89 protein-coding genes and 1 pseudogene (2 of these 90 only partly in view) are annotated in these 115,343 nt (G+C 73.8%); 24 read left to right on the plus strand and 66 right to left on the minus strand.

The window, feature by feature from the left end; genetic code table 11:
* The 4 genes from AB0I60_RS13220 to AB0I60_RS13235 all read left to right on the plus strand — a co-directional run.
* A protein-coding gene (locus tag AB0I60_RS13220) for a non-ribosomal peptide synthase/polyketide synthase (RefSeq protein WP_360728897.1) crosses the window boundary here: on the plus strand, window positions 1-11,761 show its 3' portion. It extends 6,806 nt beyond the left edge of the window; 11,761 of the gene's 18,567 nt are visible here — the last part of the coding sequence; its start codon lies off the left edge, out of view; the stop codon is at window positions 11,759-11,761.
* Window positions 11,758-12,981 carry an MFS transporter gene (locus AB0I60_RS13225; RefSeq protein WP_360728899.1) on the plus strand — a complete coding sequence of 408 codons (1,224 nt, stop codon included), beginning with the start codon at window positions 11,758-11,760 and terminating at the stop codon, window positions 12,979-12,981. The genes AB0I60_RS13220 and AB0I60_RS13225 overlap by 4 nt, the downstream gene beginning before the upstream one ends.
* Window positions 12,971-13,165 carry an MbtH family NRPS accessory protein gene (locus tag AB0I60_RS13230; protein ID WP_360728901.1) on the plus strand — a complete coding sequence of 65 codons (195 nt, stop codon included), beginning with the start codon at window positions 12,971-12,973 and terminating at the stop codon, window positions 13,163-13,165. Before AB0I60_RS13225 ends, AB0I60_RS13230 begins: the two co-directional genes overlap by 11 nt.
* A gap of 178 nt (window positions 13,166-13,343) precedes the next feature.
* Window positions 13,344-14,927: a carboxylesterase family protein gene (locus AB0I60_RS13235; protein WP_360728904.1), complete on the plus strand. Its 1,584-nt coding sequence runs from the start codon at window positions 13,344-13,346 to the stop codon at window positions 14,925-14,927.
* A 44-nt stretch (window positions 14,928-14,971) separates the two neighbouring features.
* Here AB0I60_RS13235 and AB0I60_RS13240 read toward each other — a convergent pair whose 3' ends face one another.
* The 10 genes from AB0I60_RS13240 to sbnB all read right to left on the minus strand — a co-directional run bounded on the left by AB0I60_RS13240 (window position 14,972) and on the right by sbnB (window position 37,552).
* The gene (locus tag AB0I60_RS13240; protein ID WP_360728907.1) at window positions 14,972-15,499 is read right to left on the minus strand and encodes a hypothetical protein; all 528 of its coding nucleotides are present in this window, start codon (window positions 15,497-15,499) and stop codon (window positions 14,972-14,974) included.
* A gap of 153 nt (window positions 15,500-15,652) precedes the next feature.
* The gene (locus tag AB0I60_RS13245) at window positions 15,653-16,174 is read right to left on the minus strand and encodes a flavin reductase family protein (protein ID WP_360728909.1); all 522 of its coding nucleotides are present in this window, start codon (window positions 16,172-16,174) and stop codon (window positions 15,653-15,655) included.
* Window positions 16,171-17,433: a cation:proton antiporter gene (locus AB0I60_RS13250; RefSeq protein ID WP_360728912.1), complete on the minus strand. Its 1,263-nt coding sequence runs from the start codon at window positions 17,431-17,433 to the stop codon at window positions 16,171-16,173. The genes AB0I60_RS13245 and AB0I60_RS13250 overlap by 4 nt, the downstream gene beginning before the upstream one ends.
* A gap of 115 nt (window positions 17,434-17,548) precedes the next feature.
* Window positions 17,549-18,493: an ATP-binding cassette domain-containing protein gene (locus AB0I60_RS13255; RefSeq protein ID WP_360728915.1), complete on the minus strand. Its 945-nt coding sequence runs from the start codon at window positions 18,491-18,493 to the stop codon at window positions 17,549-17,551.
* The gene (locus AB0I60_RS13260) at window positions 18,493-18,711 is read right to left on the minus strand and encodes an MbtH family protein (protein WP_360728916.1); all 219 of its coding nucleotides are present in this window, start codon (window positions 18,709-18,711) and stop codon (window positions 18,493-18,495) included. Before AB0I60_RS13260 ends, AB0I60_RS13255 begins: the two co-directional genes overlap by 1 nt.
* A 93-nt stretch (window positions 18,712-18,804) precedes the next feature.
* The gene (locus AB0I60_RS13265; protein ID WP_360728919.1) at window positions 18,805-20,016 is read right to left on the minus strand and encodes a cytochrome P450; all 1,212 of its coding nucleotides are present in this window, start codon (window positions 20,014-20,016) and stop codon (window positions 18,805-18,807) included.
* A gap of 21 nt (window positions 20,017-20,037) precedes the next feature.
* Window positions 20,038-20,847 (minus strand): ABC transporter permease, encoded by an 810-nt coding sequence (locus tag AB0I60_RS13270; RefSeq protein ID WP_360728922.1) that lies wholly within the window; start codon window positions 20,845-20,847, stop codon window positions 20,038-20,040.
* On the minus strand, window positions 20,844-35,504 hold the full coding sequence (locus AB0I60_RS13275; protein ID WP_360728924.1) for an amino acid adenylation domain-containing protein: 14,661 nt from the start codon (window positions 35,502-35,504) through the stop codon (window positions 20,844-20,846). The genes AB0I60_RS13270 and AB0I60_RS13275 overlap by 4 nt, the downstream gene beginning before the upstream one ends.
* The gene (gene sbnA / locus AB0I60_RS13280) at window positions 35,501-36,487 is read right to left on the minus strand and encodes a 2,3-diaminopropionate biosynthesis protein SbnA (RefSeq protein WP_360728927.1); all 987 of its coding nucleotides are present in this window, start codon (window positions 36,485-36,487) and stop codon (window positions 35,501-35,503) included. Before sbnA ends, AB0I60_RS13275 begins: the two co-directional genes overlap by 4 nt.
* A 36-nt stretch (window positions 36,488-36,523) precedes the next feature.
* Window positions 36,524-37,552, minus strand: coding sequence for a 2,3-diaminopropionate biosynthesis protein SbnB (sbnB, locus tag AB0I60_RS13285; protein ID WP_360728929.1), 1,029 nt, complete (start codon window positions 37,550-37,552; stop codon window positions 36,524-36,526).
* A 379-nt stretch (window positions 37,553-37,931) separates the two neighbouring features.
* Between sbnB and AB0I60_RS13290 the strand changes: the two genes are divergently transcribed.
* Window positions 37,932-39,524: a tryptophan halogenase family protein gene (locus AB0I60_RS13290; protein WP_360728931.1), complete on the plus strand. Its 1,593-nt coding sequence runs from the start codon at window positions 37,932-37,934 to the stop codon at window positions 39,522-39,524.
* Window positions 39,525-39,634: 110 nt separating this feature from the next.
* Here the strand turns inward: AB0I60_RS13290 and AB0I60_RS13295 are convergent, their stop codons facing one another.
* From AB0I60_RS13295 to AB0I60_RS13330, 8 genes are all read right to left on the minus strand, one after another.
* A complete protein-coding gene (locus AB0I60_RS13295) occupies window positions 39,635-40,816 on the minus strand; it encodes an acyl-CoA dehydrogenase family protein (protein WP_360728932.1) in 1,182 nt (393 codons plus the stop codon).
* Window positions 40,813-41,496 carry a DUF2786 domain-containing protein gene (locus AB0I60_RS13300; protein ID WP_360728935.1) on the minus strand — a complete coding sequence of 228 codons (684 nt, stop codon included), beginning with the start codon at window positions 41,494-41,496 and terminating at the stop codon, window positions 40,813-40,815. The genes AB0I60_RS13295 and AB0I60_RS13300 overlap by 4 nt, the downstream gene beginning before the upstream one ends.
* A complete protein-coding gene (locus tag AB0I60_RS13305; RefSeq protein ID WP_360728938.1) occupies window positions 41,493-42,308 on the minus strand; it encodes a hypothetical protein in 816 nt (271 codons plus the stop codon). The genes AB0I60_RS13300 and AB0I60_RS13305 overlap by 4 nt, the downstream gene beginning before the upstream one ends.
* Window positions 42,309-42,311: 3 nt before the next feature.
* Complete coding sequence (locus tag AB0I60_RS13310; protein ID WP_360728940.1) at window positions 42,312-42,584, minus strand: acyl carrier protein; 273 nt, start codon at window positions 42,582-42,584, stop codon at window positions 42,312-42,314.
* Window positions 42,581-43,924, minus strand: coding sequence for a type III PLP-dependent enzyme (locus AB0I60_RS13315; protein ID WP_360728943.1), 1,344 nt, complete (start codon window positions 43,922-43,924; stop codon window positions 42,581-42,583). Before AB0I60_RS13315 ends, AB0I60_RS13310 begins: the two co-directional genes overlap by 4 nt.
* A complete protein-coding gene (locus AB0I60_RS13320; protein WP_360728946.1) occupies window positions 43,921-45,273 on the minus strand; it encodes an ATP-grasp domain-containing protein in 1,353 nt (450 codons plus the stop codon). Before AB0I60_RS13320 ends, AB0I60_RS13315 begins: the two co-directional genes overlap by 4 nt.
* A gap of 1 nt (window position 45,274) precedes the next feature.
* The gene (locus AB0I60_RS13325; RefSeq protein ID WP_360728949.1) at window positions 45,275-46,201 is read right to left on the minus strand and encodes a 3-oxoacyl-[acyl-carrier-protein] synthase III C-terminal domain-containing protein; all 927 of its coding nucleotides are present in this window, start codon (window positions 46,199-46,201) and stop codon (window positions 45,275-45,277) included.
* A gap of 146 nt (window positions 46,202-46,347) precedes the next feature.
* Entirely contained in the window at window positions 46,348-47,382 is a 1,035-nt protein-coding gene (locus AB0I60_RS13330; RefSeq protein WP_360728951.1) for a LysR family transcriptional regulator, read from the minus strand.
* A gap of 377 nt (window positions 47,383-47,759) precedes the next feature.
* Between AB0I60_RS13330 and AB0I60_RS13335 the strand changes: the two genes are divergently transcribed.
* The gene (locus AB0I60_RS13335) at window positions 47,760-48,545 is read left to right on the plus strand and encodes an ABC transporter ATP-binding protein (RefSeq protein WP_360728953.1); all 786 of its coding nucleotides are present in this window, start codon (window positions 47,760-47,762) and stop codon (window positions 48,543-48,545) included.
* Window positions 48,545-50,986 (plus strand): FtsX-like permease family protein, encoded by a 2,442-nt coding sequence (locus tag AB0I60_RS13340; protein WP_360728956.1) that lies wholly within the window; start codon window positions 48,545-48,547, stop codon window positions 50,984-50,986. Before AB0I60_RS13335 ends, AB0I60_RS13340 begins: the two co-directional genes overlap by 1 nt.
* On the opposite strand, the gene AB0I60_RS13345 is transcribed toward AB0I60_RS13340, so the two are convergent.
* From AB0I60_RS13345 to AB0I60_RS13400, 12 genes are all read right to left on the minus strand, one after another.
* Window positions 50,979-51,962, minus strand: a complete 984-nt coding sequence (locus tag AB0I60_RS13345; RefSeq protein WP_360728959.1) for a Gfo/Idh/MocA family oxidoreductase — start codon at window positions 51,960-51,962, stop codon at window positions 50,979-50,981. The two genes, AB0I60_RS13340 and AB0I60_RS13345, sit on opposite strands and share 8 nt — an antisense overlap.
* A 97-nt stretch (window positions 51,963-52,059) precedes the next feature.
* On the minus strand, window positions 52,060-52,752 hold the full coding sequence (locus tag AB0I60_RS13350; RefSeq protein ID WP_360728961.1) for a DsbA family protein: 693 nt from the start codon (window positions 52,750-52,752) through the stop codon (window positions 52,060-52,062).
* Window positions 52,753-53,487 (minus strand): 3-oxoacyl-ACP reductase FabG, encoded by a 735-nt coding sequence (fabG, locus tag AB0I60_RS13355; RefSeq protein WP_360728964.1) that lies wholly within the window; start codon window positions 53,485-53,487, stop codon window positions 52,753-52,755.
* The gene (locus tag AB0I60_RS13360; RefSeq protein ID WP_360728967.1) at window positions 53,484-53,948 is read right to left on the minus strand and encodes a 3-hydroxyacyl-ACP dehydratase; all 465 of its coding nucleotides are present in this window, start codon (window positions 53,946-53,948) and stop codon (window positions 53,484-53,486) included. Before AB0I60_RS13360 ends, fabG begins: the two co-directional genes overlap by 4 nt.
* Window positions 53,945-54,295, minus strand: a complete 351-nt coding sequence (locus AB0I60_RS13365; RefSeq protein WP_360728970.1) for a hypothetical protein — start codon at window positions 54,293-54,295, stop codon at window positions 53,945-53,947. The genes AB0I60_RS13360 and AB0I60_RS13365 overlap by 4 nt, the downstream gene beginning before the upstream one ends.
* Window positions 54,292-55,359 (minus strand): beta-ketoacyl synthase N-terminal-like domain-containing protein, encoded by a 1,068-nt coding sequence (locus AB0I60_RS13370; protein ID WP_360728972.1) that lies wholly within the window; start codon window positions 55,357-55,359, stop codon window positions 54,292-54,294. The genes AB0I60_RS13365 and AB0I60_RS13370 overlap by 4 nt, the downstream gene beginning before the upstream one ends.
* The gene (locus AB0I60_RS13375; protein WP_360728975.1) at window positions 55,356-56,291 is read right to left on the minus strand and encodes a hypothetical protein; all 936 of its coding nucleotides are present in this window, start codon (window positions 56,289-56,291) and stop codon (window positions 55,356-55,358) included. The genes AB0I60_RS13370 and AB0I60_RS13375 overlap by 4 nt, the downstream gene beginning before the upstream one ends.
* Window positions 56,288-57,010: an alpha/beta hydrolase gene (locus AB0I60_RS13380; RefSeq protein WP_360728978.1), complete on the minus strand. Its 723-nt coding sequence runs from the start codon at window positions 57,008-57,010 to the stop codon at window positions 56,288-56,290. Before AB0I60_RS13380 ends, AB0I60_RS13375 begins: the two co-directional genes overlap by 4 nt.
* The gene (locus AB0I60_RS13385; RefSeq protein ID WP_360728980.1) at window positions 57,010-58,242 is read right to left on the minus strand and encodes a beta-ketoacyl-[acyl-carrier-protein] synthase family protein; all 1,233 of its coding nucleotides are present in this window, start codon (window positions 58,240-58,242) and stop codon (window positions 57,010-57,012) included. Before AB0I60_RS13385 ends, AB0I60_RS13380 begins: the two co-directional genes overlap by 1 nt.
* A 28-nt stretch (window positions 58,243-58,270) precedes the next feature.
* Entirely contained in the window at window positions 58,271-58,522 is a 252-nt protein-coding gene (locus AB0I60_RS13390; RefSeq protein WP_360728983.1) for an acyl carrier protein, read from the minus strand.
* Between the two features lie 90 nt (window positions 58,523-58,612).
* Entirely contained in the window at window positions 58,613-59,377 is a 765-nt protein-coding gene (locus tag AB0I60_RS13395) for an AfsR/SARP family transcriptional regulator (RefSeq protein WP_360728986.1), read from the minus strand.
* A gap of 13 nt (window positions 59,378-59,390) precedes the next feature.
* Window positions 59,391-60,149 carry an AfsR/SARP family transcriptional regulator gene (locus tag AB0I60_RS13400; protein ID WP_360728989.1) on the minus strand — a complete coding sequence of 253 codons (759 nt, stop codon included), beginning with the start codon at window positions 60,147-60,149 and terminating at the stop codon, window positions 59,391-59,393.
* Window positions 60,150-61,005: 856 nt separating this feature from the next.
* Here AB0I60_RS13400 and AB0I60_RS13405 point away from each other — a divergent pair.
* A complete protein-coding gene (locus AB0I60_RS13405; protein WP_360728992.1) occupies window positions 61,006-62,679 on the plus strand; it encodes a DEAD/DEAH box helicase in 1,674 nt (557 codons plus the stop codon).
* 23 nt (window positions 62,680-62,702) lie between these two features.
* Here the strand turns inward: AB0I60_RS13405 and AB0I60_RS13410 are convergent, their stop codons facing one another.
* Entirely contained in the window at window positions 62,703-64,001 is a 1,299-nt protein-coding gene (locus AB0I60_RS13410) for a carboxylesterase family protein (RefSeq protein WP_360728995.1), read from the minus strand.
* A 139-nt stretch (window positions 64,002-64,140) separates the two neighbouring features.
* On the opposite strand from AB0I60_RS13410, the gene AB0I60_RS13415 reads away from it, so the two are divergent.
* Window positions 64,141-65,571 carry a pyridoxal-dependent decarboxylase gene (locus tag AB0I60_RS13415; protein ID WP_360728997.1) on the plus strand — a complete coding sequence of 477 codons (1,431 nt, stop codon included), beginning with the start codon at window positions 64,141-64,143 and terminating at the stop codon, window positions 65,569-65,571.
* Window positions 65,572-65,597: 26 nt separating this feature from the next.
* Here AB0I60_RS13415 and AB0I60_RS13420 read toward each other — a convergent pair whose 3' ends face one another.
* From AB0I60_RS13420 to AB0I60_RS13430, 3 genes are all read right to left on the minus strand, one after another.
* Window positions 65,598-68,930 (minus strand): tetratricopeptide repeat protein, encoded by a 3,333-nt coding sequence (locus tag AB0I60_RS13420; protein WP_360729000.1) that lies wholly within the window; start codon window positions 68,928-68,930, stop codon window positions 65,598-65,600.
* 229 nt (window positions 68,931-69,159) lie between these two features.
* Window positions 69,160-69,783 carry a DJ-1/PfpI family protein gene (locus AB0I60_RS13425; protein WP_360729004.1) on the minus strand — a complete coding sequence of 208 codons (624 nt, stop codon included), beginning with the start codon at window positions 69,781-69,783 and terminating at the stop codon, window positions 69,160-69,162.
* A 15-nt stretch (window positions 69,784-69,798) separates the two neighbouring features.
* Window positions 69,799-70,752, minus strand: a complete 954-nt coding sequence (locus tag AB0I60_RS13430; protein WP_360729006.1) for a DJ-1/PfpI family protein — start codon at window positions 70,750-70,752, stop codon at window positions 69,799-69,801.
* Window positions 70,753-70,827: 75 nt separating this feature from the next.
* Here AB0I60_RS13430 and AB0I60_RS13435 point away from each other — a divergent pair, with 75 nt between their 5' ends.
* Both AB0I60_RS13435 and AB0I60_RS13440 read left to right on the plus strand, forming a co-directional pair.
* Complete coding sequence (locus AB0I60_RS13435) at window positions 70,828-71,580, plus strand: aminotransferase class IV (protein WP_360729009.1); 753 nt, start codon at window positions 70,828-70,830, stop codon at window positions 71,578-71,580.
* A 44-nt stretch (window positions 71,581-71,624) separates the two neighbouring features.
* Window positions 71,625-72,533, plus strand: coding sequence for a hypothetical protein (locus tag AB0I60_RS13440; protein ID WP_360729011.1), 909 nt, complete (start codon window positions 71,625-71,627; stop codon window positions 72,531-72,533).
* Between the two features lie 6 nt (window positions 72,534-72,539).
* Here the strand turns inward: AB0I60_RS13440 and AB0I60_RS13445 are convergent, their stop codons facing one another.
* Both AB0I60_RS13445 and AB0I60_RS13450 read right to left on the minus strand, forming a co-directional pair.
* A complete protein-coding gene (locus tag AB0I60_RS13445) occupies window positions 72,540-72,989 on the minus strand; it encodes an Lrp/AsnC family transcriptional regulator (RefSeq protein WP_360729014.1) in 450 nt (149 codons plus the stop codon).
* Window positions 72,986-74,116: a Xaa-Pro peptidase family protein gene (locus tag AB0I60_RS13450; protein ID WP_360729017.1), complete on the minus strand. Its 1,131-nt coding sequence runs from the start codon at window positions 74,114-74,116 to the stop codon at window positions 72,986-72,988. The genes AB0I60_RS13445 and AB0I60_RS13450 overlap by 4 nt, the downstream gene beginning before the upstream one ends.
* Before the next feature lie 125 nt (window positions 74,117-74,241).
* Between AB0I60_RS13450 and AB0I60_RS13455 the strand changes: the two genes are divergently transcribed.
* Window positions 74,242-75,189, plus strand: a complete 948-nt coding sequence (locus AB0I60_RS13455) for a 5'-3' exonuclease (protein ID WP_360729020.1) — start codon at window positions 74,242-74,244, stop codon at window positions 75,187-75,189.
* 232 nt (window positions 75,190-75,421) lie between these two features.
* On the opposite strand, the gene AB0I60_RS13460 is transcribed toward AB0I60_RS13455, so the two are convergent.
* The 10 genes from AB0I60_RS13460 to AB0I60_RS13505 form a co-directional block, all read right to left on the minus strand.
* On the minus strand, window positions 75,422-76,630 hold the full coding sequence (locus AB0I60_RS13460; RefSeq protein ID WP_360729023.1) for a GNAT family N-acetyltransferase: 1,209 nt from the start codon (window positions 76,628-76,630) through the stop codon (window positions 75,422-75,424).
* A gap of 129 nt (window positions 76,631-76,759) precedes the next feature.
* Window positions 76,760-77,470, minus strand: a complete 711-nt coding sequence (locus AB0I60_RS13465; protein WP_360729026.1) for a DUF4333 domain-containing protein — start codon at window positions 77,468-77,470, stop codon at window positions 76,760-76,762.
* 102 nt (window positions 77,471-77,572) lie between these two features.
* The gene (locus AB0I60_RS13470; protein WP_360729029.1) at window positions 77,573-80,329 is read right to left on the minus strand and encodes a DEAD/DEAH box helicase; all 2,757 of its coding nucleotides are present in this window, start codon (window positions 80,327-80,329) and stop codon (window positions 77,573-77,575) included.
* Between the two features lie 73 nt (window positions 80,330-80,402).
* Window positions 80,403-81,284 carry a diacylglycerol kinase family protein gene (locus AB0I60_RS13475; RefSeq protein WP_360729032.1) on the minus strand — a complete coding sequence of 294 codons (882 nt, stop codon included), beginning with the start codon at window positions 81,282-81,284 and terminating at the stop codon, window positions 80,403-80,405.
* A 138-nt stretch (window positions 81,285-81,422) separates the two neighbouring features.
* Window positions 81,423-82,316 (minus strand): twin-arginine translocase subunit TatC, encoded by an 894-nt coding sequence (gene tatC / locus AB0I60_RS13480; protein ID WP_360729691.1) that lies wholly within the window; start codon window positions 82,314-82,316, stop codon window positions 81,423-81,425.
* A 131-nt stretch (window positions 82,317-82,447) separates the two neighbouring features.
* A complete protein-coding gene (gene tatA, locus AB0I60_RS13485; RefSeq protein WP_360729035.1) occupies window positions 82,448-82,795 on the minus strand; it encodes a Sec-independent protein translocase subunit TatA in 348 nt (115 codons plus the stop codon).
* Entirely contained in the window at window positions 82,788-83,054 is a 267-nt protein-coding gene (locus AB0I60_RS13490) for a bacteriophage holin (protein WP_360729038.1), read from the minus strand. Before AB0I60_RS13490 ends, tatA begins: the two co-directional genes overlap by 8 nt.
* A gap of 18 nt (window positions 83,055-83,072) precedes the next feature.
* Window positions 83,073-84,053, minus strand: coding sequence for a YafY family protein (locus AB0I60_RS13495; protein ID WP_360729042.1), 981 nt, complete (start codon window positions 84,051-84,053; stop codon window positions 83,073-83,075).
* Window positions 84,050-85,033 carry a WYL domain-containing protein gene (locus AB0I60_RS13500; protein WP_360729045.1) on the minus strand — a complete coding sequence of 328 codons (984 nt, stop codon included), beginning with the start codon at window positions 85,031-85,033 and terminating at the stop codon, window positions 84,050-84,052. Before AB0I60_RS13500 ends, AB0I60_RS13495 begins: the two co-directional genes overlap by 4 nt.
* Before the next feature lie 160 nt (window positions 85,034-85,193).
* Window positions 85,194-85,433 carry a hypothetical protein gene (locus tag AB0I60_RS13505; protein WP_360729048.1) on the minus strand — a complete coding sequence of 80 codons (240 nt, stop codon included), beginning with the start codon at window positions 85,431-85,433 and terminating at the stop codon, window positions 85,194-85,196.
* Window positions 85,434-85,513: 80 nt separating this feature from the next.
* Here AB0I60_RS13505 and AB0I60_RS13510 point away from each other — a divergent pair, with 80 nt between their 5' ends.
* Window positions 85,514-85,942: a LuxR C-terminal-related transcriptional regulator gene (locus AB0I60_RS13510; protein WP_360729050.1), complete on the plus strand. Its 429-nt coding sequence runs from the start codon at window positions 85,514-85,516 to the stop codon at window positions 85,940-85,942.
* Here the strand turns inward: AB0I60_RS13510 and AB0I60_RS13515 are convergent.
* From AB0I60_RS13515 to pafA, 4 genes are all read right to left on the minus strand, one after another.
* A complete protein-coding gene (locus AB0I60_RS13515; RefSeq protein WP_360729053.1) occupies window positions 85,929-86,810 on the minus strand; it encodes an SRPBCC domain-containing protein in 882 nt (293 codons plus the stop codon). The two genes, AB0I60_RS13510 and AB0I60_RS13515, sit on opposite strands and share 14 nt — an antisense overlap.
* Window positions 86,803-87,369 carry a helix-turn-helix domain-containing protein gene (locus tag AB0I60_RS13520; protein ID WP_360729055.1) on the minus strand — a complete coding sequence of 189 codons (567 nt, stop codon included), beginning with the start codon at window positions 87,367-87,369 and terminating at the stop codon, window positions 86,803-86,805. Before AB0I60_RS13520 ends, AB0I60_RS13515 begins: the two co-directional genes overlap by 8 nt.
* 78 nt (window positions 87,370-87,447) lie before the next feature.
* On the minus strand, window positions 87,448-88,476 hold the full coding sequence (locus tag AB0I60_RS13525; RefSeq protein ID WP_360729058.1) for an oxidoreductase: 1,029 nt from the start codon (window positions 88,474-88,476) through the stop codon (window positions 87,448-87,450).
* A 41-nt stretch (window positions 88,477-88,517) separates the two neighbouring features.
* Window positions 88,518-89,876, minus strand: a complete 1,359-nt coding sequence (gene pafA / locus AB0I60_RS13530) for a Pup--protein ligase (protein ID WP_360729061.1) — start codon at window positions 89,874-89,876, stop codon at window positions 88,518-88,520.
* 80 nt (window positions 89,877-89,956) lie between these two features.
* Here pafA and AB0I60_RS13535 point away from each other — a divergent pair, with 80 nt between their 5' ends.
* On the plus strand, window positions 89,957-91,384 hold the full coding sequence (locus AB0I60_RS13535; RefSeq protein ID WP_360729064.1) for a phosphatase PAP2 family protein: 1,428 nt from the start codon (window positions 89,957-89,959) through the stop codon (window positions 91,382-91,384).
* 116 nt (window positions 91,385-91,500) lie between these two features.
* A complete protein-coding gene (locus AB0I60_RS13540) occupies window positions 91,501-92,397 on the plus strand; it encodes a helix-turn-helix domain-containing GNAT family N-acetyltransferase (RefSeq protein WP_360729066.1) in 897 nt (298 codons plus the stop codon).
* A gap of 36 nt (window positions 92,398-92,433) precedes the next feature.
* Here the strand turns inward: AB0I60_RS13540 and AB0I60_RS13545 are convergent, their stop codons facing one another.
* Window positions 92,434-92,655 (minus strand): hypothetical protein, encoded by a 222-nt coding sequence (locus tag AB0I60_RS13545; protein WP_360729069.1) that lies wholly within the window; start codon window positions 92,653-92,655, stop codon window positions 92,434-92,436.
* A 382-nt stretch (window positions 92,656-93,037) separates the two neighbouring features.
* Here AB0I60_RS13545 and AB0I60_RS13550 point away from each other — a divergent pair, with 382 nt between their 5' ends.
* Window positions 93,038-93,280: a hypothetical protein gene (locus AB0I60_RS13550; protein WP_360729072.1), complete on the plus strand. Its 243-nt coding sequence runs from the start codon at window positions 93,038-93,040 to the stop codon at window positions 93,278-93,280.
* A gap of 83 nt (window positions 93,281-93,363) precedes the next feature.
* On the opposite strand, the gene prcA is transcribed toward AB0I60_RS13550, so the two are convergent.
* The 5 genes from prcA to AB0I60_RS13575 all read right to left on the minus strand — a co-directional run bounded on the left by prcA (window position 93,364) and on the right by AB0I60_RS13575 (window position 99,392).
* Complete coding sequence (prcA, locus tag AB0I60_RS13555) at window positions 93,364-94,164, minus strand: proteasome subunit alpha (RefSeq protein WP_360729075.1); 801 nt, start codon at window positions 94,162-94,164, stop codon at window positions 93,364-93,366.
* A 35-nt stretch (window positions 94,165-94,199) separates the two neighbouring features.
* A complete protein-coding gene (gene prcB / locus AB0I60_RS13560; RefSeq protein WP_360729078.1) occupies window positions 94,200-95,051 on the minus strand; it encodes a proteasome subunit beta in 852 nt (283 codons plus the stop codon).
* A 36-nt stretch (window positions 95,052-95,087) separates the two neighbouring features.
* Complete coding sequence (locus AB0I60_RS13565; RefSeq protein ID WP_360729081.1) at window positions 95,088-95,282, minus strand: ubiquitin-like protein Pup; 195 nt, start codon at window positions 95,280-95,282, stop codon at window positions 95,088-95,090.
* Window positions 95,283-95,367: 85 nt separating this feature from the next.
* A complete protein-coding gene (gene dop / locus AB0I60_RS13570) occupies window positions 95,368-96,861 on the minus strand; it encodes a depupylase/deamidase Dop (protein ID WP_360729084.1) in 1,494 nt (497 codons plus the stop codon).
* 53 nt (window positions 96,862-96,914) lie between these two features.
* Window positions 96,915-99,392, minus strand: coding sequence for an FtsX-like permease family protein (locus tag AB0I60_RS13575; protein ID WP_360729087.1), 2,478 nt, complete (start codon window positions 99,390-99,392; stop codon window positions 96,915-96,917).
* 101 nt (window positions 99,393-99,493) lie between these two features.
* On the opposite strand from AB0I60_RS13575, the gene AB0I60_RS13580 reads away from it, so the two are divergent.
* Window positions 99,494-100,195: an NUDIX domain-containing protein gene (locus AB0I60_RS13580; RefSeq protein WP_360729090.1), complete on the plus strand. Its 702-nt coding sequence runs from the start codon at window positions 99,494-99,496 to the stop codon at window positions 100,193-100,195.
* On the opposite strand, the gene AB0I60_RS13585 is transcribed toward AB0I60_RS13580, so the two are convergent.
* From AB0I60_RS13585 to AB0I60_RS13600, 4 genes are all read right to left on the minus strand, one after another.
* Entirely contained in the window at window positions 100,098-101,015 is a 918-nt protein-coding gene (locus AB0I60_RS13585) for an aldo/keto reductase (protein ID WP_360729092.1), read from the minus strand. The genes AB0I60_RS13580 and AB0I60_RS13585 overlap by 98 nt on opposite strands.
* Window positions 101,016-101,074: 59 nt before the next feature.
* Window positions 101,075-102,124 carry a glycoside hydrolase family 5 protein gene (locus AB0I60_RS13590; RefSeq protein ID WP_360729095.1) on the minus strand — a complete coding sequence of 350 codons (1,050 nt, stop codon included), beginning with the start codon at window positions 102,122-102,124 and terminating at the stop codon, window positions 101,075-101,077.
* Window positions 102,125-102,237: 113 nt separating this feature from the next.
* On the minus strand, window positions 102,238-103,005 hold the full coding sequence (locus tag AB0I60_RS13595) for an ABC transporter permease (protein ID WP_360729098.1): 768 nt from the start codon (window positions 103,003-103,005) through the stop codon (window positions 102,238-102,240).
* Entirely contained in the window at window positions 103,002-103,910 is a 909-nt protein-coding gene (locus AB0I60_RS13600; RefSeq protein WP_360729101.1) for an ATP-binding cassette domain-containing protein, read from the minus strand. The genes AB0I60_RS13595 and AB0I60_RS13600 overlap by 4 nt, the downstream gene beginning before the upstream one ends.
* 110 nt (window positions 103,911-104,020) lie before the next feature.
* Between AB0I60_RS13600 and AB0I60_RS13605 the strand changes: the two genes are divergently transcribed.
* Together AB0I60_RS13605 and AB0I60_RS13610 are read left to right on the plus strand one after the other, a co-directional pair.
* Window positions 104,021-105,130, plus strand: a complete 1,110-nt coding sequence (locus tag AB0I60_RS13605) for a histidine kinase (protein ID WP_360729104.1) — start codon at window positions 104,021-104,023, stop codon at window positions 105,128-105,130.
* Entirely contained in the window at window positions 105,127-105,768 is a 642-nt protein-coding gene (locus AB0I60_RS13610; RefSeq protein ID WP_360729106.1) for a response regulator transcription factor, read from the plus strand. The genes AB0I60_RS13605 and AB0I60_RS13610 overlap by 4 nt, the downstream gene beginning before the upstream one ends.
* Window positions 105,769-105,821: 53 nt before the next feature.
* On the opposite strand, the gene arc is transcribed toward AB0I60_RS13610, so the two are convergent.
* Entirely contained in the window at window positions 105,822-107,618 is a 1,797-nt protein-coding gene (gene arc / locus AB0I60_RS13615) for a proteasome ATPase (protein ID WP_360729109.1), read from the minus strand.
* 239 nt (window positions 107,619-107,857) lie between these two features.
* Between arc and AB0I60_RS13620 the strand changes: the two genes are divergently transcribed.
* The gene (locus AB0I60_RS13620; RefSeq protein WP_360729112.1) at window positions 107,858-108,751 is read left to right on the plus strand and encodes a hypothetical protein; all 894 of its coding nucleotides are present in this window, start codon (window positions 107,858-107,860) and stop codon (window positions 108,749-108,751) included.
* A 60-nt stretch (window positions 108,752-108,811) separates the two neighbouring features.
* Here the strand turns inward: AB0I60_RS13620 and AB0I60_RS13625 are convergent, their stop codons facing one another.
* The 3 genes from AB0I60_RS13625 to AB0I60_RS13635 form a co-directional block, all read right to left on the minus strand.
* A complete protein-coding gene (locus AB0I60_RS13625) occupies window positions 108,812-109,639 on the minus strand; it encodes a tRNA (adenine-N1)-methyltransferase (RefSeq protein WP_360729114.1) in 828 nt (275 codons plus the stop codon).
* A gap of 70 nt (window positions 109,640-109,709) precedes the next feature.
* Window positions 109,710-109,910 carry a hypothetical protein gene (locus AB0I60_RS13630; protein ID WP_360729117.1) on the minus strand — a complete coding sequence of 67 codons (201 nt, stop codon included), beginning with the start codon at window positions 109,908-109,910 and terminating at the stop codon, window positions 109,710-109,712.
* Entirely contained in the window at window positions 109,910-110,473 is a 564-nt protein-coding gene (locus AB0I60_RS13635) for a hypothetical protein (protein ID WP_360729120.1), read from the minus strand. The genes AB0I60_RS13630 and AB0I60_RS13635 overlap by 1 nt, the downstream gene beginning before the upstream one ends.
* Before the next feature lie 110 nt (window positions 110,474-110,583).
* On the opposite strand from AB0I60_RS13635, the gene AB0I60_RS13640 reads away from it, so the two are divergent.
* Window positions 110,584-111,687, plus strand: a complete 1,104-nt coding sequence (locus tag AB0I60_RS13640; protein WP_360729122.1) for a histidine kinase — start codon at window positions 110,584-110,586, stop codon at window positions 111,685-111,687.
* Between the two features lie 23 nt (window positions 111,688-111,710).
* Window positions 111,711-112,394, plus strand: coding sequence for a response regulator transcription factor (locus AB0I60_RS13645; RefSeq protein WP_360729692.1), 684 nt, complete (start codon window positions 111,711-111,713; stop codon window positions 112,392-112,394).
* Here the strand turns inward: AB0I60_RS13645 and AB0I60_RS13650 are convergent.
* On the minus strand, window positions 112,369-113,499 hold the full coding sequence (locus AB0I60_RS13650; RefSeq protein ID WP_360729124.1) for a site-2 protease family protein: 1,131 nt from the start codon (window positions 113,497-113,499) through the stop codon (window positions 112,369-112,371). The genes AB0I60_RS13645 and AB0I60_RS13650 overlap by 26 nt on opposite strands.
* Window positions 113,500-113,609: 110 nt before the next feature.
* Between AB0I60_RS13650 and AB0I60_RS13655 the strand changes: the two genes are divergently transcribed.
* Together AB0I60_RS13655 and AB0I60_RS13660 are read left to right on the plus strand one after the other, a co-directional pair.
* Window positions 113,610-114,479 carry a RecB family exonuclease gene (locus AB0I60_RS13655; protein ID WP_360729127.1) on the plus strand — a complete coding sequence of 290 codons (870 nt, stop codon included), beginning with the start codon at window positions 113,610-113,612 and terminating at the stop codon, window positions 114,477-114,479.
* A pseudogene (locus AB0I60_RS13660) lies at window positions 114,479-115,244 on the plus strand (thioesterase family protein). Before AB0I60_RS13655 ends, AB0I60_RS13660 begins: the two are co-directional and overlap by 1 nt.
* A gap of 1 nt (window position 115,245) precedes the next feature.
* Here the strand turns inward: AB0I60_RS13660 and AB0I60_RS13665 are convergent.
* Window positions 115,246-115,343: the 3' end of an AEC family transporter gene (locus AB0I60_RS13665; RefSeq protein ID WP_360729129.1), read on the minus strand. 820 nt of this gene lie beyond the right edge of the window; the window shows 98 of its 918 coding nt (coding positions 821-918); the start codon falls outside the window, past its right edge — the gene reads right to left on this strand; its stop codon occupies window positions 115,246-115,248.

Here is a 115,343-nt window from a genome sequence, read left to right on the forward strand (position 1 = left end):
GGTGGTGCGGGACAACCGGCTGATCGGGTACGTCACCGGCACCCCGCAGGACGACCCGCGCGCCGTGCTGGGCACGGCGCTGCCGGACTACCTGGTGCCCTCGGCCGTGGTCGGGCTGGACGCGTTCCCGCTGTCCCCCAGCGGGAAGGTGGACCGCAAGGCGCTGCCCGCGCCCGAGTTCGGCGGCGTGTCCACCGCGCCGCGCACCGAGGCGGAGCGGATCGTCGCGGCGGTGTGGGCCGAGGTGCTGGGCCTGCCGGCGGTCGGCGCGGACGACAACTTCTTCGCGCTGGGCGGCGACTCGATCCTCAGCATCAACGTGACCTCGCGGCTGCGCGCCGCGTTCGGCTCGCAGCTGTCGCCGCGCGCGCTGTTCCAGCACCCCACGGTGGCCGGGTTGGCGAGCGCGATCTCCGGGCAAGAGCCGGTCGAGGCGATCCCGGCCGTGCCGCGCGACCGCGCCGCGTGGCCGCAGTCCCCGGCGCAGCGCCGGCTGTGGTTCCTCGACCAGTTCGAGCCCGGCGGCACGGAGTACGTGACGCCGACCGCGCTGCGGCTGCGCGGACCGCTGGACGTCGAGGCGCTGCGGCACGCGGTGACCGGGCTGGTCGCCCGCCACGAGTCGCTGCGCACCACGTTCGACGAGGACGTGCAGGTGGTCAACGCGCCGTTCGCCGTCGCGCTCGCGGTGGAGCACGGCCCGTGGGAGGACGTGCTGCGGCAGGAGGCCGGCACCCCGTTCGACCTGCGGCGCGGTCCGCTGGTGCGGGCCCGGCTCGTGCGCGTCGCCGACGACGACCACGTGTTCGTCCTGACCCTGCACCACATCGTCACCGACGGCTGGTCGACCGGCGTGCTGATGCGCGACCTGGCCGGCCTGTACGCGGGCGGCGACCTGCCGCCGTTGGCCGTGCAGTACGTCGACTACGCGGCCTGGCGGCAGGACCCGCCGGTGGACTACTGGGCGTCGCGCCTGGCGGACGTGCCGCCGCTGGAGCTGCCCACCGACCGGCCGAGGCTGGCGGTGCGCACCGGGGCGGGGGCGATGCACTCGTTCACGGTGCCGTCCGGTGTCGCGGACGGGTTGCGCGACCTCGCCCGGCGGCACGGCGACACGTTGTTCACCACGCTCGTCGCTGCCTGCAAGGTGCTGCTGGCCCGCTACACCGGCCAGGACGACATCGCGGTCGGCACCGCCGTGTCCGGCCGGGGCCGGGCCGAGCTGGACGACGTGGTGGGCCTGTTCGTCAACACCGTCGTCCTCCGGTCCACTGTGGACACCCGACGGACGTTCACCGAGTTCCTGGCCGACGTGCGCACCACCGTGCGGGACGGCCTCGCCCACCAGGACGTGCCGTTCGAGCGCGTGGTGGAAGCGGTCCGGCCGGACCGCGACCCGAGCCGCAACGCCCTGTTCGACGTGATGGTGCTGGTGCAGAACACCGGGACCGAGGTGCCGGCGCTGCCCGGCCTGCGGGTGGGCGAGCTGCCGCTGCCGCTGTCCACCGCGACCTGCGACCTCACCTTCGAGTTCGGCGAGGCGGACGGGGAGCTGCACGGCGCGGTCGAGTACAGCACCGACCTGTTCGACGCCGGCACGGTCGACCGGGTGTCGCGCCACCTGGTGGCCCTGCTCGCCGAGGTCGTCGCCGACCCCGACCGGCCGACCGCGACCATCCCGCTGGTGCTGGGCGACGAGCCCGACCACCGGGGCACCACCCGCCCGGTGCCGGACACCACGTTCCCGGCGCTGTTCGAGGCGCAGGCCGTGCGCACGCCGGACGCGACCGCGCTCGTGTGCGGCGAGACCCGCCTGACCTACGCCGAGGTGGACGCGCGGGCGAACCGCCTGGCCCACCACCTGGTGGCGCGGGGCGCGGCCCCGGAGCGCACGGTCGCGGTGACGCTGCCGCGCTCGGCCGACGTGGTCGTGGCGATCCTGGCCGTGCACAAGGCGGGCGCGGTGTTCCTGCCCGTCGACCGGGACCTGCCGCGCGAGCGCGTGGAGTTCCTGCTGGCCGACGCCGACCCGGCGCTGGTGCTCGACGCCGTGCCCGACCTGGCCTCCTGCCCGCAGACCCGGCCCGACGTGCGGGTCCGGCCGAACCAGGCGGCGTACGTGATCTACACCTCCGGGTCGACCGGCACGCCCAAGGGCGTCGTGGTGGAGCACCGCCAACTGGTGAACCTCCTGCACAACCACCGCCACGACTTCGCCCGCGAGCCGCTGCGGGTGGCGCTGTCCGCCGTGTTCTCCTTCGACACGTCGTGGGAGGGTCCGCTGCTCATGGCCGACGGGCACGAGCTGCACGTGCTGCCCGACGACGTGCGGCTGGAGCCGACCGCGCTGGTGGAGTACGTGCGGGAGCACCGGATCGACTTCCTCGACCTCACCCCGTCCTACGTGCGCCAGCTCCTGCCCGCCGGGCTGCTCGACGGCGAGCACAAGCCGAAGGTGCTCATGCTCGGCGGTGAAGCGCTGCCGGACTCGCTGTGGCAGCAGCTCGCGGACGCGCCGACCCGCGCGTACAACTTCTACGGCCCCACGGAGACGACGGTCGACGCCGTCTCCACGCCCGTGGTGGGCGACCGGCCGGTGATCGGCCGCCCGCTGGACAACCTGGTCGCCTACGTGCTGGACGACGACCTCCAGCCCACGCCGACCGGCGTGCCGGGCGGCCTGTTCCTCGCCGGGGCGCAGGTCGCGCGCGGCTACCTGAACCGACCCGGCCTGACCGCGTCCCGGTTCCTGGCCGACCCCTTCGGCGAGCCCGGCACGCGCATGTACCGCACCGGCGACCGGGTCCGCTGGGTCGGCGACCAGCTCGACTACCTCGGCCGGGACGACGACCAGGTGAAGGTCCGGGGCTTCCGGATCGAACTGGGCGAGGTCGAGGCCGCCGTGCAGCAGCACCCGGACGTCGCCCAGGCCGTCGTCGTGGCACGGGAGCACAACGGGCACAACAGGCTCGTCGCGTACACCGTCGGCACGGCCGCGAACCTGGCCGGGTGGCTCAAGGACCGCCTGCCGGACTACCTGGTGCCGTCGGCGTTCGTGTCGCTGGAGTCGATCCCGATGACGCCGAGCGGCAAGGTGGACCGCCGCGCGCTGCCCGCCCCGACCTTCACCGACGCCGGGTACGTCGCGCCGGCCGAGGGCACGGCCACCGAGCTGGCCGCGATCTGGGCGGACGTGCTGGGGGTGGAGCGGGTCGGCGCGCGGGACAACTTCTTCGCGCTGGGCGGCGACTCCATCCTCAGTATGCAGGTGGTGTCACGGGCCAGGCAGGCGGGGATGCGGCTGACGTCCAAGGACATCTTCCTGCGCCAGACGGTGGCCGATCTCGCGCTCGCCGTCACCGAGGACACCGGGACCGTGCACCGCACGCCCACCGGGCCGGTGCCGCTGACCCCGATCCAGCGCTGGTTCTTCGCCGAGCACGGGCCGCTGGCGCACTTCACGATGTCCGTGCTCACCGCGCTGGACCACGTCGACGAGCCCGCGCTGCGCGCCGCGCTGGCGACGGTCGTCGCGCACCACGACGCCCTGCGCACCCGGTTCACCCAGGTCGACGGGCAGTGGTGCCAGCAGGTCGCCGACACGGAGGTCGACGTGCTGCGGGTGGCGTCCACAGTGGACTACGAGGTGGAAGCCGCCGTCGCGCGGGCTGCGCTGGACCTCCGGAGCGGACCGCTGTTCCAGGCCGTCCTGTTCCCGGACGGCAAGCTGTTCCTGACCGCGCACCACCTCGTGGTGGACGCGGTGTCGTGGCGGATCGTCTTGGACGACCTCGCCACCGCTTACCGGGGCGGGCAGCTCCGGCCGAAGTCCACCGCGTTCGCCGACTGGGCGCACCGGCTCGACGCCCACGTCCGGGAAGGAGCGTTCGACCGGTCCCTGCCGCACTGGCTGGCGACGCCGTCCGACGAGCCCGTCCCCACCACGGCGGGCAGCGCCCGCAGCGTGACCGTGCGGCTGGGCGAGGACGACACCGCCGCGCTGCTGCACGAGGTGCCCGAGGCGTACCGCACCCAGGTCAACGACGTGCTGCTGACGGCGTTGGCGTCGGCGTTCGCCGGCCGCGCCCTGGTCACGCTGGAGGGCCACGGCCGGGAGGAGCTGTTCGACGTCGACCTGTCCCGCACGGTCGGCTGGTTCACCGCGCAGTTCCCGGTGGCGCTGGAGATCCCCGGTGCCGACCGGGGAGCCGTCGACTGGGGCAGTGCGCTCAAGGCGGTGAAGGAGCAGTTGCGCGCCGTGCCGGACCGGGGCCTGAGCTACGAGGCGTTGCGCTACGCGGACCGGGGGCTGACCGGCCGGCTGCCGAACGTGTGCTTCAACTACCTGGGCCAGTTCGAGTCCGGGTCGATCAGCGACGGCGAGCACGGCCGCGACGTGCCGGACGGGCTGGTCCGCCCGCACCTGCTCGACATCACCGCGGCCGTGGCGGGCGGTGAACTCGCGCTGGACTGGGAGTACTCCACCGAGGTGCACGACAAGGCGGCCGTGCGGGCGTTGGCCGACCGGATGGTCGACGCCCTGCGCGCCATCGTGGCGCACTGCGCGTCACCGGGGTCGTGGGGCCGCACGCCTTCCGACTTCCCGCTGGCGCGGCTCGACCAGCGCCAGGTGGACCGGATCGCCCGGCCCGACGTCGAGGACGTCTACCCGCTGACGCCGTTGCAGTCCGGCATGTTGTTCCACGGCCTGGTGGACGACAGCACCGCGTACTTCAACCAGCTCCGCGTCCGCCTGTCCAACGTGGACTCCCCCGAGCGGTTGGCGCGGGCGTGGCAGGCGGTGGTCGACCGCACGCCGATCCTGCGCACGGCCGTGGTGTGGGAGGGCGTGGACGAGCCGGTGCAGGTCGTGCACCGCGACGTCGTCGTGCCGGTGGAGTTCGCGCCGGTCACCGACGAGCTGGTGGCCCGGGACGCGCGGGAGGGCCTCGACCTGACCCGGGCACCGCTGATGCGGCTGACCGTCGGGCGGGTCTCCGACCACGAGGTGGACCTGCTGTGGACGTCGCACCACCTGCTGCTGGACGGCTGGAGCACCGCGCAGGTGTTCGGCGAGGTGCTGGCCGAGTACGCGGGCGGCACGCCGGTCGCGCGCCGGCCGTTCCGGGACTACCTGGGGTGGCTGGCCGACCAGGACCCGGCGGCGGCCGAGGAGCACTGGCGCGGTGTGCTCGCCGGGGTCACCGACCGCACCCCGCTGCCGTACGACCGCGCGCCGGCCGACGCGCACCGGGCCGAGTCGACCGCGCAGGTCGTGCTGGACCTGCCCGCCGCGCGGCTCGCGGACGTCGCCCGCGCCAACGGGCTGACGGTGAACACGCTGGTGCAGGGCGCGTGGGCGCTGCTGCTGGCCCGGGTGTCCGGTGAGCGCGACGTCGTGTTCGGCACCACGGTGTCCGGGCGTCCCGCCGAGCTGCCCGGCGTGGAGGACATGGTCGGCATGTTCATCAACACCGTGCCCACCAGGGTGTCGGTGGACCCGGGCGAGGACGTGCTGCCGTGGCTGCGCCGGTTGCAGGAGGCGCAGACCGAGTCGCGGCGGTTCGACTTCGTGTCGCTGGCGCAGGTGCAGTCCTGGGCCGGCGGGCCGCTGTTCGACAGCCTGCTGGCGTTCGAGAACTACCCGGTGGAGGCGGCGACCGACGACGCGCCGCAGGTCGGCGAGGTCGACGGGCTGGACACGACGACGTTCCCGCTGACCGTGCGGGCGCACGTGGACGACCGGTTGCACGTCGAGCTGACCTACGACCCGAGGCTGTTCGACCGTTCCACGGTCGGCCGGCTCGGCGACCGGTTGACCCGGTTGCTCGCGGGCCTGGGCGACGACCCGGACCGGACGGTCGGCGAGCTGCCGTGGCTGTCCGACGAGGAGCGCCACCAGGTGCTGGTGGAGTGGAACGGCCGGGAGACCAGCCGGCCCACCTCGACCATCCCGGGGCTGTTCGCCGCCCAGGCCGCGCGCACGCCGGACGCCGTCGCGGTCACCTTCGAGGGTCTCGCCCTGACCTACCGCGAGCTGGACGAGCACGCGAACCGGTTGGCGCACCACCTCATCGAACTCGGCGCGGGCCCCGAAAAACTGGTGGCGCTCCTGCTGCCCCGCAGCGCCGACCTCGTCGTCGCCGTGCTCGCAGTGCTCAAGTCCGGCGCGGCGTACCTGCCCATCGATCCTGCCTACCCGGCCGACCGGATCGCGGGCACCATCGCCGACGCCCAGCCCGTGACCGTGCTCGACGCAGTGCCCGACGTGTCCGCACATCCCGCCGTGGCACCGGAAACGGGCCTGCGGCCGGAGCACCCGGCGTACGTCATCTACACGTCCGGCTCGACCGGCAAGCCCAAGGGCGTGATCATCCCGCACAGCAACGTGGAGCGGCTGTTCTCGGCGACGGACCACTGGTTCGGCTTCGGCGAGAACGACGTGTGGACGCTGTTCCACAGCTACGCCTTCGACTTCTCCGTCTGGGAACTGTGGGGGCCGCTGCTGCACGGCGGACGACTCGTCGTCGTCCCCCACGACGTCTCGCGCTCGCCCGGCGACTTCGCGCGCCTCCTGCGCGACGAAGGCGTCACCGTGCTCAACCAGACCCCGTCGGCGTTCTACCAGCTACTGCCCGAACAGCCCGATCCGCGCCTGGTCATCTTCGGCGGTGAAGCGCTCGACCTGGCCAAGGTCAAGGGGTGGCAGGGCAGCGGCACGTTGGTCAACATGTACGGGATCACCGAGACCACCGTCCACGTCACCCACACCGAGGCGGACGGCAGCATCGGCGTCCCGATCCCCGACCTGCGCGTCTACGTGCTGGACGACGACCTGCGGCCGGTCCCGCCCGGCGTGACCGGGGAGATGCACGTCGCCGGCCCCGGCCTCGCCCGGGGCTACCTGAACCGGCCGGGGCTCACCGCCTCGCGGTTCGTGGCGAACCCCTTCGGCGAGCCCGGTTCCCGGATGTACCGGACCGGCGACCTGGCCCGCTGGGAGGACGGCCGGCTGCACTACCTGGGCCGCGCCGACCACCAGGTGAAGATCCGGGGCTTCCGGATCGAGCTGGGAGAGGTCGAAGCGGTGCTGGCGGACTTCCCGTCCGTGCGGCAGGTCGCCGTGGTCGTGCGCGACGAACGCCTGGTGGCCTACGTGGTCGCCGACGACGTGCCGGTGGTGGAGCTGCGGGAGCACGCGGCGCGGTCGCTGCCCGAGCACATGGTGCCCGCCGCGTACGTGGTGCTGGACCGGTTGCCGCTCAACGCCAACGGCAAGCTCGACCGGGCGGCGCTGCCCGCGCCCGACCGCGACGCGTCGGTCGGCGACGGGTACGCGGCACCGCGCACCGAGGCCGAACGGCTGGTCGCCGCCGTGTGGGAGGACGTGCTGGGTCTCGACCGGGTCGGCGCGGACGACAACTTCTTCGCCCTGGGCGGCGACTCGATCCTGAGCATCCGGGTCGCGTCGCGGCTGCGCGAGTCGTTCGACCTCTCGCCGCGCGCGCTGTTCGACCACCCCACGGTGGCGGGTCTGGCCGCCGCGCTGACCGGCGGCGCGCTCGCGCCCATCCCCCGGGCCACGGGCGACTTCCCGCTGTCGTTCGCGCAGCAGCGCCTGTGGTTCCTCGACCAGTTCTCCCCCGGCGGCACGGAGTACGTCACGCCGTTCGCCGTGCGGCTGGTCGGTGACCTCGACGTGGCGCGGCTGGAGCGCGCCCTGTCGGACCTGGTGGCGCGGCACGAGTCGCTGCGCACGACGTTCCCCGCCGTGGACGGGCTGCCCGTGCAGGTGGTGCACCCGCCGTACGAGGTGCGGTTGCCCGTCCTCGACGCCCTGCCGGAGGTCGAGCCGTTCGACTTGGGCGCCGGGCCGCTGTTCCGGCCGGCCCTGGTGCGGACCGGGCCGGACGAGCACGTGCTCGCGCTGACGATGCACCACATCGTCACCGACGGCTGGTCGGGCGGTGTCCTGCTGACCGACCTGGCCGAGCTGTACGCGGGCGGCGAGCCGGCCGAGCCCGCCGTGCGGTACGTCGACTTCGCGGCGTGGCAGCGGGAACTGCCGCTGGACGAGCACCTCGCGTACTGGCGGGACCAGTTGGCGGGTGTGCCCGCGCTGGAACTGCCCACCGACCGGCCGCGCCCGCCGGTCCACACGAACGCGGGCGCGCAACTGGAGTTCTCGGTGTCCGGTCGGGTCGCCGACGCGCTGCGGGACATCGCGCGGCGCCACGACAGCACGCTGTTCACGGCGCTGGTCGCGGCGTGCCAGGTGTTGTTCCACCGCTGGTCGGGTCAGGACGACTTCGCCATCGGCACGGTCGCGGCCGGGCGGGAGCGGCCCGAGTTCGAGCGGGTGGTCGGCTTCTTCGTCAACACGCTGACGCTGCGCGCCCGGATCGACCCGCTGGTGTCCTTCCCCGAGTTCCTCGGGCAGGTGCGCGGCACCGTGCTGGACGCGTTCGCGCACCAGGACGTGCCGTTCGAGCGCGTGGTGGACGCCGTCCAGCCGGACCGCGACACCAGCCGCACCCCGCTGTTCCAGGCCGTGGTGGCGTTGCAGAACGCACCCCGGGCGTCCGGGTTCGCCGACCTGGTGGCGACCGACGTCGACCAGCCGGTGGTGTCCACCGGGTTCGACGTGACGGTCGAGTTCACCGAGCTGGACGGCGGCGGGCTCGCCGGGTCGATCGAGTACAACACCGACCTGTTCGACGCCGTGACGGTCACCCGCCTGGCGCTGCACCTGGGCGTGCTGCTGGACGGCATCGCCGAGGACGCCGACCGCCCGCTGTGGACCCTCCCGGTGCTGCCGCCCGTGGAGCGCGCGGCGGTGCGGCGGTTCGGCACGGGCGGGACCCCGGCCCCGTTCGAGCCCTTCGCCCGCCTGGTTGAGGCGCAGGTCGCGCGCACGCCCGACGCCCCGGCGCTGGTCGGGGCCGAGGAGCTGACCTACGCGGAGCTCAACGCCCGCGCCAACCGGTTGGCGCACCACCTGATCGCGCAGGGGGCGGGGCCGGAGCGGGTCGTCGCGGTCGCGCTGCCCAGGTCCGCCGCGCTGGTCGTGGCGGAGCTGGCCGTGCTGAAGGCCGGCGCGGCGTTCCTGCCGGTCGACCCGGCGTACCCGGCGGAGCGCATCGCGTTCATGCTCGACGACGCGCGGCCCCTGCTGGTGCTGGACGGGCCGGTGGACGTGGCCGACCGGCCCGACACCGACCCCGGCGTGCCGGTCCTGGCCGACCACCCGGCGTACGTGATCTACACGTCGGGCTCGACCGGCCGGCCCAAGGGCGTCGTGGTGTCCCACCGGGGCATCGCCGCGTTCTCCGCCGCCGAGGTCGCGCACCTCGACGTGCGGCCAGGTGACCGGGTGCTCCAGTTCTCCTCGCCCAGCTTCGACGCCTCGGTGCTCGAACTGTGCATGGCGCTGCCGGCCGGTGCCGCGCTCGTCGTGCCGCCGGAGGGGCCGCTGCTGGGCGACCAGCTCGCCGACGTGATCGCCGGGCAGCGCGTGACGCACGCGCTGATCCCGCCGGTCGCGCTGGCCACCGTCCCGGACGTGCCGCTGCCGGAGTTCCGGACGCTGGTCGTCGGCGGCGACGCGTGCTCGGCGGACCTGGTCGCCCGGTGGGCACCGGGGCGGCGGATGGTCAACGCCTACGGGCCCACCGAGTCCACCGTGGTGACCTCGTGGAGCGAACCGCTGACCCCCGGCGGCACGCCGCCGATCGGCCGGCCGATCCCCGGCACCCGCGCGCACGTGCTCGACGCGGCGTTGCAGCCCACGCCGATCGGCGTGCCCGGCGAGCTGTACGTGTCGGGCGTCGGGTTGGCGCGCGGCTACCTCGACCGGCCCGGCCTGACCGCGTCGCGGTTCGTGGCGGACCCGTTCGACGGCGGCCGGATGTACCGGACCGGCGACGTCGTGCGGTGGAACCGGGACGGCGAGCTGGAGTTCGTCGGCCGGGCCGACGAGCAGGTCAAGATCCGGGGCTTCCGGATCGAGCTGGGCGAGATCGAGACCGCGCTGCTGCGGCACCCGGACGTGCGGGAGGCCGTCGTGGTCGCGCGCGCCGACGCGGGCGGCCACAAGCGCCTGGTGGCCTACGTGGTGGGCGCGGCGGAGAAGCTGCGGGAGTTCCTCGGCGAGTCGCTGCCGGACTACCTGGTGCCCTCGGTGTTCGTGCCGGTGGACGCGATCCCGGTCAGCCCCAACGGGAAGGTGGACCGGGCCCGCCTGCCGGAGCCGGACTTCTCGGCGCTGTCGGCGGTCGGGTACGTGCCGCCGGACGGCCCGGTGGAGGAGGCGCTGGCCGGGGTGTGGGCGGACGTGCTGGGCGTGCCCCGGGTCGGCTCGGCGGACAACTTCTTCGCGCTGGGCGGCGACTCGATCCTGAGTATGCAGGTGGTGGCACGAGCCCGGCAGGCCGGTCTGCGGTTCACCACCAAGGAGCTGTTCGCCCACCAGACGGTGGCGCAGCTCGCGCCGGTGGTCCGGGTGGAGGAGTCCGCCGGCGACCAGGCGGCCGTGGTCGGCGAGGTGCCGCTCACGCCGATCCAGCACTGGTTCCTGCACTCGGGGCGGCGCAACCCGCACCACTTCAACCAGTCGCACTTCGTGGAGCTGGACCCGGACGTGGACGTCGACCGGTTGCACCGCGCGCTCAAAGCGGTGCTGGCCCAGCACGACGCGCTGCGGATGCGGTTCACCCGGGTCGACGGCACGTGGCGGCAGGAGAACGCGGACGTGTCCGACGCCGACGTGCTGACGATCGTGTCCGACGTGGACGACCGGGAGGCGTTCGCCGACCGGGTGCACGCCGGGTTCGACATCGGCGAGGGGCCGCTGTTCAAGGCGGTGCTGTTCACCGACTCCGGCCGGCCGCAGCTGCTCCTGGTGGCGCACCACCTGGTGGTGGACGGCGTGTCCTGGCGGATCGTCCTCGACGACCTGGAGACCGCCTACGGCGGCGGGGACCTGGGCGCGAAGACGACGTCGTTCCAGGCGTGGGCCCGGCGGCTGACCGAGCACGTCGGGAGCGGCGGGTTCGACGCCGAGGTGCCGTACTGGGACAAGCCGCTGCCGGCGCAGCAGGAGTCGTCCGCGCCGGCCGAGGTGGTGACCGTCGAGCTGGACGAGGCCGACACGGAGGCGTTGCTGCGCGGCGCCCCGGCCGCCTACCGGACGCGGATCAACGACGTGCTGCTGGCGGCGCTGGCGTGGTCGCTGTCGCGGTGGACGGGGTCGCCGAAGGTGTCGGTCGACCTCGAGGGCCACGGCCGCGAGGACCTGTTCGACGACGTGGACCTCTCGCGCACGGTCGGCTGGTTCACCACGGTGTTCCCGGTCGAGCTGGAGGTCCCGGACGGCGACTGGCGCAGCCGGGTCAAGGCGGTGCGCCGGCAGCTGCGCGCCGTGCCGGGCAACGGCATCGGGTACGGGGCGCTGCGGCAGCACGGCAAGGTCGCCGGCGGCGGCGTGCCGGCGGTCGCGTTCAACTACCTGGGCCAGTTCGACTCCGGCTCGGAGGAGTCCGGGCTCTACCGCGCGGTGCTGCCGTCGATCGGGCACGAGCACGACCCGGACGACCGGGCCGAGCACCTGGTCGACGTGGTCGGCGAGGCCGGCGGCGGGCGGCTCGGGTTCTCCTGGTACTACCACCCGGACGTGCACGCGCCGGAAGTGGTGGAGCAGGTGGCCGCCGACTTCGGGTTCGCGCTGCGGGCGATCGCCGAGGACTGCCGGGGTGCCGTGTGACGACCTCGTTGGCGCGCAACCGGAACTACACGCTGCTGTGGGGCGGCCAAGCGCTCGCCGAGGTCGGGTTCTCGGCCTCCATGCTCGCGCTGCCCCTGCTGGTGCTGGCGATCACCGGGTCGCCGGTGCAGTCCGGCCTGGTGCTCACCGTGGACGCCACCGCCCAGCTGGTCGCGGGCGTGCCGGCCGGCGTGCTGGTGGACCGGCTGGACCGGCGCCGGATCATGCTGGCGTGCGAGGCCGCGCAGGTGGTGGCCCTGGCGTCGCTGGTGGTGGCGCTGCTCGTCGGCGTGCCGGCGTTCTGGCACATGGCGGCGGTGGCGGCGGTGCTCGGCGTGTGCCGGGCGCTGTTCGAACCCGCCGAGGACGCCTGCCTGCCGCGCCTGGTGCCCGACGAGCAGCTCTCCACGGCCGTGGCGATGAACGCGGCGCGCTCCTCGATGGGCCAGGCGGTCGGCACCACGCTGGGCGGCGCGCTGTTCGCCGTGACGCGGTGGCTGCCGTTCCTGCTCGACCTGGTCACGCACTGCCTGGCGTTCGTGGCGCTGGTGTTTCTGCGGGTGCCGCGCCGGGAACCCGTCGTGGACCGGCGGCACTTCGTCCGGGAGATGGGTGACGGGCTCAAGTGGGTGTGGCAGCGGCGGGAGATCCGGGTCACCGCGTTGTGCGCGGTCGTGCTGAACCTGTTCTTCACCGCGTTCTACCTGGTGGTCATCGTGCTCGCGGAGGCGCGCGGGGTGTCGTCCGCCGCGATCGGCCTGATGGCCGCCATGCTCGGCGTCGGCGGGGTGGTGGGTGCGCTGATCGCACCGTGGCTGCACCGCGCGCTGGACTCGTACGTGTCGATCGCGTCGGTGTTCTGGGTGCTGACCCTGCTGACGCCGGTCGCGTACTTCGTCTCCGACGGTGTGACGATGGGCGTGCTGTTCGCGCTCATGACGTTGTTGGCGCCCACCGCGAACACCACGATCTCGACGCACCAACTGCTGTTGACGCCCGACGAGCTGCGCGGGCGGATGAGCGGGGTGCTGTCGGTCGTGGTGGGCGCGGCGGGCGCGCTGGGGCCCGCCCTGGGCGGGCTCCTCACCGAGTTCCTCGCCGCCGACCGGGCCGTCCTGGTCTGTGCGGTCGGGATCGCCGTGGTTACCGCGTTCGTGACGGTCAGTCCGACCTTGCGGCGCTATTCAGTCGATCAGGAAGGTGTTTCCGATGAGGTCTGACATCGCCTACCAGGTGCTGGTGAACGAGGAGGGCCAGTACTCCCTGTGGCCGGCCCACCAGCCGGTCCCGGCGGGCTGGGTCGCGGACGGCAAGACGGGCACCCTGGACGAGTGCTCCGCGCACGTCGACGAGGTGTGGACCGACATGCGGCCGAAGTCGTTGCGGGACGCGATGGCCGGCTGACCCCCTTCCCGTGCAACGGCCCGTGCCGGGTCCCATCGGCGCGGGCTGTTGCGCGTTGAGCCGGAATACGTTGCGCCACAGGGAAAACGCGCTCCTGCCACTCTGCGGGCCGGGCACCTCCCCGCGTATCGTGCGGTGTGGGACCGCCCGATGACGCTATGAGGCAGGAGGCAGACCCATGAAGTGGTGGTCGGTGCCGTCGGCGCTGCTGGTGCTGGCCGGGACGCTCGTCGGCCCGGTGGCCGGCGCGACCGGTGATCCCGGACGACCCGTGGTGCGGACGGAGAACGGCGCGGTGCGCGGCTCGTCGGACGGCAGAACCGCCGTGTTCAAGGGGATCCCGTACGCCGACCCGCCTGTGGGCGAACTGCGGTGGCGCGACCCGCGCCCCGTACGGCCCTGGCACGGCGTGCGGGACGCCGGCCGACCGGGACCGGTCTGCGCGCAGGACCCGGGAGAGGTCCCGGACGGGAGCGTGCACGAGGACTGCCTGTACCTGAACGTGACCAGGCCGGAGAACCGCTCGGGTGGACCGGCGCCGGTGATCGTGTGGCTGCACGGCGGCGGCTTCTACATGGGCGCGGGCAGCAACTACGACCCGGCGCGGATGGTCGAGCGCGGTGGCGTCGTGGTGGTGACGTTCAACTACCGCCTCGGCGTGTTCGGCTTCTTCGGCCACCCCGGGCTGGCCGGCTCGGGGCAGTTCGGCCTCGCCGACCAGCAGGCCGCGCTGCGCTGGGTGCGGCGCAACGTCGCGGCGTTCGGCGGCGACCCGGGCCGCGTGACCGTGGCGGGCCAGTCCGCCGGCGCGATCAGCGCCTGCGCCCACCTCACGTCCCGCCCGGCGGCCGGGCTCGTCGACCGGGTGGTGTCGCAGAGCGGGTCGTGCGACCTGAGCTGGGCCGCCGGCGCGGAGTACCGCGCCGAGCCGGCGGACGCGATCTTCGAACCGCTCGCCGGCGTCGAGGAGCGCGGCAGGCGGGCGGCGGGCGAGCTGGGCTGCGCCGGCACCGCGCCGGCGGTCGTGCTCGACTGCCTGCGCGGGCTGCCCGTGGAGGTGGTGCGGAAGGTCCACAAGCGGTTCATCCAGCCCGCCCACGGCAACGGCCTGCTGCCGGACGACCCGGTTGCCGCGCTGGCGTCCGGCCGGTTCCACCGGGTGCCGGTGCTGACCGGGCAGACCCGCGACGAGGCGACCCTGGCCACGTCGATCTACGACAGGCTCCAGCCGATGGGTGAGCAGACCTACCGGGAGGTGATGGCCGAGGCGTTCGGCGCGCGCCTGCCCGAGGTGGAGGCCGAGTACCCCCGTTCCGCCTACGGCTCGGCCGCCCTGGCGTGGAGCGCCGTGGTCACGGACCGGAAGTGGACGTGCACGCAGCTCACCACCTCCCGGCGGCTGGCCCGGCACGTGCCGGTGTACCACTACGAGTTCGCCGACCCGCAGGCCCCGCTGCTGACCGAGCCACCGATGCCGATGGGCGCCTACCACTCCTCGGACCTGTGGTCGCTGTTCGTGCTGGGCGGCCGTCCCCACCGGCTGACGCCGGAGCAGCAGGTCCTGGCCGACCGCATGGTGGACTACTGGACGAGCTTCGCGGCAACCGGCGACCCGAACGGCCCCGGCCGCCCGCACTGGCCCCGGTTCGACGTGCGCGCGAGCACCCCGCACGTCCAGGACCTCGCGCCCGGCGAGCACGGCATCGGCCCGGTGGACCTGGCCACCCGCCACCACTGCCGCTTCTGGGCCGGGATGCCCTGACGGAAACCCGCGACCGGGCGCGCTCCCGGAGCGCCGGGCAGCCGTCAGACCGGCAGGGGTTCGGTGATCTCCAGGCCCGCGTCGACGGCTGCCACGAGCAGTTCGGCGTGGGCCGGCGAGTGGGTGGCCGCCCACGCGCGCAGGGCGTCCAGGAAGCCGGTGAGGTCGCGCTGGGCCTGTCTCAGCATCCGGGGCAGGGCTTGCCGCGCCACGTCCACGTGCGGGCCGCCGCGCCCCTCCCCCGGCCAGACCCGCACGACCTCCTCGCCCACGTACTCGACCCACGGTCCCGGGCCGAGGTCGAGGTCCGCCCGGTACAGCGCGGCCAGCCACGTGCGCCACGCGAACAGCTCCGAGCCCGGTCCCGGTTCGACGCTCGTGCCGTTGTCGCGCAGCAGCAGGCCGCCGGGCGCGTACAGGGTGTCGAAGCCGATCAGCTCGTGCACCGCCTCGTCGGGCGTGCCGGCCGTCGAGCCGCCGCCGGCGAAGTACAGGGCGCACAGCGCGCTGCCGACCACCTCGGGGCCGGCGGTGCCGTCCAGGTGCAGCCAGGTGCCGTCGGCCTCGGCCACCGGCCAGAGGGCGAACCCCCCACCCGGCGGACCGATCCTGCACATCACTGGCGCGAAGTACGGCACTGTTCCGAGGCTAGCGCCGGACCCGCCCCGGCGGGGTGCTCCGCCGGGGCGATCATGGCACGGCGAGTGGCCGATCGGCGCGCGCGGTCACCCGCTTTCGGCGGGCCGGCCCGCCTGCCAGACCTGGTACTCGCGCAGGCCGTAGAGCAGCGGGAGGTGCCCGGCCTCGTGGGCCACCCGGTACGCCTCGCCGAACACGACGGTGTGGTCGCCGACCGGCTCGGTGCGGCTGACCCGGCAGTCGGCCACGGCGTGGGCGTCGCGCACCAGGTGCGGCCCGGCCGCGCCGTCCGGCTGCCGCCAGCCGACCAGGTCGAACCGGTCGGGTGCGCCGGACGCGAACAGCTCGGCCACCGGGCGCGCGTCGCCGTGCAGGAAGTTCACCGCGAACGCGCCCGCGCCCAGCACGGCGTCCAGCGTCGGGCTGCCGTTGCGCAGGCACACCAGCAGGGTCGGCGGCGACAGCGTCACGCTGCACACCGACGACACCGTCATCCCCCGGGGCACGCCGTCGGGCGCGGTCGTGGTGATGACCGCGACGCCGGTCGGGAAGTGCGACATGAGGGTGCGGAAGTCGGCGACCGGGAGGGCGGGGAGCGACTGGGTCACGGGGCACCGCCGGGCAGGTCGGGAACGCGCTCGCGGGGCGCGGTCGGGTCGACGCGCCGTCGGCGCTCGATCAGGGAGAGCAGGGGGCCGGTCATCGCGGTGGTCACCAGCGCCATCACCACCAGGGCCAGGAAGAGCTGCACGGACAGCAGCCCGGCGCTGTAGCCGGCCTGGAGGACCACGATCTCGGTGAGGCCCCGGGTGTTCATCAGGACGCCGACGGTCAGCGCGGTGCGGCGGTCCTGGCCCGCGACCCGCGCGCCCAGGTAGCTGCCGCCGACCTTGCCGACCACGGCGAGCGCCACAGCGATCAGGATGGCGGCCCACGGCACGGCGGCGCGCGGCGCGTTCGCCACGCCCATGCCCGCGACCACGAAGAACACCGGCACGAGCAGCCGGCCGAAGTTCGTCACCGGGCGCACGACGGCCGTCCACGGGCCGGCGGGCAGCGCGAGGCCGACGACGAACGAGCCGAACACCGCCGTCAGGCCCCAGTGCTCGAACTGGAAGGCGAGCAGCAGCGCGACCGCCGCGACGGCGAGGCCGGTCGGGCGGGGGAAGCGGGTGGCGGCGGCGGTGGGCGTCCGGCCGCGCAGCAGGATGCGGCCGACGACGGTCATCCCGACGCCGGCGGCGAGCAGCGCGAGGGAGAGGAGCACGCCGCCGGAGATGCCGACCGCGACGACCAGCAGCACCCAGGCGACGGAGTCGGTGACGACGGCGGCGGCCATCGAGAGCTTGCCCGGCGTGGTGTCGGCCATCCGCCGGTCTTCCAGGATGCGGGCCAGCACCGGCACGGCGGTCACGCTCAGCGCGACGGCGACCATGAGCACCAGGGCGGGCGCGGGCGCGGTGCCGCGCAGGTCGGGGTCGGCGGCCAGCAGCACCCAGGCGGCCATCGCCAGCCCGGCGAGCAGGGCCGGCACGAACGAGCCGGCGGTCACCCAGCCCACGGCCTTCGCGCCGAGGCCGGAGCCGCCGTGCCGCAGGTCGTGCGCCACGCCGACGAGGAAGAGCACCAGGCCCATCTGGCCCAGCAGCTTGAGGAGCCCGACGACGTCGGCGGGCAGCACGAGCGCCAGCCCGTCCGGGCCGCCGAGGGCGAGCACGGCCGGCACGACCAGGATGCCCGCCAGGATCTCGCCGATCACCTCGGGCTGCCGCGACGCGCGGGCCGCGAGCCGGCCCAGGTACGCCGCGACGAGCACGACGGCGAGCACTGCGGCGACGTGCGCCACCCGCACCAGGAGGTCGCTCATGCCTGCGCCCCCGACCACGCGGTGCGGGGGCGATACCTGCTCATGGACAGCGCTCGACTGCCCTCGTAGTTCTGCGTGCGCAACAGCACGGCGGATCCTTCCTGCTCGGTCGTCCTCATCCGTCCGTCGGGTGTCCGACGAGGTTGAAGAACACGTCGTCCAGGGTCGGTCGGCGCAGGGAGAAGTCGGCCACGTCCACTCCGGCATCCCGAAGCGCGACTGCGGCTGTGGCGATACCGTCCATACCGTCTTTCAATTGCAGCTTGACGAGGCCCTTGCCGGCGTCCGCCGTCGGTGCGTCGATGGCGAGCGGGCCGAGGGCGGCCAGCGCGTCGGGCACCCGGTCGGGCAGGGCGACGGCGACCTCCAGCCACTCCTGGCCGACCTTGCGCTTGAGCTCGTCGGGGGTGCCGTCCGCGATGACCCGCCCGGCGGCGATGACCACGATCTGGTCGGCCAGGTAGTCGGCCTCCTCCAGGTACTGGGTGGTCAGCAGGACGGTCACGCCGTCGTCCACCAGCCCGCGCACGGTGTTCCACAGCGCCTGGCGGCTGGCCGGGTCCAGGCCGGTGGTGGGCTCGTCGAGGAACAGCACCTGCGGGTTGCCGACCAGGCAGCTCGCCAGGTCCAGCCGGCGGCGCATCCCGCCGGAGTAGGTGCCCACCGGGCGGTCGCCGGCGGCCACCAGGTCGAAGCGCTCCAGCAGCTCCCGCGCCCGGCTGCGGGCACCGCTCCCGCCCAGGTGCAGCAGCCGGCCCAGCAGGACGAGGTTCTCCCGGCCGGTGAGCAGCTCGTCCACCGCCGCGTTCTGGCCGGCCAGGCCGATCCGGCGGCGCACCTCGCGCGGGTGCCGCACGACGTCGAAGCCGGCGACCCGGGCCGTGCCGCCGTCGGGCTCCAGCAGGGTCGCCATGACCCGGACGGTGGTGGTCTTGCCCGCGCCGTTGGGACCCAGCACGCCGAGCACGGAACCGGTCCGGACGGACAGGTCGACGCCGCGCAGCGCCTCGGTGCCGCCGTAGGTCTTGCGCAGCCCGGAGACTTCGATCGCGAGGTCCATCAGCCCGCCTTGCTCTCGTGCGCCTCGCGCAGGCTGCGCGGTCGCATGTCGGTCCAGTTGTCCTCGACGTGGGCCAGCGCCGCGTCCCGCGTCGTCTCCTCCAGCGCCACGGTCCACCCGGCGGGCACGCGGGCGAACGCGGGCCACAGGCAGTGCTGGCCCTCGTCGTTCACCAGCACCAGAAAACGGCCGTCCTGGTCGTCAAAGGGGTTCGTCACTTCGGTTCTCCGTACCCTCGCGGCGGGGTGGCACCCCGGTCGGCTCGATGCTCTCCGCGCGCGCTGACCGCGCGCTGACGGATCGGTGATGGCTCAGCGCGGTTCCGGCACCAGCTCGACCGGCAGGCTGCTGTAGCCGTGGACGAAGTTGGAGTACAACCGGGTGCCCGGTCCGGGCACCCGGATCTCCGCGACCTCGTCGCGCAGCGCCTCCAGCACCGAGCCGACGTGCGCGCGGCCCAGGAACGCGCCCAGGCAGAAGTGCGGGCCGAAGCCGAAGGCGATGTGCCGGTTGGGGGTGCGGGCCAGGTCGAACCGCGTCGGGTCGGCGAAGACCTCCTCGTCGAGGTTCGCCGAGGTGTTCCACATCGTGACCACGTCACCGTCGCGGATGGTCCTGCCGCCCAGCTCCACGTCGGCCACGGCACGCCGGCCGAAGTGCATGGCGGGCGTGGTCCAGCGCAGCACCTCCTCGGTGGCGGTCTCGACGCCCACCTCACCGGACTTGAGCCTGCGCCACTGCTCGGGGTGCTGCGCCAGGGCGATGATCGCGCCGATGGAGGACATCCGGCTGGACTCGTCCGCGCCCAGGATGAGGCTGTAGGAGTTGAACACCACCTCGTCCTCGGCCAGCGGCTGCCCGTCGACCAGGCCGTTGGCCAGGGCGGAGAGCACGTCGTCGCCGGGCTTGCGGCGGCGCTGGTCGGCCAGGTCGGTGAAGTAGAGCAGGATCTCGTTGCGCGCCAACCACTCGTCCATCTCGGAGTCCTCCGAGCTGATCCGGCTCAGCGTGCGGTTGTTCCACTCCACCAGGCGGGGCCGGTCGGCGGCGGGCACGTCCATCAGGTCGCCGATGGTGTTGATCGGGATGTGGTCGGCGACGTCGGTGGCGAAGTCGCACTCGCCGCGCGCGATCGCGTCCCGCACCAGGCCGAAGGTGCGGGCGCGGACCTGCTCCGCGACCGCGCCGAGCAGCCGGGGCGACAACGACTTGAGCATCAGCTTGCGCACCGCGCGGTGCCGCTCGCCGTCGGTGACGGCGAGCATCTTGCCCGACGCGGAGTCGTTGCCCTGCAACAACGTCGAGAGCACGTTGCCGCGCTCGGAGGTCAGCCGCTCGTTGTCCTTGTAGGCGGTGACGCAGTCGGCGTGCCGGGTGATCGCCCAGAAGCCGGGCCGGTCGTCGCGCGGCTCGTTCCAGTGCACGGGGCTCTCCGCGCGCAGCCGCCCGAACAGCTCGTGCAGGTCGGCGTCCAGGAACGTCTGCGGGTCGGCGAGGTCGACGGTTGCCAGGTCGGCGGTCATGTTCTGCGCGTCCTTCGGGGTTCAGGCGTTGCGGTAGCGGCGGACGCCGACGTAGGAGAGGAGCAGGAAGAGCGCGCCCAGGGACAGCACGATCACCAGGTGGTTGGCGCCGGCCGGGCCCGCCGGGCCGGCGGCCTGGTTGCCCCACAGCTCCCGGCAGGCGGTGATGACCGCGCTCACCGGGTTGTACTGGGCGATCGGCTGGATCCAGGAGGGCAGCTTGTCCACCGAGAGGAAACCGTTGGACAGGAAGGAGAACACGACGGCGACCAGGCCGCCGACGGACTCGATGGTCTCCAGGTTGTCCGACACCATGCCCAGCAGGACGCCGACCCACAGCACCGTGAAGATGAACAGGGCCACCAGGGCGAACCCGGCCAGCGTCGGCAGGATCCCGCTGTGCGAGCGCCACCCGAAAACCAGGCCCACCGCGACCACGACGACCAGCCCGATGAGGCTGATCAGCAGGTCGGCGATCGTGTGCCCGACCAGGACGGCGGAGCGCGAGATCGGCAGCGACCGGAACCGGTCCACCAGGCCGCCCTGCACGTCCAGGGCGACCGCGATGGCGGTCGGGCCGATGCTGGCCAGGCCGACCTGCATCACCACGCCGGCGAAGATGAACTCGATGTAGTTGGCGCTGCCCGGGATCTGGATCGCGTTGGAGAACAGGTAGCCCAGCGCGATCATGGTGATCAGCGGGTTGAGCGTGATGCCGACCAGCCGGCCGGGGTTGCGGCGCAGCCGCCGCAACCGCCGGCCCGCGATGGCGAGCACCTCGGTGACCGGCGCGAGCGGCGCCTGCGCGGTCGGGACGTCGAGCGTGGTCACGGTCGTGCCTCCCCGGTGTTGTCGCCGTGCACCCGGCGGAGCTCGTCCGCGACCGCCGCGCCGATCAGCGCCTGCGGTCCGGGGTGCATCATGTACTCGTGCCCGCACGGCACGCGGTGCGCGCGGACCTCGCCGGTCACGTGCGCGCTCCACGAGTCGGCCAGTTCCGCGACCTCGGCGTCGGTGCGGTCCTCGACGGCGGTGAACAGCACCAGGTCGCCGTCGAACGCGCCGGGCACGAAGGTCTCCATGATCCGGCCGTGGTTGCGCACCACGGACAGCATGGCCAGCAGCCGCTGCTCGCCCAGCTCGGCCAGCGGGTGCCGGTCGCGGCGCAGCACGTCGACCACGTCGCCGGGCTTCAGCTCGCGCCCGGTGAACTCCGCGCGGTCGTGGCCGATCACCTCCATGACGCGCAGCAGCAGCTCGTTCTCGCTCACGTCGTCGTCCTCGGTGCCGGGCCGGTGCGGGTAGCCGTCGAGGTTGGCGACCAGCGCCACGCGCTCGCCGTCGCGCTGGAGCCGCACGGCCAGCTCGTGCGCCAGCACACCGCCGAACGACCACCCGAGCAGGTGGTAGGGCCCCTCGGGCTGGACCTGCCGGAGGTAGCCGAGGTACTCCTCGGCCACCGCGCCGATGCTGTCCGGCAGCGGGGCGAGCTGCCCGACGCTGGGCGACTGGATGCCGTAGATCGGCACGTCCGGGTCGATCGCGCGGGCCAGGCCGACGTAGGGCAGGCTCGACCCGAGTCCGCTGTGCAGCACGAACAGCGGCGGCTTCGCGCCGTCCGGTCGGATCGGCAGCACCACGGCGAACGGGTCGAGCGGGTCGTCCCCGCCGTCCAGCGCGCGCACCTCGTCGAACACGCGGGCGACCGCCGACGCCCCGGCCGCCGGCGCCTCCAGCACCTCGGCCACGGCCGCCAGCCCCTCGGCGGTCCGGTGCACGAAGACGTCCGCGATGGTGAACCGGAGCCCGGCCTTGCGAGCCCGGCTGACCACGCCGGTGGCGAGCAGCGAGTGCCCGCCCAGCTCGAAGAAGTCGTCGTCCACCCGCACGCCGGGCAGCCCCAGCACGTCCGCGAACACCTCGCACAGCAGCCGCTCGGCGGCGGTGCCCGGCTCGCGGGACGGGGCGCGGTCCGGCGCGGGCAGCGCGGCCCGGTCCACCGCCCCGTCCGCCGTCAGCGGGAGGGCGTCGAGCACGACGAGCGCCGACGGGACCATGTGGTCGGGCAGCGACGCGCCGAGCGCGCGCCGGACCGCCGCCGGTTCGGGCACGTCCGCGCCGACCAGGTAGCCGACGAGCCGGCCGCCGGCCGCCACCACCACGGCGTCCGCGACGCCGGGCACGGCCCGCAGCGCGGTCTCGACCTCGCCCGGCTCGACCCGGAACCCGCGCACCGTGACGTGGTGGTCGTGCCGGTCGAGGAACTCGACGTCGCCGTCGCCGTCCCAGCGCACCACGTCCCCGGTGCGGTGCAGCCGGTCGCCCGGACCGCCGAACGGGTCGGCGACGAGCCGGTCGGACCGGCCGTGCGCCGGGCCGCCGAGGCACAGCTCGCCCGGCACGCCCGGCGGCACCGGCCGCAGGGCGTGGTCGAGCACGTACACCCTGGTGCCGAACGGCCGCACACCGTCCACGTCGGACTTCACCACGCGCACGTCGGGCGTGAGGGCGTGCAGGGACGCGGCGAGCGGCTCGTCCGGCGACTCCCCGGCCACCACGACCCGCAGGCGGCGCACCACGTCCGGAGCGGCGTCGACCAGCGACCGCCACACCTCCGGCGCGGCCCGCAGGGCGGTCGCCCGGCTGTCCAGCAGCAGCGCGCCCAGCGCCGCCGGGTCGCGCGCCACGTCCCCGTGGGCGTCGACCAGCGCGGCCCCGGACACCAGCGGCACGAGGACCTCCGGCGCGGTGCCGACGACGAGCAGCCGGTCCTGCGCGCCCAGCGCGTGCCGCAACCGCAGGTCCACGACCAGGTCGCGCAGCTCCCGGTGCGTGGTCACCGCGCCCGACCGGTGGTCGACGCAGGCCGGGTGCTCGGGTCGCAGCGGCGCGAGCCGGTCCTTGTCGGTGAGTTCCGCCGCGCCGCCCCGGGCGCGCAGGAGCTTGACCACCTCGGGCGAGTCGAGCACCAGCAGCTCGCCGGGCACCCGTCCGGCCAACCCCGCTGTCGTGACGACCAGCACCGGGCCGTCGACCGGGCGGGGGTCCGCCGGGTCGAGCGGCTGGAAGGCCGCGCCGGTCTTGAGCACCGCGAGCGCCGTCACGGCCAGGTCGGCCGAGGTCGGCACGGCGACCGCGACGACCCGCCCCGGGCCGGCACCGCGCCGGACCAGTTCCCGGGCCAGCCGGTTCGACCGCGCGCCCAGCACCCGGTAGGTGACGGGGCCGTCCGGCCCGACCAGCGCGGTCGCGCCGGGGTCGCGCCGGGTCCGGCGGGCGACCAGGTCCGGGAGCAGGGCGGTGCCGCGCGCGGCGTCGCTCCACTCCGCCAGGACGCGCTGCCGCTCCCCCTCCCCCAGCACGTCGACGTCGCTCAGCGGCGCGTCCGGGGCGGCGACGGCGGCGGCCAGCACGCGCAGCAGTCGCTGCGCCATGGCGCTCACCGTGGACTCGCGGAACAGGTCGGTGCGGTAGGCCAGGACACCGTCCAGGCCCGCCGGCACGCCGTCGAGCTGCCGTTCCACCAGGTCGAAGGTCAGGTCGAACTTCGACCGGCTCGCCCTCATCGGCTCGACCGCCGCGAGCACGCCCGGCAGCGCCTCGGCCGCCCGGTCGTCGTTCTGGAACGCCAGCATCACCTGGAACAGCGGGTGCCGGGACAGCGACCGGGGCGGGTTGAGCGCTTCGACCAGGTACTCGAACGGCAGGTCCTGGTGCGCGTAGGCGGCCAGGTCGGCCTCCCGCACCCGGCGGACCAGCTCGCGGAACGTCGGGTCGCCCCCGGTGTCGGTGCGCAGCACCAGCGTGTTGACGAAGAAGCCGACCGCGTCGTGCAGGGCCTCGTCGGTGCGGCCCGCGATCGGGCTGCCCAGCGGGATGTCCGTGCCCGCGCCGAGCTTGGTCAACAGCGTCGCCACGGCGGCCTGGACGAGCATGAACACGCTCGCCCCGGTCTCCCGCGCCAGCGCGACGAGCCCGGCGTGCAGCTCCGGCGGCACCGCGAACTGGTGGACGTCGCCGTCGTGGTCGCTGACCGCGCCCCGCGCGAAGTCGGTCGGCAGGGCCAGCTCCCCCGGCAGGTCCGCCAGCACCCGCGTCCAGTGCGCGAGCTGCGCGGACAGGACGCTGCCGGGGTCGGTCTCGACGCCCAGCCACTCCCGCTGCCACACCGCGTAGTCCGCGTACTGCACGGGCAGCGGCTCCCAGGCCGGCGCCCCGCCGGCGCGGCGGGCGGCGTAGGCGGTGGCCAGGTCGCGGCCCAGCGGCGCGCTGGACCAGCCGTCGAACGCGATGTGGTGGAACACCAGCAGCAGCACGTGCTCCCGCTCGTCCACCACGTAGAGCCGGGCCCGCAGGGCGGGTTCCGCGCCCAGGTCGAAGCCCCGGTCCACCTCCTCGGCCAGCGCCCGCGCCACGTCGTCGGCGCGGTCGACCCGGAGCACGCCGCCGCGCGCGGGCAGCACCCGCTGGTAGGCGACGCCGTCCACGTCCGGGAAGACCGTGCGCAGGATCTCGTTGCGCGCCACCACGTCGTCGACCGCCTGGGCGAGCGCGGTCACGTCCAGCCCGCCGGTGAGGCGCACCGCCAGCGGGATGTTGTAGGTGCCGGTGGAGCCCTCCTCCAGCTTGTTGAGGAACCACAGGCGGCGCTGGGCGAACGACAGCGGCAGGCCCTCGTCGCCGGCGCGCGGCACGGGCCGCAGCGCGGGCCGGGCCGACGCCGCGCCCGCCACGAGCTTGGCGAGCCCGGCGACCGTGCGCGCCTCGAACAGGGCGCGCACCGGCAGCTCGACGTCCAGCACCGTGCGCACCCGGCTCACCACCCGGGTGGCCAGCAGCGAGTGCCCGCCCAGCTCGAAGAAGTCGTCCTCGACGCCGACCTCCGGGGAGCCCAGCACCTCGGCGAACACGCCGCACAGGATCTCCTCGACCGGCGTGCGCGGGCCCCGGCCGCGCGTGGCGGCGAGGTCCGGTTCGGGCAGCGCCTTGCGGTCGACCTTCCCGTTGGGGGTCAGCGGGAGCGCGTCGAGCACGACCACCGCCGCCGGGACCATGTAGTCGGGCAGCGACTCGCCCAGCCGCTCGCGCACGGCCTGCGGGTCCGGGTCCGCGCCGGGCGCGGCCACGACGTAGCCGACCAGCCGCTGGTGGCCGCCCTGGTCGCCGCCGACCGAGACCGCCGCGTCGCCGACCTCGGGCACGGTCCGCAGCGCGGCCTCCACCTCGCCCAGCTCGATCCGGTGGCCCCGGATCTTGACCTGGTGGTCGCGCCGCTCCAGGAACTCCAACTGGCCGTCGGACCGCAGCACGACCCGGTCGCCGGTGCGGTACATCCGCGCGCCCGGCTCGCCGTACGGGTCCGCCATGAACGTCACGGAGGTCTTCGCCCGGTCGTTCAGGTAGCCCCGGCCGACGCCCGTGCCGCCGACGTGCAGCTCACCGGGCACCCCGGCGGGCACCGGGCGCAGGTCGTCGCCCAGCACGTAGAGGCGGGTGTTGCGCACCGGGCGGCCGATCGGCACGCGGGCGTCGCCCAGCTCGTCGCCGAACCGGATGACCGCGTGCGTCACGTCGTCCGAGCACTCCGTGGGCCCGTAGGCGTTGACCAGCGGGATGTCCGGGTAGCGCGCGAACCAGCGGTGGCACAGGTCCGGCGGCAGCGCCTCGCCGGTGACCACCAGCGAGCGCAGCCCGGCCAGCGCGGGGGTCTCCTCGGTGATGTCCCACGCGTCGAGCGCGGCGCGCAGCAGCGACGGGACGACCTCCAGGATCGTCACGCCCTCGTCCGGGACGGTGGCGAACAGGGCGTTCGGGTCGACGGCGGTGTCCCGCCCGGTGACCCGGACGCGACCGCCGGCCACCAACGCGGTGAGCATCTGCCACACCGAGATGTCGAACGTGACCGGCGCGTTGTGCACGATGGTGTCCACATCGGACACTTCGAGGTCGTCCACCTTGCACCACAGGTGGTTCACCATGCCCCGGCGGTGCACCATCGCGCCCTTGGGCTTGCCGGTCGAGCCCGACGTGAAGATCACGTACGCCAGGTCGTCGGGCTCGCCGAGCGCGGGGGCGAGGTCGGTGTCCTCGGCGTCGTCGAGCAGCACGACGTCGATGCCGCCCGCCACCTCGCGGGCCAGCTCCAGGTGGGCCTCGTCGACCACGACCGCGCGGGCGCCGCTGTCGGCCAGCAGCGCGGCGATCCGCGCCACGGGCGCCTGCACGTCCAGCGGCACGTACCCGCCGCCCGCGCCGAGCACGCCCAGGACCGCCGTCACGAACCCGATCCCGGGAGCGGCGAGCACGGCGGTCAGCCCGTCGCCGGGCACCCGGCGGGAGAGGGCACTGGCCCGCGCGACGAGCCCGGCGTAGGTCACCGACCCGTGGTCGTCCACGACGGCCACCGCGTCGGGGCGGTCCAGCGCGAGCGACCGGACGCGCTCCACGACACCCTGGTAGGGCTGCGGGCGCACCGGGCCGGTGCCGGTCCGCAGCACCTCGTCGCGCTCGTCGGCGTCCAGCAGGTCCACCCGGCTCAGCCGCGCCGACGGGTCGGACACCACGGTCCGCAGGAAGTCCACCAGCCGCCGGGCCAGCGTGCGCGCGGACGCCTCGGTGAACAGCTCGGTGCTGTACTCCAGCACGCCGTGCATCCCGGCGGGCACGCCCTCGGCGTACCGCTCCTCCAGCAGCACGGTGAAGTCGAACTTGGCGCGCTGCGAGCGCACCGGCTCCAGCCGCCCGGTCACGCCCGGCAGGGCCAGCGGCACGTCGTCGCTGGTCTGCAGCGCCAGCATCACCTGGAACAGCGGCTGCTTGTTCAGCGACCGCTCCGGGTTGAGCTTGTCGACCAGGTGCTCGAACGGCACGTCCTGGTGCTGGTAGGCGGCCAGGTTCGTGTCCCGCACGCGGTGCAGCAACTCCTGGAACGTCGGGTCGCCGCCGGTGTCGGTGCGCAGCACCAGGGTGTTGACGAAGAAGCCGATCAGGTCGGCCAGCTCGTCGTCGCCCCGGCCCGCCGTGGGCGTGCCGAGCGGGATGTCCGTGCCCGCGCCCAGCTTCGTCAGCAACGCCGACAGCGCGGCCTGGAACACCATGAACACGCTGGCCCCGGCCTCGCGGGCGAGCGCGACCACGGCCAGGTACAGGTCGGTGCCGACCTCGAAGCGCAGCTCGTCGCCGGTGTACTCGGCGACCGCCGGGCGGGGGAAGTCGGTCGGCAGGTCCAGCTCCTCCGGCACGCCCGCCAGCGCCCCGGTCCAGTGCGCCAGTTGGCGGGACAGCAGGCTCGACGGGTCGTGCTCGTCCCCGAGCAGGTCCCGCTGCCACAGCGCGTAGTCGGCGTACTGGACGGCGAGCGGCGCCCAGTCGGGGCGGCGCCCCGCGACCCGCGCCCGGTAGGCCGTGGCGAGGTCGCGCACCATCGGCGCGATGGACCAGCCGTCGAACGCGATGTGGTGGAACACCAGCAGCAGCACGTGCTGCGCGGGCGCGACGCCGTAGAGGTGGGCCCGCACGACGGGTTCGGTGGCCAGGTCGAAGCCCCGGTCCGCCTCGGCGGTCAGCACGGCGGGCAGGTCGGCCTCGGGCAGCCGGGTCAGCGGCAGCGCCGGGTGGTCCGGCGACACCTCCACGACCTGCTGGTAGGGCTCCCCCTCGACGTCGGGGAACACCGAGCGCAGGATCTCGTGGCGGGCCACCAGGTCCCGCAGCGCGCCGCGCAGCGCGGGCACGTCCAGGTCGCCGTCGAGCCGGACGGCCATCGGCACGTTGTAGGTGCCGGTGACGCCGTCCTCGAACTTGTCCAGGAACCACAGGCGCGTCTGGGCGAACGACAGCGGCACCCGCTCGCCGCGCGCGGCGGGCACCAGCGGCGGGCGGGCGTCGGACGCGCCGACCACCTGCTCCGCGACACCCGCCACCGTGCGGGCCTCGAACAGCGCCCGGATCGGCAGCTCCACGCCCAGCGCGGCGCGCGCCCGGCTGATCACCTTGGTGGCCAGCAGGGAGTGCCCGCCCAGCGTGAAGAAGTCGTCGTCGATGCCGACCTGCGGCAGGTTCAGGACGTCGGCGAACACCCCGCAGAGGATCTCCTCGACCGGGTTGCGCGGGCCGCGTCCCCGGGTCTGGGCCGCGTAGTCCGGCGCGGGCAGCGCCTTGCGGTCCAGCTTGCCCTGCGGGGTCAGCGGGATCTCGTCCAGCACCACCAGCGCCGAGGGCACCATGTACTCCGGCAGCGCCTCGGCCAGCGCCTCCCGCAGGCCCGCCGGGACCGCCGTGCCGGGCTGACCGGTGACCAGGTAGGCGACCAGCCTGCGGTCCTCGCCGTCGTCCTCGCGGACGACCACGACGGCCTGCGCCACGTCCGGGTGCGCCAGCAGCACCGACTCGACCTCGCCCAGCTCGATCCGGAACCCCCGGAGCTGCACCTGGCCGTCGGCGCGGCCGAGGTAGTCGAGCTGCCCGTCCGGCAGCCAGCGCACCAGGTCGCCGGTGCGGTACATCCGCTCGCCGGGACCGCCGTGCGGGTCGGCCACGAACCGCTGCGCGGTCAGGCCGGGCCGGTCGAGGTAGCCCCGGGCGAGGCCGCCGCTGACGTACAGCTCGCCGCTGACGCCCACGGGCACCGGCTGGAGCAGCGGGTCCAGCACGTAGACCCGGTGCGCGGCCGTGGGCACGCCGATGGGCGGCTTCGGGCCGGGTGCGAGCGGGCCGCCCACGGTCGAGGCCAGCACGGCCTCCGTGGGGCCGTAGCCGTTGAACATCCGGTGGGTGGCCGACCAGCGGGCCACGACCTCCGGCGGGCAGGCTTCGCCCGCCACGACCAGCAGCAGGTCGTCGGGCAGGCGGGTGCCCTCGGGCAGGCCGCCCACCACGACCGGCGGCAGGCAGGCCATGGTCACCCGGTTGTCGTTGACCAGGTCGACCAGCGCCTGGCCGGGGCCGCGCGCGTCGTCGCCGGCGACCACGACCGCGCCGCCGTTGAACAGCGCCAGCCCCATCTCCCACACGGTGGAGTCGAAGCTGTAGGACGCGAACTGGAGGACCCGCGAGTCGGGGCCGGCCTGGAACTTGTCGGACAGGCTGAGCACCATGGCCACGAACCCGGCGTGGTCGACCACGACGCCCTTGGGCTTGCCGGTCGACCCGGACGTGTAGATCACGTACGCCGCGTGCTGCGGGCGCAGCGGCGCGACCCGGTCCGCGTCGGTCAGGTCGTCGCCCGGGTAGCCGGAGAAGTCGACCGCGTCGACCGCCAGCACCTCGACGTCCACGGTGAGCGACGCGGCGACCTGCTCGGTGGACAGCAGCACGACCGGCTTGGCGTCGGCCACCATGTAGTCCACCCGGTCGGCCGGGTAGCCGGCGTCGATCGGCAGGTAGCACGCGCCGGCCTTGAGCACGCCCAGCACCGCGACGAGCATCTCCAGCGAGCGCGGCATCGCCAGCGCGACGACGTCCTCCGGCCCGGTGCCCCGGGCCACGAGCAGCCGGGCGAGCCGGTTGGCGCGGGCGTTCAACTCGCCGTAGGACAGGGTGGTGCCCTGGAACACGGCGGCGGGTGCGCCGGGAGTCTCGGCCGCGCGCGCCTCGAACAGGTCGGTGACCGGGACGGCGGGCACGTCGGCGACCCGGCCGGCCCACCGGTCGAGGATGCGGGCGCGCTCGTCCGGGGCGAGCAGGTCGAGCCGGCCCAGCGGGGTGTCCGGCCGCCCGGTGAGCGTGCGCAGCAGCCGGGTGAACCGGTCGACGGTGGCCCGGACCTCGTCCTCGCCGAAGATGTCCGCCCGGTACTGCGCGAGCAGCCGGATCTCCTCGCCGGGGTAGACCGACAGGGCGAACGGGTACTCGGCGACCAGCCTGCCCTCCGCGCCGACCAGCCGGACGCCCGGGATCAGCCCGGACAGGCCGTCGGTGTCCATCGGGTAGTTGTGGAAGCTGACCACGGTGTCGAACAGCTCGCCGGTGCCGGCCGCCTGCTGCACCTCGGCCAGGCCGAGGTGGTGGTGCGGGGCGAGGTCGAACTGCTCGTCCTGCACGCGGGCCAGCAGGTCCGCGAGCGGTGTCGCCGGGTCGAGCCGCACCCGCACCGGCAGCGTGTTGAGGAACAGCCCGACCATCGACTCCATGCCGGGCAGGTCGACCGGGCGGCCGGAGTGCACCGCGCCGAACACCACGTCCCGCCGGCCGGTGAGCCGGCCCAGCAAAACCGCCCACGCGCCCTGCATGACGGTGTTGAGGGTGAGCCCCCGGGCACGGGCCCAGCGGGTCAGCTCGGCGGTGAAGCCGGCGGGCAGGTCGACGGTGACCGACGCGGGCGAGTCGGTGACCCGGGCGCGCTCGTCCGGGCCGATCCGGCACGGCTCGACGCCGGCCAGCGCCGTGCGCCACGCCGCGCGGGACGCCTCGTCGTCCTGCCGGGCCAGCCACTCCAGGTAGCCGCGCGCGGGCGGGACCGGCGGCAGCGCGGACAGGTCCGCGCCGTTGGCGGCGAGGGTGAACAGCTCGCGCGCGAAGATCGGCATGGACCAGCCGTCGACCAGGATGTGGTGCACCGCCCAGATCAGCCGGAACCGGTCGGTGCCGGTGCGCACGACGGTGAACCGGACCAGCGGCGGGTCCGCCATGTCGAAGCGGCGCACCCAGTCCCGGTCGGTGAGCAGGCGCACCTCGTCGTCGCGCTCGGCCGCGTCCAGCCCGGCGAGGTCGACCTCCTCCCAGGGCAGGGCGGCGCTCACCGGCACCACCTGCACGGCGTCGCCGGAGGGCCGCGAGTGGAACGACGCGCGCAGGTTGGGGTGCCGGCGCAGCAGCGCCTCGGCCGCCGCCCGGAACGCGCCGACGTCGAGCGCCCCCTCCACGTCCACGACCACCTGGAGGGTGTAGACGTCCGCGCCGTCCCGGTCGAACTCGGCCTGGAACAGCAGGCCCTTCTGCAACGGCGAGAGCGGCAGCACGTCCTGCACCGCGCCTGCCTCCCGCTCGATGGCGGCGATCTCGCCCTCGGTCAGCGCGACCAGGTCGAAGTCGGAGGGGCTGTGCCCGCCCGCGCCGGGCAGCGCGGCGTGCTCGACGAACGCCTCCAGCGCCCGGAACCAGGTCCGCGCGATGTCGGCGACGTCCTCGTCGGACAGCAGGCCGTCCGCCCACAGCCAGTCCGCGACCAGGGTCGGGCCGCCCGGCCCGTCCTCGGTGACCGGGGTGACCGCGAGGACGTGCCGCAGCGGCATGTCGGGGCTGACACCGGTGCCGACCACGGAGGAGCCGGCGTCGAGCGTCCAGTCCCCGGTCGCGGCGCCCGAGGCGAACCGGCCGAGGTAGTTGAACCCGATCTGCGGCGTGCCGTGCCGGGCGAGGGCGCCGACGGTCTGCGGGTTGAGGTAGCGCAGCAGGCCGTAGCCGATGCCCCGGTCGGGCAGCGCGCGCAACTGCTCCTTGATGCGCTTGATGGCGGTGCCCGCGCTGCCGCCGGCCGCCCACAGGTCGGCGCGGTCCAGCTCGCCGGGGTCCAGCAGCAGCGGGAACGCGCTGGTGAACCAGCCGACCGTGCGGGACAGGTCGACGTCGTCCACGACCTGTTCGCGGCCGTGGCCCTCGACCTCGACCAGCACGGCCGAGTCGGTCGCTCCGTCCCGGGCGCGCTTGCGCCGCCAGTCGGCGACGGCGACCGCCAGGCCGGCCAGCAGCACGTCGTTGATCTCCGCGTGGAACGCGGCGGGCACGGTGGTGAGCAGCGCGGCGGTCCGCTCGGTGGGCAGCACGAGCCGCAGCGAGCGGGCGGTGCCGTAGGTGTCGCGCCCCGGGTCCAGCGGGCGGCTGCCCAGCAGCGCGCCCGGCTGGGCCTGCGCGGCCCACAGCGGCAGCTCGGTGACCCGCGCGGCGGACCGGGCGTGCTCGGCGAGCACCTTGGCCCAGCGGCGGAACGACGTGCCGACGGGCTGCAACGGCCGGCCCGCGACCGCGTCGGCCAGGTCCGGGACGATGATCCGCCACGACACGCCGTCGACCACGAGGTGGTGCGCGACCAGGACGAGCCGGGCGGTGGTGCCGGAGTCGACCAGCACCGCCTGCACCACGCGGCCCTCCTCCGGGGCGAGCCCGGCGCGGGCCCGCGCGACCTCCTCCGCGACGACCGCGTCGACGTCGGCCGACTCGGCCGACGGCACGCGGCGGACCAGCGAGGTGGCGCGGACCGCGCCGACCGGCAGGGTCTCCAGGGTCCACAGGCCGGGCAGCGGCACGCCCAGCCTGGTGCGCAGCGCGTCGTGGTGGTCCAGCACGCGTTGCAGCGCGCCCGCGAGCTTGACCAGGTCCAGCCCGGTCGGCACGTGCAGCACGACGTGCTGGCTGTACTGGCGGGTGCGCGGGGCGAGGTCGCCCAGGTCCTCGCGGAGCTGGTGGGCGATCGGGGTCAGCTCGACCTCGCCGACGCCGTCGTCGGCGACCACGGCGGTCGTCGTGGCGTCCTCGGCGACGGCCGCGACGGCGGCGGGCGTGCGGTGCTTGACCACGTCCCGCGAGGTGAACACGACCCCGGCCCGCCGGGCCCGGCTGACCACCTGGATGGAGCTGATGCTGTCGCCGCCCAGGGCGAAGAAGTCGTCGTCCACGCCCACGTCGCGCAGGCCCAGCACGTCGGCCATGACCTCGCACAACACCCGTTCCCGGGGCGAGCGCGGGGCGCGGGCCGGCGCACCGGCCGCCTCCGGCTCGGGCAGGGCGGCGCGGTCGACCTTGCCGTGCGCGGTCAGCGGCAGCGCGGCCAGCTCGACGAACGCCGAGGGCACCAGGTAGTCCGGCAGCAGCTCGCCCAGCCGGGCGCGCAGGTCGACCCGGCCCTTGAGCACGACGTAGCCGACCAGGCGCTTGGCGCCGCCGTCGCCGACGACCCGGACGGCCGCGTCGGTCACCTCGGGCAGGCCGCGCAGGGCTGCCTCGACCTCGCCCAGCTCGATCCGGTGGCCGCGCACCTTGACCTGGTGGTCGCGGCGCTCCAGGAACTCCAGCTGCCCGTCCTCGCGGCGCACCACGCGGTCACCGGTCCGGTACATCCGCCCGCCGGTGAAGGGGTCGGCGACGAACGCGGCGGCGGTGCGCCCCGGGTCGTGCAGGTAGCCCCGGCCGACGCCCGCGCCGCCGACGTACAGCTCACCGGGGACACCGGTCGGCACCGGGCCGAGGTCGTCGCCCAGCACGTACAGGGAGGTGTTGCGGACCGCGTGGCCGATCGGCACGCGCGGGCCGGTGGCGTCGCCGACCGTGACGAACGCGTGCGTCACGTCGTCGGAGCACTCGGTGGGGCCGTAGGCGTTGACCAGGGGCACGGTCGGGAAGCGCGCGAACCAGCGCAGGCACAGGTCCGGCGGCAGCGCCTCGCCGGTGACCACCAGCTCGCGCAGCGACGGCAGCTTCGGCCGCGCGCCGAGGACGTCCCACGCGTCGAGGGCGGCGCGCAGCAGCGACGGCACGACCTCCAGGACGGTGACCCGCTCGTCGGCCACCAGGCCGAACAGCAGGTCGGGGTCGGCGGCGGTGTCCCGGCCGACCACCCGCACCCGGCCGCCCGCCACCAGCGGGGCGAGCATCTGCCACACCGAGATGTCGAAGGTCAGCGGCGCGTTCTGCACCACGCTGTCCGCGTCGGTCAGGCCGAGGTCCTCGACCTTGGCCAGCAGGTGGTTCACCATGCCGGCGCGGTGCACCATGGCGCCCTTGGGAGCGCCGGTCGAGCCCGACGTGAAGATCACGTACGCGAGGTCGTCCGGTGCGCCCAGGACGGGCGCGAGCGCGGTGTCCTCGGCGTCGTCCAGCACGACGTGGTCCACGCCCAGTTCGACGGCGAGCGCGCGGTGCGCGGCGTCGACCACGACGAGGGCGATCCCGTTGTCCCGCACCAGGCGCGCGGTGCGGGCCAGCGGTGCGCGGGTGTCCAGCGGCACGTACGCGCCGCCCGCGTTGAGCGCGCCCAGCACGGCGGTGACGAACCCCGCGCCCGGCGCGGCCAGCACGCCCACCAGCGCGGCGGGCAGCCGGCGGGACAGCGCGCTCGCCCGCGCGACGAGGGTCCCGTAGGTGACGTCGAGGTCGTCCTCCACCACGGCCACGGCGTCCGGGCGTTCGGCGGCGAACGCCCGGACCTGCTCCACCACGTCGGTGAACGGGTCGGCGCGGGTCTCGCCGGTCGTCGCGGCCAGCCACTCGGCGCGCTCCCCGGGCGTGAGGACCTCCAGCGCCGCGAGGGGCTGGTCGTCGGCGGCCTGCGCGAAGCGGTCCAGGAACGCGGTGAACCGGGCGAGGTGCGCCTCCGCCTCGGCCTCGGTGTACAGCTCGGGGTTGCCGTTGAGGTGGACCTCCAGCCCGCCGTCCGGTGCGTCCACGACGGTGAGCATCAGGTCCTCGATGAGCCCGGTCGACAGGTTGTTCACCTCGACCTCGCACGCACCGAGCCGGAACGCGGTCCGCTGCGGCAGGATGTTGACGAACGGGCCGAACGGCCGGCGGTCGTCGCTCGCCAGGCCCATCGCGCGGCGGATGCGGCTGACCCGGTACCGCTGGTGGCGCAGGACCTGCATCAGCTCGCGCGAGGTGCGCCGCAGCAGGTCCGCGCGGGTGTCGTCGGGCCGCACGCGCACGCGCAGCGGCAGGTAGTTGGCGACCATGCCGGGTACCGCGCGCATGGTGGCGCCGGTCCGTGCGGTCGCCGGCAGGGTGAGCAGCACGTCGCGGACGCCGGTCAGCCGCTGGGCGTACCCGGCGACGGCGGCCAGCACGACGGCGGGCCAGGTCGACGCGGAGCGGCCGGCCAGGTCGCGCAGCGCCTGCGCGGTGGCGGCGGGCAGCACCCCGGTGCGGCGCAGGAAGCCGCGCACCTCGGGGCCGTCGGAGGTCCGGGTGGACAGGCTCACCAGGTCGGGCGGGGTGTCGAACCGGGCGGCCCAGAACGCCTTGTCCTTCGCGGCGGCGGGCGAGCTCTCGTAGGCGTGCTCGCCGGCCAGCAGCGCGGCCAGCGGCGGGATCGGCTCGCCGCCGGTCCCGCCGTACAGCTCGGCCAGCCGCCGCCAGAACACCACCTGGCTGTAGCCGTCGCACAGCAGGTGGTGGATGCGCATGTAGAAGAAGTGCCGGTCCTCGGCGACGCGCACCAGCGCGAAGCGGAACAGCGGGAACTCGTCGAGCGCGAACGGCGTGGCGAGGTCGGCGGCCATCCAGTCGGCGGCTTCCCGCGCGGTCAGCTCCAGCCGGGCCAGCGGCAGCTCCGCCAGCGGCGTCACGACCTGCGCGGGCACGCCGTCGACCTCGGTGTAGCGGGTGCGCGTGCACTCGGCCTCGTCCACCAGGCCGCGCGCGGCGGCGACCAGCGCCGGGACGTCGAGCGGGCCCCGGATGTCGAGGTAGCCCGCCGAGTTGTACGCGACGCCGCGCCCGTTGATCTTCTCGTCGAACCAGATCTCGGCCTGTCCGGCGGAAAGGGGCAGCGCGTCGGTCATGGCGTTCTCCTCGCAAGCGTCGCGGGCGCCTGCTCGCCGAGCAGGTCCGCGCCGTAGATGTCCGCGATCCACTGGTCGTGGTAGACGGTGTCCAGGTAGCGCTCGCCCAGGTCGGGCGCGATGGCGACCGCCGTGGGGTCGCCGTCGTGCCGGGCCAGCCACTCGGTCGCGCCGGACAGCACCGTCCCGGTCGAGCCGCCGAACAGGAAGCCCTCGCGCAGCAGGGCGCGGCACCACCGGACGGAGTCCGCCTCGGCGACGTGCAGCACCTCGTCCACGTAGGACTCGTCCAGCAGCGGGGGGCGCACGCTGGTACCGAGGCCGGGCAGCATCCGGGGCCGGGCGGGCGTGCCGAAGGTGACCGAGCCGACGCTGTCGACCGCGACCACCCGCACCGACGGCCTGTTCTCCCGGAAGTAGCGGGCGCAGCCCATCAGCGTGCCGGTGCTGCCCGCGCCGATGAACACCACGTCGACGCCGGGGAAGCTCTTGAGGATCTCCGGCCCGGTGGTCTGGTAGTGCGCCGCCCAGTTGCCCGGGTTGGCGTACTGGTTGAGCCACAGGTGGTCGGCGTTCTCCTCGACCAGCCGCCGGACGAACCGGATGCGCGCGCCGAGGAACCCGTCCTGCGGGTCCGGCTCGGTGACCACGTGCACCTCCGCGCCCAGCGCGGTCATGAGCTGGCGGGTCGACAGGTTGCACCGGGTGTCGGTCACGCACAGGAACCTCAGCCCGCGACTGGCCGCCACCAGGGCCAGCGCCACGCCGAGGTTGCCCGACGAGCTCTCCACCAGCGTGGTGCCCGCGTGCAGCGCGCCCGAGCGCACCGCCGAGGACACCATCTCGTTGGCGGCCTTGAGCTTGATGGAGCCCGCGAAGTTGAAGCCTTCGCACTTGAGGTACAGCGGGTGGCCCGTGAGCCGCCGGAGGTCGACGTAGAGGTCGTCCACGTTGAACTCCTGGGGCGTGGATATCACTGGCATGAGCCGACTCCTAGGCGCGGTCCGCGGTCAGGCGGCTCAACGCTTGCCGTAGCGGTCAAGGTCGTAGAAGAAGTCGTCCACGACGGCGAGGTCGCCCGCCCGCGACACCTCGTCGTAGACGTGCTTGCCGACCGCCAGGTCGAGCACGCCCAGCCCGAACGGCGAGAACACCAGCGGCTTGTCGGCCGGGGGCCGGACGGCGCCGGTCATCACGTCGTGGAGGGTGCCGGACAGGAAGTCGCGGTTGCCGGTCGCCTGCTCGGCCAGGTGCGGGGAGGTGTTGGCCTTGAGGCAGTGGTCCACGTCGTCCACCACGTTGGTGGAGGCGAGGATCACCTCCGGCGACAGGTCGCGCAGCGACACGTGCAGCACCAGCGGGTTGTGGTCGAACAGGGCCGGGTCGGTGACGTGCGGGGTGCCCGCGATGGTGGCGAACACCACCAGGTCGCTGTCCCGGATGAGGGATTCCGCGCTGTCGTGGACCTTCGCGCTGCCGCCGGCGGTGTCGTCCACGTAGGACTGGAAGCCGCGGGCGGAGTCCGCGCTGAGGTCGTGGATGCCGACCTGGTCGAACGACCAGCCGGTGGTGTGCAGGTAGGTGTGGACGTACCGGGCGATCAGGCCGGTGCCGACGAACCCGACCCGGGTCGGCCGGCCCCGGTCGCGGGACAGCCAGTCGGCGGCCAGCGCGGCGGACGCGGCGGTGCGGACCGCGCTGACGATGGAGCTCTCCAGGCAGGCGATCGGGTAGCCCGTGCGCCGGTCGTTGAGGATCAGCACGGCGGACGCGCGGGGCAGGCCCTCGGCGACGTTCGCGGGGAAGCTGGAGATCCACTTCACGCCGTGCACGCCGATGTCGCCGCCGACCGAGGCGGGCAGCGCGATGATCCGCGACGCCGGGTCCTCCGGGAACCGCAGGAAATAGGACGGCGGGTTGACCGTGTCCCCTTCGCCGTGCACCCGGTAGGCCGCCTCGATGAGTTCGAGGACCTGCTTCTCCCGACCCTGCAAAACCTGGTGCACCTGCGCACCGGAAATGACTGCGAAGGCAGGAGTCACGTCCACGCCCCTTCCCTGGACAGCCGCCGACCGATCGGTCGCGGTCTACGGGAAGATGCTGGCGAACCCGGCTGACGAGCCGCTGACACCGGGCTGACGGCTCGCCCCGGACCGCCTCGACGGGGATCCGACCTGCGACGGGGACGGCGTCGGCACAACCTGCACCGACCTCCGAGGAAATATATTGGAACTCCTGCGCGCCGTTTCCGATAAATCGTCGCGGAACGTTGACAGCCTCGCCGGGACGTGCCTAGGGTTCCGACCCACCCGAATTCGACAAATTGATACCAGATCATTTTCACCGATCACCGTCGACACTCGCGCGGTGCACGGCGGACGTCGTTCCGCGCCCTTTGTCGTGATCATGACGGGAGGCATTTCCCCGATGGCAGACCACAGGATCAGGAAAGTCGTCGTGCTCGGCGGCGGCACGGCCGGCTGGATGGCCGCGTCGTACCTCGGCAAAGCCCTGGGCCCCGCCGTGACCATCACCGTGCTGGAGGCGCCGGCCATCCCGAAGATCGGCGTGGGCGAGGCGACCGTGCCGAACCTGCACAAGACGTTCTTCGACTTCCTCGGCATCGCCGAGGAGGAGTGGATGCGCGAGTGCAACGCCAGTTTCAAGATGGGCATCAAGTTCACCAACTGGCGCACCCCGGGCCCGGGTCAGGCGACCGCACGGCCGCTCGGCGGCTCGGTCGACCACTTCTACCACCTGTTCGGGCTGCTGCCCAACCACGGCAACCAGCCGCTGTCGCACTACTGGGCGCACAAGAAGCTCGCCGGCCGGACCGACGAGCCGTTCGACTACGCCTGCTACCGCGAACCCCCGATCATGGACCGGAACCTCTCGCCCCGGTTCCTGGACGGCACCCGGTGGACCAACTACGCCTGGCACTTCGACGCGAACCTGGTCGCCGACTTCCTGCGGCGCTTCGCCACCACCAAGCAGGGCGCGGCGCACGTCGAGGACACGATGACCGGGGCGGTGATCGACCAGCGCGGCCACGTGACGGCGCTGCGGACCGAGTCCGGCCGCACCGTCGAGGGCGACCTGTTCGTCGACTGCTCCGGGTTCCGGGGCCTGCTGATCAACCAGGCCATGCGGGAACCGTTCCTGGACATGGGCGACCACCTGCTCAACGACAGCGCCGTCGCCACCCAGGTCCCGCACGACGACGAGGCCGACGGCGTCGAGCCCTACACCGGCGCGATCGCCATGTCGTCGGGCTGGTCGTGGAAGATCCCGATGCTCGGCCGCTTCGGCACCGGTTACGTGTTCTCCTCCCGCTTCCAGACCCGGGACGACGCCACGCGCGAGTTCTGCGCCATGTGGGGCCTGGACCCGGAGACCCAGCCGCTCAACCACATCGGGTTCCGCGTCGGCCGCAACCGGCGGGCGTGGGTGCGCAACGTGGTGTCGATCGGCCTGGCGTCCTGCTTCCTGGAACCCCTGGAGTCGACCGGCATCTACTTCGTCTACGCGGCGCTCCACCAGTTGGCGAAGCACTTCCCGGACAAGAACTTCGACCCGGTCCTGACCGACCGCTTCAACGCCGAGATCGAGACGATGTTCGACGACTCGCGGGACTTCGTTCAGGGCCACTTCAGCTTCGCGCCGCGCGACGACACGGCGTTCTGGCGGGCGTGCAAGGAGCTGGAGCTCGCGGACGACTTCCGCGAGAAGGTCCGGATGTACCGGGCCGGCCTGGCGGTGAACATGCCGATCACCGACGAGTCGACGTACTACGCGAACTTCGACGCGGAGTTCCGCAACTTCTGGAACAACTCGAACTACTACTGCATCTTCGCCGGCCTGGACCGCCTGCCCGACCACACCCTGCCGGCCCTCGCGGCCCGGCCGGAGGTGCTCGACTCGGCGGAGGCCGTCTTCGCCGACATCAAGCGGAAGCAGGAGGAGCTGCTGGCGACCCTGCCGTCGACCTACGAGTACCTGAAACAACTCCACGGGCGGTGACCCTCACGCGCCGTGCCCCGAACGGCCCCGCCGGCCACCTCTCCCCCGGCGGGGCCTCCCACGTCGTCACGACACCACTGCCCGTCCGGCGGTGCTCCGGCGCGGTCGCGTCAGCTGCCGACGGTCACCCGGAACGGGTCGTCGCGGTCCAGCTTGCCGGTGAACAGGCCCTGGAACAGGTTCAGCTTCTGCATGTTCGACGTGCCCTCGATGAACTCCAGGCCGCGCGCGTCGCGCACCAGCTTGTCCAGGTGCGGGTGGTCGAACCTGGCCCCGACGCCGAAGAACCCGCACGCCTCGCGGGTCGCGTCCATCGCCAGTTGCGCGGCCCTCGCCTTGGCCGCCGACGCCAGGTAGCCGTCGCTGGTGCGGGCGTCGACCGCGCGGGCCGCCAGGTGCACCAGGGCGCGGGCGGCCTCGATGCGGCGGCCCAGCACGTCGAGGCGGTCGCGCTCGTCGGGGCGCAGGGTGGTGCGGTTGTCCGCGACGTACTCGTGCGCCGCGCGGGCGATGCCCAGCGCGATCGCCGCGACGCCGGGCCGCAGCAGGTTGAACGTCTGCACGAACGCCCACATGCCGCGCCTCGACGGCGACAGGTGGCGACCGACGAAGCGCTCCGCCGGCACGTGCACGCCGTCCAGCGTGATCGCGCTGATCCGCGCGCCGCGCAACCCGATGGTCTCCAGCGCCTCGGCCTTGAACCCGTCGGCGGGCGTCTCCACGAGCACCGCGTTGATGCCCAGCGGGCCCGAGCCGACCCGGGCGAACACGACGCCGAGCTGCGCGCGGCACGCGTTGCCCACGTACCGCTTCTCGCCCGACAGCACGCCGCCGCCCTCGACCGGGGTGAGGGTGGTGGTGAGCGCGCCCGCGTCGGAACCCCGGTCGGGTTCGGTCAGGGCGAAGAACGTCCACAGCGGGGCTTCCAGCATCCGGCCGTAGAACCACTCCTTCTGCGCGTCGTCGGCCAGCAGGTCGACCAGGACGCCGGCCAGCAGCGGTCCGGGCGAGGCGACCAGCATCCCGACGTCGGCGCAGGCCAGCTCCTCCATGATGATGGCCCGCTCCAGCGCCAGCGTGCCGTAGAAGCGGTTGCCGCCGATCGGGATCGGCACGTGGCCGTACTCCGGCGGGATGCCCATGGTGGACAGGTAGCGCACGGCGGGCAGGTCGAAGTGCCGCCGGATCAGCTCCGGGTCGCGGTCCAGCGCCAGGCCGAGCCGGCGGAAGTCGCCGCCCCACTCGCGCACCTGGTCGCGCAGCGCCACCAGGCGGCCGTCCAGGGCGGTCACGACTCCGCCCGCACGTACGCCTCGGCGACCAGCTCGGACACGTGGGCCGCCTGGCCGGGGCCGCCGGTCAGGTAGCCGCCGGCGCCGAGCAGGTTGACCAGCCACCGGTCGGCCGAGGTGATCCGGGCGTGCAGGTGGGCCAGGACGACGTCGGGCAGCTCGCCCGCGTCCACGCCGGTCAGCACCGCGCGCACCTCCAGGTGCTCGATCAGCCCGTCGGCCACCGTCGACTTGACCATCTGCTGCTGCAACAGCGTCGTGGACCCGGTCCGCCGGCCGTTGAGGTAGCGCATGCAGGTCTCGCGCAGCGCCTCGGACAGCCCCAGCCGCAACCACACCAGGCCGAGCTGCCAGGACGCCCGCTGCTCGGCGTGCACGTCCGCTCCGCGCTCGCCGATCCCGTGGCGCAGCAGCACGACCGTGCCGCCGGGCAGGTCGAGGGAGTCCACAGTGGACTCCTCGGCGGACGAGCGGCGCGCGGTCACGCCGTCCAGCCACACCCGCTGCGCGCCCGCCGCGACCTCCTGCGCCACGACCGCGTGCCCGCCGGGCCCGCACGGCAGCAGGCCGGGCAGCACCAGGGCGCGCAACGCGGTCAGCGCGGGGGCGAGGCCCTCGTCACGGGCGGCGCGGTGGCAGCGCGCCAGGCCCTCCGCGCCGACGCGGACGGACGTGGTCACGACGTCCCACCCACCGACGCCACGCCGAGGTCGCCGGTCACCGGGTCGTGCTCGACCAGCACGACGGGCTCCAGCGAGTCGGCCAGCCCGTCCCACAGCGCCGTGCACGGGTAGCCGGCCCGCGCGGTCCGCACCGGGCCGCCGGTCGCCACCAGCGCCGGGTCGACGCCCGCCCCGACCACGACCGGGGTCCGCTCGTCGACCCCCGCCAGCGCCGACGCCAGCGCGCCGGGCAGGTCCCGCCCGGTCACACCCGTCCGGTGCGCCAGGGTCAGCGGGGTCGCGCCGGCTTCCAGCAGCAGCGCCACGCCCGCGTCGCCGGCCGGGCGGTCCGCGACGTCGTAGGGCAGCGTCGCCTGGTCGGCGACCACCACCAGCGCCCGCCGGTAGCCGTGCCGCGCGGCGTAGTCGCGGGCCAGCCGGATCGCGGCGAACGGCGCGCACGCGCCGACGTCGGACACCGAGAAGGACAGCGGGCCGTCGGGCAGCGCCTCGGACAGGTAGGTCGCGGCGGCCAGCCGGCAGTCCAGGTCCGGGGTGGCGTGCGCGATGATCGCCACGTCGACCGGGCCGGCCAGCGGCTCCAGCCGCTCGTGCAGCGCGCGGGTGAGCGCGGTGAACGTGGTGCCGGAGGTCAGCAGGTCCGGCCGCACCGCCACGGCGTGCCCGGCGGTCAGGTCGGTGAAGTGGCGCAGCGAGAACTCGTCGTCCAGTCGCCCGTCCGGCACGCCGACCGCGCGCACCACCCGGGCCAGGCCCAGGGTGGCGGCGGGTGCGCCCGGCCGGAGGACCGGTGCGGTGGTCCGGTACATGGCCTAGCGGTCCATCTCCGCCGCGACGAAGTCGGCCAGCGAGCGGACCGTCTCGAAGTGCGCCATCTCCAGGTTGTCCGTGTCGAACTCGACCTCCAGCGCCTCCTCCAGCTGCATCAGCAGCTCGAAGACGCCGGTCGAGTCCAGGCCCAGCTCGTCGAACAGCCGCGACTGCTCGGTCAGCGCCGGCAGCTCGTAGTCCAGCACCTGGGCCAGGACGGTGGTGATCGCGTCGACGATCCGCTCGCGGGGTGCGACGGCGGTGGATTCGCTCATGATGCGCTTCCTTCGGTGATGGCGGTGGCGGCGGCGACGACGGGGGTGACCGCGACGGGGACCGCTTCGACGGGGGCGGGTTCGGGCAGGTGCTGGTGGCGCAGCAGGTCCTCGGTCTCGTCGCGCGAGCGCACGAGGTGGGCCCGGCCGCCGTGCACGAGCACCTCGGCCGGGTAGCCGTGGCTGAGGAACAGCACGGGCGACGCGGTGGGCCCGTAGGCACCGGACCGCTCCACGCCGACCAGGTCGCCGGGCCGCACGGGCGGGAGCTGGACCTTCTTGCCGAGCGTGTCGTTGGGGGTGCACAGCGGGCCGGTGACGTGCCAGCTCTCCGTGGCGGGCTCGTCGAGCCGGTTGAGCACCCGCATCGGGAAGTTCCGCTTCACGAACGACCCGATGCCGACGGCCGCCATGTGGTGGTTGGTGCCGCCGTCCGCGACGGCGAACCGCTCCCCCATCGACTCCTTGACGTACCGGACGCGCACGACGTACGTGCCGCAGGTCGCGGTGAGGTAGCGGCCCAGCTCCATCACCATCCGGGTGCCGGGGTGCCGGTCGGCGAACTCGGCCAGCACCGGGTTGACCCGCGCGGCCAGCAGCTCCAGGTCGAGGTCGCGCTCGCCGTCGAAGTACGCCACGCCCAGGCCGCCGCCGATGTCGACCAGCTCCAGCGGGATGCCCAGGTGCGCGGCGAGCCGGTCGGCCAGCTCGAAGATCCGCTCGGTGTTCTCGGCGATCGCCTCCTCGGACAGGATGCGGGTGCCCATGTAGACCTGCACGCCGAGGAACCGGGTGTGCGGGTGCCGCGCCACCAGGTCGTCGGTGGCGAACAGCTGCTGCTCGTCGATGCCGAACTGGCGCGGCTTGCCGCCCATGGTCAGCCCGGAGCCCTTGACCGAGAAGCTCGGGTTGACCCGCAGCGCCACCGACGCGCGCACGCCCCGCTCGGCGGCGAACCGGTCGATCACCGCCAGCTCGCCCAGCGACTCGCAGACGATGGCGTAGATGCCGTGGTCCAGGCAGGCGCGCAGCTCCTGCTCGCTCTTGCCCGGCCCGAGGAAGATGATGTCGGCCGGGTCCACGCCCGCGCGCAGCGCCGTGACCAGTTCGACCATCGACGACACCTCGGCCCGCGCGCCGTGCGCGTGCAGCACGGACAGCACGCCGATGTTCGGGTTCGACTTCATCGAGAAGAAGAACTCCAGCCGCGGGTGCAGCGCCGCCTTCAGCCCGTCCACGCGCGACGCCAGCTCGTCGCCGTCGTAGAGGTAGAGCGGGGTGCCGTGCTGCTCGGCGATCTCGGTGATGCCGATGCCCTGGACCTGGAACTCGCGCGTCACGACCGTGCCTCCAATCGGGCGGTGATCTCGTCGTCCACGGCCGCGACCGACTCGTCCGACGGGCCGACGAGCAGGCCGTAGAGCCGCCCGTCGAACGTCGTGGCGGCGCGGTGGCCGGCGTTCACCGTGGCGAAGTTGTTGACCAGCAGGCCGGTGCCGCCGGCGCGGTCCAGCAGCAGGCCGTCGAGCAGGGAGCGGACCTCGGCGAAGGGCAGCCGCCGGGTCAGCCGCACCGGGTAGTGCCGGGCGAGCGCGATCTGCCCCTCACCGACGAACCGGTCCTGCACGCGGGCCTGGTAGGTGGACATGTTGTGGCGCGCGTTGATCTCCACTACCGGGTACAGCCCGTCGTCGGGGTCGACCATGGCGTCCACGCCGACCACGCCGAAGTAGCCGTCCGAGGCGAGCTTCTTGCCCAGCCGCTGCGCGGTGTCGGCCAGTTCGGCGAGCTGCGCCGGGGACAGCCGCGCGGGCATCCGGTGTCCTTTGTGGACTCCGCCCTCGGTGTGCAACTCCTTGACGAAGTCGAACCGCACGCCGCCGTCGCGGGCCACGGTGAACTGGTAGTTGAGGTCGGTGCGCTTGGCGACCCAGTCCTCCACCACGAAGGCCACCCGGGGCTGCCCGGACCTGTCGACCGCCTTGGCGATCATGCCCAGCAGGCGGTCCATCCGGCGGTCGCTCTCCAGCACGGCGATGCCCTTGCCGGAGACGCCGAACGCCTCCTTCACGACCACCTTGTGCCCGGCCGCGACCAGGGCGCGCGCGCCGTCGAAGGCCGCGCGCAGCTCGTCCACGGTCTCGCACGCCCAGCCGGCGGGCTGGCGCAGCCCCAGCTCGTCGGCCGCGCGGCGGCTGTACACCTTGCTGTTGACCGCCTTGCAGGTCGCGGAGTCCGGCGCGGCCAGCGGCATCCCGGCGGCGCGGGCGAGGTCCTCCTCCACGTCGGACACGCCGTGCGCGGTCAGCCGGACGCCCCGGGCGGCCAGCTCGCGCAGCCGGGCGACCAGCACCGGGTCGGCCAGCGCGTCGGCGGTGACCGTGCGGCCGGGGTCGGAGCCCGCGACCACGTGCACGGTCGGCAGGTCGACGCCCAGCTCCCGCAGGTAGGCCAGGAAGTCCGGGTCGGGCGCGGCCTTGAGCACGACGTGGTCGTCGCCGGAGGCGAGCAGCAGCGCGAACTCGTCCATGTGGTTGACCACGGCCGTGCCGCCGGCGGCGGACAGCCGGGGCAGGGTGTGCTCGCCGAGCGCCCAGCGCTCCTCGACCTCGAAGTTGCCGAGGAACGCCAGCGAGCCGTCGGCGGTGCCGAGCAGCGCGGTCTTGAGCCGGTCGGTGAAGTCGTCCACGTCAGTGCTCCAGGACCATGGCGGCGAAGGTCTGCCCGAGGCCGGCGGCGGTCATCAGGTACTTGTCGCCGGGCTTGAGCAGCCCCAGCTCGGTCACCGTCTGGTAGTTGATGAACGGGTCGGCGCAGAAGCAGTGGCCGGTGGCCGGCAGGTTGTCCAGGAAGAACCGGTCGTTGGGCAGGCCGAGGTTCTTCGCCGCGACGGTCCACGACACCCGGTTGACGTTGTGCGGCAGCACCAGGTCGAGGTCCGGGACGCCGATGCCCGCCTCCTCGGTGGCCGCGCCGACCACCTCGGCCAGCGCGTCCTGGTAGATCCGGCGGGCGTGCTTGGCGATCTCCGGGGTGAGGTCGATGACGCCGTCGGTCCGGCCGTGGATGCGGCTGGCGTAGCCGCGCACCAGGTCCCGGTCGCCGTCCGGCGCGACCAGGACCGCGGCCATGCCCTCGCCCATGATCGAGGTGTCCTGGACCCACTGGGTGAACGGGGTGAACGTCTTGTCGCCCGCCAGGATCAGGGCCAGCGCGTCCGGGTCGCCGTCGGCGGCGAGCAGGGTGCCCGCCACGTCCACCGCCAGCAGCCCGGTGGCGCAGCCGTGGTCGGCGACGGCGAGCACCTGCGCGTGCCGCAGGCCGAGCGCCTCGCGCACCTCGTGCACCGGGCTGACCGGGTAGGGCGCGGTGGTGCGCATCCCCTTGGCCCGGATCACGTACCGGACCCGGTCCTCCCTGCCGCGCAGCGCGTCGAGCTTCCCGGCTGCGGCGACGAGCAGCTCGGACTCCGACAGCGGCGACTGGCAGATCCGGTCGAGGCCGTAGAGCCGGGTGAACCGGCGCACCTGCTGGTCGTCCAGCCCCAGCGGCTCCTGCAGGTCCGCGACGGCCACCGTCTCCGGCAGGTGACTCGACACCGCCACCAACGCCGTCATGTGCGACCTCCTCGCTCGACCTGTCCCACCGTTGCGGGGACCAGGTTCGCGGGGGCCGCTGACACCGGGCTGACAAGGCGCTGACCGGTGGTTTCGCTATAGAAAGAAGATAGAACCGGGCCGGGCGCGACCGGTGCCGGACGGGCTCAGCCCGGCGCGCTGCGGGAGGTCGGGGCGGCCGGCGGTTCGGGGCTCGGGTCGCGCGGCCACCAGCGGCTGGGGCGGGGCAGGAAGTTCGCCAGCTCCGGGAAGTCGGTGGGGCGCTCGGTCATCCAGTTCCAGTAGCGCGGGATGGTGCGCGCGTAGTCGCAGTAGTACCGGCGCAGGGCGTCGATGAGCTGGCGCAGGGTGTTCGGGTGGATCGAGCCCGGCCGCCACACCAGCAGCAGCCGGCTGCGCAGGGGCTCGGTCACCGCCACCAGGCTGACGTCGGCGGTCGACCCGGTCGGGGTCGCCAGGGCCGCCGCGCCGGCGTCGCGGACCCAGCTCATCGCCTCGGCGTGCCCGCCCGCGTAGTGCAGGACCTCGGGCGTGGGGTGGTCCAGCTTGCGGAACAGGTGCTCCTCGACCGGGTGGAACCAGTGGCCGGGCACGTGCTGCACCCAGCTCAGCGACACCATGTGCCTTCGGCTCACCGTAGTCCGCCGGGCCAGCGCGTGGTCGCGCGGCAGCGCCAGCCAGATCGGCTCGCGCACGATGACCTCCTTGGCCAGCGACGGGTCCAGGTCCCGCACGCCGTCCACGGCCTCCGGGCTGGGCACCAGCGCGGCGGTCAGCTCGCCCCGGCTCACCGCGTCGACGCCGAGGGCCGGGTCCAGGGTGACCGTCTGCACCTCGACCGAGGGCAGCGACGACTGGAGGGCGCGGCGCAGCGTCACCGGGGTCCACTCGGCGTTGCCGATCCGCAGGATGCCCGACGACAGCGAGGACGCCTCCGCGACCACCGCGTCGGCCCGGGTGGCCAGGTCGGCGAGCATGGGGATCAGCCGCTCGCCCAGCGGGGTGGGCGTGATGCCGAAGGCCGACCGGACGAACAGGTCGCCGCCGACCGCCTTCTCGATCCGCCGCAGTTGGGCGGTGAGGCTCGGCTGCGGCAGCGACAGCTTGGCGGCGGCCTTCGAGATGCTGCCCGCTTCGGCGAGCGTCATCACCACCCGCGCGTGCCGGATCTCCAGGTGCATGGTTGTCCAACCCCTTCGCGTCGGTTCTCGGGGTTCACGCGCGGAGCGTTGTGCGGCCGTTCCGACCGGTATTCACCGAGGTTTCTCGGCGGTGCCCGGGTGACCGTTACAACCTACCCCACCTCCCCGGACGCGCGCGGCGGTCGACCGGGCCGCGCATTCTTCCCGCGAGCGCGGACGAATTATGGAAACGGTGGCTAAGATGCCGCGAACACCGGCCGATCCGGTCTCGGGGCGTTGTGGGACAGCGACTTCCGCCGGCCCGTCGCGGAGCGGATCGGGGGGTCTGCACCAGTGCCGCGCCGCGGAACTCGTCCGTATGGTCTCCCCGCGCGTGTACACACCCGATTGGTCACGTGGGGAGCTAGAACGTGAAAATGTCTCCGAATCAAGACTCGGACGACGTGGTGCGCTTGCATTCGGTCCGCAAGGTCTACGGCAATGAGCGCAACGGCGTCGTCGCACTTGACGGAGTCACCCTCGGCATCGCGCGCGGCACGTTCACCGCCGTGATGGGTCCGTCGGGTTCCGGCAAGAGCACCGCCCTGCACTGCGCGGCCGGCCTGGACCGCCCGACGTCCGGCACGGTCGTGCTCGACGGGCAGGACATCACCGGCCTGGGCGAGCGCGCGCTGACCGAGCTGCGCCGGGAGCGGATCGGCTTCGTCTTCCAGTCCTTCAACCTGCTGCCCGCGCTCACCGTGGTGGAGAACGTCCAACTGCCGCTGCGCCTGGCGGGCCGGCGCGCGACGCGGGCCGAGGTGGACGACGTCATCGCCCGGGTGGGCCTGTCCGACCGGAAGGGGCACCGGCCGGGCGAGCTGTCCGGCGGCCAGCAGCAGCGGGTGGCCATCGCCCGCGCGCTGATCACCCGCCCCGCCGTCGTCTTCGGCGACGAGCCCACCGGCGCGCTGGACACCCGGACCGCGCTGGAGGTGCTCGCGCTGCTGCGGCAGGCGGTGCGCGAGGTCGGCCAGTCCGTGGTGATCGTGACCCACGACCCGGTGGCCGCCGCGCACGCCGACCGCGTGGTGTTCCTCGCCGACGGCCGGATCGCCGGCGAGCTGACGTCGCCGACCGCGCACGCGGTCAGCGAGCGGATGACCCAGCTCGGCGCCTGGGCCGACGTGCCGGCGGGCGACCTGGCGGGCGGCGTCCGCTGATGCTCGGTCTCGCACTGCGCACGCTGCGCTTCCGCGTCGGCGGGTTCGCGGCGTCCTTCACCGTCCTGTTCCTCGGGGCCGCGATCGTCATGGCGTGCGGCGGCCTGATGGAGTCCGGCATCCGCAACGCCGTCCTGCCGCAGCGCCTGGCCGCCGCGCCCCTGCTCGTCGCGGGCGACCCGTCCTACCTGGAGCGCCCGCCGGTCGCCGAGTCGGTGGCGGCGAAGGCCGACGTACCCGGCGTGGCCCGGGTCGTGCCGGACGTGTCGGTCCCGGTCCGGCTGCCCTCCGGCGACGCGACCGGGCACCTGTGGTCCGCATTGGAGCTCACGCCGTACCGGCTGGACGCCGGCCGGGGGCCGGAGGCCGCCGACGAGGTCGTGCTCGACGCGGGGACGGGCGCGGCCCTGGGCGCCGGGATCGGCGCGAACGTCGCGCTCGACATCGCCGGCCAGGACCGGCGGTACCGGGTGGTCGGCCTGCTGACCGGCCCGGTGGACGCCGCCACCGCGTACTTCGCCGACGACGAGGGCCGCCGGCTCTACGGCCGGCCCGGCCGGGTCGACCTGCTCGGCGTGCTGCTCGAACCGGGCGCGGAGCCGGACGCCGTGCGCGCGGCGCTGGTCGACGCGGTCGGCGGCCGGGGCGTCGCGGTCCTGGCCGGCGACGAGCGCGGCCTCGCGGAGTTCCCGGACGCGCGGGGCGGGGGCGAGGGCGTGATCACGCTGGCGGCCGTGTTCGGCGGGCTGGCGATCATGGTGGCGGTGTTCGTCGTGGCGGGCACGCTCGGGCTCTCGGTCCAGCAGCGGCACCGCGAGATGGCGCTGCTGCGGGCGATCGGCTCGACGCCGGGCCAGCTCCGCCGCCTGGTGCTGGGCGAGACGGCGTTCGTCGCGGTGCTCGCCACCCTGCTCGGCTGGCCGCTGAGCAGCCACCTCGGGCAGTGGCTGCTCACCCAGCTCGCCGGCGCCGGTGTCGCGCCGGCGCAACTCGCCTACCGGCAGGGCTGGGTGCCCGTCGCGGCCGGCGCGGGCATCTCGCTGCTCAGCGCGCTGGTCGCGGCGTTCGTCGCCGGCCGGGGCGCGGCGGTCACCAAACCCACCGAGGCGCTCATGGAGGCGAGCCTCCAGACCCGCTGGTTCTCCGTGCCGCGACTGGTCTTCGCGCTGCTGTGCCTGGCCGGCGGCACCGCGCTGAGCATCGTCACCGCGCTGGTGATGTCCGGCCCGGTCGCCGCGTCCACGGCCGGTCCCACCGCCATGCTGTGGGCGTCGGGCATCGCGCTGCTCTCCCCCGCCGCCGCCAAGGTCGTCATCGCGCTGCTGCGCCGGCCGATCCGGGCCGTCGGCGGGCTCGCCGGGTACCTGGCGGTGCTCAACGCGGGCGCGCGGCGGGTGCGGGTGGCCGGCGCGATCACGCCGGTCATGCTGGCCACCGGCCTGGCCACCGCGCTGATCTACCTCCAGACCACCCAGGAGGGCGGGTCCGGCGGCTTCGCCGACAACCTGACGGCGGACGCGGTGGTCACCGGCTCGTCGGGCGCGCTGCCCGCCGGCCTGGTCGCCGAGGTCGCCGCGCTGCCCGGCGTCGAGGCGGCCTCCGCGCTGGTGGACACCGAGGCGTACTTCCCCGAGCACGGCGACGGCGACGACGAGGTCACCGTCCTGGGCGTCACGCCGGGCGCGGTGGCGCGCACGCTGAGCGTGCCGGTCGCCGAGGGGTCGCTCGACGACCTGCGCGGCGACGCGGTCGTGCTGCCGAAGAACCGGGCCGACGAGCTGGGCGCCTCCGTCGGGAGCGCCGTCGAGATGAGGATGGGCGACCGGCAGGTCGTGCGCGTCCAGGTGGTCGCGGTGCACAGCGGGAGCTACGAGTCCGCGCTCATGCCGGTAGACCTGGTGCTGCGGCACGCCAACGGCGGCCGGATCGGCTCGGTGCTGGTCAAGGGCGACGCGGACGGGCTGGCCGCGCTCACCGCCCGCGACCCCGGCCTGCGGGTGGCCGACCCGGAGGAGCTGTCCGCCGGCGGCGGTGGCGGCGAGCAGACCGGCGCGTGGGTGAACTACCTGCTGGTCGGCATGATCCTGGCCTACACGGTGATCTCGCTGGTGAACACCCTGGTGATAGCGACCGGCGAGCGGCGGCGGGAGTTCGCGCTGCAACGCCTGCTCGGTGCCACCCACGGCCAGATCCTGCGGATGGTCGGCGTGGAGGCGGTGGTGGTGACGGTGGGCGGCGTGCTGCTCGGCGGGATCGTGTCCCTGGTGACGCTGGTCCCGTTCGCGCTGGCCATGGACGGCTCCTGGTGGCCGAGCGGTCCGGTCGGGATCTACCTGACGATCGTCGGCGCGGCGGGCGGCCTCACCCTGCTGTCCACCCTGCTGTCCACCGCGCACGTGCTGCGCACGCCGCCCGTGGAGGCGGCGGCGACGCTCAGCTGAGCCGCACCTCGGTGTCCGTCCTGGCCGACTCGACCAGCGCCTCGCCCACCCGGGCGGTGCGCCGCGAGTCGGCCAGGGACACCAGCGGGGGCGTGCCGGTGCGCACCGCCTCGTGGAACGCCTCGACCTGGTGCTGGTAGGGGTCCGCCGGCGGCAGCACCTCCTCGCGGGTGCCGTCCAGGGTCGCCACGGTGATCACGCACTCCTCGTCGGAGTACACCCACGCGTTGCGCACGGAGATCGAGCCGCGCGTGCCCTGGAGCTCGTAGCGGGAGCGCGGGCCGTAGTCGAAGCCGTAGTCGACCAGCGCCGAGCGGCCCGCGCCGAAGTCCAGCACGGCCGTGCCGGTGGTGTCGACGGCCGCGCCGCCCTCGGCGTGGAAGCGGGCGCGGACGGCCTGCGGGGCCCGGCCGAAGGCCCACAGCGCCGTGTCGAACCCGTAGCAGCCGACGTCCCAGGTCGCGCCGCCGCCCAGCGCCGGGTCGTACTGGATGCCGCCGGGTGCCATCGGGTGCGCGAACGCGGCGCGGACCACCCGCAGCTCGCCGACCTCACCGCCGGCGAGCAGCTCGACCACGCGCCGCTGCTGCGGGTGGAAGCGGTACATGTACGCCTCCATGACCGTGCGGTCGCCGGCCGCCGCCGCGACCCGGTCCACGTCGGCGGCGGAGAGCGCCATCGGCTTCTCGCACAGCACGTGCTTGCCCGCGTCGAGAGCGCGCACCGTCCACGGCACGTGCTCGCTGTTGGGCAGGGCGATGTAGACGGCGTCGACCTCGTCGTCGGCGAGCAGGGCGGCGAAACCGTCGTGCACGCGCGCCCCGAACGGCGCGGCGAACGCCGTCGACGCCTCCACCCGACCGGGCCGGCCCGCGACCGCCGTCACGGCGTTGCCGGGCGCGCGGTGGATCGCGGGTGCCACCTGCCTGCTGATGGACGCCGTGGAGCCGAGCACACCCCAGCGCAGGTCGGTCATGACGCCTCCTCGTGGTCGAGGCCAGCGTAGATGAACCGATTCACCCCCGAGGGGCGCGCGGCCCGGGGCGGCACCGGCCGTGCCACCCCGGCGCGGGTCAGCCGCAGCCGCCCGCGTGACCGGCCTCCGAGGAGTCGGGGTGCGCCGCCACCGGCTCGGGCAGCGCCCCCGCCGGGGCGAGCTTCGAGCGGACGTGGGCGACGAACTCCGGCAGCCGGTCCACGCCCCAGAAGCGGGTGAACCGGTGCACGAAGAACGGCACGCCGAACACGCCGTCGCGGCAGAGGTCCACCAGCAGCTCCACGCCTCGCGCCCGCAGCTCCGGGTCGTCGCTCGCGCCGGCCACCTCGTCGGCGTCCAGGCCGAGCCGCGACGCGATGCCCGCGACGGTCGCCCGGTCGCAGATGTCCAGCCCGTGCCGCCAGCGCGCCGAGCACACCTCGGAGATGTACTCGCGGCCCAGGCCCGCCCGCTCCGCGACCAGGTACCCCAGGTGCGGCACCTCCCACACCGGCTCGCGGTCCACCGGCCAGGTCACCGACAGCCCGCGCGCGGCGGCGAGCCGGGCCACGTCCTGGAGGATGTAGAGGTGCTTGGCGCGGGACATCGCCACGTACGGGAACTGCTCGCCGCGCGCCCGCAACGCCTCGTCGTTGCGCTCGTCCGGCTCCCAGAACGGGGCCCAGTCGACCGCGTCGGCCACGTCCGGCGCGTCGCGCAGCAGGTCGTGCAGCGCGAGCCACGAGTACGGGCTGCGCAGGGAGAAGTAGAACTTCGGCCGCTTGCCCACTCAGATCACCAGGCCGCCGTCGACGCCGAACACCTGGCCGGTGACGTAGGACGCCCGGTCCGACACCAGGAACCCGACCAGGTCCGCGACCTCCTCGGGCCGGCCGAAGCGCCCCAGCGGGATCTGCGCGGTCATCTTCGCCGCGAAGTCGTCGCCGAGCCCGGAGACCATGTCCGTGGCGATGAAGCCGGGCGCGACCGCGTTGACCCGGATGCCGTACTTGCCGACCTCTTTGGACAGCGCCTTGCTGAACCCGATGATCCCGGCCTTGGACGCGGAGTAGTTCGTCTGGGCGGCGTTGCCGTAGACGCCCGCCACGGACGACAGCGTGACCAGCGAACCGGCCTTGCGCTTCATCATGGCGAACGCGGCGGCCTTGCACACGTGGTACGTGCCGTCCAGGTTGACCCGCAGCACGCGCTGCCAGTCGTCCTCCTTCAACAGCACCAGCGGGTTGTCGCGGACGATGCCCGCGCACGACACGACGGCGTGCAGCGGCCCGAGTTCCTTCTCGGTGTCCTTGACGAACCGGTCGACCTCACCCTTCTCGGCCACGTCGACCTGCGCGGTGAACACGGCGGCACCCGCCGCCTCGGCCTCCTTCGCCACCACGTCGGCCGCGTCCTTGTTGGCCTGGTAGCAGAACGCGACGTCGTACCCGTCGTGGGCCAGCCGGGTCACCACCCGGTGCCCGATGCCCCGGGACCCGCCGGTGACCAGTGCCACGCGCCTCATGCCACTCCCTCCGGGCGCAGCGCCTCGACGCCGCGCCGCGCCATCGTGAACGATCCGACCTCCAGCACCACGCGCCCCGCGACCAGGGCGTGCCCGGCGAGGATGGCCGCGTCGTCGACCTCGCGGACCAGCCGCACGTGGTGCTCGACCACGTCGCCGGGGAACACCTCGGCGTGCAGCGCCACGTCCCGCAGGCCGGTGATCAGCTCGACCTTGTCCGCCAGCACGTCCGGGTTGGGGTTCTCCCACCGGGTGAGCAGCACGGCGGCCTGCGCCCACGACTCCAGCAGCAGCCCGACCGGGTACGCCTGCTCGCTGCCGTCCGCGTAGCAGGGCTCCCGCCCGCTCACGGCCTTGAGCGCGACGATCCGCCGGCCGGGTTCCACCTCGGTCACCCGGTCGACCAGCAGCACGGGATACCGGTGCGGGATGGTCCGCCGGATCGCGTCGAGGCCGGTCACGCCACCACCCCCAGCCGGAGCTTGAACTCGGCGACCGGGCCGGCCGCCGTGGACGCGGTGGCCGCGCAGCGCACCCGGTCCTCCTCGCGGGTCAGCACGACCTCGATGGCGAGGTCGTCGCCGGGGAACACCGGGCGCAGGAACTTGGCCCGGTCCAGCGCGACCACGCGCATCCCCGGCACGTGCTCGCGCAGCGCCGCCCGCACGTGCTCGACCACGAACAGCCCCGGCAGGATCGGGAACCCGGGGTAGTGCCCGGCGAACACCGGGTCCGCCGGGTCGACGTGCACCAGGGCGGAGACCGTGCCGGGCACCGGGGCCGCGGCGGTGGGCGTCGTCGTGGTCATGGCAGCCCCAGCACCGTGCAGCCGACCGTGCCGTCGGGCTCGACCCCGGTCACCAGGGCGTGCCCGGACCGGCCGGTGGCCAGCGCCGCCGCGAGCTGGAAGCTCGCCGAGGCGGCGGACGTGTCGCCGACCAGCGGCGCGCACCGCAGCCACTCGGGCGTGCGGCCCAGCGCCGCGGCGACCGCGTCCTCCTGGGCGCCGTCGGTGGAGACGAACGCGATGTCGTCGGCGGCCACCCCGGCGTCGGCCAGCGCGGAGCGCACGCAGGCGGTCAACGCCTCGCCGGCGCCGGCGGGGTCGAAGAACCCCCGGAACCGGGTGGCCAGCGGCCGGGCCAGCACCGGGCGGCCGGCGGCCGAGGCCGCGCGCTCGGGCTCCAGCAGGAAGACCGCGCCGCCCTCGCCCAGCGGCGCGGCGGCACCCTCGCTGCCGCGCCACTCCAGCCAGGCCCGCTGCGCCGAGTACTCCTCGGCCGCGCCGACCAGCACGCCGTCGCAGTGCCCGCCGCGCAGCAGCCTGGTGGCGTAGCTCAGCGCGAGCAGGCCGGTCAGCGCGCCGCCGGCGATGGTCGTGTTGGGGCCCTTGATCCGGTGCCAGATCGCGCTCTGCCCGGCGGCCCGGTTCATCACCGTGTTCGGGAACAGCGCGGGGTCGACGTGGTAGGGCTTGTCACCGGTCAGCGCGTCCTTGGTGAAGTCCATGATGGACTGCACGCTGCCCGAGCCGGTGCCCAGCACGACACCGACCCGGTCCGGCTGGGCGAGCAGCTGCGGCCCGCACTCCTCCAGCAGCCGGCCGACCGTGCTCACGGCCAGCGCCGTGACCCGGTCCATCGAGCGGGTCCCCTTGCGGCCCAGCGCCTCCTGCGCGCTGAAGTCGGGCACCAGGGCCGCCGACGGGAACGGGCCGTCGGACGGGGCGAGCGCCGAGGCGCCCGCCCGCACCCCCTCGGCGAAGGCCGCGCCGCCGACCCCGAAGGGCGAGATCGCCGACCACGCCGAGAGGACCAGCGCGTCCGGTGCGGCCTCGGCGGTCGTCACCGCGTGGCCGGGCGCGGCAGTCACAGCGCGCCCCGGCCGGACAGCGAGCCCGCCTTGCCGGTGATGGCGCCGATGAGCCGGTCGTCGAAGTTCACCAGGCTCCAGTCCTTGCGGTTCTCGATCACCGCCCAGCCGTGGGTGATCCGGCCGGTGGCGGTGCGCACCAGCGCGCCGTCGCGCAGCACGTAGCAGTCCATCCGCGCGGTGAAGGTGAACTTCTTGAAGACCTCCTCCACGGTGAACACCGTGTAGAGGGTCTCCTCCATGTTCGCCTCGTCGGTGAAGGTGATCCGCGAGTGCGGCACCACCGGGATCCAGTTCTGCTCGTCGAGCAGGGTCTTGATGGACGCGCCCCGGTCCTCCACGAACAGGTCGAGGATCTCCTCCATCTGGCGCAGGTAGCCCGACATCTGCACGCGCTCGGTGAAGTGGCAGTAGAAGTACGGGATGCGCCACGCCCACGCGAACGCGTTGCGCCCGGCGGTGAGCACGTCCAGCGGGTCGCCGTCGCCGACCGCGATCGTCTCGGCCCCGCCGCCGATGCGCGCCACCACGTGCGGGGCGAGCGCGGCGGGCACCGGCTCGGCGTCGAAGCCGTGCGGGTCGAGCCGGAACGCCACGGAGACCTTGGACTTGACCGCCTTCACGGTCTTGCCGTCGCGCTCGACGGTCAGCTCCACGAGCAGCTTGAGCGGCCCCTCGTCCTCGGCGACCCGCGACACGGTCGCCTGCGCCAAATCGTCGATGTGGAACGCGGTCAGGATCTTCGTGTCCAGGTCGACCAGGTCGGTGCACAGCCCGAAGCGCTCGTAGAGCTGACCGGCCGGGAACCCGCTCTGCCGCAGGTGGTCCAGCACGGCTTCCTCGACCAGGTAGTTGACGTGCTTGAAGCCGATCCAGGTGCAGATGTTCGAGCCCTCGTAGCGGGGGCGCAGCGAAACGGAGGTGGTCGTCACGTCAACTCCAGGCTTTCCTCGAAGAAGTCGCGGACCAGTGCCGCGAGCCGGTCGGGCCGTTCGATCATCGGGAAGTGGCCGCACCCGTCGAGCAGCTCGAACCGGGCGCGGGGCAGTGCTTTGGCCAGCGCGCGGCCGTCCTCCGGTCGGGCGGCGACGTCGTCCACGCCGCTGACCACCAGGACCGGGGCGCCGATCGCGGCCAGGTCGAGGAACGGGGTGCGCAGGTAGGTCTCGAACCACCGCGTCCAGCCGTAGGGGCCGACCTGGTCGCGCAGCGACCGGGCCAGCCACTCGCGGCGGGCCTCCGGGAAGCGGGCCGTCTCGCCGACCCGGAGTGCCTCGGAGAACGTGCGGTGGAACTCGGTGAGGTAGTAGGAGATCGTCGGCCAGTCGAAGTCGGCCGGGTCCGGTCGGTAGAACGGGCACAGCAGCACGGTCGGGCGCGGCCGGAGCCGTCCGCCGGCGTACGCCTCGACCAGCAGCATCGCCGCCATCGAGTGCGCCACCACGACGTCGTGGTCGTCGCGCACCGCGGCCACCAGGTGGCGGCCCGGGTCGGGCCGGTGCGCCCACGCCGGGTCGGCCGTGCCGTGCCACGGCAGCTCCGGCGCGTCGGCGGCGACCCCGCCGGGCAGCGCGGCGGCGATCGGCTGCCACACCGCCGCCTTGCCCGCGAGCCCGTGCAGGAACAGCGCCCGGTGGTCCGCCGGTGCCATCAGGGGTGGTCCCGGTACCGGCCCAGGATCAGCACCGCGTTGTTGCCCGCGAACGCCAGCGCGTTGTTCTGCACCACGTCCAGGCTCGCCGGCCGGGCCGCGTTCGGCACGCAGTCCACGCCGCACTCCGGGTCGGTCTCGCGGTGGTTGATCGTGGGCGGGATGAACCCCTCCTGGATGGCCAGCGCGCACGCCGCCGACGCCAGCGCGCTCGCCGCGCCCATGGAGTGCCCGAGCATCGACTTGATCGACACCACCGGCGGCGGCGTCTCGAACACCTGCCGGATCGCGCCGGACTCGGTGACGTCGTTGGCCTTGGTGCCGGTGCCGTGGGCCGAGATGAAGTCCACGTCCTCCGGTTTGACGCCCGCGCTGCGGTGCGCCAGCTCGATGCAGCGGGCCAGCGAGTCGCGGTCGGGTGCCACCGGGTGGTTGGCGTCGCAGTTGAGGCCGTAGCCCAGCACCTCGGCGTAGATCCGCGCGCCCCGGGCCAGCGCCGACTCCAGCGACTCCATCACCAGGATGCCCGCGCCCTCGCCGGTCAGGATGCCCTTGCGGTCCTTCTCGAACGGCTGGCAGACCTCCGGGGCGATGGTGCCCAGCCGGTAGAAGCCGGTGAACGTCTTGCGGCACACCGCGTCCGCGCCGCCGCACAGCGCCACCTCGACCTCGCCCGCGCGGATGGCGTCGAAGCCGTAGCCGATGGCGTAGTTGCCCGCCGCGCACGCGGTCGGGATGGTGACCGCCTCGACGTCGGTCAGCTCCAGCTCGCGCACCACGCTGGAGGACAGCCGGCCGGCCGTCGACCGGCGGGCCACCACCGGGTCCCACGACGCCGGGCCGTCCCGGAGCTGGTCGGCGACCAAATTGTCCAGGTCGCGGGACTCGGCGTCGGTCGTGCCGACCGACACCAGCGCCCGCTTGCCGCGCAGCTCGTCCAGGGCCATCCCCGCGTCGGCGACGGCCATCCGCGCCGCGGCGGCGGAGAACTGGCTCGCCCGCCCCAGCTCCGCCGGGTCGACCCGCTCCAGCCACGCCGCCGGGTCGAAGTCGGCGACCTCGCAGCCGTTGGCGTGGCCGAAGCCCGTGGTGTCGAACGAGGTGATCGGCTTGACGCCGCTGCGGCCCTCGCGCAGGCCGGCCAGGAACTCGCTGACGCCGATGCCGATGCTGGTGACCACGCCCAGTCCCGTGACCACCACCCGGCGCGGCTGCCGCCCTCCGTCGCGCATCGTGTCCTCCCAGCGCCCGCGCCGCGGCCTACTTGGCGGCCTGGGCTTCGGCGACGACGGCGATGACGCCTTCGAGGTTGACCATGCGGGTCAGCTCGGCCTGGTCGATCTCGACGCCGAACGTGCGCTCCAGGGCGGACAGGATCTCGATCGCGCCCAGCGAGTCGGCGTCGTGGTCCTCCTTGAACAGGCTGGTGTCGGTCATCTCCTCGGCGTCGATCTCCAGGATTTCCGACACGATCTCCTTGATCTTCGCCTTGCCGTCCGCGTCGATGCTCACCGAACTGGTCACCTTGGGCCTCCAAGCACACGGGATTCCGCTTCGTTTCCCAGCGTGCTTTCGGTGGCTATATCCGGCCTATGCGGCGACCTATACGGCGATCCGCCGGGGCCCCTGGAGCACCGGGTCGGCGGTGAGGATCGCCAGGTGCACCTCGCGCAGCAGCGAGCCGGGGTCGATGCCGAGCTCGTCGGCCAGCATCCGGCGGCCCTCCTCGTACAGGGACAGCGCGTCGGCCTGCCGGTCGCAGCGGTAGAAGGTGGTCATGAGCTGGGCGCGGAACCGCTCCTGGAGCGGGTGCTGGTGCACCAGCCGGGTCAGCTCGGGCAGCAGCCGGGCGTGCCCGCCCAGCGCCAGGTCGGCTTCGATGCGGCTCTCCAGGGCCGCGATCCGGGCCTCCTCCAGGCGGGGCGCCTCGGCGTCGGACAGGTGCTCGGACACCCCGGTGAGCGCCGGCCCCCGCCACAGCCGCAACGCGCCGCGCAGCAGCCGGGCGGCGTCCTCGTAGCGGTTCGCGGCGAGCGCGGCCTGGCCCTGCGCGGCCTGTTCCTCGAATTCCCTGAGGTCGAACGAACAGGACGTCGGCCGCAATTCGTAGCCGCGCGAGCGGCGGGTGATGCCGACTTCCCGGCGGAGGGTTTTGCGCAGCCGCGAGACGTAGGTGTAGATCTGCGCGTTGTAGGTCGCGGGCGGGTGCTGCCCCCACAGGAAGTCGCTCATCTGCGCGTCGGACACCGCGCCGTTGTCGGCGAGCAGCAGCGCCGTCAGCACGGTGCGCGGCTTGGAGCCGTCGAGCGGCACCTCGGCACCGTCGTGGTGGACCTCGACCGGCCCCAGGACCCGGAACTCCAGCACTTCGCTTCCCCTCCTACAGCAAGACCTGGTCGTGGACGAGGATCGCCTGGTAGAGCCGGCGCATCGCGCGGCCGGGCTCCAGCCCCAGTTCGCTGGCCAGGCGGCGGCGGGTGTGGTGGAACACGTCCAGCGCCTCGGTCTGCCGGCCGTTGCGGTAGAGCGCGACCATGAGCTGCTCGCTGAACCGCTCGCGCTCCGGGTACTCGGCGGCGAGCTGCTTGAGCTCGGAGACCACGCCCCGGTCCTCGCCGTTGGCCAGCTTGGCGGCGATCAGGTCCTCCCGGGCGCTGAGCCGGCGCTCGTCCAGGCGGGCGGCCTCGATCCGGAACCGCAGGCCGTCGCTCACGTCGAACAGGGCCGGGCCGCGCCACAGCCGCAGCGCCCGCTCCAGCAGCTCGATGGCCTCGTCGGGGCGGGTGTGCACCCGGTCGGAGCCCCGGTCGGCGAGGTCGCGGAACAGGTGCGCGTCCACCGCGTCGGCGGGCACGTCGAGCAGGTAGCCGCTGCTCACCGTGCGCAGCAGCCCGTCACCGGGCCGGTCGGTGAACTGCTCCAGCAGTTTGCGCAGCCGCACCACGTTGGCCTGGAGCGCGTTGCGCGCGTTTCCCATCTGTTTACCGGCCCACAATTCCTCGACCAACTGGTCGAACGGGACCGGGCTCCCCGGTGAAAGCGCCAGCAGCGCCAGGAGGGTGCGCACCTGGCGGGCCGCGACACCCATCCGGCGATCCTCGTGCGAGAGCGCGACAGCACCGAGAATCTGCACCTGCATGGTCATGACCCCCAGCCACTGGACGATGCGGAGCACGCTCGGCCGGGGGCGGTGAGCCCCGAAATCCCCCAGCTAAAGCGTTGACATGTTGCCCAGCCCGGCTCGACGGGGGGAAATATCATTTGGACCGCTCGGGGAACACCCCGGAGGTATGCGGCCGAACGGCGCAGCACGCGCCTCCGGGTGCCCGCCGCGCGCAGGGGCGGCTTGGGTGAGACGGTCGTTCCGGGTACGTACGGCCACCGTCGCCCGACCGTGCCCCGCGAGCCGGTGCTTCCCGTCCCACACCGGTCTCAAACCCGTCTGACGAGCACTGTTGTCCGACTTCAGGCGGTCGGCGCTCTCGGCCGCAGGTCGTCACACCAGTCCGGTCATCACACCTTCGGCGACCCGAACGTCACGCTCGGTGGTGCGTCTCGACAGGCTTGGAGGCATACCCGCCCTCGCGCGCGTGAAGCGCGGGAGTATAGGCGCGGTATAGCGCCGGACCGCACTGTTCCCCGTAGTCGATCACGATGTTCCCGGAGGTGCCACGGCCCGTTCCGACCCCGTCCCCCACCCAGGCCGAAGAAATTCCACCGGGGTTTGCATTAGAGCGGAACACGATATTTTTTCGGATTCAACCGGCAGATTGCCCCCGACCCGCTCCCGGGCGTTCACCGGGCATTCGCCGAACCGGCATCGACAGTCGACCACCGCCCCACCGGGGAAATCCGCGCCGCCACCCGCACCGCCCACCGGAAAAAGCCGGCAGGCCCGGGAGACGAATGCGGTGACCGGGATCACGGTGCCGGCGGGCGGGCTTCGGCGTACCCCTCGCCGAGCGGTTCCGGGGCGATCAGCGAGACTTGACGCCATGACCGCCGACGCGCCCGACGACGACAGGACCAGCTTCGCCGACCTCGGGCTCCGCCCCGAGCTGCTGCGGGCGCTCTCCGGACTCGGCTACGAAGAACCCACCCCCATCCAGCGGGAGGCCATCCCGCCGCTCACCGGCGGGCGCGACCTGCTCGGCCAGGCGGCCACCGGAACCGGCAAGACCGCCGCGTTCGCCCTGCCCGTGCTGCAACGCCTGGTCGAGGGCGGGCGCACCGAGCGCGCGCCGTTCGCCCTGGTGCTGGTCCCGACCCGGGAACTGGCCGTCCAGGTGTCCGAGGCCGTGCACCGCTACGGCCGCGACCTCGGCGCGCGGGTGCTGCCGATCTACGGCGGCCAGCCGATCGGGCGGCAGCTCCGCGTGCTGGAGCAGGGCGTGGACGTCGTCGTGGCCACGCCCGGCCGGGCCGTGGACCACCTCAACCGGGGCACCCTGAAGCTGGAGCAGCTGGAGGTCGTCGTCCTCGACGAGGCCGACGAGATGCTCGACATGGGATTCGCCGAGGACCTCGACGCGATCCTGGCCGAGGCCCCGGAGCAGCGGCAGACCGTGCTGTTCTCGGCCACCATGCCCGGCCGCATCGACCGACTGGCCCGGCAGCACCTGACCGACCCGGTGCGCATCACCATCAGCCGCGAGCAGCCCGAGCCCGGCGAGGCCCCGCGCGTGCGGCAGAGCGCCTACGTCGTGCCGCGCGCCCACAAGCCCGCCGCGCTCGGCCGCGTGCTCGACGTCGAGGCCCCCACCGCCGCGATCGTGTTCTGCCGCACCCGCGACGAGGTCGACCAGCTCACCGAGACCCTCAACGGGCGCGGCTACCGGGCCGAGTCGCTGCACGGCGGCATCAGCCAGGAGCAGCGCGACCGGGTGATGGCCCGGCTGCGCAACGGCACCGCCGACCTGCTGGTGGCCACCGACGTCGCCGCGCGCGGCCTGGACGTCGAGCAGCTCACGCACGTCGTGAACTACAACGTGCCCTCCGCGCCGGAGTCCTACGTGCACCGCATCGGCCGGGTCGGCCGGGCGGGGCGCGAGGGCGTCGCCATCACGCTGGCCGAGCCGCGCGAGCACGGGATGCTCAAGACCATCGAGCGGGTCACCAAGCAGCGCATCCAGGTGGAGAAGGTGCCCACCATCGCCGACCTGCGGGCCCGGCGGCTGGAGCTGACCCGCGCGGCGTTGCACGAGAGCCTGCTGGAGGACGACCTGGAGGGCTTCCGGGTCGTGGTCGAGACGCTGGCCGACGAGTTCGACGTGATGGAGGTCGCGCTCGCCGCGGTCAAGCTCGCGCACGAGGCGAGCGGGGCGGCGGCCGACGAGGAGGAGATCCCCGAGGTCGTGCCGCGCGGCGACCGCCGCCCCGGCGGCGAGCCCCGGCGCGAGCGCAAACCGCGCCGCCCCACCGCCGGGATGACCCGGCTGTTCGTCGGCGCGGGCCGCAGCGCGGGCATCCGGCCGCAGGACCTGGTCGGCGCGATCGCCGGCGAGGCCCGCCTCAACGGCCGCGAGATCGGCGCGATCGAGATCGCCGACCGCTTCTCGCTGGTCGAGGTCCCCGACGGCTCGGCCCAGCAGGTGATCACCGCCCTGCGCGGCGCGACCATCAAGGGCCGCAAGGTGACCGTGCGCCGGGAGCGCGAAGAGCTCCGCTGACCCGGCGCACCGGCCGCCGGCGGTCACCCCCGCCGGCGGCCGGTGCCGTCGACGTCGTGGTCGACGGGCACGTCGAGGTCGACGCCCCGCCACAGCGCGCGGGTCGCGGACACGTCGACCTCGCCGCCCCACCAGCGCACCCCGGTCCAGCCGGGGTCGCCGGCACGCGCGAACCGGGCCCACGACGCGACGACCCGGCGGGACAGGGCGCGTTCGGCGGGTCCGGGCGGGCCGCCGACCATGAAGTCCGCACCGGCCAGCGTGCCGAACGCGAACGGCACGTCCGAGGCGTGCCAGGCGGGCGGTCGGCTGAACCGGGCCAGCGGCGCGTCGTGCGCCTCGGCCAACCGCGTCGTGGGTTCGGCGATCACGAAGTCGCCCAGGAGTGCGAGGTAGGCGTCCGACGCGGTCGGGAACAGCTCTCGGTAGCCGGCGACGACGTGCGGCGGCAGCGCGAACGCCCGGCCGAACGCGGCGTACTCGGCCTCGGTGCGGACCGGCGCGATCGTGCCGACCCGGTCGAACAGCCGGTACTCGGCGGTGGTGTGGGCCAGCAGCGCGGGCACGCCGGCGGGGAGCGCGGGCAACCGGTCGGCGACCGGGCCGAACAGCACCGGGTCGTACCCCAGCGGCCCGGACCGCTGGGCGCGGGCCACCGCGTCGGCGGAGGCCACGGCGGACTCCGGTGTCGAGGGGTCGATCCACCGCGCGACCCGGCGGGCGAACCCCTCGGTGCAGCAGCGGTTCGGGACGCTGTGCGCGATCACCCGCCGCACCGCACCTGCCGCCGCCGGACCGCCGTCCGCAGCGGTCGCGGTGGCCAGGAACAGCGCGGAGGCCGCGCCCGCCGACTGGCCCGCCACCGTGATGTTGCCGGGGTCGCCGCCGAACGCGGCGATCTCGTCGCGCACCCACTCCAGCGCCGCGCGCTGGTCGAGCAGGCCCCGGTTGGCGGGCCGGCCCTCGACGTGCCCGAACCCCTCGAAACCCAGGCGGTAGTTGCACGTCACGACGACCAGCCCGGCGCGGGCCAGGGCGGTGCCGTCGTAGTCGGGCTGCGCGGACGACCCGAAGGTGTACGCGCCGCCGTGCAGGAACAGCAGCACCGGGCAGCCCTCGGCGGCGCGCGGGGCCCACACGTTGAGGCTGAGCACGTCCTCGTCGCCCGGCCGCCACACCGGAGCGCCGGGCAGCCGCGCGGACTGCGGCGGGATCGGCCCGAACTCCAGGCAGTCGCCGGAGTGGTCCACCCGCACGGGCGGCGCGAACCGGCGCGGCCCGAACGGCGGCTCCGCGTACCGGATGCCGAGGAACACGTCCACCGCGCGCGCCCCGGGTCCGTGCTCCGCACCAGCGGACGGCACCGCACCGGGCCGTGCCGCGCCGGGTGGTGCCGAAGGGTCCTGCACCGCCCTGCCGCGAAAGCGTCCGCGCCTGGTCATCGGCGTCTACTCTGCCATGATGGGTGACCCGTTGAGCTCACGAGAGGACGCCTCGGAGGCGTTGGGGATGGTGGCCCGCGCGGCGGGCCGGTACCTGGACGTGCTGCCGCACCTGCCGGTGCGCGACCTGTCGCAGGCGCACCTGGTCAAGGAGCTCGACGGGCCGCTGCCCGAGGACGGCGACGGCACCATGACCGCCGTCGCGGACCTGCTGCGGATCGGGACGCGGGCCGCGACGCACTCGTCCGGCCCCCGGTTCTTCCACTTCGTGGTGGGCGGGTCGACGCCGGCCGCGCAGGCGGCCGACTGGGTCACGTCGCTGCTCGACCAGGCGGCGGGCCTGTGGCTGACCTCGCCGCTGGCCGCCCAGGCCGAGACCACCGTCCTGCGGTGGCTCAAGGAGGTGTTCGGCCTCCCGCCCGGCTACGGCGGGGTGCTCACGCCGAGCGCGACGTTCGCCAACCTGACCGGCCTGGCGTGCGCGCGCCACTGGTGGGCCGCGCGGCACGGCGTGGACGTCACCGCCGACGGCCTGGTCGGGCTGCCCCGGATGCCGGTGTTCTCCAGCGGCTACGTGCACGCGAGCAGCCGCAAGGCGTTGCAACTGCTGGGTTTGGGCCGCGACTACGTGCGCACCGTCACCCGCGACGACGCGGGCCGGCTGGACGTGGAGGCGCTGGACCGCGAACTCGCCGTGTCCGGGCCGGCCGTGCTGATCGCGAACGCGGGCGAGGTGAACGCGGGCGACTTCGACCCGATCGACGAGATGGCCGACCTGGCGGCGGCGCACGGCGCGTGGCTGCACGTGGACGGCGCGTTCGGTCTGTTCGCCGCGCTGTCGCCGGACACCGCGCACCTGGTGCGCGGTGTCGAACGGGCCGACTCGCTGGCGTCGGACGGCCACAAGTGGCTCAACGTGCCGTATGAGAGCGGGTTCGCGTTCGTCAAGGACCCGCACGTGCTGGGCCGGGCGTTCGGCGGGTGGAACGCGCCTTACCTGCCCGAGCCGGACGACGAGTTCGTCAACTACAACAACCTGGGTCCGGAGTCGTCGCGCAGGGCGCGGGCGTTCCCGATCTGGACCACGCTGCGCGCCTACGGCCGCTCCGGGCACCGCGCGATGGTGGAGCGGCACCGGGACCTCGCGGTGCGGCTGGGCGGGATCGTGGAGCGCTCCCCCGACCTGGAGCTGCTCGCCCCGGTCACCCTGTTCGTGGTGTGCTTCCGCTACCGGCCGCCGGGCGTGCCGGAGGACCGGCTGGACGAGCTGAACCGGCGGCTGGGCGAGGAACTGCTCGACGACGGGCGGGTGTACGCGGGCACCACCGTGTACCGGGGCCGGGTCGCGCTGCGGCCGGCGATCGTGAACTGGCGCACCACCGCCGAGGACATCGACCTGCTCGCGTCGGTGGTGCGGGAGATCGGGGCACGACTCGCCGCGGACCTGTAGCACGGACGTCCCGCGCCCGCCCGTGGTCAGGGCAGGCGGGCGCGGTCGAGGTAGGGGACCGCGATGTAGCCGGCCAGGTCCAGCACTCCCCCGGTGGCGCGGTCCAGTTCCCGGGCGAACGCGGTGATCCCGGGGTCGACGCGGTCCATCAGCCACGCCAGCAGCACCACCACCACGTCGGCCAGCACGCCCACCTGGTACGGCATCTCGTCGCGCTTGCCGGTGGTGACGGCGTGCGCGAAGTCGGTCATCCCGCGCTCGGTCAGCTCCTTGGGCCCGGTCTCGATCGCGCGTCTCATGGAGTCCACGACCAGCGGCACCACCGACGCCCACGTGGCCCGGGGCGCGATCTCGCAGATCAGGCCGCCGCACAGCGCCGTGGTCCACAGCGCGCCCGGGTCGCCGGCGCGCACCGCGCCGACCGCGAGGTTCGGCAGCAGCGCCGCGCCCTGCTCCCATTCCCCCTTGGCGACCAGCAGCTCCACCGCGTGCCGGTAGTGCTCCAGCGCGGTCGCGTGCTCGCCGAGGCGGGTCAGCACCCGGCCCAGCTCGTCGTGGCACGCGGCCAGGTCGAGCGGCCCGCCGAGCCGTTCGGCCAGCGCGACGCCCACCTCCGCGCAGTGCCGCGCGGTGCCCAGCTCGCCCAGGTCGCGGTGGCACGCGCCGAGTTCGCGCAGCGCCGCCAGCTCGGCGGGGCCGTCGCCCTCGGCGCGGAACAGCTTTACCGCGCGCACGCCGGCGTCGACGGCGGCGGCCAGGTCGCCGGCGGCGTGGTGGCGCACGCACTCCTCGAACGCGCACGCCGCCCGCCTCGGCCGGTCGGCCGGCTCGACGGCGAGGTCGTGCGCCCCCACCGCGTACCGCGCGGCCGTCCCGTGGTCTTCGCTCAGCTCACCCAGCACGCCGTTCGCCTCCATCAGCCGAGTCCCACCGCCGTCCCCGTGCAGCGCTGCCCGCGCCTGTTCCGGTCCGCCCCGGTCGGCCAGCCGCGCCATGCGCAGCAGCACGTCCGCCCGGTCCCGGCACGCGTCGCCCTGCGCCACGCACCGTTCGAAGTCCGCGAGCGCCTCGGGGTACTCCCCGCGCTCCTCGTGCCGCCGCCCGGTGATCCGGTAGCGCTCGGCCCACCGCGCGCCCGCCTCCCCGGCCGGCAGGTCGAGAGCGCGCAGCACGTCCTCCACCCTCGTCACCAGCTCGGCGGCCTCGGTGTCGTCGCGGGTCAGCGACAGCTCGTCGAGCAGCACGTCCGCGTAGGACGCGGTGCCGGTGGCACCGGCGCGCTCGGCGGCCCCGCGCAGCGCCACGATCTCCCGGTGCAGCACGCGGCTCAACGGCTCCCCGCGCTCCCGCGCGACCCCGGCGAGCAGCCCGCAGCCGGCCAACGCCGCCGCACCGTCCGTCGTGGACCCCTCGCGCCACTCGTCCAGCCGGCCGTTGACCGTGCCGACGTACAGGTAGGACCGCTCGACGCCGCCGGGCACGCCGGTGCCGACGACGGCGTGCGCGGCGGGCCACTCCTCGGCGGTCAGCCGGCGCACCACGGTCCGCGCGAACCCGGCCGCCAGGTTCGGCGGGACCGACCACAGCGCGCCGACGTAGCCGCGCGCGCCGGCCCGGACGAACTCGCGGCCGAGCCCGGTCCACGAGCGGCACGAGTTGTTGAACACGATCGGGCGGTGGCGCAGCACGGGCCGGTGCGGCACCAGCCACTCCGGCAGCTCCTGCCCGCCCAGCACGATGTCATCGCCGTGGTGGGTGTTGAAGAACACCAGCTCGACGGGCAGCCCGGCCAGGGCGTCCAGCGCGTCGAGCGAGGCGTCCGACCCGGACAGCACGATGGGGTGGGTGAGGCGTCCGGCCCGGTGGCCGCCCGCCGGCGTGCTGTCGGCGCGGTAGGACCCGGCGTCGAACACCAGGCTGAACGCGCCGGGGTGGCGGTGCGCGGCGGCCCCGTGCAGCTCGGTGAGCACCACCAGCGCCGGGTCGGCGACGACGTGCCCGATGGGCTTGCGGCTCCAGTTCACGTCGTCGGCGCGCACGAACGAGTACGGCAGCCCGGCGGTGAACGCGGTCAGCCGCCGGTCGCCCACCTCGGCCACGGCACGCGCCGGGACCTGCGCGGTGACCACCGCCTCGACCGCCGCGTACGGGTCGTGGTCGCCGGTCGACAGGTACCGCCACAGCGCCTCGACGTAGCCGATGCCCTTGATGGCGTCGCCGATCGCGCCGGCGGCGGCGGTGACCCGTTCCTGCTCCTCGGCGACGACCCGCCGGACCTCCGCGAGGTCGGGCGGCGGGATGATCACCAGGCGCGCGCCCCGGTGGTGCGCGTACGCGGCGGCGACCAGCACGTCGGCGGTGCCGTCGTCCTCCACCAGCACGGCTTCGTCGCCCTCGGGCTGGTGGTCCGGCAGCGACGGCTCCGGCGCACCCGCCACCACGCGCAGCGGCCGGCCCAGGCGCAGCGCGGCGAACAGGGCGGCGGTGAAGTCGGCGTGCGGCGGCACGTCCAGGGTCTCCGGCTCGCCGTCGCGCAACGCCTGCCACGCGGCGGCGGTCAGGTTGCGGCTCTGCGACAGCCGCACGACGTCGAGCCCGTCGAACAGCCGCCCGCCGCCGTCTGCCGGGTCGACGGCGTTCAGCTCCGCCGGCTCGGGGTCGCACAGGAACACCGCGCGCCGCACGCCCAGCAGGCGCAGCAGGTCCGCCAGCCGTTCGTGGTGGCGCAGCCACGACCGGTAGGGGGCGAGGGCGCGGCGCAGCCGGTCCGCCTCGGCCTGGTCGGCCAGGGCGAGGCTCGCGGTGTGCTCGGCGTGCAGCGCCAGGTAGTCGGTTTCCGACAGCGGCGGCGGGCGCAGCGCCACGACGGGCGTGAACCGGTCGGCGGGCAGGCAGGACACCACGACGGCGGCCTCCCGCACCTGGTCCGGTCGGCACACCACGACCGTGTCGGCGACGGCGGGCAGCGGGTCGCTGGTCACCGTCAGGCACAGCTCGGAGGTGCCCGGCGGCAGCTCGACCACCGCCCCGCCGGGCGCCACGGCAGCCGGTGCGGTGCCGCTGACGTGCAGCGACACCCCGCCGGGCAGCTCGAAGGAGAGCCCGTCGGCAGTCGGCGCGGCGGGCGCGTCGACGTCCAGCCGCCACCGGGCGGGCCCGGTCAGGTCGAAGCGCCGCAGCAGCACCGCGCGCCCCGGGCCGCCGTGCGGCTCGTCCACCACGGGGTCGCGCGCGCCGGTCTCGGCGGTGAGGTGCTCGCGCACCGCGACGGGAGGCTTGCGGTGCGCGTCGAGCAGGACGGCACGCAGCAGTCCCGCCTCGAAGCGGAACCGGATTCCGTGCGGGGCACCGAGGTCCACTGGCTCACAACCCTTGCTGCGACGACTCCACCGGATGGTGGTGGCGTGCGGAAACTACGCCACCGACGCGGCCGTTCGACACAACATCCCGAGGGTGCGCGAGGTTGTTACAACCGCAGGTCCACCCGGTACTGCCGACCGACGCCCACCCGAGCCGCCCACCCGGGCCGTCCACGCCGCCGCCGGCCCGGCAGCGGCGGCGTGGACGGCCGCCGTGCCGGTGCCGTGGTCAGCCGCCCAGCTCGGCCCGCATCATCGCCAGCACCGAGGCGGGCGCGGTCTCCGGCGAGCCCGAGTCGTAGGGCGGCTCGGGCGCGTACTCGATCAGCAGCTGGGTGAAGCGGGCCCGGTCGTCGCCCCAGATCAGCCCGACCAGGGTGAGGGCCATGTCGATGCCGGCCGACACGCCCGCGCCGGTCACCACGTCCCCGTCGCGCACCACCCGGTCGGTGCTGACCACCGCGCCGAGCCGGGCCAGCTCCTCGCGGACCGCCCAGTGCGTGGTGGCGGGCCGGCCGTCGAGGATGCCCGCCTGGGCGAGCAGCGTGGAGCCGGTGCACACCGACGTGGTCCACGTCGCCGTCGGGTGCACCGCGCGCAGCCAGGCCGCGACCACCCAGTCCGCCAGCGGCTCGGACCACGCGCCGCTGCCCGGCACCACGACCACGTCCGGCCGGTCCACCTCGTCGAAGGTCGCGGTGGGCGTGACGACCAGCCCCGCGTCGGCGGTGACCGGGTCCTTCGTGGCCGCCACGAACCGGACGGTCACGCCCGGCTGGTGGCCGAGCACCTCGTAGGGCCCGATCAGGTCGAGCGCGGTGAACTTCGGGTACAGCACGAAAGCGAGTTCCATTCCCATCCCCCATCGTCAGGCCGCACCGGTCGTGCGGAACCTGTGCCGGTAGCCGCCCGGCGTGACGCCGAGCACCCTCAGGAACGCGCGGCGCATGGTCTCCGAGGACCCGAAGCCGCAGCGCCGGGCCACCACGTCGAGCCCCTCGTCACCGGACTCCAGCACGCCGGCGGCGGCCTCGACCCGCGCCCGCTCCACGTACCGGGCGGGCGACGCCCCGACCCGGCGCGGGAACACCCGGGCGAAGTGCCGGGCGCTCATCGCGGCGCGGCGGGCCATCTCCGCGACCGTCCACGCCCCGGCCGGGTCGTCGGCGATCGCGTCCAGCACGGCCCGCAGCCCCGGCTCGCGCACCGGTGGCACCCGGGACCGCACGCTGAACTGGGACTGGCCGCCGGGCCGTTGCAGGAACACCACGAGCCACCGGGCGACCAGCCGGGCCAGCGCCGCGTCGTGGTCGCGCTCCAGCAGCGCCAGGGCCAGGTCGATGCCCGCCGTGACGCCCGCCGACGTGGCCAGCCGCCCGTCCCGGACGAAGATCGCGTCCGGCACGACCTCCACCGCCGGGTGGTCGGCGGCCAGCCGGCCGCAGTACGCCCAGTGCGTGGTGGCCCGCGCCCCGTCCAGCAGCCCGGCGGCGGCCAGCAGGAACGCCCCGGTGCACACCGAGGCGACCCGCCGGGCCGGGCCGGCGAGCCGCCGCAGCTGCGCCAGCAGCTCGGCGTCCCGCGCGGCCTGCTCGAACCCGGAGCCGCCGACGACGACCAGCGTGTCCACCGGCCCGGCGACCTCGCGGAGGTCGTCGGCGGCCAGGCCGACGCCGGACGCGGTGAAACCCCCGCCCACCGCGGCCAGCCGCACCCGGTAGCCGCCCCGCACCGCCGCCGCTCCCCGGAACACCTCCAGGGGTCCGGCGATGTCGAGCAGCGTGGCGTCCGGGTAGCCGACGATCAGCACCTCGCGTTCCACACGTCCACCTTCCCGAGCCGCGCGGGTGGCGGCAACGACCCGCGACCCTCGATTCCTGCCACGCTACGGTCAGGCGTGCTGAGGATCGAGATCGACGGCGCCACCCCCACCCCGGACCAGCTCGCGCCCGCCGTGCTGGCCAACTACGGCCACTTCACCGCCATGCAGGTCCGCGACCGCCGGGTGCGCGGCCTGGACGAGCACCTGCGCCGGCTGGACGAGGGCAACCGCGAGCTGTACGGCACCGGCCTGGACGGCGGGCGGGTGCGCGCCCTGGTGTCGCACGCCCTGGCCGACGACGTCCGCGACGCGTCCGTGCGCGTCGTCGTGTTCGGCCCCACCGACCCGGCCGTGCTGGTCGCGGTGCGCGACCCGGCCACGGCGCCGGAGCGCCCCCAGCGCCTGCTGCCGGTGGCCTACCAGCGCCCGCTGCCGCACGTGAAGCACCTGGGCGGCTTCGGCCAGTCCCTGCACCGCGCCCGGGCCGCCGCCGCCGGCTACGACGAGGCGCTGCTGACCACCCCGGACGGCGTGGTCGTGGAGGGGGCCATCACGAACATCGCGTTCCTCGACGGCGACGACGTGGTGTGGGCCGAGGCGGACTGGCTGCACGGCATCACCATGCAACTGCTCGAACGCGCGCTGCCCGCGCGACGGGCCGTGGTGCGGCTGGCGGACCTGCGCTCCTACCGGGGCGCGTTCCTGACGAACTCGCTCGGCGTGGTCGCCGTGTCCGGTGTGGACGACGTGGAGTACGAAGTGGACGCCGACGCCATCGCCCGCGTGCAAGCCGCGTACGACACGACGCCGTGGGACCCGTTTGAGTAGAACCCCCGATGTGCGACGACCGCTGCGCACGGGATCGTGTGGCGGTGATCAACACCCCGGAACGCCCGCTCGCGGTCGTCATGCAGGTCGCGGCCGTGCTGGTCGGCTCGCTGGTGATCATGTACACGGCCGGGTGGGTGGTGGTGTTCGGTTTCTGGGTCGGCAGCCGGATCGTCGTCGCGGTCGCCATGGTCCCGGTCTTCGGCCTGTTCTACCTGATCGGCACGGTCACCGCCGAGGCCGGCCCGCTGACCCGCACGCCGGGGTGGCGGGTGCTGTGGGCGGCGCTGGTGTCGGTCGTGGGCCTGCTCGGCGTCGTGTTCTACGCCGCCGCCCTCCAGTCCTGGGAGCCGCACGGCCCGACCTGGCTGCTGTACGGCGGTTTCGGGGTGCCGGCGGCGCTGGTGGCCGCCATCCTCGCGCGCGGCACCCTGCTCCCGCTGGGCGCGGCGGCGGTGGCCGTGGCGTTGATCGCCGTCGCCAACACCGGGCCGACCTGGCAGGAACCGGACAACGCCAAGGCGCGCAGGGACGCCCTCGGGATCACGCCGCACACGTCCGCGCGGACCGACCTCGGCGCACCCGTCCTGCGGGTGGAGGACGGGCGGGTCGTCGTGGTCTACCCGGCCGCGCCCGGCGAGCCGCTGGGCCCCGACCCGGAACTGGCCACCCGCCGGGTCCCGGCCACCAGGTGGGACGAGTCCCCGGCCTACCGGGAGGACCCGGAGCGCCACGTGTGGGTCTGGCGGTACGGGCAGGCCGAGATCACCACGACCGTGTCCAAGCGGGTCGACCGGGAGGCCGCGCTGGACCTCGCCCGGAGCGCGCGGCCGGCCACCGACGACGAGGTGCTGCGCCTCGTGCCGCCGGCGGACCGGCCGGTCCTGCGGGTGGTCGACCGGTTCACCGCCACCCTCCGCGAACTCGTCGCGGGCCGGGGCGCGGCGGGCTGACCGCGCTCAGACCGCCGGCGGCCGGTCCTCGTACGGCGTGGACAGCACGACCGTCGTCCGGGTGGACACGTTCGCCGCCTCCCGGATCTGCCGCAGCAGCTCCTCCAGCGCGGTCGGCGACGCCACCCGGACGCGCAGGACGTACGAGGCGTCCCCCGCGACCGAGTAGCACGCCTCGACCTGCGGCAGGTGCTCCAGCCGCCTCGGGTAGTCGTCCGGAGCCGCCGGGTCGATCGGGGTCAGCGAGATGAACGCGGTCAGCGGCAAGCCGATCTCGTCGCCGTCCAGCCGCGCCGCGTAGCCCCGGACCACGCCGCGCTGCTCCAGCCGGCGCACCCGCTGGTGCACGGCCGACACGCTCAGGCCGACCCGCTCGGCGAGGTCGGTGAAGCTGCACCGGCCGTCGGCGGCCAGCTCGCGCAGGATCGCCCGGTCTATCGGCTCCAGGTTGGTCACGCGGGCAGCACCACCAGGTCGTGGGGTCGGTTGTTGACGGACTCGACACCGCTGTCGGTGGCGATCACGATGTCCTCGATCCGGGCGCCCCACCGGCCGGGCAGGTAGATGCCGGGCTCCACGCTGAACGCCATGCCGGCCTCCAGCACCAGGTCGTTGCCGCCCACGATGTAGGGCTCCTCGTGCACGTCGAGCCCGATCCCGTGACCGGTGCGGTGCACGAAGTACTCGCCGAAGCCGGCGTCCGCGATGACCTCGCGCGCGGCGGCGTCGACCGACTCGCACGTGACACCGGGCCGGACCGCGTCCACGGCCGCCTGCTGCGCGGCCTGGAGGACCGCGTAGGTCTCCCACACGTCCTTGTCACGCGGCTCGCCCAGCACGTAGCACCGGGTGGAGTCGGAGTTGTAGCCCTCGGCCACCGGGCCGCCGATGTCGACCACGACCACGTCACCGGCCTCGATCACCCGGTCGGACAGGCTGTGGTGCGGTGACGCGCCGTTGGGGCCGGACCCGACGATCACGAACTCGGCCAGCTCGTGGCCCTCGGCGACGATCGCGGCGGCGATGTCCGCGCCCACCTCGGCCTCCGTGCGGCCCGGCCGCAGCCACTCGCCGATCCGCGCGTGCACCCGGTCGATCGCCGCGCCGGCCTTGCGCAGCGCCTCGACCTCGGAGGCGTCCTTGCGCATCCGCAGCTCGCGCAGCACCGGGCCGGCCAGCACCTGGTCGCCGCCGATCGCGTCGCGCAGGCGCAGGTTGTGCAGCGCGGGCATCATGTCCGCGACGGCGACCCGGTCGGTGCCCTTGAGCGCCCGGCGCACCAGCGCGTACGGGTCCTCGCCGTCGACCCAGGTGGCCACCTCGACGCCGAGTTCCCCGGTCGGCACGGCCGCGTAGCCGGGCTGCTCCAGCTTCGGCACGACGAGCACCGGCGTGCCGCCGACCGGCAGCACCAGGCAGGTCAGCCGCTCGAACGACGAACCGCCCGCCCCGATCAGGTAGCGCAGGTCCGAGCCGGGGGTGATGAGCAGGGCGTCCACACCGGCGGTGGTCGCCGCGCCGGCGGCCTTGTCCAGCCGCGCGCGCAGGGCGTCCACGTCAATGGGTCCAACATGGGTCGACATGTCTCGTGAGCCTAGTCCTGCCAGGGCGGCCACGTGCCAGGACACCTGATCACCACGCACCGGGAACGGCCGCGCACCGACCGTGCGCGCGCACGGTGTCGTACCCGTCTGGCAAGCTGTCCGGGGTGAGCAGCCCGCTGGTCCTCATGGACGCCGCCAGTCTGTACTTCCGGGCGTTCTACGCGTTGCCCGAGTCGATGACCGCACCGGACGGCACCCCGGTCAACGCCGTGCGCGGTTTCATCGACACCGTCACCAAGGTCGTCGCCGACCGGGGCGCGGGCCGGGTGGTCGCCTGCCTCGACGCCGACTGGCGGCCGGAGTTCCGGGTGGCCGCCCTGCCGTCCTACAAGGCGCACCGGGTCGCCACCGGGGCGGCCGACGGCGAGGAGGAGGTGCCGGACGCGCTGACCCCGCAGGTCCCGATCATCCTCGACGTGCTCGACGCGGTCGGCATCGCCACCGCCGAGGCGGTCGGCTACGAGGCGGACGACGTCATCGGCACCCTGGCCGCGCGCGAGGCGGTCGACCCGGTCGAGGTGATCACCGGCGACCGCGACCTGTTCCAGGTGGTCCGTGAGCAGCCCACCCCGGTCCGCGTGCTGTACCTGGGTCGCGGCTGGGCGAAGGCGGAGCTGATCGGGCCGGCGGAGCTGGCCGCCAAGTACGCCCTGCCCGAGCGGGACGCGGGCCGCGCGTACGCGGGGATGGCCGTGCTGCGCGGCGACCCGTCGGACGGCCTGCCCGGTGTGGCGGGCATCGGCGAGAAGACGGCCGCCAAGCTGATCACGGAGTTCGGCTCGCTGGAGGCGGTGCTGGCGGCCGTGCACGACGGCAAGGACCGCAAGCTCACCACCCGCGCCCGCACGGCCCTGACCAACGCCCAGGACTACCTGGCCGTCGCGCCGACCGTGGTGAACGTCGCCACCGACGCCGAGATCGTCCAAGACCGCCCCGACCCGGTCCCGGCCGCCCCCGCAGACCCCGACCGGGTAGAGGACCTGAGCCGCCGCTGGGGCCTGGGCAGCTCACTCCCCCGCCTGCTCAACGCCCTGGAAAAGCGCTCCACCTGAACACCCCAGACACACGCTTGCTGGACGGGCGCGCACCACCTGCACCCCCCAGATCGCACCACCTGCACCCTCACAGATCGCATCACTCGACCGACACGCGAGGCCGCGTCGGTGTGTCGCGCCGCCTTTCGCTCCGATCACGCTCTTCGATCGGAGCGAAACGCGGCGCGATGCACCGACTTCCGGGCGGCCGAGCCCGCCTCGACGAAGTCGAGGCAATCAAACACAGCAATCAGAAATAAGTTCCGCACCAAGGCAACTCGTCCACCGCGAACAGCGCGTCGGCGCGGGCCACCGCGTCGGCCGACGTCGACTCGAAGCGGCCGGTCATCGCCAGCGCGCCGAAGGTCACGTCACCCAGGTAGGCCGCCGCCAGGACGTCGACGTCGACCACGAAGTCCGGCTCGTCGGTCGTCCGGGACGCGCCGCCGGCACTGATCCGGTACGCGCCCTCGTTCTCCGGCAGGAACCGGTCCCGCACGCCGAGCACCACGGGCTCGCCCGCGCGGTAGGTGCGCGCCGCGAGCGCCGCCCCCACGTCCAGCAGGCGCAGCCACGTCTCGTCCCCGAGGTCCACCGACCGCAGACCCCGCCGGTCGGCCAGCAGCCACTCCAGCGGCTCGTCCAGCGGCCGGCCCTCGGCGACCACCTCGCCCACCAGGTCCACACCCAGCAGGAACGTCCACAGGTCCGCCCACGCGCGCGGGCTCGCCGCCCACAGGTCCAGCACGGCCAGCACGGTCGGCTTCTCGTGGCCGTGCTCCCACGAACCCGGGGTCACCTTGTAGACGGCGTACCCGTCGTCGCCGTCCGGCCCGGAGGCCACGGCGAAGCGCAGGTTCTCCTCCTTGGCCACGCGGCGCAGGTTCACGTCCCAGTGGCCCGGCCACCGGGCGATCGTCCCGGCCCGGCCGGGCGAGAGCCGGTCGAACAGCTCCTGGCACAGCGGCAGCGCGCGCTCGGCGTCCACCAGGCGCACCCGGCCCGCGATCGGCAGCCGCGACCTGGTCTCCACCCGCTTGACCCGCACCTCGCGGTAGCGGGTGGCCACGCCGTAGCCGAACCGGCCGTAGATCACGCTCTCGGACGCGCGCAGCGACGACGCCACGTCGCCCGCGTCGCGCATCGCCCGCAGCTGGGCGCGCTGCAACGCGGTCAGCACGCCGCGCCGCGTCCAGTCCGCGCGCACGCCGACCCGGCTGACCGCCGACATCGGCACCACCGCGCCGCCGGGCACCGCCAGCTCGGACGGGAACGTCTGCACCGTGCCGACCAGCTCGTCGTCGGCGAACGCGCCCAGCGCCTGGCCGCTGCGGTAGCTGATCCCGACGCTCTCCCACGCCTCGTCGGTGGACGGGCCGTGGTGCAGCGTGCTCCGGAACAGGGTGTGGGCGGCGCGGAAGTGGGCATCGTCGAGGACGCGGATGTCGAGGTCGGTCACCGCCTGATGGTGCCTGCCCGGACGCCGCCGCCGCGACCGGGTTTCGGTGCGATCTGCCTTACCCCGGCGGGGGAACGACGGAGCCACCCCCGTGCGGGGGTGGCTCCGTGACGGTGCGCGTCGGGGTGGTCACCCGGTGGGCTGGCCGACCTCGTACTCGCCGTCGGCGGTCTTCACCGTGATCTTCACGTCCTTGTCCTTGCCGCCGATCTTCACCTTGCAGGTGAACGTGCGGTTCGGCTCCACCGGGTTCTCCCCGGAGCAGGTCGCGCTCTCCACGTCGGAGATCTTGTAGTCGTCCTTCAGGATCTGCACGATCCCGGTCTGGACGGCCGCGTTGTCGAAGATCTTCTTCTTGAAGAAGCCGGGCGTCACGAACCCGGTGATGCCGACGGCGGCGACCACCAGCACGACCAGCGCGACGACCACCCAGAGCACCGCGCCGGACTTCTTCGCGGGCGGCTGCTGGCCGTAGCCGGGCTGCCCGTAGGGGTTCTGCTGCTGCCCGAACTGCCCCGGCTGCTGGCCCCACTGCTGCTGCGACGGGTCCGGCTGGCCGTAGGGGTTCTGCTGCTGCGGCTGGCCGTACGGGTTCTGCTGCTGTTGCTGCTGCTGGGTCGGGTCGTACCCGCCGGGGTACTGCTGGGTGTACTGCTGCTGCTGGGGCTGCTGGCCCCACTGCTGCTGTTGCTGCTGGGACGGGTCCGGCTGCCCGTAGCCGGGCTGCTGAGCGGGGAAACCACCCGACGGCGTGCCGGGGTACCCACCACCGCCGTAGGGCTGCTGGCCCCACTGCTGCTGCGGGTCGTTCCCTCCGGACGGTCCGTACGGACTGGTCATGCTCGGCCTCCGACGGTCGGTCTGGAAAAGACGTGTCAAGTCTTGCGGGCGCGATCAAACCACAGGAGCGCGGGGCGCACCCAGCCACCCCGCAAAGCTTTCTCAGACCGTGGCCATCGCCACCACTCCCCGGCGCAGGGCGTCCACGGCCTTGCGCGCCGTCGCACCGACCGGGTCGCCGCCGCCGACCACGTCCCGGATCTGGTCCAGGAAGTCGATCACCTGGCGGCACCAGCGCACGAAGTCGCCCGCGCCCAGCTCGGTGCCGCTCGCCTCGGACGAGCTGAGCACCTTCTCCAGCGACTCGCCGCGCGCCCACCGGTACACCGGCCAGGCGAAACCGGGGTCGGGCTGGCGGGTGCGGTCGAGCTTGTGCCGCCGCTCGTCGTCCTCCAGCTCGGCCCACAGCCGGGCGGTGGCCGTCATCGCGTCGGTCACCCCGCCCGGCGGCAGCCGGGTCTCCAGCGGGCCGTCCCGACGCGCCTCGTAGACCAGCGACGACACCACGGCGGCCAGCTCGGCCCAGTCGAGCCCGCGCCACACGCCGTGCCGCAGGCACTCGGCCGCGAGCAGGTCCGACTCGGAGTACAGCCTGGTCAGCCGCTTGCCGTGCTCGGTGACCTCCTCGCCCGGCCCGGACTCCCGCTCGTGCAGGTAGCCGCGCTCGCGCAGCAGGCCCCGGATGCGGTCGAACTCGCGGGCCAGCGAGTGCGTGGTGGCCGCGACCTTGCGCTCCACCTGCTCGGTCTCGGCCAGCAGCCGGTGGTACCGCTCGCCCCAGCGGGCGTGGTCCTCGCGCTTCTCGCACGCGTGGCACGGGTGCGAGCGCAGCGCGCGGCGCAACGTCGCCAGCTCGGCGTCGTCGTCGGCCGTCGACCGCCGCTTGCGCAGCGACGGCGCGGCGATCCCGGTGTTGCGCAGCGTGGACGCCAGGTCGCGCCGCGACTTCGGCGACCGGGTGTCGACCTGCCGGGGCAGCTTCACCCGCCCCAGCACCTCGACCGGCGACGGGAAGTCCGCCGACGACAGCCGGCCCGCCCACCGGTCCTCGGTCACCACCAGCGGCCGGGCCTCGCCCAGCGGCTCCAGGCCCGGGTCGATGACGACCGCGAGCCCCGACCGCCGGCCGGACGGCACCGCGATCACGTCGCCCTTGCGCAGCCGCTCCAGCGACGCCGCCGCCTCCGCCCGCCGCGCGGACGAGTTCTGCCGGGCCAGCGCCTTCTCCCGGTCGGCGACCCGGCGGCGCAGCGACGCGTACTCGGTGAAGTCGCCCAGGTGGCAGCTCATCGCCTCGGCGTAGCCGGCCAGCGCCTCCTTGTTGCGCTCGATCCGCCGCGCCAGGCCCACCACCGACCGGTCGGCCTGGAACTGCGCGAACGACTGCTCCAGGATCTCCCGGGCCGCCGCCGCGCCGAGCTGGTTGACCAGGTTGACGGCCATGTTGTAGCCGGGCCGGAACGACGACCGCAGCGGGTAGGTGCGGGTGGACGCGAGGCCGGCGACCGCCTTCGGGTCGACACCCGGCTGCCACACCACGACCGCGTGGCCCTCGACGTCGATCCCGCGCCGCCCGGCCCGCCCGGTGAGCTGCGTGTACTCCCCCGGCGTCAGGTCGACGTGCGCCTCGCCGTTGTACTTGACCAGCTTCTCCAGCACGACCGTGCGGGCGGGCATGTTGATGCCCAGCGCGAGGGTCTCGGTGGCGAACACGACCTTGACCAGGCCCCGGACGAACAGCTCCTCGACGGTCTCCTTGAACGCCGGCAGCAGCCCCGCGTGGTGGCTGGCGATGCCGCGCTCCAGCGCGTCGCGCCACTCCCAGTAGCCCAGCACCATCAGGTCGCCCTGCGGCAGGTCGCGGGTCTTGGAGTCGATGACCTCGCGGATGACCTCGACCTCGGCGTCGGTGGTGAGCCGCAGCCCGGCCCGCACGCACTGGCCGACCGCCGCGTCGCAGCCCGCCCGGCTGAACACGAAGTCGATCGCGGGCAGCAGGCCCGCGCCGTCCAGCCGCTGCACGACGTCGACCCGCGACGGCGGCTTGAACCCCGACCCGCGCGGCGGGCGGCCCTTGTTGTTCTTGTTCCGGCTCCACGGCACGTGGTAGCGGAACAGGTCCTCGGTGTGCCGCAGGAGCTGCGGGTTCAGCCGGGCCGCGCCGTCCGCCGCCTCGCCCGCGAACAGGTCCATCATCCGCCCGCCGGCCATCATGTGCTGCCACAGCGGCACCGGCCGGTGCTCGTCCACCACGACGGTGGTGTCGCCGCGCACCTCGACCAGCCACTCGCCGAACTCCTCGGCGTTGCTGACCGTCGCGGACAGGCCGATCAGCCGCACCGTCTCCGGCAGGTGCAGGATCACCTCCTCCCACACCGGGCCCCGGAACCGGTCGGCCAGGTAGTGCACCTCGTCCATCACCACGTACGCGAGGCCGTCCAGCGTGGACGAGCCGGCGTAGAGCATGTTGCGCAGCACCTCGGTGGTCATCACCACGACGGGCGCGTCGCCGTTCACCGAGGTGTCGCCGGTGAGCAGGCCCACCTTCCCCTCGCCGTAGCGGGCCACCAGGTCGGCGTACTTCTGGTTGGACAGCGCCTTGATCGGGGTGGTGTAGAAGCACTTGCGGCCCTCGGACAGGGCCAGGTGGACGGCGAACTCGCCGACGACGGTCTTGCCGGCGCCGGTCGGGGCGCACACCAGCACGCCGTGGCCGTCCTCCAGGGCCTCGCAGGCGCGCTGCTGGAACGGGTCGAGCTCGAAGGAGAGCACCGACAGGAAGTCGGTCAGCTTGGGCCGGGTGGTGCGGCGGCGGAAGTCCGCGTAGGCGTCGGCCGGAGACCGCGAAGCGCTTGACACCCTCCCAGGCTGTCACATGGGACCGACAAAAGCGCTCTTGATCCGCGACGCGCCGCCCGGCGGCGGGCCCGCGCTAGCCCGCGACGACCCCGCTGACCACCGTCAACGCCCCTGACCCGCAGGTCACGCCCAGCGGGAGGGGGCGCTGCCGCTCGCCGTCGGCGTACCCGACCCAGCCCGGACCCGACAGGGTGACCGACCGGGCGCGCAGCGTCCGGACCGCCGGGTGGTCGACGTGCCGGCCGGTGCGCAGCGAGGGCAGCATCCGCAGCAGCGCCCGGCGCGGCGCGGCGGCGACCACGGTGAGGTCGAGCAGGCCGTCCGAGGCGTCCGCGTCCGGGCACACCGGGATGCCGCCGCCGTAGCTGGTGGTGTTGCCCACGGCGACCAGCAGGGCGTCCAGCTCCAGCCGCCCGTGCTCGGTGGCCACGACCAGGGGCTGCGGGCGGAGGGTGGCCAGTTCGGCGAGGATGGCCAGGTCGTAGCGGCGGGGGCCGGCGGGCCACCGCATCCCGTTGGCGCGCTCGTTGACCGCCGAGTCGAACCCCGCGCACAGGACGGTGGCGAACCACGTCCCGTCGTCGAGCCGGCCCAGGTCGAGCGGGCGGGTGGTGTCGTCGCGCAGGGCGGCGACCACGGCGTCCACCGAGGTGGTGCCCAGCGCGGAGGCGAGGTCGTTGCCGGTGCCGGCGGGGACCACGGCCAGCGCGGTGGACGTGCCGGCGCACGCCTGGACGCCCAGGTGGGCGGCCCCGTCGCCGCCGAGCACGATGAGGACGTCGACGCCGTCGGCCACGGCGCGGCGGGCCAGGTCGGCGGTGCCCCGGGCGGTCGGGGCGACGTGCAGGTCCAGCGAGTCGACGGCGGTGCGCAGCCGGGCGGCGACGGTGCCCGCGAGCCGGGCGGCACGTCCCCGGCCCGAGGCGGGGCAGACCAGCAGGGCGGCGCGCGTCATCGGGCGGAGCGGTCCACGGCGGGAGACCTCCAGGGTCCGGCGGCTCCCGGCATCCTGGCACACCGAACCCGAAAAAGATCCATGACGTTCGGCTCACCGCCACCGGGCGTCCCCCGTGGGGACGCCGCGCGGCCCGGCTCAGGTCACGTCGTCGTAGCGCACCCGGTGCGGCTGCTTCTGCGTCACCGGCTCGTTGATGGTCTCCTCGACCTGCGACGGCTGGTAGTCGAACGGGGCCGCCTCGTCGTCGTCCAGGTCGTCCAGGCCCTCGGCCTTGCGCTTGCGGGCCTTCCGCTTGTCGTGGACGCGGGCGAGCTGGATCGCCAGCTCGAACAGCAGCGTCAGCGCGATGGCGAGCGCCACCATCGAGATCGGGTCGGTGCCCGGGGTCGCGATCGCGGCGAAGATGAACAGCCCGAACACGATCCCGCGCCGCCACCTGCGCAGCTTGTCGTAGGTGAGCACGCCGGCCCGGTTGAGCATCACCACGACCAGCGGCAGCTCGAAGCTCACCCCGAAGATGAGCAGCAGCGCGAGCACGAAGTCGATGTAGTCGCCGCCGGACAGCGCGGTCAGGAACTGGTTGTCGCCGAAGCCGACGAGCACCACGAGGCCCTGCGGCACCACGTAGAACGCCAGCGTGGCACCGATGACGAACAGCACCGAGGCCACCGCGACGAAGGTCAGCGCGAAGCGGCGCTCCTTGGCGTACAGGCCGGGCGCGATGAACCGCCACACCTGGTAGAGCCACAGCGGCGAGGTGATCGCCATGCCGGCGGCGGCACCCACCTTGAGCTGGATCATGAAGCTCTCGAACGGCTTGGTCTGCAACAGCTGGCAGGCGCCGTTCTGGTTGAGCCGGTCGTCCGCCGGGACCTGGCAGTACGGGTCGAGGGCGATGTCACCGAGGCTGGGCAGGCCGAAGATGTGCCAGCTCCACCAGAAGAAGCCGAAGATCGCGCCGACGGCGACGATCAGCAGCGCGAGACCCAGGCGGTGCCTGAGGTCGTACAGGTGGTCCTTGAGCGACATCGTGCCGTCGGGATTGCCCCGACGACTGGTCAGCCGGCGGCGCTCGCGCCGACGCTGGAACCACCCGGGCGGACTTGCCCCCACCGTGACAACCGTCCTTCTGGTCTAGTTCCGGAACCGTCCTCCGCCGGCTAGGACTGCTTGTTCTGCAGGTTCTGCGCGGACTGCTCGATCGGCTGCGCCACCTGCGGCTGGACCGGCTGCTGCACGGGCTGAACGGGCTGCTGGACCGGCTGGGCGGGCGGTTGCACGACCTGCTGCGGCTGGGCCGGCGGGAGCTGCTGGACGGGGGGCTGCGGCGCGGCGGTGCCGTGCTGCTGCGACTGGTCGTCCTCGTCGCGCAGGCCCTTGGTCTCGGCCTTGAGGATCTTGGCCGACTTGCCCAGCGAGCGCGCCATGTCGGGCAGCTTCTTCGCCCCGAACAGCAGGATGATCACCACGGCGATGATGATCAGCTCTGTAGCTCCGAGGTTACCCACGGTGATCCTCCTTCATCCCCCGGTCCGTCGATGGTACGCGGGGTTCGCCCTGGCGGGCCCGGTCCGGACGCCGTTCGGCGACGGCCACCCCGAGTGCGGCGAACCGCGCCCGCAGCAACCCGACGCCGTCGCCGACCCTGTCGCCTACCAGAGTGCTTGCGGCGCGGAATCGGCGCAAGGCTCCGAGGACTTTGACCAGGACGACGATCAAAAACACCATCCCGACCAGCAACAACACCAGGCTCGGCAAGTACGGCACGGCATCACCGTATAGGGCTCAGGTTGCCGGGAGGTGATCCGCCCGGCGCAACGCGGCCCCCGCCTGCCGGGCGACCGCCTCGACCAGCTCGGCCGGCTGCTCCACGTGCACCTCGCCACCCAGCCCGAGCAGCAGCCGGACCATCCACGGGGTGTCGGCGTAGCGGAACAGCACCCGCGCCCGGCCCTCGTCCAGCTCCGTCACGCCGTCCACCGGGTAGTACTCGGCCACCCAGCGCGCGTCCGGCTCCAGCACCAGCACGGCGGTGCGCTGGGAGGGGTCCGGGCGGAACAGCCCCTCCGAGGTGTCGGTGGGTTCGGCGTGCGGCGGCGGGCTCGCGGGCTCGTCGAGCACCTCCACGCCGTCTATCCGGTCCAACCGGAACAGCCGAACGCCGTCCGCGAGCCGGCACCAGGCTTCCAGGTAGCTTCGGCCTTCCACCAGCAGCATCCGCATCGGGTCGACCACCCGGTCGGTCACCTCGTCCCGCGACGGCGTGTAGTACCGCAGCCGCAGCGCCCGGCCGCGCAGCACCCCGTCCGACACCGCGTCCCGGATCGGCGCCGTCTCCGGGGCCTCCCGCACGGCCAGCCCGACCGCCACGCCGGCGGGCTGCGCCTGGCCCACCGCCGCCTCGATCTTGGCCACCGCGCGGCGCACCGCCGCCTTGTCCGCGACGCCCGGCGTCTCGGCCAGCGCGCGCAGCGCCACCAGCAGCGCGGTCGCCTCGGCGGCGGTCAGCCGCAGGGGCCGGCTCATCCCCGCGTCGAAGGTGACGGTGACCGTCTCGCCCTCGAACGACAGGTCGATCAGGTCACCCGGCCCGTACCCGGGCAGGCCGCACATCCACAGCAGCTCCAGGTCCTTGCGCAGCTGGCGCGGCGTGACCTCGAAGTCGGCGGCGGCCTCGTCGATCGGGATGCCCGGCCGGGCCAGCAGGTAGGGCACCAGGGCCAGCAGCCGGGGCAGCCGGCCGGCGGAGGAGTTCGACGCGCTCACGCCCGCACCCCCGCCCCGCGCAGCGCGCCGACCAGCTTCTCCCGCACGGTCTTGGCCAGCACCTCGGGCTCCAGCACCAGCACGTCCGGCCCGAACCCGGCGATCCAGTTCGCCGCCGAGTCGGGGAACCTCAGGTCGATCTCCAGCAGGTCGCCGGGGTCGCCGTCGAGCTCGCGCTCCCCGACGTGGCGGGCGCGGCGCCGCACGCCCTGCGCGCGCCCCCGCGCCACCCACAGCGTCGCGGTGGCCACGGCCTGGGTGGACGGCTGGCTGCGCGCGACGAAGCTGAGCAGGTCGACCGACTCCGGCCGCTCCACCGCGCCCGCCTTGCCGAGCGCGGCGACCTCGCCGACGATCCGGGACAGCCGGAAGCAGCGCGGCGCGCGCCGGTCCCGGTCGTGCCCCACCAGGTACCAGCGACCCCGCCAGGCGACCACGCCCCACGGTTCGACCGTGCGCCGGCGCACCTCGACCGGCACCGGCCGGCGGTAGTCGAACTCGACCACGCGCCCCTGCTGCACGGCCGCGAGCAGCGGCGGGAACGCGGGTTCGCTGGTGCGCACCTTCGGCTCGACCGCGACGTGCACGTCCTGGTCGACGTCGACGCCCGCCGCGCGCAGCTTGAGCAGCGCGCCGTGCGCGGCACCGGTGAACTGCGGCGAGTCCCACAGCCGCGCGGCCAGCGCGACGGCCGCCGCCTCGTCCGGTTGCAGGTCGACGTCACCGAGCTCGTAGTCCCGCCGGGCGATCCGGTAGCCGTCCGGGCCGTCCAGGCCCACGTTGCGCCCGATCTCCAGCGGCACGCCGAGATCGCGCAACTCTGTCTTGTCGCGTTCGAACATGCGGAAGAACGCCTCGTCGGTCACGGCGTCCGAATAGCCGGGGACGATGGCGCGGATGCGCTCGGCGGTGAGGTACTGGCGGGTGGAGAGCAGGCACAGCACCAGGTTGACGAGCCGTTCGGCACGTGCGATGGCCACCCGAGAACCCTAACCCCGCGCGAACACCCCACAACGCACATCCCCACCCCAACCCGACCCGATGGTCCACTCGGCCGCTCCGTCCGCCGATCCGCGCCCCGCCCCGGACCGATCCCTAGCCTCTTTTGCCTGCTCAGCGCGGTGACCACCGATCCGGGCCTCAGTCCGCCCGCCGCGCAGCCCGGCCCATCAGCGGGGCGGTGGGCCGGGTGGGGCGGGTCAGCCGCGCGCCCGGGGTGACGGCGCGCGGGTCGAAGCCCCGGCCGTTGTCGCAGACGTCCGGGGTCACTACGTCGCCCAGGTAGGACAGGGTCACCACGACGGTGTGCGCCCCGGCGTGCTCCCGGACGTCGGCCAGCGCGCCCTGCGCGACCCGCAGCAGCGCCACCTCGGTCTGCACGGTCAGCGGGTGGCGAGGGCCGGGGCTTCGGGCTGCACCCGATCCGGAGCCGGGTCGCCGAGCTGGGCGGCACGCCGACGGTGGAGAGCGCCCCGGGCGAGGGCACCGCGCTCGAGGCCCGCCCGCCCGGGGTGGTCGTGCTGACCACCTACGACTCGGACGCCAACGTGGTGCGCGGTCGAGGCGGGCGCGACCGGCTACCTGCTCAAGGATCCGCCGCCGGACGAGCCGGCCGACGCGGTCCGGCGGGCGGCGCGCGGGCAGACCGCGCTGTCGCCCGCCGCCTGCTGCGCACCGTCCGCGACCCCGCGCCCCGCGCAGAGGTCGAGATCCTGGAGCACCTGGCCCGGGGCCTGTCCAACCGCGAGGTGGCGAAGGCCCTGTTCATCAGCCAGGCAACGGTGAAGGCCCACCTCGTGCGGATCTTCGCCGAGCTCGGCGCGGCGACCCGGACGGCGGCCGTGACGACCGCCGTCGAGCGCCGGCTGGTCCGCCTCAGTCGCCCGTGAGCATCCCCTCGGGCATCCCGGGCATCTCGGGCTGGAGCCAGATGGGCGTCCACGCCGCGCCCAGCTCGACGTACCGCCGCAGCTCCGCGACGCCGGACAGCCAGCCCGTCCACGCGCCGTAGGGCGGCCGGCCGTCCACGAACCCGCTCTGCACGAAGGTGAGCCGGGTCCTGCCGCCGGACTCCGCCAGCTCCCACGAGGTGGCCAGGCCGCCGCCCCAGTCCATGGTCATCCGCTCGCCCTCGACCAGGTCGACGACCTTGCCCGGCTCCGGGTTGGCCTCGAAGCCGCCCATGGCGACCCGGCCGCCCTCCCACGGCTCGATGTCGATCTTGGCGCCGAACCAGCGCGAGTACTCCCCGGAGTCGGTCAGCGCCCGGTAGACGACGTCCCGGGGGCCGTTGATCTCGACCGACGCGCGCATCTCCGAGCTGGTGAAGTCGGCGCGGGGCGTGAGCGGCCGGCCGTCGACGTGCTCGACCAGGTTGGCCAGCGCCAGGCACCAGTAGGTGTACAGGTGGCCCAGCACGTCCTGTTCGGCGACCGCCGCCGCCCAGCCCGGGAAGTCGCTCTGCGACACCGACACGACCGTGCCGTCGCCGTCGGCGGCGAGCGCGATCTCGACCTTCGTGTCCACGCCGCCCACGTGCCAGGTGAACCGGATGGTGGTGTCGTCCACGTGCTCCAGCCTCTGGTGCGGCGCGTCCCCCTCGGGGGTGTACCGGCCCCAGAACTCGTAGCGCTCCGGCAGGTCCACGGCGACGTGCTCGGCCAGCCACGTGCCGAGTTCGTCGGCCGAGGTCAGCGCCTGGCGGACGCGGGAGACCGGCGCGGCGACGCGGGCGCGGACGGTCACGGTCTCACTCATGGTCTTCATCCTCCGTCTGGGTCGGGTAGCACGCCACGGCGAGGCGGAAGGCGTCGCCCTCCGCACCGCCGTAGCGGCGGAACAGGTCCTGCAGGGTCGTGCGCAGCTCGTCGAAGAACTCCCGGCGCAGCTCGGGCCGCACCCGGATGTCGCCGGAGACGCCCAGCGAGGGCAGCTCCGGCCGGTCGCGGTCGAGGGCGGCGATGTCCGACTGGACCTGCTCGACCAGGTCCAGCAGGTAGCCGAGGCTCAGCTCGTCCTGCGCGCGGCGCAGGCCGAGCCGCCCCACCAGGGCCGGCGACAGCCAGTACGCGCGGGCCGTGGCCTGGTAGACGCCCTCGGTGATGCCGCGCACCCGGCGCTCCGACACCAGGGTCGCCAGACCGGCCTCGACCAGGCGTTTCACGTGGTAGTAGACCCGCTGCGGGGTCTGGTTGAGCTGTCCCGCGACCTCGGTGCACGAGTGCGGCTCGGCCAACCGCCGCAGCACCTCGATGCGCTGCGGCTTGAGCAGGGCCTCGGCCTGCTCGATCTGCTCCAGGTACAGGACGTCTCTCATGGCAAAAACAAGTTTGAACGTACAACACAATTTTGTCAATAGGCCGCGCGGACGTCCACCCGGTCCCGCCCCGGTCGGTTACCGCCTGGTCAGGACACCGACGCGACCCTTCTCCCCCGCTGCCCAGCAGGTGGTCGGGCAGTCCACGGTGTCGAAGCTGCCCGCGTCGAACCGCCGCCAGGTCCGGCCGCCGTCCCGGCTCACGTCACTGCCGGTCGGCCCCACCGCGACCACCGACGAGCCGTGCCACGCCACGCCCGACCGGTACCCCTCGGGCGGCCGGGTGCCGCCCACCCACGTCCGGCCGCCGTCCCGGCTCAGCGCCAGGTTCGCCGCCGCGCCGGACGGGTCGGCGAAGTCGCCGCCGACGGCCACGCCCCGGCGCGGGTCGCGGAACGCCACCGCGAACACGCCCGCCGACGCCGACGGGTGCAGCGGCGTGTCGGTCGCCGCCCAGTGCCGGCCGCCGTCCGAGGAGTGCAGCACCCTGGCCCGCGAGCCGCCCCCGGTGGCGATCCACGCGTCCCGCGGCCCGGCCGTGGTCACGCACTGCCCGCTCGCCGCGAACGAGAACTCGCCCTCCAGCGCGGGTGGGAAGGCGTCCTCGGGCACCTGCCGCCACGACCGGCCGCCGTCCCGGGTGGCCAGCACCCGGAACCTCCCGCCCACCGGGTCGCTCACCGCCAGCCCCCGGAACCGGTCGAAGAACGCCACGCAGTCGTAGAACGCGTCCGGGTCGGCGTTGCGGAACGCCTCGACCCACGTGCGCCCGCCGTCAGCGGTCCGGTAGATGCGCGAACTCGCGCCGGGCCCGATCGACAGCGCCACGGCGGTGCGCGCGTCGAACGCCTCGACGTCCCGGAAGTCCAGCGCGGCCGTGTCCGGCGGCGGCACGGAGTCCCAGGTCCGCCCGCCGTCGCGGGTGCGCAGCACGGTGCCGTTGCTGCCGCCGACCCACGCCACCCGGGAGTCGACGGCGGACAGCCCGCGCAGCCGCGCGTCCGTCCCGGTGGGGCGCAGTTGCCACGAGGGGTCGTGCGCCCGCGCTGCGGGGGGTGCCACCAGCAGGGACGCCGCCGTGGCCACGACGAGGAGAAGGCTCTTCATGAGGTGTGAGCCTCACGAAGAGCCTTCCCGGTCCGCTAGGGCTAGAGGGAGGAGATGAGCCGCTCCACCCGCTCGTCCACCGCGCGGAACGGGTCCTTGCACAGCACGGTGCGCTGCGCCTGGTCGTTCAGCTTGAGGTGGACCCAGTCGACGGTGAAGTCCCGGCCGGCGGCCTGCGCGGCGGCGATGAAGTCGCCGCGCAGCTTGGCCCGGGTGGTCTGCGGCGGGGTGTCCTTGGCGGCCTCGATCTCGCCGTCGTCGGTCACCCGGTCCACCTGCCCCTTGCGCTGGAGCAGGTCGAAGATGCCCCGACCGCGCCGGATGTCGTGGTAGGCGAGGTCGAGCTGCGCGATCCGGGGGTTGGACAGGTCCATGTCGTGCTTGGCCTGGTAGCGCTGCATCAGCCGGTACTTGATCGCCCAGTCGATCTCCCGGTCGATCTTGGACAGGTCCTCGGCCTCGACCGCGTCCAGCGTGCGGCCCCACAGTTCGAGCACCCGCTCGGCCATCGGGTCGGGCGCGCGCTTGGCGACGTGCTCCACGGCCCGCTCGAAGTACTCCCGCTGGATGTCCAGCGCCGACGCCTCCTTGCCGCCGGCCAGGCGCACGGTGCGCCGCCCGGTCAGGTCGTGGCTGATCTCGCGGATGGCCCGGATCGGGTTGTCCAGGCTGAAGTCCCGGAACTGGACGCCCTGCTCGATCATCTCCAGCACCAGGTTCGCGCTGCCCACCTTGAGCAGCGTGGTCACCTCGGACATGTTCGAGTCGCCGACGATGACGTGCAGCCTGCGGTAGCGCTCGGCATCGGCGTGCGGCTCGTCGCGGGTGTTGATGATCGGGCGCGACCGGGTGGTGGCACTCGACACGCCCTCCCAGATGTGCTCGGCCCGCTGGGACAGGCAGTACACCGCTCCGCGCGGGGTCTGGAGCACCTTGCCCGCGCCGCAGATGAGCTGCCGGGTCACCAGGAACGGCAGCAGCACGTCGGCGATGCGGGAGAACTCCCCGGCCCGCGCGACCAGGTAGTTCTCGTGGCATCCGTAGGAGTTGCCCGCGGAGTCGGTGTTGTTCTTGAACAGGAAGATGTCGCCCCCGATGCCCTCGTCGGCGAGCCTGCGCTCGGCGTCGACGAGCAGGTCTTCGAGGATCCGTTCACCGGCTTTGTCGTGTGTCACCAGCTGGGCGAGGTCGTCGCACTCCGCCGTCGCGTACTCGGGGTGCGACCCCACGTCCAGGTAGAGCCGAGAGCCGTTGCGCAGGAACACGTTCGAGGAACGGCCCCACGAGACGACCCGGCGGAACAGATAACGCGCGACCTCATCCGGGGACAGCCTGCGCTGCCCGTGGAAGGTGCAGGTCACCCCGAACTCAGTCTCAATGCCGAAGATCCGCCGCTGCATCCCTCAACAGTAGGCGCATCCGGCGGTTTCCTCAGTGATCCAATCGGGCGGCACGCGGATTTCGCGGATAACGTCTCCCTGTGCTCCGACGAGTGAACCGCCTGGACCAGGCCCTGATGAAGCGCTGCGGGCTGCTGCCCCGAACCCCCCTCGACCAGGGCATGAAGACCCTGTCGAGGGCCGCGAACCACAGCGTGCTGTGGTTCGGCGTGGCGGGCGTGCTCGCCCTGCGGAAGGGCCGGCCGCGCCGCGCCGGGCTGCGGGGTGTCGCGGCGATCGGGGGTGCCAGCGCCGCCGCGAGCCTGGTGGCGAAGCGCCTGTTCCCGCGCCGCAGGCCGGCGGCGGAGCTGCTGGCACCGCCGCGCCGGCTGACCAAGCGCCCGACGTCCTCGTCGTTCCCGTCCGGGCACGCCGCCTCGGCGGCGGCGTTCACCACGGCGGTCGCCATGGAGTCGCCGGCGCTGGCGGCGGTGGTCGCGCCGGTCGCGGCGGCGGTGGCGTACTCGCGCGTGCACACCGGCGTGCACTGGCCGTCCGACGTGGCCGCCGGCGCCGTGATCGGGGTCGGCGCGGGCCTGCTGACCAGGCGTTGGTGGCCGATCGGGCGGGACGAGGCGGCGTCCGCGCGGGAGCACGCCGCGCTGGACGCGCTGCCCGAGGGCGACGGCCTGGTGGTCGTCGTGAACCCGAACTCGGGGCTGGGCGGCGACCCGACCGAGGACATCCGCCGGCAGTGGCCCAAGGCCCGGGTCGTGTCGATCGAGGACCTGGACACCGTCGTCGCCGATCACTCCCCGAAGGCCGTGGGCGTGGCGGGCGGCGACGGCTCGGTGGCGGCGGTGGCGGCGGTGGCCGCCGCCCACCGGCTGCCGATGGTCCTGGTCCCGGCGGGCACCCTGAACCACTTCGCCCGCGACGTGGGCGTGACCGGCCTGGACGACGCCGCGCGGGCCGTCGAGGCCGGCGACGGGGTGCTGGTGGACCTGTCCGCCGTGACCGTGGACGGCGAGGGGCCGCGCTGGTTCGTCAACACGGCGTCGCTGGGCGGGTACCCGGACATGGTCCGGCTGCGCGAGAAGCTCCAAGTGCGCTGGGGCAAGTGGCCGGCGGCGGCGATCGCCATGGCGCAGGTGCTGCGCACGTCCCAGCCGCTGGAGGTGGAGCTGAACGGTGAGCCGCACCTGGTGTGGATGCTGTTCGTGGGCAACGGCCCGTACCGGCCCAAGGGCTTCGCGCCCACCATGCGCCCGGCGCTGGACCGGGGCCTGATGGACGTGCGCTACATCCGCGCGGACACCCGCTTCTCGCGGGCGCGGTTCTTCATCGGCGCGCTGCTGGGCTCGTTGAACCGCAGCCGCACCTACCGGCACCTGGAGACCCGTCGACTGGACGTGAAGGTGCGCGGGGGGCGCGGCGTTGCGATCGCCACGGACGGCGAGGTCGGCCCGACCGGCACCACGTTCGAGTTCCGCGCCCGTCCGGCGGCCCTGGCCATCTACCGCCCCTGATCACCACCTTCCGTCGGGCAGCGCCTCCGCGAGGCGCGAAGCCGTCGTGGGCGGGCTCCCGACGCCCGACCCCGATATGGTTGACTGAGTCAACTGTTCAGTTGAGGGGGTCAACCATGTCGGTGGCGGACGTCCGGGCGTTCAACCGCTTCTACACGGGCGTCATCGGGCTGCTCGACGGCGCGTACCTCAGCTCGCCGTACTCGCTCACCGAGGTCCGCGTGCTGCTCGAACTCGTCGCCGGCACGGCCGACGTGAAGGGCGCGCTCGGCCTGGACGCGGGCTACCTCAGCCGCATCCTGAGCCGGTTCGAGCGCGAGGGGCTGATCACCCGAGCCCCCTCCCCCGACGACGCCCGGCGGCACGTGGTCACGGTCACCGACCGGGGTCGCCAGGCGTTCGCCGAGCTGGACGAGCGGTCGGACGCCGAGATCGGCGCGCTGCTCGACCGCGTGCCCGAGTCCGACCGGACCGCGCTGCTGGCCGCGATGGCCCGCATCCGCCGCATCCTCACCGCCGCGCCGCGCGCCTACCTGCTGCGCCCGCCGCGCCCCGGCGACCTGGGCTGGGTCGTGCACCGGCACGGCGTCCGGTACGCCGAGGAGTACGGCTACGACGCCACGTTCGAGGCGCTGGTCGCCCGGGTCGCCGCCGACTACGTGCTGGACCACGACCCCGCCCGCGAGGCGGCGTGGATCGCGGAGGTGGACGGCGAACCGGTCGGGTCGGTCCTCTGCGTCCGCGACGACGCCGACACCGCGCGACTGCGGCTGCTGCTGGTCGAGCCGGGCGCGCGCGGTCTCGGCATCGGCAAGCGGCTGGTCGAGGAGTGCGTCCGGTTCGCCGCGCGGGCCGGCTACCGGCGGATGACCCTCGCCACCGTCTCGGAGGTCGAGGTGGCGCGCGGCATCTACCGGCGGGCCGGGTTCACGCCCGTCCGCAGCACCCCGGTGCGCAAGTGGGGTCGGGACGTGGTCGAGGAGGAGTGGGCGCTCGACCTGCGGGGGGTGTGACGCGCGAGGGGGCCCGACGTGGGTCGGGCCCCCTCGTCATCGCGCACGGGCGACCAGCACGACCAGCCCGAGCAGCGCCAACTGCCCGGCGATCAGCCCGACCGCCGCCCACGCCGGGAACTCCGGCGGGACCAGCCGCAGCGTCAGGCCGGGGCCGACGAGCACCCCGAGCGCAGCCGCGGCGTACGCCGCCGTGGTGAGCAGCCCGGGCGCGTGGCGGGCGGGCACCGCCACCTCCACGGACAACCCGGTCTTCACCACGCGGATCCGTGCCGAGGGCGTGGGAGCGTCGTCCCACCCCCTCCTGTGGTCCGACGCGGGCGGTCCCGCGTCGGGTGTTGCGGCATTCATGAAGGGCGTCCTCTCTCCCCGGGCAGGGAGCCCCCAGCGGGCTCCGCAGACCGATCGCAGCTCACCGACCCGGACGGTTGCCCCGTCCGCGCGCGGGTCTCGCTCCCCCGAGACACGACCCGCCCGATGCGGTGGACCTTGGACGCTCTTTCCTGGCGACCACCTGGCAGGTGGCCCGCCTCCACGGTATCGCCTGCGCGCGCGATACGCCACACATTCGCCACTGATTCTGTGGCGAACACACACATCGCCTGCAATACTCGACCCTGAACCGAGGGGAGGCCCGCCCATGTCGTCGACCGAGCGGACCGGGGAGCGGCCGGCGGTCGCGGACCGGGTGAACGTCGCGCTCATCGCCGAGGCGGTGGAGGCGATCGGCAAGCTCCAGGAGCGCACCGGGCTCAAGAAGGTCGACCTGGTCAACCGGGCGCTGCTGGTCTACGAGTTCGTGGACGCCGAGCTGCGCGCCGGCAACCAGGTGGTGCTGCGCGACCCCGACGGGCGCGACCAGCTCGTCAAGATCTTCCTCTGAAACGCGCGAACGGCCCCCGGTCGCCGAGACCGAGGGCCGTTCGAGGACGCCCGCACAGCCGCCCGGGAGCGGCGGCGGGGCGGCTACTTCTGGTCGTTCGGCGGCAGGTTCACGTCCGTGACCGGCTTGGCCTCGCCGCCCTGGGCCGGCTCGTCGGCGGGGGCGTCCGCCGGGGCGTCCGCGCTGGGCAGCACCTGGCTCAGCGCCGCGCCGTGGATGCGGCGGAACGCGCGGTGGGGGCGGTCGCGCTCCAGCACGGCCACCTCCAGCTTGGGCTGGTCGAGCAGGTCCGGCTTGCCGTTGCCGGTGCTCGTGCTGCCCGCGCTGAGCGCCTTCACCGCGACCCGCAGGGCGTCGGCCAGCGAGAGGTTCTCGGCGTAGGCGTCCTTCAACGCGGTGCCCGTCGCCTCGGCCTGGCCGCCCATCACCACGTACTGCGGCTCCTCCACGATCGAGCCGTCGTAGGTCAGCCGGTACAGGGTGTCCTGCTCCGGGGAGCGGCCCACCTCGGCGACGCAGATCTCCACCTCCAGCGGCTTGATCTGCTCGCTGAACACCGAGCCGAGGGTCTGCGCGTAGACGTTGGCCAGCGACCGGCCCGTCACGTCGCGCGGGTCGTTCTGGTAGCCCCGGATGTCGGCGAACCGGATGCCCGCCTGCCGCAGGTTCTCGAACTCGCTGTAGCGACCGACCGCGGCGAACCCGATGCGGTCGTAGATCTCCGACACCTTGTGCAGGGTCGCTGAGGGGTTCTCCGCCACGAACAGCACGCCATCCGCGTAGCGCAGCACGACGACGCTGCGGCCGCGCGCGATGCCCTTCCTGGCGTACTCCGAGCGGTCCCGGAGGATCTGCTCGGGTGAGGCGTACAACGGCATCGTCACTTGTGCGACTCCTGGTGTCGGCGGGTGGGGAGAAGTCAGCCCGCGGGGCTGGACCGGCGGGACTCGACCACGGCCTCGGCGATCGCGGCGGTCTGCGCCTCGGGCAGGTGCACGGCGCCCTCGGCGGCGGTGATCGTGACCACGACGGGGTAGATCCTGCGGACCACGTCCGGGCCGCCGGTGCCGGTGTCGTCGTCCGCCGCGTCGTAGAGCGACTCGACGGCCGCCCGCACGGCCGCCTCGGCGTCCGCGTCCGGGTCGTAGAGCTTCTTGAGCGCCGACTTGGCGAACAGCGAGCCCGAGCCGACGGCCTGGTAGCCGAGCGACTCCTCGTACCGGCCGCCGGTGACGTCGTAGGACACGATCCGCCCGGCGCGGTCCGGCTCGGCCGCCTCGGTGTCGATGCCCGCGAACAGCGGGACGACGGCCAGGCCCGCGAGCGCGGCGTCCAGGTTGCCCTTGATCATCGCGGACAGCCGGTTGGCCTTGCCGTCCAGGGACAGCGGGACGCCCTCGATCTTCTCGTAGTGCCGCAGCTCGACCGCGAACAGCCGCACGATCTCGATGGCGATGCCGGCGGTGCCCGCGATGCCCACCGCCGAGTGGTCGTCGGTGACGAAGACCTTCTTCATGTCGCGCTGGGCGATGGTGCTGCCCATGGTGGCCCGCCGGTCGCCGGCGATCACCACGCCGCCCTTGAAGGTCAGCGCGACGATGGTGGTGCCGTGCGGGGCCTGCACGACGGCACCCTCCGGGTAGCGCCGCGCGGACGGCAGCAGCTCGGGGGCCTGCGCGCGGAGGAAATCGGTGAACGACGACGACCCCGGCCGCAGGTAGGCCGGGGGCAGCGACGCGGCCGGGTGGTACCCGGTCGAACTGTGGTCCATAGGTGCGTTTCTCTCCCTACTCCGGCACCGAGGCTGCTACTCGCCGCCCTTTTGCACGTACGCGCGGACGAAGTCCTCGGCGTTCTCCTCCAGGACGTCGTCGATCTCGTCGAGGATCGCGTCCACGTCCTCGCCGAGCTTCTCCCGCCGCTCCTGGCCGGCGGCGGCTGCGCCGTCACCGCCGTCGTCGCCGTCACCGCCGCCTTGCCGCTGGACCTGTTCCTGGGACATGTCGGCCTCCCCGCTTCTCCGGTCCTCGTGGTCAACCCTACCCACCGGGCACGACGAAGTGCGCCTGCCACTCGCGTGGCGTCGATCAGCCCCGGGTGAGGGCCTCGACGAGCTGCTCCGCCGTGTCCGACGCCTCCAACAGTGCGCCGACGTGCGCCTTCGTGCCACGCAGGGGCTCCAGCGTGGGGATCCGGACCAGCGACTCGCGGCCCAGGTCGAAGATCACCGAGTCCCACGACGCGGCGGCCACCGAGGTCGGGTAGCGCTCCAGGCACCGGCCCCGGAAGTAGGCGCGGGTGTCCTCCGGCGGCGCGAGGATCGCGGCGCGCACCTCCTCCTCGCTCACCAGGCGCTTCATCGAGCCCCGGGCGACCAGCCGGTTGTACAGGCCCTTGTCCAGCCGCACGTCGGAGTACTGGAGGTCGACCAGGTGCAGCCGGGGCGAGCCCCAGGCCAGGCCGTCCCGGGCGCGGTAGCCCTCCAGCAGGCGCAGCTTGGCGGGCCAGTCCAGCCGGTCGGCGCACTCCTGCGGGTCGCGGCCGAGCGCGTCGAGCACCTCGCCCCACACCCGCAGCACGTCCCGGTCGCCGTAGCCCTCCTGGTCCACGAACCGCTGGGCGCGCTCGTGGTAGGCGTGCTGGATGTCCAGGCCGGTGAACTTGCGCCCGCCGGTCAGCTCGACCTTGGTCTTGAGGGTCGGGTCGTGGCTGATCTGGTGCACCGCGCGGACCGGGTCGACCAGCCGCAGGTCGTCGAACCGGCGGCCGGCCTCGATCATGTCCAGCACCAGCGAGGTGGTGCCGACCTTGAGGTAGGTGGAGTACTCGGCGAGGTTCGCGTCGCCGATGATGACGTGCAGCCGGCGGTACTTGTCCGCGTCGGCGTGCGGCTCGTCGCGGGTGTTGATGATGCCGCGCTTGAGCGTGGTCTCCAGGCCGACCTCGACCTCGATGTAGTCCGAGCGCTGGGAGAGCTGGAAGCCCGCCTCCTCGCCGGACGGGCCGACGCCGACCCGGCCGGAGCCCACCACGACCTGGCGGGACGCGAAGAACGGCGTCAGCCCCGCGATCACCGCCGTGAACGGGGTGCTGCGCTGCATCAGGTAGTTCTCGTGGGTGCCGTAGCTCGCGCCCTTGCCGTCCACGTTGTTCTTGTAGAGCTGGAGCCGGGGCTGGCCGGGGACGGTGGCGGCCCGCATCGCCGCCTCCTCCATCACCCGCTCCCCCGCCTTGTCCCAGATCACCGCGTCGCGGGCGTTGGTGACCTCGGGCGCGGAGTACTCCGGGTGCGCGTGGTCGACGTAGAGCCGCGCGCCGTTGGTCAGGATGACGTTGGCCGCGCCGAGGTCCTCGACGTCGCCGTCGCCGGGGTGGCCGCCGGGCGCCCCGAGGTCGAAGCCCCGCGCGTCGCGCAGCGGGGACTCGACCTCGTAGTCCCAGCGGGCCCGCCGGGCCCGGGGTATGTCGGCGGCTGCCGCGTAGGCGAGCACCACCTGTGTCGAGGTGAGCACCGGGTTGGCCGTCGCGTCACCCGGCACCGCGATGCCGTACTCGACCTCGGTTCCCATGATCCGCCGCATAGCTGGCAGCCTACGGCGTGGAGCGGGCATTTCGCGGGGGCTCGGGTCACGTTTCACCCAGCGGCCAGTCCTGCCGCCGGTCGGATGCGGGACGCGCCCCGGGCGGGGCCGAAGGCGGCGAGCACCGCCAGGACCACCACGCCGACCCCGCCCACCAGCAGCGGCGTCAGGGCCGCGCCGGGCAGCGCGTACACGCCGAAGGCGAGCAGCGTGAGTTCTGCGTAGACCAGCCCGAACAGCCCGCCGCCGAGCACGCCGACCAGCGACAGCAGCACCGCTTCGGCGATCACGCCGCCCTGCAGGCCGCCCTTGGTCACGCCCAGCGCGCGGCGCAGCGCCATCTCCTTGCGGCGTTCCTGCACGGAGATCGTCAGCGCGGTGCCGATCCCGGTCACGGCGACCGCGACGGACAGGCCCAGCAGCACCATCAGCAACGTGATGCCGAGGTCGAGGTAGCGCTGGTTCTGCGCGTTCGTGTCGACCTTGGTCTTGACCAGCACGGTCGGCGCGGAACCCAGGGAGGCGCGCACGTCCTGCTGGAACGCCGCCGGGTCGGCGCCGGGCTCGAACGTGACGAGGACCTTGGACGCGGGGGCCAGCCCCGGGTCGGGCAGCACCACGTCGACGTTGTCCACCAGCGTGTCGGGCACCGAGCCCGCGTAGGTGGCGGTGCGCGGCCCGCCGGGCAGTCCCTCGACGGTGACCGGCTGCCCGACCACCGCGCCCATGCCGCGCGCGGTGTACTCCTCCAGCAGCACCGCGCCGGGACCGAAGTCGGGCCGGTCCACGCCCTGGGCGGCCAGCCAGTCGCGCATCGGGCCGGCGTCCACGCCCGCGACGCGGGTGGTGTAGCGCTCGCCGGTGGTGTCGGTCTGGCTCCCGCGCGTGGTGTGCAGGACGACGCTGCCGGCGACCTCGGGCCGGGTCGCGGCGGCCGAGGCGGTGCCGTCCAGCGGCCGGCCGCCCGCGTCGGAGATCACCGCGTCCGGCCGGGGCGCGTTGCTGAACTCGTCCTCCAGGTTCTGCGCGGACCCGACGGTGACCGCGAAGTAGGTGACCATGGCGGCGGCCAGCAGCAGGGGCATGGCGACCGACGCGGAGCGCTGCGGCACCCGGCGGACCTCGGCCGAGGCGAGCTTCCACTGCGCGCCGCCGAACCGGCTCGCCACCGAGCCGAAGATCCGGCCGAGCGCGGGCACCACGACCGGCCCCAGCACGCCGAACAGGCCCGCGACGGCGGTGATGCCGGAGAACAGGATGAGGAAGATGGCCGCGACCGACCCCTTGGCCAGCACGCCCAGCACCGCCATCACGGCGGCGGCGGCCACCAGGACGATCCCGAGGACGCGGCGGCGGCGGACCACGGAGCTGTCCGGCGTCGCGCCTTCGGAGGTGCGCAGGGCGGCCAGCGGCGAGATGCGGGCGGCGGCCAGCGAGGGCCGCACCGAGGCGAACGCGCTGAGCAGCGCGGCCACCACGACACCGAGGACGAGCTGACCGCCGGTGGGCAGCAGCGGCGGGTCGAGCTGGACCGCACCGAGCATGGTGGACAGGCCGGTGGAGTCGAACAGGCGGGCCAGCAGCCACCCGACCGTCCCGCCGAGCAGCGCGCCGGCCGCACCCGCGACGGCACCGGTGACCAGGGCTTCCAGCAGGTTCGCCCACACCAGCGGGCCCCGGTGGGCACCCAGGCAGCGCATCAGCGCGGTGTGCTTCTGGCGCTGCGCGTAGACCGCGCGGAACGTCGCCGACGCGACGAACACCGAGGTGGCCAGCGCGAGGATGCTGAACGGCAGCAGCACGACGGCGAGTTCGTTGGACGGCGGTTCGGCCTTCACCACCGCCGCCGCGTCCACCCGCAGCGACGGGCCGGCGGCCTGCGCGACCCCCGCTTCGTCGCCGCCCAGCACGTGCAGCGCCAGGCTCTCGGGTTCGCCGCCGAGCTTGGCGGCCAGCCCCTCCCCCACGACGAGCGAGGGCTGTTCGCCCTGGGCGCCGCGCTTGGTGATCCCCCGGACCACGACGTCGAGCGGTCTGCCGGCCGCGTCGGCGATCCTGATGGACGCGCCGGGGTGCAGGCCGTGCTGGTAGGCGGTCACCCGGTCGACGGCGACCTCACCGTCGGGGCCCGGTGAGCGGCCCTCCAGGATCGGCACCCGGCGCAGCCCGTCCCGGTCCGGTTCGACGTCGGCGACCGCGCGCCGGTTCGGGTCGGCGCGGCCGTCGGTGAGCAGCAGGTCGACCTCGGCGCGCCGGACCTCGACGACCTCGCGCACGCCGGGCGCGGCGGCCACCCGGTCGACTGCGGCCCGGTCGATCACGGCGGCGGTGTGCGGCACGGTGCGCACCACGAGGTCCACCTCGGACGGCACCACCGACGCGCCGTCGTTGGTCGCCTTGACCATGGCGTCGCTGAGCATCAGCGCGGCCAGCAGGCAGGCGACGCCGACGACCAGGGCGACGCCGGGCAGCACGGCGCGGCCGGGCCGGTTGCGGAACTCGGCCACCGCGAGCCGCAGGGATGTGGGCACAACTCCTCCTCGTGACGTGATCGTCACGACGGTAGGAATCGGGGTCGTCGGCGGGCGTCGGCCCGGGGTATCACTGAGGGATACGACCTGGGGAGGATCTCGTGGAGCACGTGCTGGTGGTGACCCCGGACGGCGCTCCGGCGGGGTCGGCGACGCGGGCCAGGATGCGCGCGGAGGGCCTGTGGCACGCGTGCGCGGTGATCGTCGTGCGGTCGCTGGACGGCGAGCGGCTCTACGTGCACCGCCGCACGGACACCAAGGACGTCTACCCCGGCCTTTACGACCCGACGTGCGGCGGGGTGGTCGCGGCGGGCGAGACGCCCGACGAGTGCGCGGTGCGCGAGCTGGCCGAGGAGCTGGGCGTGGCGGCACGGCCGGAGTTCCGCTTCACGACGCCCTTCGTCGACGGAACCATCCGCTACCACGCCCACGTCTACGAGGTGCGCTGCGACGGTCCGTTCACCTGGCAACCCGAAGAGGTCGCGTGGGGCGGGTGGATGGACCTGGCCGAGGTCCGGGCGAAGGCGGAGGACCCCGGGTGGCCGGTGGTCCCGGACGGTCGGGTCCTGATCGGGGAGTGGTTCTCGTGGGCGAGATCTTCGCCCGAGCTGGACCAGCGGCGCACCGAGGTGATGCTGCGCGACGAGGAGGACGGCGCACCGCCGCAGGGCCGCGCGATCGACCTGGACGCGGGGTCGGTGCGGCTCACGCCCAGGGCAGCGCCGCGCGGGCAGCCCAGTAGTCGGCCGGGTCCTCGGCGAGGTCCAGCTCGTCGGGTTCCAGGTCCACCTCCCGCGCCCTGAGGTTGGCGCGGAGCTGGTCGACGCCCGCCGCGCCGGACAGCACGACGTCCGCCCACGGCTGGGCGCGCACGGCGGCGAGCGCGATGGCGTCCGGGCCCACGTCGTGCTTCTCGGCGAGTTCCCGCACCCGCGCGGGCGGGTCGACGGCGAGCCGGCCGTTGGCCAGGCCCTCCTTGACGAACACCTCGGCGCCGTTCTCGTGCGCCCAGGCCAGCGCGGGCGCGGCGGAGGTCTCCAGCACGTTCCAGGTGGACTGGACGACCTCGAACAGCCGCCGCCCCTCCATCTCCAGGTCCAGGGCGCGGCGCACGGTGTCGGCCTGGCGCGGGCCGGAGGTGGAGAACCCCAGGCGCACGCCGGAGTCGCGCAGCGCACCGAGCGCGGCCAGCAGTTCCAGGTCGCCGAACAGCGGGCTGTCCTCGGTCAGCGAGTGCACCTGGTACAGCTCGACGTGGTGGCCGAGCAGGGCCTCGGTTTCACCCCACTGCCGGGTGAAGCGGGCCGTGGAGTGCTCCTTGACCTCGTGCACCTCGGCGTCGGGTCGCCAGTCCGCGACGTACTCGTAGCCCCACTTGCTCGACACGCGGACGTCGCGGTGCCCGCGCTCGGCGAGCCACTGCGCCAGGAACTCCTCCGCGCGGCCGTAGGAGCGGGCCGCGTCCACCCGCCGGATGCCCGCCTCGTAGGCCGCGTCCAGCACGGCGTGGCACGCGGCGCGCATCGCCGCCACGTCGCGGTGGGCCGGTAGTGCGCCCTCCCGGCCCAGGTTGATGTAGGCGGGACGGCCGAGCGCTGCGAGACCAAGAGCGATGTCGGGCACGTGTATACGGTAACCCGCAGCCTCGTGGGACCGCGGGTCACCGTGATCGACTCGGTCGGTCAGCTCGTCGGGAAGTCGTCGGCGGTGCGGATGCGATCGCGGACCCACGCGCCGGCGGGCTTGAGCTTGCTCGTGCCGGTGAACGAGGAGCCGGAGCAGGTGCCGGGCTTGAACACCGCGCCGGAGCGCTCGTCGTCGGAGAAGTTCCAGTTGACCCAGCTGATCTTCTTGGCGTTCATCAGGTCGATGTACTTCTGCGACTGGGTGAAGTTGTTCGAGCCGTCGCCGGACGCCTTCTGGGTGCCGAACTCGGTGACGAACACCGGGAGCTGGTCGGAGACCTTCGACAGCACGTTGAGGTAGTCGCTGCCGTGCTCACCGGCGTAGAAGTGGAACGTGTACATCACGTTCGACGCGGAGACCTTGTTCTTGACGACGTCCTGCGGGTCGTCGCCGTCGGAGTGCCCGAAGGTGGACCAGCCGTTCGTGCCGACCAGCACCAGACCGTCGGAGTCCTCGCCGCGGATGACCGGGATGACCTTCTCGGCGTAGGACTTCACCTTCGACCACGAGACCTCGTTGGGCTCGTTGGCGATGTCGTAGATGATGTTGGTCTTGTTCTTGTGCCGCTGGGCGATCTCCTTGAAGAACGTCTTGGCGCGCGACAGGTTGTAGTTCGGGTCGCCCGGGTCGAGCTGGTGCCAGTCGACCAGGGCGTACATGCCGCGCTTGGTGGCTTCCTCGATGTAGCCGTGCACCATGTCGGTGAACTTGCGCGGGTTGGTCTCGTACCCGTCTTCCTGGACGTACAGGGAGATGCGGAGGACGTCGGCCTTCCAGTCGTCGGCCAGCGCGTCGAGCGAGGCCGACTTGACGCACTGGGAGTACCACTGGATGCCGTGGGTGCTCATCCCGCGCAGCTGGATCGGCTTGCCGTGGGCGTTGCACAGCTTGACGCCGCACACCTTCAGCTGACCGTTGACTGCGGCGGGCGAGCCCGGGGGCAGGGCTGCGGCGGCCGGTGCGGGTGCCGCTTGCGCGGCTCCCGCCAGGGCGCCGGGGAGGACGAGCGTGGCCGCGAGGGCCAGTGCGATCCGGAGCCTTGCCATTGCGGCTTTCCCCTCTCGATCGGGGCGGCGGTGACGGAGCGGAATTAATCAGGAAACTTTCCTTACTATCCCGTTCGGACTGTAGTGACCGCCTTCCGCGTCCGTCAAGGCGCTCAGGCGTCCCGCCGCAGCAGCGCCACCGCTCCCCCGCCCAGTGCCGCCACCAGGTACGCGAGCACGACCAGCGCCGCTCCCCCGATGCCCAACGGCGAGTCCGGCACGTACCCGGCGAGCTGCCCCGGCAGGCTCGGCAGCATCACCGCGCCCACCCGCTCGTCCCACGGCGCCGGCAGCAGCATGGTCAGCCCCGGCAGCACGAACAGCAGCCCGCTCAACGTGACCAGCGCTCCCGCCGTGGACCTCAGCAGGAACCCGAGGCCCAGCCCCAGCAGGCCCAGCAGCGCCAGTGACGCCGTGCTCGCCGCCAGGCCGGGCCACGCCTCGGCGAACGAGTCGTAGGCCGAGATCGGCTTCGGCCGGTCGCCTGTGATCACCTCGCCCGCCAGGTACGCCAGCAGCGTCACCACCGCCCCCACGGCCGCCGACACCCCTCCGACGACGGCGGTCTTGGCCGCCAGCAGCGCCCGGCGCCGGGGCACGGACACCAGCGCGGTGCGGATCATGCCGCTGCCGTACTCGGCGGTGACCGCCAGCGCGCCCAGCACGCCGAGCACGAACTGCCCGAAGGTCACCACGACCATGCCGGGGTCGGCCGCCCCGAACCTGGCCTGCACCTCGGGCGGCTGCGCGTCGTAGTCGGCGGTCATCAGGTAGGACACCAGCACGCCCGCCGCGAGCGTCAGCGCGAGCGACAGCAGCAGGTACGGCGTCGAGCGGACGGTCCGGAGCTTGAGGAACTCGGCGGCCAGGACGTCGGTCACCGGGCCACCGCCCCGGTGCGGTGCTCGACGCTGTCGTCGGTCAGCTCCAGGTAGGCGTCCTCCAGGGACGCCGAGCGCGGGGTCAGCTCGTGCAGCGGGACGTGGTCGCGCGCCGCCAGCTCGCCGATGTCGTGGGCGGTCATCCCGTGCACGGCCAGCGCGTCCTCCTCCGGCCGGACCGACGCGCCCGCGCGGCGCAGCGCCTCGGCGAGTTCGGCCCGCCGGCCCGTGCGGACCAGCACGTCGCGGTCGAACCGGTCGGCCAGCTCCCGGACGGACGCCTCCAGGATCAGCCTGCCCCGGCCGATCACGACCACGCGGTCGGCGGTCAGCGCCATCTCGCTCATCACGTGGCTGGAGACCAGCACCGTCCGCCCCTCGGCGGCCAGGCCGCGCATGAGGTGCCGGATCCACCGGATGCCCTCCGGGTCCAGGCCGTTGACCGGCTCGTCGAACAGCAGCACGCCCGGGTCGCCCAGGAGCGCGGCGGCCACGCCGAGGCGCTGCTTCATGCCCAGCGACAGCGTCGCCACCCTCCGGTCGGCCACGCCCGCGAGCCCGACCTGTTCGAGGGTGTGCACGACGCGGCTGCGACCGATGCCGTTGCTGCGCGCCAGCACGTACAGGTGGTTGTAGGCGCTGCGACCGCCGTGCACCGCGCCCGCGTCCAAGAGCGCGCCGACGTGCCGCATGGGGTGTTCGATGTCTACGTAGGAGCGGCCGTTGACGAGCGCTTCGCCGGACGTGGGGCGGTCCAGGCCCAGGATGGCGCGCATCGTGGTGGACTTCCCCGCGCCGTTGGGGCCCAGGAAGCCGGCGACGTAGCCGGGCTCCACCCGGAAGCTCAGGCCGTCCACCGCCCGTGCGCTGCCGTACCGCTTGGTCAGTTCGCGTACTTCGATCACGGCGACGAGCGTCGCGGTCGCGGCGGCCCGGCGGATCGGACGGGGGTCTTCGGCCCGGGTCGGACCACGGTCCGATGCGCCGGCCGGGGGCGGCCGGTTAGGTTCGGCCGGTGATCCCCCGCATCGCCCGGTGGCTGCCCACCGCGTACCTCTTCGCGCTCGACGTGGCCGCGAGCGCGGCCGTGGTGGCGGTGTACCTGGAGTTCGCCGCCCTCCGCTCGGCGAGCGTGCCGCTGTGGCTGGGGTACGCGCTGGCCGTGCTGATCGGGCTGCCGCTGGCCGTCCGCCGGAAGTGGCCGTTGGCGGCGTTCGGCGTCGTGCTGGTCGCGCAGAGCACCGCGACGACGCTGAGCATCACCCTGGAACCGTTCACGCCCACGGCGTTCGCGCTGTACATGGTCGCGGCGCTGCTGCCGCGCGAACGAGCCACGACGGCGCTGGTGTGCACGCTGGCGCTGTCGACCGCGACGATCTTCATCGGCGAGGCGTGGCCGGACAACATCGGCCTGGCGGCGTTCGTCGTGCTGCTGACCAGCGGGGCCTGGGCCCTGGGCCGGTCCACGCGGGTGCGCCGGGAGTACGCGGAGCGCACCGCCGCCGAACAGGCCGCGCGCGCCGTCGTGGACGAGCGGATGCGGATCGCGCGGGAGCTGCACGACGTGGTCGCGCACAGCCTGTCGCTGATCGCGGTGAAGGCCGGCGTGGCGAACCACGTGGCCGCCGAGCAGCCCGAGCAGGCCCGGGAGGCGCTGCGGGTCATCGAGACCACCGGCCGCAGCACGCTGGTGGAGATGCGGCGGCTGCTGGGCGTGCTGCGGGCCGACTCCCCGGCCGACCTGGCGCCGATGCCCGGCCTGCCGGACCTGCCCGGCCTGGTGCAGCGCGCGTCGCTGGCCGGCGTGCCGGTGGACCTGTCGGTGACCGGCGGCGAGCTGCCCGAGGCGCTCGGGCTGACCGTGTTCCGGATCGTGCAGGAGTCGGTGACCAACGTGGTCAAGCACGCCGCGCCCGCCCGCTGCTCGGTGGCGGTCGACGTCGGCGAGTCCGCCGTGCGGATCTCCGTCGTGGACGACGGCCCCGGCGAGCGGGTGCTCACGGGCGGCGGCGGGCACGGGCTGATCGGGATGAGGGAGCGGGTGGCGGTGTACGGGGGGACGTTCGCGGCGGGGCCGGTGGGCGGCGGCGGCTTCCGGGTGGCGGCCGAGGTGCCGTTCGCGTGATCGACGTGGTGGTGGTGGACGACCAGGCGCTGCTGCGCGGCAGCTTCCGGGTCCTGGTGGACTCGGCCCCCGACCTGCGGGTGGTCGGCGAGGCGGCGGACGGGGCCGAGGCGGTGTCCGTCGTGCGGGAGACCTCGCCGCACGTGGTGCTGATGGACGTGCGGATGCCCGGGGTGGACGGGATCGCCGCCACCCGGGAGATCTCGGCGTCCTGCCCCGCCCGGGTGCTCATCCTGACCACGTTCGACCTGGACGAGTACGTGTACGCGGCGCTGCGGGCCGGGGCCAGCGGCTTCCTGCTCAAGGACACGCCTCCCGCCGAGCTGCTGGCCGCCATCCGGGTGGTCGCAGACGGGGACGGCCTGCTGTCCCCCTCGGTCACCCGGCGGCTGATCGCCGAGTTCGCCCGCACCCCGCAGCGGAGGGCGGTCCGGCTGACCGGGGTCACCGAGCGCGAGCAGGAGGTGCTCGCGCTGATCGCCCGGGGCCTGTCGAACACCGAGATCACCCAGGAGCTGCACCTGTCCGTGGGCACCGTCAAGACCCACATCGGGCGGTTGCTGCACAAGCTCCAGGCCCGCGACCGCGCCCAGCTGGTGATCGCCGCCTACGAGTCCGGGCTGGTCACGCCCGGGTGACGCGGACGAGCCCGCCCGGCCGGGTGGCCGGGCGGGCTCGCTCCGGGTCGTGCCTAGAGGTACTGGCCGGTGTTGGTGGCGGTGTCTATGGCCCGACCGGATTCCTGGTTCTTGCCGGTCACGAGGGTGCGGATGTACACGATCCGCTCGCCCTTCTTGCCGGAGATCCGGGCCCAGTCGTCCGGGTTCGTCGTGTTCGGCAGGTCCTCGTTCTCCGCGAACTCGTCCACGATCGCGTCGAGCAGGTGCCGCACCGACAAGCCCGGCTGCTTGGTGTCCAGCAGGCTCTTGATGGCCGCCTTCTTGGCCCGGTCGACGATGTTCTGGATCATCGCGCCCGAGTTGAAGTCCCGGAAGTACAGGACCTCCTTGTCACCGTTGGCGTAGGTGACCTCCAGGAACCGGTTCTCCTCCGACTCCTCGTACATGCGCTCGACGGTGTGCTGCACCATGCCGTCGATGCAGGCCGACGGGTCGCCGCCGAACTCCGCCAGGTCGTCGGCGTGGATCGGCAGGTCGGGCGTCAGGTACTTGTTGAAGATGTCCTTCGCGCCCTCGGCGTCGGGACGTTCGATCTTGATCTTCACGTCCAGCCGGCCCGGCCGCAGGATCGCCGGGTCGATCATGTCCTCGCGGTTGGACGCGCCGATCACGATCACGTTCTCCAGGCCCTCGACGCCGTCGATCTCGCTGAGGAGCTGGGGCACGATCGTCGTCTCGACGTCGGAGGACACGCCGCTGCCCCGGGTCCGGAAGATCGAGTCCATCTCGTCGAAGAACACGATCACCGGGGTGCCCTCGGACGCCTTCTCCCGGGCGCGCTGGAAGATGAGCCGGATGTGGCGCTCGGTCTCGCCCACGAACTTGTTGAGCAGCTCGGGGCCCTTGATGTTGAGGAAGTAGCTCTTCGCCTCGCGGTGGTCGTCACCGCGCGCGGCGGCGACCTGCTTGGCCAGGGAGTTCGCCACGGCCTTGGCGATGAGCGTCTTGCCGCAGCCGGGAGGGCCGTAGAGCAGCACGCCCTTGGGCGGGCGCAGCTTGTACTCGCGGAACAGGTCGGCGTGCAGGAACGGCAGCTCCACGGCGTCGCGGATCTGCTCGATCTGCCGGAACAGGCCGCCGATGTCCTCGTACTTGACGTCCGGCACCTCCTCCAGCACCAGGTCCTCGACCTCGGCCTTCGGCACCCGCTCGTAGGCGAACCCGGCCTTGGAGTCGACCAGCAGCGAGTCGCCCGACTTGAGCGGGGCGTCCATCAGCGGCTGCGCGAGCCACACGACGCGCTCCTCGTCGGCGTGGCCGACGACCAGGGCCCGGCCGATGGACGCCTCGGCGTCCGCCTCCAGGACCTCGCGCAGCGTGCAGACCTCGCCGGTCCGCTCGAAGTCGCCGCCCTCGACCACGGTGAGCGCCTCGTTCAGGCGCACCGACTGGCCGAGCACGAGCGACGCCGACTCGACGGCCGGCGACACCGAGACACGCATCCGGCGGCCGGAGGTGAACACGTCCACCGTGCCGTCCTCGAACCGCGCCAGGAACACGCCGTACCCGCTGGGAGGCTGGGCCAGGCGGTCCACCTCCTCGCGCAGCGCGAGGAGCTGGCTCCGTGCTTCTCGAAGGGTGTCGATGAGCTTCGTGTTGCGCTCGGTCAGCTGGCTGACGCGTTCCGTGGCCTCCGCCAGCCGTTGCTCCAGCAGGCGGACGTGTCGTGGGGATTCCGTCAACTTGCGGCGCAACAGCGCGATCTCGTCCTCCAGGAACCTGATCTGCGCTGTCAGCTCACCAGAGTTGTTGCCTTTGTTCAGCTCGCCGCCCTCATCGGGCCGGCTGCCGGGATGACCGTGCTGCATGTCGGCACCCTCCTCCCGTGTTCGTACGACAACGGTACCGGCGATCACCGACAAAAGCGGCTACCCCGGCCGGTCGCGGAGGTCGTGTGATCACACCTTCCCCCGCTCGGCCGGATGAACTGCTCCATACCGGTGTCTGACGGAACCACCGACCCGCTACCGTGCGTCCAAGTACGAGTACCACTTCGTGTTCCGGGGCAGTCTCCACTGTCACCAGCGCAAAGTTCTAGGAGAACGTGATGTCGGTCCCGCCCCAGCAGCCCGGCCCGCACGGTCAGCAGCCCGGCCACCACCCCGGCCACGGGCAGCAGCCGGGTCAGGGGCACCAGCCCGGCGGGTACCCGCCCCCGCCCCAGGACTTCCCACAGGGTGGGCAGCCGCAACCCGGGTACGGCCCCCCGTCGGGTGGTTTCCCGCCGCCCCAGCAGCCGTACGGCCAGCCGGGGCAGCCGAACCCGGGCCAGCAGCAGCCCTACGGGCAGCCGGGGTACGGGCAGCCGGGCCAGGGTGACCAGTACGGCCGGCCCGGGTACGGCCAGCCCGGACAGGGCGAGCAGTACGGCCAACCCGGGTACGGGCAGCCCGGCCAGTTCGGGCAGCCGGGTGGGTTCGGCGACCCGTACGGCCCGCCGCGCAAGAAGAGCCCCCTGCCGTGGATCCTGGCGGGCGGCGGCGTGCTGGTCATCGGCGTCGTGGTGGTCCTGCTGCTCACGCTGGGTGGCGGCAACAGCTCGCCCAAGGACGCGGCGGACAGCTTCGCGGCGGCCCTGTCGAACAAGGACTACGACAAGCTGCGCTCGCTGACCTGCGCCGAGGACCAGGACGAGATCGACGACCTGAAGAAGGCGTTCGACCCGGAGGCGATCAACAAGGAGATCGAGAAGAGCCTCGGCAGCCTGCCCCCGGAGCTCCAGGACAAGATGAAGTCGATGCAGGAGGCGGCGAAGAACATCAAGCTGACCGCCACCGTCAACAACGTCACCGAGAAGGACGACACGCACGCCGAGGCGGAGATCGCCATCAAGTTGGAAGGCGTCCCCGATGAGTTCAAGGACCTCATGAAGGGCGACACGACCGACAAGGTGCCGTTCGTCAAGACCGACGACGGCTGGGTGGCCTGCGAGAAGAAGTAGCCGCGCCAAAACGGCCCACGCACTGCGGTGCGCGGGCCGTTTTCGCTGTTCAGCGGCTTGTCAGCCCTTGGACGGGCGACGCTGCGGGCGGGGCGGCGTGACACCGTCGGCGAGCCGCCGGGTGGTCAGCAGGAACGCCGTGTGGCCGATCATGCGGTGTTCCGGGCGCACCGCGAGGCCCACCACGTGCCACGGGCGGACCAGCGTCTCCCACGCGTGCGGCTCGGTCCAGTGCTGCTGCTCGCGGATGGCCTCGGTGACCTTGGACAGCTGCGTCGTGGTCGCCACGTACACGACCAGCACGCCGCCGGGGATGAGGCTGCGGGCCACGGTCGGCAGGACCTCCCACGGCGAGAGCATGTCCAGCACGACCCGGTCGACCTCGCCCTCGTGCTCGGCGAGGTCGCTGACCGTGAGCGACCAGTTGCCGGGCCGCTCGCCGAAGAACTGCTCGACGTTGCGGATGGCGTGGTCGGCGTGGTCCTGGCGCACCTCGTAGGAGGTGACGCTGCCCTTCTCCCCCACCGCGCGCAGCAACGAGCAGGTCAGGGCACCGGACCCGGCACCGGCTTCCAGCACCCGGGCACCGGGGAACACGTCGCCGTACATCACGATCTGCGCCGCGTCCTTGGGGTAGATCACCTGGGCACCGCGCGGCATGGACAGCACGTAGTCCGCCAGCAGCGGGCGCAGCGCCAGGAACGACGTGCCGCCCACCGAGGTGACGACCGACCCCTCCGGCTGCCCGATCAGCCTGTCGTGCGACAGCGCGCCCCGGTGGGTGTGGTACTCCTTGCCCGGTTCGAGCACGATCGTGTAGTGCCGTCCCTTCGGGTCGGTCAACTGCACCCGGTCTCCGGGCTGGAACGGACCACTGGCGGTGCTCACCGCGGCGAACCTCCTGAACGAACCTGCGAACAACGGCGCACGATGGTCGCAGAAGGCCCGGCGGCCCAGCTCAGCGGCCTCTGTCCGCGCGGACGCCGGACACCGTGAGCACCGCGCCGACGACCGCGAAGGCGATCGCGGCGGGCAGCTGCGCCCACGGCGGCAGGTGCAGCGCGAGCAGCCACCCCTTGCTGTCGACGTCGAGCGCCAGCAGGACCAGCGGCACCAGCCCCTGCGGCACCAGCAGGATGATCCCGACGAACTCCCGCATCACTCCCCCCTCCCGGCGGCTTTCCTGCCCGCCTCCTTCACCGAGTAGTAGACGGGCCAGCCGACCAGCCAGATCGCGCCGACCAGCGTCATGACGTCCAAGGTCCCCCGGAGCACCTGCGTGCGCTCCGGCGTGCTCACGACGTGGGTGAGCAGCAGCACCACGGCACCGGTGACGGCCAGCGCGAGCACGAACTTGAACCACTCGCGCCACTCGTGGCGGACCCGCTCGGCACCGTGCTTGGGCGGCTTGACCGGCGGCGGCCCGCCCGCGAACCGGTGGGCGAACCGCTGGTCGGCCCAGCGCAACATGCTGTGCCCGAACGCGACGCTGACCCCCAGGTAGATGGCCGCCAACCCGTGCGCCGGCTTCGCCTCGCCCCCCGATCGCAGGTCGAAGACGGTCGCCGCCAGCAGCACCACGTCCACCAGCGGCGTGCACACCAGCAGCACCGCGCCCAGCTTCGGCCGCCGCAGCGCGTACCGGGCGAGCAACCCCGCCCCCAGCACGACCCAGAAACCGATCTCACACGCCACGATGACCACGACCAGCAGTTCGCCCACGAGGAGAACACTGCTGGTCGGCGCGGGCACGGCGCGTCGGCGGGCGGACCGACCCGGCGTCATCACTTCGAAGGACGACCGCCGCTGCGGCGGTGTGCTGAGATGCGGGGGTGGAGTTCCGCCCGAAGAGACGCGACCTGCTGGTCGCGGTCGGCTTCTTCGCCCTCGGGATGCTGATCTACCACCTCCGGCTGCACCTGATCATCGGCGGCACCGAGCGGCCGACCACCCTCGGGGAGCACCTGGCGATCCTGGCCTTGGCGTGCGCGGGGGCGGCGTTCCGCCGCAGCGCGCCCGCGTTCGCACTGGTCGTGGTCGCGGCGGCAGCGGCGGTCGACCTGACCCGGGGGCTGAGCCTGCCGGTGATCATGGTGTTCGTCGACGCGCTGTTCGTGGTGACCCTGGAAGGGCCGCGCAGGCTGCACCGGGCGCTGGTGGGCGTCGTGGCCACCGCCACGCTCGGCCTGACGCTGACCGTGGCGGTGCTGCTGGACTGGCGGGAGTCGCTCTACGCCGGTTTCCAGGTGTTCTCGCTGTTCGGGGTGCCGGTGTGGTGGGCGACGAACATCCGGCAGCACCGCGACAGCGCGGTCCAGGTGGCCCGGATCGCGGAGCTGGACCGGCGCGCGGCGGTCGACGCCGAGCGCAACCGGATGGCGCGCGACCTGCACGACGTGATCGCCGGGCACCTGTCCGCGATCGCCATCCAGTCGGAGGCGGTGCTGTCCATGCCCGCGGACTCGCAGACCGTGCGGACGGTGCTGCGGTCCGTCCGGGAGAACAGCGTGCGGTCGCTGGAGGAGATGCGGACCATGATCGACGTGCTGCGGGCCGACGACCCGGTGGACGAGCCGGTGGCGGTCCGGCTGGCCGACTCGGGGCGGCTGGTCGACTCGGCCCGCGCCGGCGGGCTGGACGTGGACTTCGAGATGGACCGCGTGGACGGGCTGCCGGTCGCCGTGGACGTGGCGGCGTACCGCATCCTCCAGGAGGCGTTGACCAACGCGCTCAAACACGGCGCGTCGGCGACGGTGCGGGTGGAACGGCAGTTGAGGCGGCTGGTGGTGACCGTGCGCAACACGGCCCGCGAGTCGGCGGAAGGATCGGGGACGGGGTTGGTGAGCATGGCCGAACGCGCGCACGCGGTCCGGGGCACGTTCAGCGCGGGCCGGGACGGCGACCAGTGGCTGGTACGGGCGGTGCTCCCCCTGTGATCGACCCTGTGATCGACCCCGTGATGGACCCGTCGCCCGCTTCGGGGCGGGTACCTGCGACGACCGTGGTGGTGGCGGACGACCACGCGGCGATCCGCGCGGGCCTGGTGATGATCCTGGGCGGCGCGGCGGGCATCGAGGTGGTGGGCGAGGCGGCGGACGGCGCGGCGGCCGTGCGGATGGCGCGCGAGCTGCGGCCGGACGTGGTGCTGATGGACATCCGGATGCCCGGCGTGGACGGCATCGAGGCGACCCGGCAGCTCGCCGGCGTGTGCGAGGTGCTCGTGCTGACCACGTTCGACCTGGACGAGTACGTGCACGGGGCGTTGCGCGCGGGCGCGGCGGGGTTCCTGCTGAAGTCCGTGGAGGCCCCCGCGCTGGTGGAGGCCGTGCGGCAGGTGGCGTCGGGGGACGGGGTGCTCGCGCCGAGCGTGACGCGGCGGCTGATGCGCGAGTTCGCGTCGTCCGCGCCGCGCAGCCGCCCGCCGGCGCTCGACGCGTTGACCGAGCGCGAGGTGGACGTCCTGCGGTGCCTCGGCGAAGGGCTGTCGAATCACCAGATCGGGCGAAAGCTGCACATCGGCGAGACGACCGTGAAGACGCACGTGTCGCGGGTGCTGACGAAGCTCGACCTGAGGTCGCGGGTGCAGGCGGCGATCCTGGCGCAGGACGCCGGGCTGCTCAGCGACGGTCCAGGGCGGCCTTGAGGTCCTCGCGCCGCAGCACGCCCGCAGGCCGTCCTTCCAGGTCGACCACCAGGTACTCCCAGGCGGCGGTGCCCTGCACGCGGTCGACGACCTCGGCGCCGGTCTCGTTCTCCAGCAGCACCGTCTCCGGCCGGATCGGCACGGCGGCCTGCTCCGCCGGCGCGTGCGGCGAGGTGGAGGCCAGCCGCCGCGCCAGGTCGCGGTCGAGCAGGCCGGCGGCCACGCCGTCCGCGCGGACCAGGACGACCCCGCGCCCGGCGGACGCCGTGAGCGCCCCGGACACCGGGCTCTCGGCGGGCAGTTGGAGCACCGGCCGGACCAGCTCGGTCAGGGTCAGCCCGTCCGGCCAGGAGTGCTTGCGCTCGGCGGTCATCTCGCCGCGCGCGCCGGCCACCACGAACCACGCGGTGACCAGGCAGACGCCGAACCGGATCCAGCGGTCCTCGCTGCCCGCGAGCAGCCCCCAGACCGCCCAGACCACCAGCGCCGCCGCCACCAGCCCGCCGCCGGCCACGGCGGCGGCGGTGCCGGCCGAGCGCCGGCCGGTGATCGCCCACACGCCGGCGCGCAGGATGCGCCCGCCGTCCAGCGGCAGGCCCGGCAGCAGGTTGAACACCGCCACGGCGGCGTTGGCGAACGCGGTCTGCGCGATCAGCAGCCACACGGCGTCGGGGTGCGGGATCGCCATCGCGCCCAGCGCGAACAGCCCGGCCAGCACGATCGACACGATCGGCCCGGCCGCCGCGATCAACCCCTCGTGACCGGGCTTGGCGGGCGTGCGCATGACCTCGGACACGCCGCCGAGCAGGAACAGCCGCAGCCGCCGCACCGGCAGGCCCAGCCGCAGCGCGACCAGGCTGTGCCCGAGTTCGTGGGCGAGCACGGAGAGCCCGAGGAACACCGCGAAGGTCGCGGCGAGCACCACGCCGGCCAGTCCGCCGGTGCCCGGTGCGATCCGCCCGACCAGGGGTGCGTAGAGCACCACGATCGCGGCCGAGCCCAGCCACCAGGAGGGCGCGAGCAGCACCGGGATCCCGGCGGCCCGGAACAGCGGCAGCCCACCGTCCCGCCCGACCTGCCGCCGCCAGCTCTCCTTGGTCACCACGGCGAAAGGGTAGGTGCTGAGGTGTGTTGACGCTGTGACACGCCCGCGCGGGCGGCCCGCGCGGTCCGGTGATCCCGATCTTGTCGGGGGTCTGCCCTATCGTTTCGGGCATGGCAGTGCCGACGATCACCGAGCGCCCCGTGCGCAGGCCCGCCCTGTCGCCCTCCCGCGCGGGCGACTTCAAGCAGTGCCCGCTGCTGTACCGCTTCCGGGCGGTCGACCGGCTGCCGGAGAAGCCGACCAGGGCGCAGGTCCGGGGCACCGTCGTGCACGCCGTGCTGGAGGACCTGTTCGGCCTGCCCGCCGCCGAGCGCCTGCCGGAGCGCGCCCGCGCCCTGGTCGGGCCCGCCTGGGAGCGGGTGCGCGCCGAGCGGCCCGAGTTCGCCGACCTGTTCACCGGCGCGGAGGAGTCCGAGCAGGCCGACTGGCTGGCATCCGCGGCGGGGCTGCTGGACGGCTACTTCACCCTGGAGGACCCGCGCCGCTTCGACGCCGACGCGCGGGAGCTGCTGGTGGAGTGGGAGCTGCCGTCCGGCGTCCTGCTGCGCGGCTACGTCGACCGCGTGGACGTGGCGCCGACCGGCGAGATCCGGGTGGTCGACTACAAGACCGGCGCGGCGCCGCGCGAGGTGGGCGAGGCCAAGGCGCTGTTCCAGATGAAGTTCTACGCGCTGGTGCTGTGGCGGCTGCGCGGCGAGGTGCCCCGGCAGCTCCGGCTGATGTACCTGGCCGACCGGCAGGCGCTGGCCTACACGCCGGACGAGGCCGAGCTGAGCCGGTTCGAACGCACCCTGGAGGCCATCTGGGACGCGATCCTGCGGGCGGCTCGGACCGGCGACTTCCGGCCGAACCCCGGCCGGCTGTGCGACTACTGCGACCACAAGGCGCTGTGCCCGGCGTTCGACGGCACACCGCCGCCCTACCCGGGCTGGCCGGAGCCGGACGCGGGGCAGGAGAGCGCACTGGACCGCGCGGACTGATGACCGCGTTCTACGAGCGGCTCGACGAGCACCGGTTCGCCGCCACCGGGAGCACCGCCGGCCCGTGGACCGACGATCACCAGCACCTGGGCCCGCCGTCCGCGCTGCTGGTGCGCGCCCTGGAGCGGACGGCGGCGCGGCCCGGGGCGGTGCTGTCCCGCGTCACGTTCGAGGTGCTCGGCCCGGTCCCGGTGGCCGAGCTGGAGGTGACGGCGGGGCTGGAGCGGCCCGGCCGCTCGGTGGAGTTGCTCTCCGCTGCCCTGGCGCACGGAGGGCGGCCGGTCCTGCGGGCGCGGGCGTGGCGGGTCGTCGGCGGTGGCGTCCGGCGGGGGCGAGCCGCTGGTGCCGCCCGAGGGGTGCGGGCCGATGGCGGTCCCGGACGACCGGCGGTGCGGCTACCTGGCCGCGATGGAGTGGCGCTCGGTGTCGGGCGGCGTGTTCACCCCCGGTGACGCGGTGGTGTGGGCGCGGCCCCGGGTCGCGGTCGTGGCCGGCGAGGAGCCCACCGCGCTCCAGCGGCTGTTCACCGTGGCCGATTCGGCCAGCGGGGTGTCGAGCCGGCTGGACCTCTCGACGTGGTACGCGATCAACACCGACCTGTCGGTGCACCTGCACCTGCACCGCGAGCCGGTCGGCGAGTGGTTCGCGCTGGACGCCGAGACGGTGGTGGGCCCGACGGGCGTCGGCGTGGCGGGCAGCGTGCTGCACGACGCGCGGGGGCCGGTGGGGCGCACCGCCCAGTCGCTGTTCGTCCGGGAGCGGTGAGCTAGCGGAGCAGCACCGTGGCCAGGGAGAGCGTGACCATCGACAGCGCCGTGGAGAGCAGCACCGCGTCGCCCGGCAGCCGTGCGTCGGGCCGGTACT

Origin of the sequence: Actinosynnema sp. NPDC050436, from assembly GCF_040655415.1 — a bacterium.
Lineage (GTDB): Bacteria > Actinomycetota > Actinomycetes > Mycobacteriales > Pseudonocardiaceae > Actinosynnema.

What these genes read in the sequence shown, in the direction of transcription:
- tatC (WP_360729691.1), bottom strand. Translation starts at nt 82,316, where the DNA reads ATGTCGCTCAAGGACCACCTGTACGACCTCAGGCACCGCCTGGGTCTC.
- AB0I60_RS13620 (WP_360729112.1), top strand. Translation starts at nt 107,858, where the DNA reads ATGTCGGTCCCGCCCCAGCAGCCCGGCCCGCACGGTCAGCAGCCCGGC.
- arc (WP_360729109.1), bottom strand. Translation starts at nt 107,618, where the DNA reads ATGCAGCACGGTCATCCCGGCAGCCGGCCCGATGAGGGCGGCGAGCTG.
- pafA (WP_360729061.1), bottom strand. Translation starts at nt 89,876, where the DNA reads ATGCAGCGGCGGATCTTCGGCATTGAGACTGAGTTCGGGGTGACCTGC.
- AB0I60_RS13645 (WP_360729692.1), top strand. Translation starts at nt 111,711, where the DNA reads ATGGACCCGTCGCCCGCTTCGGGGCGGGTACCTGCGACGACCGTGGTG.
- AB0I60_RS13275 (WP_360728924.1), bottom strand. Translation starts at nt 35,504, where the DNA reads ATGACCGACGCGCTGCCCCTTTCCGCCGGACAGGCCGAGATCTGGTTC.
- sbnA (WP_360728927.1), bottom strand. Translation starts at nt 36,487, where the DNA reads ATGCCAGTGATATCCACGCCCCAGGAGTTCAACGTGGACGACCTCTAC.
- AB0I60_RS13290 (WP_360728931.1), top strand. Translation starts at nt 37,932, where the DNA reads ATGGCAGACCACAGGATCAGGAAAGTCGTCGTGCTCGGCGGCGGCACG.
- fabG (WP_360728964.1), bottom strand. Translation starts at nt 53,487, where the DNA reads ATGAGGCGCGTGGCACTGGTCACCGGCGGGTCCCGGGGCATCGGGCAC.
- AB0I60_RS13380 (WP_360728978.1), bottom strand. Translation starts at nt 57,010, where the DNA reads ATGGCACCGGCGGACCACCGGGCGCTGTTCCTGCACGGGCTCGCGGGC.
- AB0I60_RS13305 (WP_360728938.1), bottom strand. Translation starts at nt 42,308, where the DNA reads ATGTACCGGACCACCGCACCGGTCCTCCGGCCGGGCGCACCCGCCGCC.
- AB0I60_RS13465 (WP_360729026.1), bottom strand. Translation starts at nt 77,470, where the DNA reads ATGACCAGTCCGTACGGACCGTCCGGAGGGAACGACCCGCAGCAGCAG.
- AB0I60_RS13235 (WP_360728904.1), top strand. Translation starts at nt 13,344, where the DNA reads ATGAAGTGGTGGTCGGTGCCGTCGGCGCTGCTGGTGCTGGCCGGGACG.
- AB0I60_RS13425 (WP_360729004.1), bottom strand. Translation starts at nt 69,783, where the DNA reads ATGGAACTCGCTTTCGTGCTGTACCCGAAGTTCACCGCGCTCGACCTG.
- AB0I60_RS13330 (WP_360728951.1), bottom strand. Translation starts at nt 47,382, where the DNA reads ATGCACCTGGAGATCCGGCACGCGCGGGTGGTGATGACGCTCGCCGAA.
- AB0I60_RS13340 (WP_360728956.1), top strand. Translation starts at nt 48,545, where the DNA reads ATGCTCGGTCTCGCACTGCGCACGCTGCGCTTCCGCGTCGGCGGGTTC.
- AB0I60_RS13475 (WP_360729032.1), bottom strand. Translation starts at nt 81,284, where the DNA reads ATGACGCGCGCCGCCCTGCTGGTCTGCCCCGCCTCGGGCCGGGGACGT.
- AB0I60_RS13345 (WP_360728959.1), bottom strand. Translation starts at nt 51,962, where the DNA reads ATGACCGACCTGCGCTGGGGTGTGCTCGGCTCCACGGCGTCCATCAGC.
- AB0I60_RS13385 (WP_360728980.1), bottom strand. Translation starts at nt 58,242, where the DNA reads ATGCGCGACGGAGGGCGGCAGCCGCGCCGGGTGGTGGTCACGGGACTG.
- AB0I60_RS13550 (WP_360729072.1), top strand. Translation starts at nt 93,038, where the DNA reads ATGTCGTCGACCGAGCGGACCGGGGAGCGGCCGGCGGTCGCGGACCGG.
- AB0I60_RS13540 (WP_360729066.1), top strand. Translation starts at nt 91,501, where the DNA reads ATGTCGGTGGCGGACGTCCGGGCGTTCAACCGCTTCTACACGGGCGTC.
- AB0I60_RS13400 (WP_360728989.1), bottom strand. Translation starts at nt 60,149, where the DNA reads ATGCAGGTGCAGATTCTCGGTGCTGTCGCGCTCTCGCACGAGGATCGC.
- AB0I60_RS13365 (WP_360728970.1), bottom strand. Translation starts at nt 54,295, where the DNA reads ATGACCACGACGACGCCCACCGCCGCGGCCCCGGTGCCCGGCACGGTC.
- AB0I60_RS13230 (WP_360728901.1), top strand. Translation starts at nt 12,971, where the DNA reads ATGAGGTCTGACATCGCCTACCAGGTGCTGGTGAACGAGGAGGGCCAG.
- AB0I60_RS13515 (WP_360729053.1), bottom strand. Translation starts at nt 86,810, where the DNA reads ATGAGTGAGACCGTGACCGTCCGCGCCCGCGTCGCCGCGCCGGTCTCC.
- dop (WP_360729084.1), bottom strand. Translation starts at nt 96,861, where the DNA reads ATGCGGCGGATCATGGGAACCGAGGTCGAGTACGGCATCGCGGTGCCG.
- AB0I60_RS13565 (WP_360729081.1), bottom strand. Translation starts at nt 95,282, where the DNA reads ATGTCCCAGGAACAGGTCCAGCGGCAAGGCGGCGGTGACGGCGACGAC.
- AB0I60_RS13415 (WP_360728997.1), top strand. Translation starts at nt 64,141, where the DNA reads ATGGGTGACCCGTTGAGCTCACGAGAGGACGCCTCGGAGGCGTTGGGG.
- AB0I60_RS13525 (WP_360729058.1), bottom strand. Translation starts at nt 88,476, where the DNA reads ATGAAGAGCCTTCTCCTCGTCGTGGCCACGGCGGCGTCCCTGCTGGTG.
- AB0I60_RS13590 (WP_360729095.1), bottom strand. Translation starts at nt 102,124, where the DNA reads ATGGCAAGGCTCCGGATCGCACTGGCCCTCGCGGCCACGCTCGTCCTC.
- AB0I60_RS13520 (WP_360729055.1), bottom strand. Translation starts at nt 87,369, where the DNA reads ATGAGAGACGTCCTGTACCTGGAGCAGATCGAGCAGGCCGAGGCCCTG.
- AB0I60_RS13265 (WP_360728919.1), bottom strand. Translation starts at nt 20,016, where the DNA reads ATGACCGCCGACCTGGCAACCGTCGACCTCGCCGACCCGCAGACGTTC.
- AB0I60_RS13255 (WP_360728915.1), bottom strand. Translation starts at nt 18,493, where the DNA reads ATGGACCTCGCGATCGAAGTCTCCGGGCTGCGCAAGACCTACGGCGGC.
- AB0I60_RS13325 (WP_360728949.1), bottom strand. Translation starts at nt 46,201, where the DNA reads ATGACGGCGTTGGTGGCGGTGTCGAGTCACCTGCCGGAGACGGTGGCC.
- AB0I60_RS13405 (WP_360728992.1), top strand. Translation starts at nt 61,006, where the DNA reads ATGACCGCCGACGCGCCCGACGACGACAGGACCAGCTTCGCCGACCTC.
- prcB (WP_360729078.1), bottom strand. Translation starts at nt 95,051, where the DNA reads ATGGACCACAGTTCGACCGGGTACCACCCGGCCGCGTCGCTGCCCCCG.
- AB0I60_RS13310 (WP_360728940.1), bottom strand. Translation starts at nt 42,584, where the DNA reads ATGAGCGAATCCACCGCCGTCGCACCCCGCGAGCGGATCGTCGACGCG.
- AB0I60_RS13630 (WP_360729117.1), bottom strand. Translation starts at nt 109,910, where the DNA reads ATGCGGGAGTTCGTCGGGATCATCCTGCTGGTGCCGCAGGGGCTGGTG.
- AB0I60_RS13450 (WP_360729017.1), bottom strand. Translation starts at nt 74,116, where the DNA reads ATGTCGACCCATGTTGGACCCATTGACGTGGACGCCCTGCGCGCGCGG.
- AB0I60_RS13250 (WP_360728912.1), bottom strand. Translation starts at nt 17,433, where the DNA reads ATGAGCGACCTCCTGGTGCGGGTGGCGCACGTCGCCGCAGTGCTCGCC.
- AB0I60_RS13335 (WP_360728953.1), top strand. Translation starts at nt 47,760, where the DNA reads ATGTCTCCGAATCAAGACTCGGACGACGTGGTGCGCTTGCATTCGGTC.
- AB0I60_RS13655 (WP_360729127.1), top strand. Translation starts at nt 113,610, where the DNA reads ATGGCAGTGCCGACGATCACCGAGCGCCCCGTGCGCAGGCCCGCCCTG.